Below are 113,307 nucleotides of genomic sequence, written 5' to 3' on the forward strand. Positions count from 1 at the left end.
TCGCTGGACTGCTGCAAACGCAGCCAGTAGTCGTCGAGATCCGCAGCCTGCACGAGCGTGCAGCGTTGGCGCAGGGCGCGCTCGACCATCGCTGTGCCGACCGACTCCACGTCCAGCCCGATACGTTCCTGCAGGAAACGGAAGAAACGTTGCTCGCTCATGCTGGCTCCTGCCCGGGCTCGACGGGGTACAGCAGCTCACGCACCGTATCCGACAACAGGTCGTTCACCTGGATGCGCTGCAACAAACCGCGGGCGTCCTGGCGCACCGGCCCGAGGTAGCGCGCGTCGGCATTGTCCAGGCCGTATGGCTGGAATTCCTCGGGGGCACAGCGCAGCGTATCGGTGGCCTGCTCCAGGACAAGCCCCAGTTGCAGGTCAGGACGGCGCGAGTCGGCGCGGTAGTGCACCAGTACCATCCGCGTACTGCTGCGCGACTGTGCCGGCACACCGAAGCTCAGCGCCGACAGGTCGATCACCGGTACCAGCACACCACGGTGGGCGAGCACGCCGGCCACCCAGCCCGGCGCCTGGGCGATGGGCTTGAGGGTACGGCACGGCAGCACTTCGATCACTTCGCGCACGTCCAGGGCAAAGCGCTGGTCGGCGATGCGAAATTGCAGGTACAGCACGCCCTTGCCGGCTGATTCGCGATCCTCGCGAGGGGACGGTTCGTTCATCGTCGTCAGACTTTGAACCGCGAAACACCGCCACGCAGCCCGGCGGCTACCTGGCTCAGTTCGTCGATGGCGAAGCTGGCCTGGCGCAGCGATTCAACGGTCTGGGTACTGGCATCGCTGAGCTGGGCCAGTGCCTGGTTGATCTGCTCGGCGCCGGTTGCCTGGGCCTGCATGCCCTCGTTGACCATCAGCACCCGCGGCGCCAGCGCCTGCACCTGATGGATGATCTGGCTGAGCTGCTCGCCCACTTGCTGCACCTCGAACATGCCGCGGCGCACCTCCTCGGAGAACTTGTCCATGCCCATCACCCCGGCCGACACCGCCGACTGGATCTCGCGCACCATCTGTTCGATGTCATAGGTGGCCACGGCGGTCTGGTCGGCCAGGCGGCGTACTTCGGTGGCGACCACGGCGAAACCGCGACCGTACTCACCGGCCTTCTCCGCCTCGATGGCGGCGTTGAGCGACAGCAGGTTGGTCTGGTCGGCGACCTTGACGATGGTCACCACCATCTGCGTGATGTTGCTGGCCTTCTCGTTGAGGATCGCCAGCTTGGCGTTGACCAGGTCGGCGGCGCCCATCACCTGGTGCATGGTCTCCTCCATGCGCGCCAGGCCCTGCTGGCCGGCACCGGCAAGGCTCGAGGCCTGGTCGGCCGACGAGGTGACTTCGGTCATGGTGCGCACCAGGTCACGCGAGGTCGCGGCGATTTCCCGCGAGGTGGCGCCGATCTCGGTGGTGGTGGCGGCCGTCTCGGTGGCGGTGGCCTGCTGCTGCTTGGAGGTGGCGGCGATCTCGGTGACCGAGGTGGTCACCTGCACCGACGAACGCTGGGCCTGCGACACCAGGTTGGCCAGGGACTCGGCCATTTCGTTGAAGCCGCCCTCGATCGCGCCGAACTCATCCTTGCGGTCCAGGCTCAGGCGCATGCTCAGGTCGCCCGAACGCAGGCCGTCGAGGGCGTGCACGATGCGCTGCATGGGAGCGGTGATCGCGCGCATCAGCAGCAGGCCGCAAACGCCGGCGGCGACGATTGCCAGCAGCAGCGAGACGATCATGCTGCCTTTGGCGGTGGCCACGGCGCTGACGATTTCATTGGTGGCGTTGTCGGCCGACTCCCGGTTGCGCTCGATCACTTCGTTCAGGTGCAGGCGCCCTTCTCTCCAGGCCGGCGTCAGCACCTCGGCGATCAAGCGCTGGGCTTCGGCGTAGTTCTTCTGGCGATAGGTTTCCAGGACCTGATCGACGATCTTGACGTAAGCCTCTTCCTGGCGCGTGAAATCGTCGAACGCGGCCTGGTCGGCCGGGTCGCGGATAGTGCCCTGGTAGCTGGCCATATGCTGCTTCAGACGGTCGTCGAAACTCTTGAACAACTCGGCATCGGTCGTGGTGAACTCGCGGTGGTTCGACAGGCCGACCAGTTGCTGGCTGGTCACGTAGCTGTCGACCCAGGCGCTGCGAATCATCGAGCTGTAGTAGAGCCCGGGAATGCTGTCGGACCCTACCGCCTCCTCGCTGGACTCGATCGCCACCAGCCGCGAGTAGGCGGCCACGATCATCAGCAGCATGATGGCGATGATCACGGCGAAACTTGCCAGGATCCGTTGGCGCAAGGTCCAGTTCTTCACATTCAGCCCTCAGGAATTCGATACGAGCGGGAAAAATCGCCGAAGTATAGCCCAGGCTTCCTACGTATTTGCGGCTGAATGCTGCTGTATTCAGGCCTCCGTGCCCATTGATATGGCCAATTGCAGGCTCATTGATCCGCGGCAAGCCTGACCTGGTTCTCCAACTCCAGGCGCAAGGCAGGGTCCAGGCGCAGCTGGCGCGCCAGTTCGTCGAGGTAGGCGCGCTCCATGAAGTTCTCCTGGTCGACCATCATCACGCTGGCCAGGTACATCTCCGCAGCCATTTCCGGCGTCTGCGCGGCGCGGGCCACTTCGGCCGGATCCAGCGGCTTGTTCAACTCTGCGTGCAACCAGTGCTGCAACTCGCGATCGCTATCCAGGCGAGTGAACTCGCCTTCGATCAGGGCCCGCTCACGGTCATCGATATGGCCGTCGGACTTGGCTGCCGCCACCAGCGCCCGCAACACGGCCTGGCTGTGCTGCTCGACCTGGGCCGGGGGCAGGCGATCCAGCGTCTGCGGCTGCTGATCGCCGGCGCCCTGGCGGGCCTGCCAGTTGCCATAGGCCTTGTAGGCCAGCACCCCGAGCGCGGCCAGGCCGCCGTAGGTGAGTGCCTTGCCGCCGTACTTGCGGGCCTTCTTGTTACCCAGCAGCAAGCCCATGGCGCCGGCCGCCAGCGCACCGCCACCGGCGCCCGAGAGCAGGCTGCCGAGGCCGCCACTGCCTCCGGGCTTGGGCCCCGCGCCTTTGCCAGCCTGGTTGCCGAGCAGTTCCTGGCCGGACTTGAGCAGTTGATCGAGCAGACCACGGGTGTTCATCTGACGTGCCTCCATGGGTACGAAAAAGAGGCCACCAGAGTAGGACGGCGCACGGGTTTCGCCACCCATGCAAGTGCTTCCAGATGTTGCATCAACGATCGATAAAAGCGATCTAGACTCGATTCAGTCGCTGGAACTTCCAGGCAGTCCGCCGCATGGCTGTCCTGCACCGCGCATATGCGCTCCACTGCTTTGCTTGACGTCTGCCCCCGACCACAACGTCCAAAAAAGAGGGAACACCATGTCAGTGCACAAGACCCTTCTGCTCGGTGCCCTGCTGGCCACTGCCGGCGCCCAGGCCGCCGGGCTGCCCCAGCAGCTCGGTGCCGGTGAAGGCCAGCTGGATATCGTCGCCTGGCCCGGCTATATCGAACGCGGTGAAAGCGACAAGGCCTATGACTGGGTCACCGGCTTCGAGAAGGAAACCGGCTGCAAGGTCAGCGTCAAGACCGCCGCCACCTCCGACGAAATGGTCAGCCTGATGACCAAGGGTGGCTACGACCTGGTGACCGCCTCGGGGGATGCCTCGCTGCGGCTGATCGCCGGCAAGCGTGTGCAGCCGATCAACACCGCGTTGATCCCCAACTGGAAAAACCTCGACCCGCGCCTGCGCAACGGCGCCTGGTACGTGGTCAAGGATCAGGTCTACGGCACGCCCTACCAGTGGGGGCCGAACGTGCTGCTGTACAACACCGACGTGTTCAAGCAGCCGCCGAGCAGCTGGAGCGTGGTGTTCGAGCCGCAGGACCTGCCGGACGGCAAGCCCAACAAGGGCCGCGTGCAGGCGTACGATGGGCCGATCTACATCGCCGACGCGGCGCTCTACCTCAAGGCTGCCAAGCCCGAACTAGGGATCCAGAACCCTTACGAACTGAGCGAGACGCAGTACAAGGCGGTGCTCGACCTCCTGCGCCAGCAACAGCCGTTGATCCACCGCTACTGGCATGACGCGACCGTGCAGATGAGCGACGTGAAGAACGAAGGCGTGGTGGCCACCAGCTCCTGGGGCTACATGGTCAACGGCCTGAAGGCCGACAAGCAGCCGGTGGCCTCGGTGGTACCGAAGGAAGGCGCCACCGGCTGGGCCGACACCACCATGCTGCACAGCGAGGCCAAGCACCCCAATTGCGCCTACAAGTGGATGGACTGGTCGCTGCAACCCAAGGTGCAAGGCGATGTGGCGGCCTGGTTCGGCTCGTTGCCGGCGGTGCCCGCGGCCTGCACCGGCAACGCGCTGCTGGGTGACGAGGGCTGCAAGACCAACGGCTTCGACAACTTCGACAAGATCGCCTTCTGGAAGACCCCGCAGGCCGAGGGCGGCAAGTTCGTGCCGTACAGCCGCTGGACCCAGGACTACATCGCGATCATGGGCGGGCGGTAAGCGCCATCGCGGCGCACCGCCGCTCTCACGTTGATACATGCATCTGCGTGGGAGCGGCGGTGTGACTTGCACCGCGATCAGCAGTAACCCAAGTGGAGCCCCGGTATGCCCCCAGCAGTCCAGTTCACCCAGGTTTCCCGTACCTTCGGCGAGGTCAAGGCCGTCGACCAGATCAGCATCGACATCGAGGATGGCGAGTTTTTCTCGATGCTCGGTCCCTCGGGTTCGGGCAAGACCACCTGCCTGCGCCTGATCGCCGGCTTCGAGCAACCCAGCAGCGGCTCGATCCGTATTCACGGCAGCGAGGCGGCCGGCCTGCCGCCGTACCAGCGCGACGTCAACACGGTGTTCCAGGACTACGCGCTGTTCCCGCACATGAACGTGCGCGACAACGTCGCCTATGGCCTGAAAGTCAAAGGCGTGGCCAAGGCCGAACGCCATGCCCGCGCCGCCGAGGCCCTGGCCATGGTCGCGCTTGACGGTTATGGCGAACGCAAGCCGGCGCAATTGTCCGGCGGTCAGCGCCAGCGCGTGGCCCTGGCCCGCGCCCTGGTCAACCGGCCGCGGGTACTGCTGCTCGACGAGCCCCTCGGGGCCCTTGACCTCAAGCTGCGCGAGCAGATGCAGGGCGAGCTGAAAAAGCTGCAACGCCAACTGGGCATCACCTTCATCTTCGTCACCCACGACCAGACCGAGGCGCTATCGATGTCCGACCGGGTGGCGGTGTTCAATCGCGGGCGCATCGAGCAGGTCGACTCACCCCGCAACCTGTACATGCAGCCGGCAACCACCTTCGTCGCCGAGTTCGTCGGCACCTCCAACGTGCTGCGTGGCGAACTGGCGCAACAGCTCAGCGGCAGCGCAGCCCCGTTCTCCATTCGCCCCGAGCACATCCGCCTGGACGGCCAGCCCGCCAGCGGCGAGGTGCAGGTCGGCGGCGTGCTGCACGACATCCAGTATCAAGGCAGCGCCACGCGCCTGGAGGTGAGGCTGGACAGCGGCCAACTGCTCGCGGTGAGCCAGGCCAACGACCGCTGGCAGGCACAGGCACAGCCCTGGCAGACCGGCCAGCGCGTACAAGCCAGTTGGCCACGTGAGGCGATGACGGTGCTGCGGGAAACCCAGCCATGAGCCTTGCCGTGAAACGCGCGGCCGGCAGCTCGGCGCTGCGGCGCATCAGCGACCTGCTGTACCGGCGCCCCAACCTGTACCTGCTGATGCTGCTGATCCCGCCGCTGCTGTGGTTCGGCGCAATCTACCTGGGGTCTTTGCTCAACCTGTTATGGCAGGGCTTCTACACCTTCGACGACTTCACCATGGCGGTGACGCCCGAGCTGACCCTGGGCAATTTCGCGGCGCTGTTCAACCCGGCCAACTTCGACATCATCCTGCGCACCTTGTGCATGGCTCTCGCGGTGTCGCTGGCCAGTGCCGTGCTGGCCTTTCCCATCGCCTACTACATGGCGCGCTACACCAGCGGGCGCACCAAGGCATTTTTCTATATCGCCGTGATGATGCCGATGTGGGCCAGCTACATCGTCAAGACCTACGCCTGGACCCTGCTGCTGGCCAAAGGCGGCGTCGCCCAATGGTTCATCCAGCAGTTGCACCTGGAGGCCCTGCTGCAGGTGGTACTGCAAATCCCGGGGGTCGGCGGTAGCACCCTGTCGACTTCGCACCTGGGCCGCTTCCTGGTGTTCGTGTACATCTGGCTGCCTTTCATGATCCTGCCGATCCAGGCCGCGCTGGAACGCCTGCCGCCATCGCTGCTGCAGGCCTCGGCGGACCTGGGAGCCACGCCGGGGCAGACCTTGCTCCAGGTCATACTGCCACTGTCGATCCCCGGCATCGCCGCCGGCTCGATCTTCACCTTCTCGCTCACCCTGGGCGACTTCATCGTGCCGCAACTGGTCGGCCCGCCCGGCTACTTCATCGGCAGCATGGTCTACGCCCAGCAAGGCGCCATCGGCAACATGCCCATGGCCGCGGCCTTCACCCTGGTGCCGATCATGCTGATCGCCGTTTACCTGTCCATCGTCAAACGCCTGGGGGCCTTCGATGCACTCTGAAAAAGCCTCGACCGGGCTGCGCCTGGCGGCATGGGGCGGGTTGCTGTTCCTGCACTTCCCGATCCTGATCATCCTGCTCTACGCCTTCAATACCGAGGACGCGGCGTTCAGCTTCCCGCCCAGGGGCTTCACCCTGAAATGGTTCGGCGTGACCCTCGCCCGCCCCGACGTGCTCGAGGCGATCAAGCTGTCACTGCAGGTGGCCTGCCTGGCCACCCTGATCGCCCTGGTGCTTGGCACCCTGGCCGCGGCGGCGCTGTACCGGCGCAGCTTCTTCGGCAAGGACGCCATCTCGCTGATGCTGATCCTGCCCATCGCCCTGCCCGGCATCATCACCGGCATCGCCTTGCTCTCGGCGTTCAAGCGCCTGGGGGTGGAGCCGGGGTTGTTCAGCATCGTCGTCGGGCATGCGACCTTCTGCGTGGTGATCGTCTACAACAACGTCATCGCCCGTCTGCGACGCACCTCGGCGAGCCTGATCGAGGCGTCCATGGACCTGGGCGCCGATGGCTGGCAGACGTTCCGCTACATCATCCTGCCCAACCTGGGCTCGGCGCTGCTGGCCGGCGGCATGCTGGCGTTCGCCCTGTCCTTCGACGAAATCATCGTCACCACATTCACCGCCGGCAACCAGCGCACCCTGCCGATCTGGCTGCTGAACCAGCTCAGCCGCCCGCGTGACGTGCCGGTGACCAACGTGGTCGCCATGCTGGTGATGCTGGTGACCATGCTGCCGATACTCGGTGCCTATTACCTTACCCGCGGTGGAGAAAGCGTCGCCGGCGCAGGCAAATGACCCTGGAGGAGTACCCCATGCAAACCCGAATGCTGATCAACGGTCACCTGGTGAACGGCGAAGGCCCGGCCTGGACCGTGCTCGACCCGGCCAAGGGCAGTGCCCTGGCGCAGATCAACGAAGCCACCGAAGCCCAGGTCGACACCGCCGTGCGCGCCGCCGACCAAGCCTTCCAGCACTGGTCGCAGACCACCCCGAAGGAACGCGCCAGCGCATTGCTGGCGATTGCCGAGGTCATCGAACGCCACGCCGAGGAACTGGCCCGGCTGGAGTCGGACAACTGCGGCAAACCCTATGCCGCGGCGCTCGGCGACGAGATCCCGGCCATTGCCGACGTGTTCCGCTACTTCGCCGGCGCGGCACGCTGCCTGGGTGGCCTGGCGGCGGGCGAGTACCTGCCCGGGCACACCTCGATGATCCGCCGCGACCCGCTGGGCGTGGTCGCCTCCATCGCGCCGTGGAACTACCCGCTGATGATGCTGGCCTGGAAAATCGCCCCCGCGTTGGCCGCCGGCAACACCGTGGTCATCAAGCCATCGGAGTTGACCCCGCTGACGGCCCTGCGCCTTGGCGAACTGGTCCGTGAGCTGCTGCCAGCCGGCGTGCTCAATATCCTTTTCGGCCGTGGCCAGACCGTCGGCACCCCATTGGTCACCCATGCCAAGGTGCGCATGGTGTCGCTGACCGGCTCCATCCCCACCGGCGCGCACATCATTGGCGCCACCGCCGACAGCGTGAAGCGCATGCACATGGAATTGGGCGGCAAGGCGCCGGTGCTGGTATTCGACGATGCCGACCTCGACGCGGCCATCGACGGCATCCGCACCTTCGGCTTCTACAACGCCGGGCAGGACTGCACCGCCGCCTGCCGGCTGTACGTGCAGGACGGCATCTACGAACGCTTCGTCGAACGCCTGGGCGCGGCGGTGGCGAGCATCAAGCCAGGCCCGCAGCAGGCGGCCGACACCGAACTCGGCCCGTTGATCAGCGCCCAGCATCGCGACAAGGTCGCCGGCCTGGTGAACCGTGCCATCGCCCAGCCGCACATTCGCCTGATCACCGGTGGCAAGGCACTGCCCGGTGATGGCTTCTTCTTCGCCCCGACCGTGCTGGCCGATGCGCTGCAGGACGACGAAATCGTCCGCCACGAGGTGTTCGGCCCGGTGGTGTCGGTCACCCGCTTCAGCGACGAAGCGCAGGCGCTGGAATGGGCCAACGACTCGGAGTATGGCCTGGCCTCGTCGGTATGGACCCGTGACAGCGGACGCGCCCACCGCCTCGCCGCACGGCTGCAATATGGCTGCACCTGGGTCAACACGCATTTCATGCTGGTCAGCGAGATGCCGCACGGCGGGCAGAAGCATTCCGGCTATGGCAAGGACATGTCGATGTACGGGCTGGAGGACTACACCTGTGTGCGCCATGTGATGTTCAAGCACTGATGCACGACTGGCCGGTGGGGGCAAAACACCCACCGGCTTTTGTTGCAACGCACCGCTATATTCGCCAAACCGCCTGCAGCTGAGTCAGTCGCGCAAGTCCGATTCGTGGATCGGGTTGGCCCGGCTTGTCGCGCGTTGGTATTGCGCCGGCCAGGTCGCCTTGTTGCCGCCAAGGTCGTCGTCGGCGTGCAATGGCCAGTAAGGGTCGCGCAACAGTTCGCGGGCCAGGAAGATCACATCGGCCTGGCCGGTACGCAGAATATGCTCGGCCTGGGCCGGCTCGGTGATCATGCCGACGGTGCCGGTGGCGATCTCCGACTCCTTGCGCACCCGCTCGGCGAAACGGGTCTGGTAGCCGGGGCCGGTGGGGATCTCTGCATTGACCGAGGTCCCTCCCGACGACACGTCGATCAGGTCGACGCCCAGGGCGCGCAGCCGGCGGGCCAGCTCCACGGTCTCGTCCGGGTTCCAGCCATCCTCGACCCAGTCGGTGGCCGACACCCGCACCAACAGCGGCAGTTCCTGTGGCCAGGCCTGGCGCACCGCCTCGACGACCTGCAGGGTCAGGCGGATACGGTTTTCGAAGCAGCTGCCGTACTCGTCGCGGCGCTGGTTGCTCAGCGGCGAGAGGAACTGGTGCAGCAGGTAGCCATGGGCGGCGTGGATCTCGACCACCTTGAAGCCGGCCTTCAAGGCCCGCTCGGTGGCGGCGACGAACGCGCCGACGACCTGCTGGATCTCGTCCTTGCTCAGTTCATGGGGGACGGTGTGCTCGGGGTCGAAGGCAATCCTGGAGGGTCCTACCGGCTGCCAGCCGCCGTCTTCGAGCTTGACGCTGCCGTGCTTGCCCAGCCACGGCCTGTGGGTGCTGGCCTTGCGCCCGGCGTGGGCCAGCTGGATGCCGGGGACGGCGCCCTGGGCAGTGATGAAGCGGGTGATGCGCTGCAGCGCGGGGATCTGCTCGTCGTTCCATAGGCCGAGGTCTTCTGCTGTGATACGCCCATCGGCGGTGACCGCGACCGCTTCACTGATCACCAGGCCGGCGCCACCGACAGCGCGGCTGCCCAGGTGCACCAGGTGCCAGTCATTGGCCAGGCCGTCGACGGCGGAGTACTGGCACATGGGGGAAACGGCGATACGGTTGGGCAGGGTCAGCTGACGCAGGGTGTAGGGTTCGAGCAGCAGGCTCATGGCGCACCTCCCAAGGACTCCAATGGTTGCCGGGCCGGCATTTGTAGTGGGGCGTGGGCCGGTACCGGTAGGTTTCAGCCTAGACCATGGCTCCGAGGTGCGTTCGCCCATCGCCCTGCGCCACGCGTTCCTCCTCGCGCAAGGTCAGCACCTCGACGCCGCTCTGCGTCACTGCCACGGTGTGCTCCCATTGCGCCGACAGGCTCCGGTCACGGGTAATCACCGTCCAGCCATCGCGCAAACCGCGGGTCCCGCGCCCTCCCTGGTTGATCATCGGCTCGATGGTGAACACCATCCCCGGTTGCAGCTGCATGCCCGTGCCACGCTGGCCGTAGTGCAGCACCTCCGGCGCCTCGTGCATCTGCGTGCCGATGCCGTGCCCGCAATATTCGCGCACCACGCTGTAGCCGGCGGCCTCGGCGTGGGCCTGGATGGCGTGGCCGATGTCACCGAGGGTCGCGCCGGGGCGCACCTGCTCGATGCCCTTCCACAGCGCGGCATAGGTGGTGTCCACCAGCCGCCGGGCCTCTTCGCCGATCTGGCCGATGCTGTACATCTTCGACGAATCGGCGATATAGCCGCCCTGCTCCAGGGTGATGTCGACGTTGACGATCGAACCCTCCTTCAGCACCTCGTCGGCCTTGGGCATGCCATGGCAGACCACATGGTCCACCGAGGTGTTCAGGGCAAAGGGAAAACCATACTGGCCCTTGCTCGCCGGCCGCGCCTTGAGGGTCTGGACGATGAAGGCCTCGGCGCGGTCGTTGATCTGCATGGTCGTCACGCCGGGGCGAATGAAACCGTCGAGGTCGGCGAATACCCGGGCCAGCAACTGACCGGCACGGCGCATCAATTCGAGCTGGGCGGGGTCCTTGAGGATGACCTTGCTCATTGCAGCAGCTCCTTGAGATTGGCCTGCTCCTGGCGCAGCAACTGGCGCAGCAGTTCCTGGTAGGTGGCCTGCGGGTGCAACTCGGCCAGCATGCCGATGCGGATCCAGTGCTCGGCCTGGGCGTTGATCGAGCGCGACAGCGCGGCGCTGGCCACGCGCAGGTCTTCGTGGAGGTCGTCGGCGATCTTGACGATGCCCATATGCGGTTACCTATATATGAAACGTATGCGAATCATATATCCATAAGTCGGCCGGCGCCATCCGCTGGTGCACCGCTCCCCATATCGGTGCGCGCCCCTCGCCGGGCGAGCCCACTGACACCGCAGCGGCGCGCCCCGCCGTGATATGGCCCGGGATTTGCTGCCGGCAAGGCATCGAGGCCATCAACGCCGATGGTCCTCCCTCCACGACGAAGGCGCCGTGCTGCCCCGCTTGCCACTTGCAGGCCGGGCAGCCGGCGCCTTTGTCGTTTCGTCAGCAGGAGATCGTGATGAGCGGCAATGAAGTGCGCAGTGTTTGCCCGTATTGCGGGGTCGGATGCGGCATCGTCATGCACGTGAGCGAAGGCAAGATCGTCAAGGTCAGCGGCGACAAGCAGCACCCCAGCAACTTCGGGCGCCTGTGCACCAAAGGGCTGACCGCCCATGTGCCGCTGGAGGCCGGGCGCATGGCTCATGCGTTCGTCCGTGACCAGCGCAGCCAGCAACCAGCCCGTCGCCCGCTGGAGACCGCCATCGCCGAGACGGCCAGGCGCCTGCGCACGATCATCGATACCCATGGCGCCGACGCCGTGGCCCTCTATGTCTCCGGGCAGATGTCGCTGGAGGCCCAGTACCTGGCCAACAAGCTGGCCAAGGGTTTCATCCGCACCCGCCATATCGAGTCCAACTCACGCCTGTGCATGGCCAGTGCCGGCAGTGGCTACAAGCAATCGCTGGGCGCCGACGGCCCGCCCGGCAGCTACCAGGATTTCGAGCGCGCCGAGGTGTTCCTGGTGATCGGCGCGAACATGGCCGACTGCCACCCGATCCTGTTCCTGCGCCTGCTCGACCGGCTCAAGGCCGGCGCCAGGCTGATCGTCGTCGACCCTCGGCGTAGCGCCACTGCCGACAAGGCCGACCTGTTCCTGCAACTGCGCCCGGGTACCGACCTGGCCCTGCTCAATGGCCTGCTGCACCTGCTGCACGCCAATGGCCATACCGACGCGGATTTCATCGCCCGCCACACCGAAGGCTGGGAGGCACTGCCGGCGTTTCTCGAGGACTACACCCCCGCACGCGTCGCGGCCATCACCGGGCTGGCCGAGGCCGATATCCGCGAAGCCGCCCGCCTGATCGGCGCGGCGGGCGAATGGATGAGCTGCTGGACCATGGGTCTGAACCAGAGCATCCACGGTACCTGGCACAGCAATGCCCTGTGCAACCTGCACCTGGCCACCGGCGCCATCTGCCGCCCCGGCAGCGGGCCGTTCTCGCTGACCGGCCAACCCAATGCCATGGGCGGCCGCGAGATGGGTTACATGGGGCCGGGCCTGCCGGGCCAGCGTTCGGCGCAGGTAGCGGCCGACCGCGCCTTCGTCGAAGCGCAATGGCAACTGCCCCCCGGCACCCTGCGCAGTGAAGGGGGCGAAGGCACCGTGGCACTGTTCGAGCAACTCAAGCATGGCGAGGTGAAAGCCTGCTGGATCATCTGCAGCAACCCGGTGGCCAGCGTCGCCAACCGCCAGCAGGTGATCGACGGCCTGCGCCAGGCACAGCTGGTAATCAGCCAGGACGCCTTCCTCGACACCGAGACCAACCGCTACGCCGACATCCTGCTGCCGGCGTCACTATGGGCCGAGGGCGAAGGGGTGATGATCAACAGCGAGCGCAACCTGACCTTGATGCCCCGCGCCGTCGAGGCGCCGGGCGAAAGCCTCGAGGACTGGCGCCTGATCGCGCGCATCGCCTGTGCCCTGGGTTATGCGCACGCCTTCGACTACCCCGACGCCGAAGCGGTGTTCGATGAGATCCGCCGCTTCCACAACCCCGACACCGGTTACGACCTGCGCGGCATCGCCTATACCGACCTGCGCCAGGGCCCGCGGCAGTGGCCAAGCGCGCCGGGGCGCAAGGACACTCGCAGCCCGCTGCGCTATGTCGCGCCAGACGCCCCACAGACGCCGGTGTTTCCGACGCCCACCGGCAAGGCCCGATTCTTCGCCCGCCCCTGGCTGCCGCCGGCGGAGCTGCCCGACGATGCCTTCCCCTTCGTGCTCAACACTGGCCGCGTCCAGCACCAGTGGCACACGCTGACCAAGACCGGCCAGGTACCCAGCCTGAACAAGCTGGAGCCCGGCCCCTTCGTCGAGGTCCATCCCGACGATGCCCGGCGCCTGGGTATCGCGCCCAAGGACCAGGTGGCGATCCGCTCGCGCCGTGGCCAGGCCGTGCTGCCGGCACGGCTCAGCGAGCGGGTGCTGCCAGGCAACTGTTTCGCCCCGTTTCACTGGAACGATCTGTACGGCGAGCAACTGGCAATCAACGCGGTGACCTGCGACGCGGTGGACCCGACCTCACTGCAACCGGCCTTCAAGCATTGTGCCGTGGCCCTGGAGCGGGTCGCCGGCGAGCGCATCGAAGCCCTCGAACTGACGCTTCCCCCGGAGGCCATCGCCATGCCCACCGCCACCCTGTCCCGCCTGCTCGGCCTGGAGGCTTTGCCGGCTCCGGTCCTGGCCGAGGATGAGCGCCATTACCTGCAAGGTTTCCTGCTCGGCCTGAGCCAGGCCAGCACCGAGAACGTGCCTTGCCTGCCGCCCGGTGCGCCCCTGGCGCCGGAGCGACGCCTGTTCGTCGACGGCCTGCTGGCCGGCCTGTTCGCCCGGCCCGCGCCGGCGCCGCAAGCAGCGCTGGAAAGCCCTCGTCACCACGTGCTGTGGGCCTCGCAGACCGGCAATGGCGAGCACCTAGCCGAACGCTGCGCCCAACGCCTGCGCGACGCGGGGCTGGTGGTCGCGCTCAGTTGCATGGAGGCGGTGCGCCCATCCCAACTGCGAGGTGCCGCCAGCCTGCTGCTGATCGCCAGCACCTTCGGCGACGGTGATGCGCCGGACAGCGGCACCGCGTTCTGGCGGGCGCTGCAGGACGACGAAGGCGCCAGTTGCGCCACCCTCCCTTACGCCGTGCTGGCCCTGGGCGATTCAAGCTACGACCAGTTCTGCGGCTTCGGCCGCAAGCTCGACCAACGCCTGGCCGACTTGGGCGCCCGGCGCCTGCTGGACCGGGTCGACTGCGAGCCGGATTGCGAGGCGGCCTTCGGCGCTTGGCTCGATGCCCTGTTGTCCGAACTTGGCGGTGCCCCGGCGGCCACCGCCGCCGCGCCAGTCACCGTCCGCGGCAAACAGCAGCCCTGGCCTGCCACCTTGCGGGAAAACCGCCTGCTCAACGGCCCGGGTTCAACCAAGGAGACTCGCCAACTGGTCTTCGACCTGTCCGGTAGCGACCTGCGCTATCAACCTGGCGATGCCCTGGGCGTATGGCCGCGCAATTGCCCGGAGCTGGTCGACGAGCTGCTCATGCTGATGCAGCTGGAAGGCCAAACCGAGATCGAACTCGAGGGCCATGCCCCAATGCCCCTGCGAACCGCGCTGGAGCGGCACCTGGACATCACCCAGGTCAGCCGCCAGCAGCTCGAAACCTTCAGCCAGCACGCTCCCGACCTGCAACGCCTGCTGCTGCCAGAATGCAAGGACGAACTCAAGGAATGGCTGTGGGGCCGTCAGCTGGCCGACGTGCTGCGCGAACACCCCCAGGCCTTGCCACTGGGCAACTGGTTGTCGCTGCTCAAACCCTTGCAGCCGCGCCTGTACTCGATCAGCTCCAGCCCCCGGGCTCATCCCGGCCAAGTGCACCTGACCGTGTCCATCGTGCGCCATGGCGAGCGCAAGGGCGTCTGTTCGAGCTTCCTCGCGGACCGGGCAGCAGTGCTGGAGGTGGGGATATTTGCCCAGCCATCGAAACACTTCCGCCTGCCCGAGGACGACGGGGTGCCCATCGTCATGATCGGCCCTGGTACCGGTATCGCCCCCTTCCGCGCCTTCCTTGAAGAGCGCGAGGTACGCGGGGCCAAGGGGCGCAACTGGCTGTTCTTCGGTGAGCAGCATGCCGCTTGCGACTTCTATTACCGCGAACAATTGCAGGCCTGGGAGGCCAGCGGGCATGTGCGTCTGAGCACTGCGTTTTCCCGTGACCAGGTGGAAAAGGTCTATGTGCAGCACCGCCTGCTGGAGCATGGCGCCGAGCTGTGGCAATGGCTGCAAGCGGGTGCCCATGTGTATGTCTGTGGTGATGCCCGGCACATGGCCCGGGATGTGGACGCGGCTTTGCACCAGGTGGTGGCTGAGCACGGCGGCCTGGATGAGAGCGCGGCAGCGGCGTTCGTCGAGGGGCTGGCGCGGGACAAGCGCTACCGACGGGATGTGTATTGATGCACCAGGCTGGTGAGGCTTGCACCTTCGTTGTGCCCGTAACGGCCTCATCGCCGGCAAGCCGGCTCCCACAAGGGTACGCCGCAAATGGGTCCGCAGCCCTGTGGGAGCCGGTTTGCCGGCGATGAGGCCCGTGAGGACTGCCGTTGAGTGGCCGCTTGGCACACTCCCTGCTTTTCAACGAAGTACAACAGCCCCAACGACCAACGGCGGTCGACAGGGGCCTCACACTGATGAGTACAGGCAAAGGCGCCTGGAGCTTCGGCTCCAGGCGCCTTTTTCGTTTTTCCGTGATCGAGGATCGGCTATGCAGGCAACAGCGAACGAAGCACAACGAGCGCGACTGGTCATCGTCGGCAATGGCATGGTCGGCCATCACTGCGTCGAGCAACTGATCGAGCGCGGCGCCTTGGCGCGCTTCGAACTGCACGTGTTCGCCGAGGAGCGTCAGCGCGCCTATGACCGAGTGCACCTCTCGGAATACTTCACCGGCAGTTGCGCCGAAACCCTGGCCCTGTGCGACCGCGACTACTATGCGAGCAACGGCGTGCACCTGCACCTGGGCGAGGCGGTACTGGACATCGATCGCGAACGCCAGGAAGTCATCACCGCCGAAGGCCGCCTCGGCTATGACCAGTTGATCCTGGCCACCGGTTCCTACCCGTTCGTGCCGCCTATCGAAGGATCCAGCGGCAATGCGCGCCTGGTCTATCGCACCCTCGAAGACCTCGATGCGATCCGCGCCGCCGCCGGCAGCGCTCGCCGTGGCGTGGTGGTCGGCGGCGGCCTGCTCGGCCTCGAAGCCGCCAACGCCCTCAAGTCGCTAGGCCTGCAAGCGCATGTGGTGGAGTTCGCGCCGCGGCTGATGCCGGTCCAGCTGGATGGCGAGGGCGGCGCGGCGCTCAAGGCGCGCATCGAGGCGCTGGGCGTGGGCGTGCACCTGGCCCGCGCCACCCAGTCGATCAGCGCTGGCGAACACTACCGCTACCGCATGAACTTCGATGGCGGCGAACACCTGGAAACCGACCTGATCGTGTTCTCCGCCGGCATTCGCCCGCAGGATGCCCTGGGCCGTGCCTGCGGCCTGGAGATCGCCCCTCGCGGCGGCATAGTGATCGACAGTCAGTGCCGCTCCAGCGACCCACGCATCTTCGCCATTGGCGAATGCGCATCGTGGAACGGCAGTGTGTTCGGCCTGGTCGCCCCGGGGTACGCCATGGCCCGTAACCTGGCTGCCCTGGTGATGGGCGAGTCGGCGGGCGAATTCAGCGGCGCCGACATGTCGACCAAGCTCAAGCTGCTGGGTGTGGACGTCGGTTCCATCGGCGATGCCCAAGGCGTCACGCCGGGCGCGCGCAGCTACCGCTTCATCGACGAAGCCACCGCTTCATACCGGCGCCTGGTGGTCGATGCCAGCGGCAAGCGTGTGCTTGGCGCGGTATTGGTGGGCGACAACAGCTACTACGACACCCTGCTGCAATACGCCCAGAACGGCATCAAGCTACCGGCCGACCCGGCCGCGCTGATTCTGCCCCAAGGCAGCGGCGCGCCGGCGCTGGGCGCCGATGCCTTGCCCGACAGCGCGACCATCTGCTCATGCCACAACGTCAGCAAGGGCGCGGTGTGCGCCGCCATCGACAGTGGCTGCAGCGACCTCGCCGCCGTCAAGTCCTGCACCAGGGCGGCCAGCGGTTGCGGCGGTTGCGCGGCGCTGCTCAAGCAAGTGTTCGAGCACGAACTGACTGCCCGCGGCGTGACCGTCGACAAGAGCCTGTGCGAACACTTCGCCTACACCCGCCAGGAGCTTTACGGGCTGGTGCGGGTGGAGGGCATCCGCACCTTCAGCGAGCTGCTCGAACGCCATGGCAAAGGCCACGTGGGGTGCGCCATCTGCAAGCCGGCGGTGGGCAACATCCTCGCCTCTTGCTGGAACCAGCCGATCATGGACCCGGCGCTGGTGCCGCTGCAGGACACCAATGACACCTTCATGGCCAACATGCAGAAGAACGGCACCTACTCGGTGGTGCCGCGCATTCCCGGCGGCGAGATCACCCCGGAAAAACTCATCGTGATCGGCCAGGTGGCAAAGAAGTACGACCTCTATACCAAGATCACCGGTGGCCAGCGCATCGACCTGTTCGGTGCCCAGTTGCACGAGCTGCCGCTGATCTGGGGCGAGCTGATCGCCGCCGGCTTCGAGACCGGGCACGCCTACGGCAAGTCGACGCGCACGGTGAAATCCTGCGTCGGCAGCACCTGGTGCCGCTATGGCGTGCAGGACAGCGTGGCCATGGCCTTGCGCCTGGAGGACCGCTACAAGGGCCTGCGCGCACCGCACAAGCTCAAGTTCGCGGTGTCTGGCTGCACCCGCGAATGCGCCGAGGCGCAAAGCAAGGACATCGGCGTGATCGCCACCGACAAGGGCTGGAACCTTTACGTGTGCGGCAATGGCGGCATGCGCCCGCGCCACGCCGAACTGTTCGCCACCGACCTGGACGACGAGACCCTGGTGCGCCTGATCGACCGCGTGCTGATGTTCTACATCCGCACCGCCGACAAACTGCAGCGCACCTCGGTGTGGCGCGAAGGCCTCGAAGGCGGGCTCGACTACCTCAAGCAGGTGGTGATCGACGACAGCCTGGGCCTGGCCCGCGAACTCGAGACGCAGATGCAGCAAGTGGTCGACCGCTACGAATGCGAATGGGCCAACGCCTTGGGCGATCCGGAAAAGCTCAAGCGCTTCCGCACCTTCGTCAATGACCAACGCGCCGATCCGGATGTGCACTTCGTGCGCGAGCGCGGCCAACGCCGGCCGGCGGCGCCCCTGCAGCTGATTCCCACCCATGAGGAGACAATGTGATGAACCTGTCCAACACGGCTGTAGCAAGTGAAACCCGCTGGCAGGCGGTGTGCCAGGCCAGTGACCTGGTCGCCGACTCCGGGGTGGTGGTGTGGCATGAAGGCGAGCAGGTCGCGTTGTTCTACCTGCCGGGGCGGGATCGACAGGTCTACGCGCTGGAAAACCGCGATCCGCGCTCCGGCGCCAATATCATCGGGCGCGGGCTGCTGGCCAGCCTGCAGGGCGAACTGGTAGTCGCGGCGCCGCTGTACAAGCAGCATTTTTGCCTGCACGACGGGCGCTGCCTGGAGGACCCGACACAAGCCTTGCGGGTGTGGACGGCGCGCCTGCGCGGCGCCGAAGTCGAACTGGCCTGTAGCTGATGCTCGAACGGAGCAACCAGACGTTGCAGGTCTGGCCCGCGCGGATACACTGCCGGGCATGAACCTCGATACCCGCATCAAGTTCCGTCACCTGCTGTGCTTCCTGGAGATTGCCCGGCAGGGCAGCCTGGCCAGGGCCGCCGACGTGCTGGCGATCAGCCAGCCAGCGATCTCCAAGACTCTCAAGGAGTTGGAGGATCTGCTGGAAGCTCGCCTGTTCGAGCGCAGCCACCAGGGCGTCGCCCTGACCCCGGCCGGTACCCGTTTCATGCGCTATGCCGGCCCCAGCGTGCAGGCGCTGCGTGACGGAGTCGGCAGTGTGCGCGGTGAGGCTCGGGCGCCGTCGCAGGTGCGTATCGGCGTGCTGTCGACAGTCGAAGGGCTGCTGATGCCCGAGGTGCTGTGCCGCCTGCACCAGCAGCACGAGGCATTGGTAATCAGCGTGGTGACCGGGGCCAGCGCCCAGCTGCTTGGGCAGTTGCACCTTGGCGAGCTGGAACTGGTGATCGGTCGCATGACCGACAGCCCGCAGATCCGGGGGCTGTCGTTCGAGCACCTGTACAGCGAGTCGATGACCCTGGTGGTGCGGCCCGGGCATCCACTGCTGGCGGCCCAGCCTATTGACCACAGGCATGTCGGTGCCTATCCACTGGTGCTGCCACCACCCGGCACGACCATTCGCCAGCACGCCGACAGCTTGTTCGTGCAATGCGCCATCCCGCTGCCGGCACAACGCCTGGAAACCCTGTCGCTAGCCTTGAGCAGGCGCTACGTGCTGGGCAGCGAGGCGGTCTGGGTGGCCCCGCGCGACGCCGTGCTGATCGACCTCGGGCGGGGCGAACTGGCCGAACTCGACCTGGGCGTGCGCGAACCGGGCGGCTCGGTGGGGATCTGCCGCAATGCCGCCCTGGCACAGAGCCTGCCGGCGCAGTGGGTGTGCGAGGTGCTCCGGGAGGTAGCCGAAGCTTACCGGCTCGGCGCATACCCCTGACAACCCAGCCTGCGGATTCCTATACAATCCACGCCAGTTCCCAGCGCCCCCAGGACCCCCTTCATGGACGAAACCGCGCAGCACTGGCTGCATGCCCTCTCCGCCCCCATGGCCGCCCTCAACGGCGCCAGCTATACCGCCCCCGACTACTTCGAAGGGGAAGACCAGACCGATCTGGAGCGCTGGTGGGGGATCAGCGATCGCGCCCAGTTGCTGGACATGCTGAACATGGCCGACAACGGCCACGCCACCGAAATGAGCGAAGCCTACTGGCAGTACCAGCGCTGCCTGCCCAGCCAGTGGCAGGCCCTGCTCGACACCCTGCCCCCACGCGAACGCATCCGCCACGAGTACGCCGCCCGCACCTTCCCCGACTGCGGCCCGGGCGGCACGCGGGCCTGGGACCTGGGGCGCATGAGCTTCCTGCTGCGCGCCGGGGTCAAGAAAGGCCTGATCGATCGCGACGAAAGCCTCTACCTGCACTACCGCCTGGCGCTGCGCGCCCGACACTACTACAACCGCTGGGATTGCTACCTGGCCGGCTACCTGTTCGGCAAGGCGCTGTGGAATGTCAGCGACAGCAGCGACGAGACCCTGGCCGCCGATCTCGAGCGCCAGGGCAGCGAACACTGGAACCGCTGCATCCTGCTTAACCTGCGCCTCGGCGCCCATGAGCTGCTGGCCGGGCTGCCCTGGGACATGGACCTGCCGGAACCTGCGCGCCCCGCCACCCTGGAAGAGGACTGCTGGTCATGAGTTGCTGGATTCGCCTGGGGATCGAACCGACCCAGGACCTGGACGCCATCCGCCTGGCCTACCGCGGCCGCCTGCCCGCGCACCATCCGGAAACCGACCCGGAAGGTTTCCAGGCCCTGCGTGCGGCATACGAGGAAGCGCTGCGCCTGGCCCGCGAGCAGGAAACCCAGGAGGCCGAGCCAAGGGTCGCCGAGGACACTCCCCATCCGGCGCTGCAGCACTTCCATCGCCTGCTCGAGGAGCCGTCCCTGCGCTTCGACCCACAAGCCTGGCAGGGCTACATCGCCGAGCTGGACGAACTGCCACTGGACGAACTGGACGACCTCGGCTGGCAGCTGCTGCACACCCTGCGCGACTGCGGGCCGCTGTCCCATCACTGCGCGGGTCTGCTGGCCCGGCGCCTGGGCTGGGCCGAGCAGTTGCTGCGCCTGGACAATCCCCACGAAGTGGAAGCCTTCCTCGACCGTCTCGCGCAGCCGGATCCCTTCGATACCGCCTGCATGCGCGACTGGCCAGCCCCGGCGCAGATGGAGAGCCTGTGGTATTTCCGCAGCCTCGAATACTGCTACCAGCACCGCCCATTGTTCGAGTACGAGCAGTTCGCCAGCGTGCATACCTGCCTGGCGATCCCGGACGACCCGGCACTGGTTCAGCGCCTGCTGGTGCAGTTCAGCCAGGCCGGCATCGCCAGCCGGACCTTCCACGGACTGCTCCAGGCACAGCAGGCGCAAACCCCGGACGATGCCGACCTGCTCTACCTGCTGGCCCGCCAGGCCGATGCCCTGGGGGCCGAGCAACAAGCCCTGGACTGCTGGTTGCGGCTGTACCGCCAACACCAGCATCCACAGGCCGAGCGTTGGCTGATCGACCTCTGTACCCGCCATCAGCCCCAGCGCCTGCCCCTGCTGATCCAGGCCTTCGACCGCCTGCACACGCCAGCCGGCTGGCCCCAAGACCTTGGCGACCCGGCCCAGGCATGGGGCAGCCCGGGGCAGTCAGCGCAGACCTTGGCGCGCTGGTCCGAAGCCTCGCGCCTGGGGCTGGACGGCATCGCCAGCACCTTCGTCGACTGGCATCTGGACGGTGACGACGAACTGCCCCTGCTGGCCTGGCTGCTGCAGGAGCAGCCGGAGCAGAATCTGCACCGCTTGTATTGGCATGCCTGGGCCCTGCAGCGCGGCGAGGCCGGTTTGCTGCGCCTGGTCCTCGCCCAGCCACCGGCCGAGGACGCCCTCGACGCGCTGATCCTCGAGGGCTTCCAGCGCCAGGCGAACCAGCAGTTGCATTGGCTCGGTCAGGCTCCTGTGGTCCAGGCGCTGACGCAGCTCAGCGCCAGCGATGATCCGGCGGCTATCTTGCCCGAGGCCCTGACCGAAGATGCCATTCGCCCGGTCTGCCGTGAATGGCTGCGGCGCATGCGGGTCTATCCGGCCCATGCCCTGCACACGCTCAACCGTCAGTTCGACATGCGCCGCCTGTTCACCACGCCATTCGCCCTGCAACTGCAGGACCGCCTGGCCGAAGCCGGGGTCCTGTTGCCCCCGATGCCCGAGGGCGAGGCACTGTGGCAGTGGCACCGCCAGCAGCTGTTCATGCTGGCGCTGCTGGAGCAACCTTCACGTTGGCTGGCACTGATCGACCCGGCCTTGCCCGCGCAGTTGCACTACCCGACCGAACACCCGTTCGCTCCGACACACGCCCTGCTCGGTCAACTGCTGACCAGCCCCGAAGGCGCCAGTGGGCTGCTCGGCAGCCTGGATATCCGCGACCCGGTACAAGCCCTGATCTCGGCACGCCTGCTGACCTTGCAGCAGGCGCTCAACAGCACGCGCCTGCCAAACGCCGCGCAACTGCTGGCTTGCCTGGACAACGACGACGGCGGGTTGCGTACCGATTATCCGCTGGGCTACCTGCTGTTTTGCGCAGTGCTGCACCACGATCCGTCGCTGGATGAACCACAACGCTGCGCGTTGCGCGACCGCATGCAGGCGTTGGACCTGCAAGACGACTGGTTCGAAGCGCTGCGCCGGGGGCTGCTGGACGGCCAGGCCAAGCACCCGCCGGCTGCCGCGATACGCGCGCAAGGTCTCGACAGCCGCACGGTCGACGAGGTACTGGATGCGCTGCACAGCCTGCTGAACACTTGCACCCCACCCAAGACCCGGGTTCTGCGCGCCCTGCAAAAGATCAAGGACGACGCGGAACAGGACCCCGGCCTGCGCTGCGCGATCATGGCCGTGCTGTCATGGAGCGAACGCCTGCTGCTGGACATGGTCAAGGAGCCGCCGGCGCCGATGTGGGCGTTCTGGAAGCTCAAGAGTCGACTGAACCGCACGGGCCTGGCGGTGCACGTGGCAATCATCGCCTTGGGCGCCAGCCTGATGCTGCATATCCCGGCGATGTTGGTGGCGATCAGCATCCTGTCGATCAGCGGCTTCCTGCGCCGCCTGCGCGACCTCGGCCACGGCGTGCCGGCACTGCTGCTGGTGATGGTGCTGACCCGCGTGCTGCCGTTCTCGTCACTGGTGCTGCTGGGCCTGCCCGGCGACAAGCTGCCAAACCGTTACGGCCCGGTACCGGGCAAAGGGCAGCCGCTGGAGGGCGGCCTGCAGGCCACCCTGCGCCGGCTCAACGCTCAGTAACGCAGCTCGTCGAGCGCCTGGCTCAATGCCTGGCGCTCACGGCTGATCTCGCCGGCCTGCTGCCCGGCCAGCACGGCATTGAAGGCGTCCAGCCAGCTGCCGATCAGCTCGCGCTCGTCGCCCAGGCTCTGCATCCAGGCTCGCTCCAGGCGGGCCAGCAAGGTGCGGTTGGGCAGCGTGTCACGTGGGTGGATCTTCAATTTTGCCAGGCGCTCCTCACTGGCCTGGCGTGCCTGCGCATCCAGCCCGGTGGGGCTGCGGTCGATACTGTGGCTGTGCTTCTGGCCGCTCTCGAGGAAGGTCACGTCCACTTCCAGCAGGCCGTTGATGTCGTAGCTGAAGCGCACGTCCAGCGACTGGATCTCGCCGGTCGGCTGCAACGGAATCTCGAAACTGTCCACCAGGATGTTGTCCCGCACCCAGGGCCGCTCGCCCTGGTACACGGCGATGCGCACGAACTTCTGTTCCGGGTGGCTGCTGTAGAAACGCTGCACCTTGGAGGTGGGGATGATCGTATTGCGCTCGATGATCGGCGAGAAGGCGCCGGTGACATCTTCGCCCCGAGACGAGGCCACGCCGAGGGTGTAGGGGCAGACATCGGTCAGGATCAGTTCGTCGATGGCCGCGTCGCGGGCCTTGCACGCCGCCTGGCTGGCGGCGCCTAGGGCGACGATGGTATCCGGGTCCAGGTGCCGGTATGGCAGGCGACCAAACAGCTTGGCCACCAGTTGCTGCACCTGCGGCATGCGCGTGGCGCCGCCGACCAGCACCAGGCTGTCCAGCTCGCGCGGGCTCAAGCGGGCATCGCGCAGGGCCTGTTCGATGGGGGTGCGTACCCGTGCCAGCAAGGGTGCCCAGATCGCCTGCAGCTTATGGTCGTCCAACTGCCACTCGCGGGGCTGGCCATCCATGCTCCAGGCAAAGGTGCGACTGCCCTCGCCCACTTCGCACTTGAGCTGCTCGATGGCGTCGTGCAGGCTGGCCAGGGCCTGGGGCTCCAGGTCTTCGGCCTTGAGGTTCCAGTCACGCAGGCAGGCCTGCAGCAGCGCCTCAGTGAAATCCTCGCCGCCCAGGTAGTTGTCGCCGGTAGAGGCATGCACTTCGATCAACGGCAGGGCGTACTCCAGCACCGTCACGTCGAAGGTGCCGCCGCCCAGGTCGAACACCAGGGTGCGCTCGAACTTCTGCTCATGCAGGCCGTAGGCCATGGCGGCGGCGGTGGGTTCGTTGATCAGCCGCTGGACCTTGAGCCCGGCCAGTTCGGCCGCGAACACCGTGCGTTTGCGCTGCTCGTCGCTGAAATAGGCCGGCACCGAGATCACCGCCTCGCTCACCGGGCAGCCCAGATAGGCCTCGGCGTCCTGCTTGAGCGAACCCAGCACCAGCGCCGACAGTTCTTCAGGGGTGAAGCGGTGTTCGCCCAGGGCGTAACGCTTGTCGCTGCCCATGAAGCGCTTGAACGCCGCGGCGCTGCGTTGCGGGTGGGTGGTCAGGCGCGCCCGGGCGGCCTGGCCGACGAGGATGCTGCCATTGTCATCGACGCTGACCACTGACGGCGTCAGCACCTCGCCCAGGGCATTGGCGATCAGCCGCGCTTCGCCATCCTGCCAGACGGCGATCAGGCTGTTGGTGGTACCCAGGTCGATTCCCAGCAAGGGAGTGGCGTGTGGCGTAGCGGGAGAGAGGCTGGCATCCTGCATGGTCGGTCTCTTGCTTGCGGTAGGAACCGGCGCAAGGCCTGCTGGCCACTTGCGGCGGACAGGGGGATTCTGACGCAACGCCAGAAACAAAAAAAGCGACCCTAAGGTCGCTTTCTCTGTTGCCTCCGGGTGTTCAGTGGGCCCTGGAAGCTTAATATGGCGCGGCGGACGGGACTCGAACCCGCGACCCCCGGCGTGACAGGCCGGTATTCTAACCGACTGAACTACCGCCGCGCTATACATCGAGTGGTGGGTGATGACGGGATCGAACCGCCGACCCTCTGCTTGTAAGGCAGATGCTCTCCCGGCTGAGCTAATCACCCTTCGTCTCGGTGTGGCGCGCATTCTACGGAGGACCTCCTACCCTGGCAAGCACTTTTTTCAAAAAAATTGAAAAAAATTTCCAGGCCTTTCAAAGACCTAGCCGCGCCGCGATTTTCTTCCTCTATATAGGACTGCTGGCCCTCTGACAGGGTTGGCCTGGAACCATCGCTCGGAGAATAATGCCCGCCTTATGTATTAAGGAGAGATTCCCCCTCATGTGGTTCAAGAACCTGCTGTCCTATCGCCTGACCCAGGAAGTACCGTTCGAGGCCGAGGCCCTGGAGGCCGCCCTGGCCAGCAAGCCGGCCCGCCCCTGCGCCAGCCAGGAACTGACCACCTACGGTTTTGTCGCACCGTTCGGCAAGGGCGAGGATGCCCCCCTGGTTCACGTCAGTGGCGAATTCATGCTGATCGCCGCACGTAAAGAAGAGCGCATCCTGCCCAGCAGCGTGGTCAACGACGCGGTCAAGGAGAAAGTCGAGGAGATCGAGGCCGAGCAGATGCGCAAGGTCTACAAGAAGGAACGCGACCAGATCAAGGACGAGATCATCCAGGCCTTCCTGCCGCGCGCTTTCATTCGTCGTTCGATGATCTTCGCCGCCATCGCCCCGCGCCTGGGCATGATCCTGGTCAACTCGGCCAGCGCCAAGCGCGCCGAGGACCTGCTGTCGACCCTGCGTGAAGTGATCGGTTCGCTGCCGGTGCGCCCGGCCACCGTGAAGATCGCGCCAAGCGCGACCATGACCGACTGGGTCAAGTCGCAACAGGCCGCCGAAGGCTTCTACGTCCTCGACGAGTGCGAACTGCGTGACACCGCCGAAGACGGCGGCATCGTGCGCTGCAAGCGTCAGGACCTGACCGGCGAGGAAATCCAGCTGCACCTGAGCACCGGCAAGGTGGTCACCCAGCTGGCCCTGGCCTGGCAGGACAAACTGTCGTTCGTGCTCGACGACAAGATGGTGATCAAACGCCTGAAGTTCGAGGAGCTGCTGCAAGAGCAGGCCGAGCAGGATGGTGGTGACGAGGCCCAGCAACAGTTCGACGCCAGCTTCCTGCTGATGATGATGACCTTCACCGAGTTCCTGCCGGTGCTGTTCGAAGCACTCGGCGGCGAAGAGATCCCGCAGGGGGTCTGACCCTTCAGGCCGGCGCGGCCCAGCGGCGCCGGCTGAACTTCAGCCGCACCCGCAGCCTTCTATGCTGCTCCTGCGCCAGGGCGTCCTTGGGGATGCACTGGCTCTGGCTGAACCATTGCCCCTTGCGCACGAAGCGCAGCACTATCACCGCGGGCAAGGCAACGCTGTCACGGCACAGGCGCGCCGGCTGCCACCCCCGGGCACGGCTGTATACATGCCAGCCACGCGGCTCACGACGCAGGCCGGTGACGGCGCCAGGGTGGGACAGCAGGATACGGCGGGGAATGGCCCAGCAGGCGTGGGCAAGGCAGGCAATGACCAGCAGGCCCTTTAACCAACCGGGCAACGCGACCACAACGCCGGCGATGAGCGCCAGCGCCAGGCAGGCGAGGTAGGCCGCCAGCAACAGGCGTGAGCCCTGCCAACGGCACTCGAAACAATCACTTGGGCTGGACACGATCCAGGATGATGCGGACCATGCGCTGCAGCTCCGGATCTTCGGACTCGGTACGCTCCATGAACCAGCCGAACATGTCCTGGTCCTCGCAGGTCAGCAGGCGACGGTACAGCTCGCGGTCCGCTTCGCTCAGGCTCGGGTAGACTTCCTGGGTGAACGGTACCAGCAGCACGTCCAGTTCCAGCATGCCGCGACGGCTGTGCCAGAAAAGCCGATTGAGTTCAGTTTGTTCGACCATGGGGCCCTCCTCGAATGGTCGCGCAGTATACCGCGCAGCGAATGAAGCGGCACAAGGCGTTGGTCTACTCACCTACCTATTTTGTTACCGGCGTTCTATGATGGCCGCCAGTCTTTTAGCTACCGCGATGACCCATGGCCGATTCCGCTTTCTTCTGTTCCCTCTCCCATGAGGGCATCCTCGCCGTCCGCGGCTCCGACGCCGGCAAGTTCCTGCAGGGTCAACTGACCTGCAACATCAGCTACCTCAGCGAAGCCCATGCGAGCCTTGGTGCCCGCTGCATGGTCAAGGGCCGCATGCAGTCGAGCTTCCGTATCCTGCCCGAGGGCAACGGCTACCTGCTGGCCATGGCCAGCGAGCTGCTCGAGGCGCAGTTGGCCGACCTGAAGAAGTACGCGGTGTTCTCCAAGGCCACGCTGAGCGATGACAGCGCCGCCTGGGCGCGCTTCGGCTTGCAGGACGGCGACGCGGCCCTGCAGGCGCTGAGCCTTAGCGTGGCGGACGAGGCTGGCGCGACCGCGCGTCATGATGGCCTGATCGCCATCCGCGCCTCGGCTGGCCGGGTCGAACTGTGGGCGCCTGCCGAGCGGGCCAGCGCCGTGCGCGAGACGCTCGCCGCCGCGCTGCCGGAGGGCACGCTCAACGACTGGCTGCTCGGCCAGGTGCGCGCCGGCATCGGCCAGGTCATGGGCCCGACCCGCGAGCTGTTCATCCCGCAGATGATCAACCTCCAGGCCGTCGATGGCGTGAGCTTCAAGAAGGGCTGCTACACCGGCCAGGAGATCGTCGCCCGCATGCAGTACCTGGGCAAGCTCAAACGCCGCCAATATCGCCTGGCGCTGGCCGAGACAGCGGTACCCGAGCCGGGCGCCGAGATCTTCTCGCCAACCCACGGCTCGTCGGTCGGCGAGGTGGTGATCGCTGCCAACAGCGGCAGCGCCGTCGAACTGCTGGCCGTGCTCAGCGCCGATGCGGTGGCGGACGACAACCTGCACCTGGGCAGCCTCGAAGGCCCGCGCCTGACGTTGCTCGACCTGCCTTACGAACTGGACCGCGACCGGGAAATCCAGCGCTGACCAGCCCGCCCCGGCTTCACGCCGGGGCTGCACCACCTTTGCCGTAGAGAAGTCCATGAACAAGCTGGCCGAGAAGGTCCAAGCGCAATTGCTCGCCGCCATCGACCGGGACGACCTGGTCCTGCCGACGCTTCCGGAAGTTGCCCTGAGCATTCGCGAAGCCGCCGAAGACAGCGAGATCAGCGTGTCCGCCTTGAGCAAGGTGATCGGCCGCGACGCCGCCCTGTCGGCACGCCTGATCAAGGTGGTCAACAGCCCGTTGCTGCGCGCCGCCGTCGAAGTCACCGACCTGCACACCGCGATCACCCGCCTGGGCATCAACTACAGCTGCAACCTGGCCATCGGCCTGGTGATCGAACAGATCTTCCATGCCCGGGCCCCGGCGGTCGAACACAAATTGCGCGATATCTGGGCCAACAGCCTGGATGTGGCGGGCATCAGCTATGAACTGTGCCGACGCTACACCCAACTCAAACCCGACCAGGCCACCCTCGGCGGCCTGGTGCACCAGATCGGCGCGTTGCCGGTGCTGATCTATGCCGAAGAGCACAACGAACTGCTGTCCGACCCGATCTGCCTGCATTTCGTGATCGAGCAGATCCAGCCAGTGCTGGGCGACAAGATCCTCAGTGCCTGGGAGTTCCCCGAGCAGCTGGTCAACCTGCCCAGCCAGGTGCAGGACCTGGACCGGCGCACCGACCAGATCGACTACATCGACATCGTCCAGATCGCCCGCTGCATCAGCCAGCGCGAGCGCAGCCGGCCACTGGCCGCGCTGCCCGCCTACCGGCACCTGGGGCTGCCCTATGGCACCGAACTGGATATCGCCGAACTGCTGGATGCGCGGAGCATGTTGCGCTGAATCGACAGGGCTGATCGCGGGGCAAGCCCCGCGATTGCCGACATCAATCCGCGATAAAGCTCACCCGCACCTTCAACCCGCCGCGCTCGCCGTCATGCAGGCTGATCTGCGCCAGGTGCGCCCGGCAGATCTCGCCGACGATAGCCAGCCCCAGCCCGCTGCCCTGGGCGCTGCGCCGGTAGAAGCGCTCGAACACCCGCTCACGCTCGTCCTGCGGGATCCCCGGCCCGTCGTCCTCGACTTCGAGCACGGCCGGCGCCAGTACCCGCAGCACCACATCACCGCCTGGCGGGGTGTGGGCCAGGGCATTGTCCACCAGGTTGCTGAGCAGCTCGTTGAGCAAGGTTGGTTCGCCCTTGAGCCAAACTGGCGCCTCGGCCTCCAGCGCCAGGGCAACGCCGCGGGCATGGGCCAGCGGCGCCATGGCCATGCCCAGCTCGCGGGCCAGCTGGCTCAGGTCCAGGCGCTGGGCGCCGCCCTCGGCGATAGCCCGGGCGCCGTTCTCCACCCGCGCCAACGACAACAGCTGGTTGGCCAGGTGGGTGAGCCGGTCCGTGCCCAGGGCCGCCGCCTCCAGGGTCTTGCGCCACTCCTCCGGCTCCCGTGAGCGCAAGCCCAGCTCGACCCGCGCCTTGAGCGCCGCCAGCGGGGTGCGTAGCTCATGGGCGGCATCGGCGATGAACTGCGCCTGGCGCTCGAACTGGCCACGCAGGCGCTCGGTGAAATGATTGAGGGCACGCACCAGGGGCCCCAGTTCGCGCTGCACCTGCACCACCGGCAAGGCGCGCAGGTCGTCCGGCTGGCGCTCTTCCACCGCCGTGCGCAAGCGTTCCAGGGGACGCAGCGCGGCGCTCACCGCGAACCACACCATCACCAGCGCGCCGAAGGCCAGCATTCCCAGGCGCAGCAGGGTGTCGGCCATCAGCCCGCGGGCCATGCGCACCCGCGCCTCCTCGGTCTCGGCCACACGGATCTCGGCCATGCCGTTCATGTTCGGTTCGCTCACCGCCTTGAGCAGGCTGACCACGCGCACATCCTGGCCCAGGTAGGTGGCATTGTAGAAACGCGCCAGCGCCGGGTAGTCGTCGGTGCGCGGCGTGCCCGGCGGTGGCGGCGGCAGGTGCTCGTAGCCGGAGATGAGCTTCTGCTGGATGTCCAGCACCTGGTAGTAGATACGCCCGGCGCTGTCATAGGCGAAGGTGTCCAGGGCCACGTAGGGCACATCGGCGCTGAGGGTGCCGTCGCGCTGCGACAGGCCGGCAGCGATGGTCCGCGCCGACGCCAGCAGGGTCCGGTCATAGGCGGTGTCGGCGGCTTCGCGGCCATTCCAGTAGGCGCTCAGGCCGCTGGCCAGCATCAGCACCACCAGCAGCAGCGCCAGGTTGCCCAGCAGGCGCCCGCGCAGGCTGACGTTGTCACGCATCGCGGTGCTCGAGCAGGTAGCCCAGGCCACGGAAAGTGACAATCGCCACCGGGTGGCCGTCGAGCTTCTTGCGCAGGCGGTGGATGTAGATCTCGATGGCGTCGGGGCTGGCCTCCTCGTCGAGGCCGAACACCTGGGCCGCCAGTTGCTCCTTGCTCATCACCCGGCCGGGGCGGGCGATCAGTGCCTCGAGCACGCTCTGTTCGCGCTGGGTCAAGGTCAGCGGCTCGCCGTCCAGGCCGAAGCGCCGGGTATCCAGGTCATAGACCAGCGGGCCGCAACGCTGCTGGCGCTCGCCGCCGAGCACGCTGCGCCGTAGCAAGGCCTTGACCCTTGCTTCCAGCTCGGTCAGCTCGAAGGGTTTGGCCAGGTAGTCGTCGGCGCCGAGGTTCAGTCCGTGCACCCGGTCCTTCACATCGCTGCGGGCGGTGAGCATCAGCACCGGCAAGGTCTTGCCGCGCCCGCGCAGGCGCGCCAGCACTTCAAAGCCGTCCATGCGCGGCAGGCCGACATCCAGCACCGCCACGGCATAGTCCTCGCTGGCCAGGGCCAGGTCGGCGGCCACGCCGTCATGCAGCACGTCCACGGTCAGGCCCTGGCTCTTGAGGGCCTGGGCCACGCTTTCGGCCAGTTGCAGATGGTCTTCGACCAGCAGCACACGCATCGGATTCTCCCTGTTCGGCTGGGCTTTTTGCGCGGAGTGTACCGCCGTGGCGAGTGCTGTGAAGCCCTCGCAACAAACCTTTCACGCTGAAAGGTTAGCGAAAGGTTGGTTACCTAGCATCGCACCACGGCTGCCCCGCGCGCCGCAAAAAGCACCAGCAAGGTGCAAACACATAAGAACAATAAATGGAGTCACCGACGATGCTGTCCAAGCAGCCGCAGGCGTACGCGCCTATCCGTTCCCTCGCCGCCCGACCTTCCGCCCTCGCCAGCGCCTTCGCCCTTGCCGGTGTCGCGCCCATGAGCCAGGCCGCCTTCTTCGAAGACAGCACGGCCACCTTCGAAACCCGCAACATGTACTTCAACCGCGACTTCCGCGACGGCACCAGCGCGCAGCAATCCAAGCGCGACGAATGGGCCCAGGGTTTCATGCTCAACTTCGAGTCCGGCTATACCGAAGGCACCGTGGGCTTCGGCCTGGACGCGCTGGGCATGCTCGGGGTCAAGCTCGACTCCAGCAAGGACCGCACCGACACCGGCCTGCTGCCGACCCACGACAACGGCAAGGCTGCCGACGAATACTCCAAGCTCGGCCTGACCGGCAAGGTCAAGGTCTCGCAGACCGAACTGAAGGTCGGCACGCTGATCCCCGAGCTGCCCACGCTGCAGCCCAACGACGGGCGCATCCTGCCGCAGACCTTCGAAGGCGGCCTGGTCACCTCGAAGGAGATCAAAGGCCTGACCTTCACCGGCGCCCGCCTGGAAAAAGCCAAGGACCGCAACGACACCAACTGGGAAGACCTGGCCCTCAACAACAAGAACAGTCGCTTCGGCGGCACTTTCAGCGCCGACCATTTCGACACCGGCGGCCTGGACTACCAGTTCACCGACCGCATCACCGGCAGCTACCACTTCGCCCAGCTCGACGACATCTACCGCCAGCACTTCATCGGCATGCTCGCCACCCAGCCGTGGGGCCCGGGCACCCTGGGCGCCGACCTGCGCCTGGCGATCAGCGACGATGCCGGCGCGGCCAAGGCCGGCAAGATCGACAACACCACCGTCAACGGCATGCTCAGCTACACCCTGGGCGGGCACAAGGTCAGCGGCGCCTGGCAGCAGCTCTCCGGCGACAGCGCCTTCCCCTACGTCGACGGCGCCGATCCCTACCTGGTCAACTTCGTCCAGATCAATGACTTCGCAGGCGCCGACGAGCGCTCCTGGCAGGCACGCTACGACTACAACTTCGCCGCCCTCGGCATCCCCGGCCTGACCTTCATGACCCGCTACATCAGCGGCGACAACGTCAGCCGCGCCGCCGGCGGCGAGGGCAAGGAGTGGGAACGCAACACCGAACTGAAGTACGTGGTACAAAGCGGCCCGTTGAAAAACGTCGCCGTGCGCCTGCGCAACGCCACCTTCCGCTCCAACTTCGCCCGCGACGCGGACGAGGTGCGGCTGCTGGTGAGCTACAGCGTGGCTCTGTGGTAACCCATAACAACAACGCTCACGGAGATAGACGATGACATTTTCACTGCGCCGCCTCGTCCTGGCGACCGGCTGCCTGCTGCTGGCCGGCAACGCCCTGGCCGCCGAACCCAAACGCCCCGAATGCATCGCCCCGGCCTCGCCCGGCGGCGGTTTCGACCTGACCTGCAAGCTGGTGCAGAGCGCCCTGGTCAACGAGAAGATCCTCAGCAAGCCCATGCGCGTGACCTACATGCCCGGCGGCGTCGGCGCGGTAGCCTACAACGCCGTGGTTGCCCAGCGGCCAGGCGATGCCGGCACGCTGGTGGCCTGGTCCAGCGGCTCGCTGCTGAACCTGGCCCAGGGCAAGTTCGGCCGCTTCGACGAGAACGCAGTGAAATGGCTGGCGGCGGTCGGCACCAGCTATGGCGCCATCGCGGTGAAGAGCGACTCGCCCTACAAGACCCTCGATGACCTGGTCGCGGCCCTGAAGAAGGACCCGAGCAAGGTGGTGATCGGCTCCGGTGGCACCGTCGGCAGCCAGGACTGGATGCAGACCGCGCTGATCGCCAAGGCCGCCGGCATCAACCCGCGCGACCTGCGCTACGTGGCCCTGGAAGGCGGCGGCGAGATCGCCACCGCGCTGCTCGGCGGGCACATCCAGGTGGGCTCCACCGATATTTCCGACTCCATGCCGCACATCCAAAGCGGCAACATGCGCATCCTCGCGGTGTTCTCCGAGAACCGCCTGGACGAGCCGGAGATGAAAGACATCCCCACCGCCAAGGAGCAGGGCTACGACATCGTCTGGCCGGTGGTGCGCGGCTTCTACCTGGGGCCGAAGGTCAGCGACGAGGACTACGCCTGGTGGAAGGCCTCGTTCGACAAGCTGCTGGCCTCGGAGGAATTCGCCAAGTTGCGTGACCAGCGCGAACTGTTCCCGTTCGCCATGACCGGCGAAGAGCTGGACGGCTATGTGAAGAAGCAGGTGGCGGACTACAAGGCGCTGGCCCGGGAATTCGGCCTGATCCAGTAAGCCATGCAGCCTGTACTGGCCCCATCGCCGGCAAGCCGGCTCCCACAGGGCCTGCGCTAGGTTCTGAAGCGACGGATGTCCTGTGGGAGCTGGCTTGCCAGCGATACGGCCAGCACAGATCCCGAGTTGTGCTTCGGCAATCCTTTTCGAGGATTTCTACATGATCCTGCAACGCCTCTTCGCCCTCGTCCTGCTGGCGCTGTGCGCCGTGCTGGCCGTGATGGCCTGGCCCTACCAGGCCGCCTTCTCCTACGAACCGGTGGGCCCACGCGCCTACCCGTTGCTGATGCTCGGCCTGATGAGCCTGGGCCTGCTGTACCTGGCCATTCGCCCCACGCCGATCGTGCGCAAGGACGACGAACCGGAGCTGGACCGCGAGACCCTGATCAAGATCGCCGCCTGCGTCGGCCTGCTGATTGTCTTCGCCGCCACCTTCGAGGCGCTGGGCTTCATCCTCAGCGCCATCCTGGTCGGCCTGCCCATGGCCCGCCTGTACGGTGGCCGCTGGCTGCACAGCGCCATCGTGGTGGTGGGCATGAGCATCTTCCTCTACTGGCTGTTCGACCGGGTGATGGACGTCCCCCTGCCCCTCGGCCTGCTCGACGTACTGGAGAACTGACACATGGATACCTTGAGCTACCTGGGCCAGGGCTTCGGCGTCGCCCTGAGCCCGTACAACCTGGTCACCGCCCTGACCGGCACCCTGATCGGCACCGTGGTCGGCCTGCTGCCGGGCCTGGGCCCGATCAATGGCGTGGCCCTGCTGATCCCTATCGCCTTCGCCCTCGGCCTGCCGCCGGAGTCGGCGCTGATCCTGCTGGCCGCCGTGTACCTGGGCTGCGAGTACGGCGGGCGGATCAGTTCGATCCTGCTGAACATCCCGGGCGAAGCTTCCACCGTGATGACCACCCTCGACGGCTACCCCATGGCCCGCCAGGGCCTGGCCGGCGTGGCCCTGTCGCTGTCGGCCTGGAGCTCGTTCATCGGTGCCTTCATCGCCACCTGCGGCATGGTGCTGTTCGCCCCGCTGCTGGCGAAATGGGCAATCGCCTTCGGCCCGGCGGAGTACTTCGTGCTGATGGTGTTCGCCATCGTCGCCCTCGGCGGCATGGCCGGCGACAAACCACTGAAGACGTTCATTGCCGCGCTGATCGGCCTGTTCCTCTCGGCGGTGGGCATCGACGCCAACAGCGGCGTGTACCGCTTCACCGGTGACAGCGTGCACCTGGCCGACGGCATCCAGTTCGTGGTGCTGGTGCTGGGGCTGTTCTCGATCAGCGAGATCCTCCTGCTGCTGGAGAAGACCCACCATGGCCATGTGGCGGTCAAGGCCACCGGGCGCATGCTGTTCAACCTCAAGGAAGCGGCGTCGGTGTTCGCCGTCAACATCCGCTGCGGCCTGCTTGGTTTCTTCATGGGTGTGCTGCCGGGCGCTGGCGCAACCCTGGCCAGTGCCGTGGCCTACATGACCGAGAAGCGCATCGCCGGCGAAAAAGGCAAGTTCGGCAAGGGCGACGCCCGCGGCCTGGCTGCCCCGGAAACCGCCATCGGCGCCTCCTGCTGCGGCGCCCTGGTGCCGATGCTGACCCTGGGCGTGCCAGGCTCGGGCACCACCGCGGTGATGATCGGCGCCCTGACGCTGTACAACATCACCCCCGGCCCGCTGTTGTTCGAACAGCAACCGGACATCGTCTGGGGCCTGATCGCCTCGCTGTTCATCGCCAACATCATGCTGGTGATCCTGAACATCCCGATGATCCGTATCTTCACCCGCATCCTTGCCGTGCCGAACTGGGCACTGGTGCCGGTGATCGCGATCATCACCGCGATCGGCGTGTACGCAGTGCATGCCACCACCTTCGACCTGTTCCTGATGGTCGGCATCGGCATCATGGGCTACATCCTGCGCAAGCTGGACTTCCCGCTGTCGCCGATCCTGCTGGGCTTCATCCTCGGCGGGCTGATGGAGCAGAACCTGCGCCGCGCGCTGTCGATCTCCAATGGCGAGCTGGGCATCCTCTGGTCGAGCCCGATCAGCATGGGCGTGTGGGTGCTGGTGGTCTGCATGTTGAGCCTGCCGCTGCTGCGCATCTGGCGCAAACGTGCCCTGCAGCGCCGGGCCATGGCCGATGCCTGACCGGTCGTTGCCACTGTTCTGGGCCACCGGGCTGGTCGGCCTTGCGGGCGGTTTTGCCGCCAGCAAGGTCGGCTGGCCCTTGCCGTGGATGGTCGGCTCGTTGCTGGCGATCATCCTGGTGCGCTGCCTGACCCCCTGGCAGCTCAGTGAAATCCCCAATGGCCGCAAGTGCGGACAGTGGATCATCGGCATCGGCATCGGCCTGCACTTCACCCCGGCGGTGATCGAACAGGTGGCCAGCCACTTCGCGCTGATCTTCTTCGGCGCGTTGTTCACCACCCTCTCCAGTGTGATCAGCGTGTGGCTGCTGCGGCGCACCGGTGAAGACCGGGCAACGGCGTTCTTCGCCAGCATGCCGGGCGGTTCGGGCGAGATGGTCAACCTCGGCGCGCGCAATGGCGCGGTGCTCAGCCAGGTGGCCGCGGCGCAGAGCCTGCGGGTGCTGGCGGTGGTGCTGTGCGTGCCAGCACTGTTCAAGCTGCTGCTGGGCGATGGCGTGCCGCTGAACCATGCCGGCAGCGTGAGCTGGGGCTGGCTGGCGTTGATCGCGCCGCTTGGGGTGCTCATGGCACTGCTGTGGCAACGCCTGCGCCAACCCAACCCCTGGCTGTTCGGGCCGTTGCTGGTAGCTGCCGGCGTAAGCCTGGCGGGTAACCTGCAGATCGGCCTGCCCAACGGCGCCAGCCAGATCGGCCAGTGGTTGATCGGCAGTGGCCTGGCCTGCCACTTCAACCGGGCGTTCTTTCGCCGCGCACCATCTTTCCTGGGGCGCACCCTGCTGGCCACGGCGTTGTGCATGCTGATCGCCGCCGGCGCGGCCTGGGCGCTGAGCCTGCTAACGCACCTGGACCTGCGCTCGCTGACCCTGGGCATGATGCCCGGGGGCATCGCCGAGATGAGCCTGACGGCCGAGACCTTGCAACTGTCGGTGCCGCTGGTGACGGCGCTGCAGGTGATGCGCTTGCTGTTCGTGCTGTTCCTGGCCGAGCCGTTGTTCCGGCAGTGGGCCAGGCACTGAGCAAGATGGGCCGCTTCGCGGCCCTCTTTTCAGGTCACAACGGTGGCAACGCCCAATTGATCGGCGCCATGCCGCGCTGCTCGAGGAAGCTGTTGGTGCGGCTGAAATGGCCGCAACCAAAGAACCCACGGTAGGCCGACAACGGCGACGGGTGCACCGACTTGAGCACCAGGTGCTTGCTGGCATCGATCAGCTTCTGCTTGCTCTGCGCATGCGCGCCCCACAGCAGGAACACCACGTTCGGGCACTGCTCGCTGACCACCTGGATGATCCGGTCGGTGAAGAATTCCCACCCCTTCTTCGCATGCGAAGCCGCATTGGCCCGCTCCACGGTCATGGTGGTGTTGAGCAGCAACACGCCCTGCTCCGCCCAGCTCTGCAGGTAGCCGTGGCTGGGGATCGGCAGGTTGAGGTCGCGCTGCAGCTCCTTGTAGATATTGACCAGCGACGGCGGCGTGGCGATGCCCGGCTGCACCGAGAAACACAGGCCATGGGCCTGGCCCGGGCCGTGGTACGGGTCCTGGCCGAGGATGACCACCTTGACCTGCTCCAGCGGCGTGGAGTTCAGGGCGTTGAAGATCAGCGGCCCGGGCGGGTAGATCTCCTTGCCGGCGGCGTATTCGCCGCGCAGGAACTCGCGTAGCTGATGCATGTAGGGCTGGTCGAACTCGGCACGCAGCGCGGCTTTCCAGCTGGGCTCGAGTTTGATGCGATCGTCGTCGGTCATGGGGGCATCCAAAAGCAAAGTGCCGCGACACTAGGAAAGCCTGGCCGGCTTGTCAATCGATCCGACCGACGACCGGCAGCTTCGGCGCGGCAGGCCATACTGAGGGGATGATTTGCGCGAGGTAGCCCATGTCCATTCAATGCGAGGTATTGACCGGCGCCGACGGCGCCCGTATCGGCATCGCCACCCTTGACGCGCCCAAGGCGCTCAATGCCCTGACGTTGCCCATGATCGAAGTGCTCGACGAACGGCTGCGCGCCTGGGCCAGCGACCCCGGGATCGTCTGCGTGCTGCTGCGCGGCAACGGGCCGAAGGCCTTCTGTGCCGGCGGCGACGTGCGGGCGCTGGTCCAGGCGTGCCGCGAACACCCCGGCAGCGTACCGCCGCTTGCGGCCACCTTCTTCGCCAGTGAGTACCGTCTCGACCATCATCTGCACACCTACCCCAAGCCCCTGCTGTGCTGGGGCCATGGCCACGTGCTGGGCGGCGGCATGGGCCTGCTGCAAGGCGCCGCGGTGCGCATCGTCACCCCCAGCAGTCGCCTGGCCATGCCCGAGATCAGCATCGGCCTGTATCCCGACGTCGGCGCCAGCTGGTTCCTGGCTCGCCTGCCCGGCAAGCTTGGCCTGTTCCTGGGGCTGACCGGCGCGCCCCTCAATGCCCGCGACGCGCTGGACCTGGGCCTCGCCGACCGCTTCCTGGGCGAGCACCAGCAGGAGGCGCTGATCGAAGAGCTGCTGCAATTGAACTGGCAGGAGCAGACCGCCCTGCAGCTCAACAGCCTGCTCAAGGCCGAACAGCACCGTGCCTGCGTGGAACTGCCCGAAGGGCAATGGCTGGCACGTCGGGCCGTGATCGACGAAGTGCTCGACGTGGCCGATCCCGTCGCGGCATGGCGGGCATTGGCCGGCCTGGCCCGGCATGCCGATCCGTTGCTGGCGGCGGCGGGTCAGCGCCTGCATGAGGGCTGCCCGCTGACGGCGCACCTGGTATGGGAACAGATCCGCCGGGCACGGCACCTTTCGCTGGCCCAGGTGTTCCAGATGGAGTACACGATGAGCCTGAACTGCTGCCGTCACCCGGAGTTCAGCGAAGGGGTGCGCGCCCGCCTGCTGGACAAGGACAACACCCCGCACTGGCACTGGCCGGATGTGGCGCAGGTGCCAGCGGCGGTGGTGGAGGCACATTTCAGCAAGGTCTGGGAGGGACGGCACCCGCTGGCGGAACTGGGATAACGCATCGCGGGGCCTGTCTGCACGCGGTCAACGCGACCAGCCTCGCTCGCCACCTCGCCCGCCGTCTGGTCGACGGTCGCGATTGCCCTGCCCGTTCGAATGCCAGCGATCACCTCGGCGATCATCATTGCGATAGTCGTGGCGGTCGCGATCGCGCCCATAGTCGTAGCGCTGGCGGTTGCCATAGTCGTAACGTGGGTTGCCTTGCCAGCGCGGCTGCACGCCGGGCGCCGGATAAGGGCGGTAATGAGGCACCGGTGCGGGCCGGTAGTAACGCGGCGCGGGCTGGTAGTAATAGCGTGGCTGCGGCGCCACATAGTAGCGATCCTGGCGGTAGTAGCCAGGGTAAACGTAGCGATCGCTGGTGTAGTAGTCACGGCGGTAGTAGCCGTTGTCCGCGTAGTAAGGGGCGCAGGCGGATGTCAGCAGTCCGAGCAGGACGATGAGCAGGATTCGTGGGTACATGGCGGCCTCCTGGACCGCAGGGGTGCCCGGCACAGCGGCGCTGGCGGGCGTCGACGGCAATGCGTTCATCGACACTGGATAAGACAGTCGCGCCAGGGTTCGGTGCCATTTCTGCAACAAATTGAAACAGGTCGTATAACCCTGAAAAACATGCAGTCATTTTTCGGTCATCTCACTAGAATGTGGCCACCGGCACACTTCACGGGAAGATCATGCCTTCGCCCTCCGCCCTGTTCTCGCAACGCTCGCTGATCCTTGCCCTGCTGCTGTTGCTGGCCTGCGGCTTCCTGGCCACCTCGCTGTTGAGCTACTACGCCTCGCGCGGAGCGATCCGCGACGGGATCGTCAACACCGAGCTGCCGCTAACGTCCGACACGGTCTATTCGGAAATCCAGAAAGACCTGATTCGCCCGGTGCTGATCTCATCGATGATGGCCCAGGACACCTTCCTGCGGGACTGGGTGCTGGGCGGCGAGCAGGACACCACGCGCGTCACCCGCTACCTCGGCGAAGTAATGGGCAGCCAGGTCACCTGCACCAGTTTCTTCGTTTCCGACCGCAGCCTCACCTACTACCAGGCCAAGGGCGTGCTCAAGCAGGTACGCCCCGATGCCTGGCGCGACGCCTGGTACTTCCGCCTGCGCCAGTCGAACAAGCCCTACGAGATCAATGTCGACCTGGACATGGCCAATCAGGACAAGCTCACCGTGTTCATCAACCACCGCGTGCTCGACTACCAGCAACGCTTTATCGGCGCCGCCGGGGTGGGCCTGAGCGTGGAGTCGGTGGTGCGCCTGATCGATGACTATCAACGCAGGTACCAGCGTTCGGTGCTGTTCACCGATGCCCAGGGCAAGGTCCTGCTGACCGGCTCCGACGGTGGCCCCCACGGCTTGCGCGCCGGCCAGCAACTGGGCGACAGCAACCAGTGGCAGGCGTTGCTGGCACGCATGCCGACACCCGCCACCGGCAGCCATGAGTACACCGACAACGACGGCCACAGCCACTTCCTCAACGTGCGCCTGCTGCCGGAGCTGGGCTGGTACCTGCTGGTGGACAAGCGCGAAACCGGCGCCCTGGAGCGCATCCGCCAGTCGCTGTACCTGAACCTGGCGATCTGCGCGATGATCACCCTGGTCGTGCTGTCGCTGCTCAACGCCATGGTCAAGCGCCACCAGGACAACGCCGAGGCGCTGGCCACCCTCGACAGCCTCACCGGCCTGCCCAACCGCCGCAGCTTCGACCTGCTGGCCGGCCAGGCGCTGGTCGAGGCCCAGCGCGACAACGCGCCGCTGGTCGCCCTGCTGATCGACCTCGATCACTTCAAGGCCCTCAACGACACCCACGGCCACCTGGCCGGCGACGAAGTGCTGCGCCAGTTCGCCAATGTGCTGCAGGGCAGCCTGCGCCAGTCCGATATACTCTGCCGCTGGGGCGGCGAGGAGTTCATCGTGCTGCTGCGTGAAGCCGAAGGCCGCCAGGCCATCGAAGTGGCGGAGAAGATCCGTCGGCGCACCGAGCAGCTGACCTTCAGCTATGCCGACCAGCCACTGCGCCTGACCGCGAGCATCGGCCTGTCCGCCCTGCAGCGCGGCGACAGCCTGCACAATCTGCTGACCCGCGCCGACCACGCCCTCTATCGTGCCAAACAAGGTGGACGCAATCGCGTCTGCAGCGAGATGCCCGGAACCGACCATGCCTGACCCCCAACGCTGCCCCGCCTGCGGCGCCCTCAACCAATGCGGCCTGGCCGATCCGCGCAACGCCACGCAAGGCTGCTGGTGCTTCGAGGTGGTCATCGACTCGGCAGTCATCGAAGCCCTGCCCGCCGAACTGCGCAACAAGGCCTGCCTGTGCCCGCGCTGCGCACAGGTGGACGCGCAGCTCAAGGCAGCGCAGGCGCGCACTATCCGTTAGACTGCGCGCCGATTTCCCGCAAACGACCCTCCATGCGCCTCGACCGATTCCTCGGCAACCTGCCCTGCTACAACCGCCAGCAAGTGCGCCTGCTGCTGGCGCAAGGGCGTGTGCGCGTGGACGGCATGGCGACCGCCGACCCGCTGCTGGAAGTGCGTGAATTCAGCCGCGTCGAAGTGGACGAGCAGGTCCACCAGGCCGGGCGCCCGGCACGCTACCTGATGCTGCACAAGCCCAGCGGTTGCGTCAGCGCCACCCAGGACCCGCGGCACCGCACCGTGCTCGACCTGCTGCCGGCGGCGCTGCGCGATGAGCTGCACATCGCCGGGCGCCTGGACTACAACACCACCGGGCTGATGATCCTGACCAACGATGGCCAGTGGTCGCGGCGCCTGACCCAGCCACTGACCAAGCAGCCCAAGACCTATCTGGTGCACACCGAGGACGAGATTGGTGCGCACTACGTCGACAAGTTCCGTGAAGGGTTCTACTTCGCCTTCGAAGACCTCACCACCCTGCCGGCGCAGCTGGATATCCTCGGCCCGCGCAGCGCGCGCCTGACCATCGTCGAGGGCCGCTATCACCAGGTGAAGCGGATGTTCGGACACTTCCAGAACAAGGTGGTGGCACTGCATCGGGAAAGCATGGGGTCGATCACACTGGACCCGATATTGCATCCTGGAGAGTTCAGGGCGCTGACCGACGCGGAAATCGCCTCGGTCTGAGTCGATCACCATTCGGCGGTTTCCCACGAAAGATTGTCCCGACGGCACTTGCGCGATCCTGCCCGCGCTGCTTGACTGCTAACTCGTCGGTCTGCATGTGACCCACCAGTCACAACCGTAGTCCAAGACGCCCTTTACCGGCCACCCGGGGTCTCGATGCCCTGGGGCACGGTAATCGCCCGCCACAACAATACCGTCGACACCAGCGTCAAGGATCGACACAAGGGCCCACCGGTTTTCAGTTCCAGGCGAATGCCTACCTGTCATAAAGCACGTGCACCCTGATGGCCATTCCGGTCGGTTCGGCGCCAGCCCGCCAAGCGACCACGCAGGCCACGAGGTGACGCGAATACCCTTTTTGCGCCAGGAGTCGATGACATGAGGCCAGAAATCGCTGTACTTGATATCCAAGGGCAGTACCGGGTTTACACGGAGTTCCATCGCGCGCAGGGCGCCGAGAAGACGATCATCCTGATCAATGGCTCGTTGGCCACGACGGCGTCCTTTGCACAGACAGTGCGCAACCTGCACCCGCAGTTCAACGTGGTGCTGTACGACCAGCCGTACGCCGGCAAGTCGAAACCCCACAACCGCCATGAACGGTTGCTGACCAAGGAGACCGAGGCGCACATCCTGCTCGAACTGATCGAGCACTTCCGTGCCGATCACGTGATGTCGTTCTCCTGGGGCGGCGCCTGCACCCTGCTGGCCCTGGCGCACCAGCCACGGTTGGTGAAGAAGGCCATCGTCAGCTCGTTCTCGCCGGTGATCAACGAACCGATGCGCGACTATCTGGATCGCGGCTGCCAGTACCTGGCCGCCTGCGACCGCTACCAGGTGGGCAACCTGGTCAACGACACCATCGGCAAGTATCTGCCATCGTTGTTCAAGCGCTTCAACTACCGGCACGTCAGCAGCCTGGACAGCCATGAGTACGCGCAGATGCACTTCCACATCAACCAGGTGCTCGACCACGACCTGGAGCGGGCACTGAAGGCCGCGCGCAACATCGACATCCCGGTGCTGTTCATCAACGGCGACCGCGACGAGTACACCACCGTCGAGGATGCGCGCCAGTTCAGCCGCCATGTGGGGCGCAGCCAGTTCAGCGTGATCCGCGGGGCCGGCCACTTCCTGGACATGGAACACAAAAGCGCCTGCGAGGATACCCGCGATGCCATGCTCGGTTTCCTCAAGCCGGCCTTGCGTGAATCCCGCCAACGCTACACACAGGAACCGGGGCAGCATGCACTGGCGATCTGAACGCATCGGCGTCCTGTAGCCCTCGCCACCCGCAGGCTACGGGCCGCCGACAGGCTTTTTTACAAGCTTGGGGCTTCTCATTCGAGGAGGGTTCTGGTAAAAAGTCTGGCTTCGAAGCGGGTATAGTTTATTGGTAAAACTATAGCTTCCCAAGCTATTGAGGAGGGTTCGATTCCCTCTACCCGCTCCATCTCGCATTCCCCGCACGACGTTCCATTAACGTCGTCGCTGTCAAAAGGAGCCTCGGCTCCTTTTTTCGTTTCTGCGCTTGAAATTCAAAGCACCGCTGAGAATACCAAGGTCAATCCTCATTGCCCTTCTCGGTCTTCAAACGCCGACCGAACGGCCTCCACGATTCGCGCTGCGAGGCGCTCGTCGTCGAGCTGCGGATATTGCTTCTTGAGCTTGCCTGAAACATTCCAGCCATTCTCCTTCACCGCGCGAATGATGCGGCTTGCATCCTGGTCTGGCATCTCCACAACATCTTTTAAACGCTCTTGGGCGAGCTGGAAGATGACAAGGATCCTGGCTTCTTCCGCCATCTGCGTTCGAATCGTGTGTTCGACGACGCGCGCGGTATAGAGAACATGTGCGGTCAGATCCGGATAGCGCCAGGCGAAGCGCGCATCTTCGTAATCGTCGAACTCGAAGTTGCTCGGCGTACCGTCTTCGTAGGCCACAAGCGTGCCAAAGCGACAGGATGCCGCATAGCGCCGCATGAAGGGTCGGGAGAACTGCTCCAGTGTCGCATCATAGCCGGCACGGAACTCGGTCGAGCTGGTAATGGTTGCTGAAACAGGCAATATCACGCCATTCGGAACCGCCTGGTCCCGAACCAGAGTGTCGTTGATCAGGAAACGGTGGATTCGCCCATTTCCGTCTCTCATCGGATGGATGTAGACGAAGCCGAACGCCAATGCCGCGGCGCGCGCAAGCGACTCAGCGCCCCGGGTGGCCATCTCGAATTCGTTGAGGCCAGCAAGCATCGGGGCAAGGTCGTCAAAATGAGGGGCGACGTAGTGCACGATGTTCTCGCGCATCGTGGATTGCCCTACAAAAACGGGGGAGCGCCGCAACCCCAGGCCAAATGCATCGTGCCCCAGGATACCTACCTGCAAGAGATGCAGGCTTCGGTCACTCAATGGTTCTTCGATATGGCCGCAGTGTTGCGCGATGACATGTGCAAAGCGCTGGATGCGGCTGGCTTGGCCTTCCTCTTTTTCAATCAGAAAGCTGGCGCGCGACTCTTTCAACGTCAACCAACTCGCCGTCCGCATCAGGATGTCGGGGCCGAAGGTCTGATCGAGCTCTCCCAAAGCGGCTCTCAGGTCAAACTGCAAGGCTTGCTGTACGGTGTCGGTTCGCCGGATAAGCGGGCAAAACTCAGGCATGCCTGGCAGATTGTCGTTGACCCGCCAGCGGCGAGATCGAAGCGGCGTCGTGCGGGTCAGGTAGTGGGTAGGCGACACGGCATCGATATAGGCGCCATTGGTCACATCAGGCACATCCAGATGTTGCCCCGTCAGCCACTCGTATAGAAAACCGGTGCGCCGAGCGTACTGGCCAAAAGGGGAACGCCGGCACCAAGCCTCGACTGGCTCGGGTCCTACGACGGCAAACAGGCGGGCGAAGAACTCAAGGTGAATCTCCTCGTATTTGAGCCCGAACTCGAAGTGGCCTGCAAAATCGTCGTCGGGCCGGTAGTTGGGCGGAAACCTGTTTTCTACTTGACTACCGGTGTCGCGGCTTGCTCGCACTGTGCCGATGGCCGAATCGACGCGCAGAGGTTGTACCGGATTAACTCCGTACCGAGTGGCTAACGCCTTGAAACCGACCTGCATGGAAAAACCTCTACCGGAAGCCCAAAAACGCTAATATTTTTTGACTATCACCGCAAAACGATACCGTCAGCCGTCAGACGCAAAAATACTACGGAACACACAAATTCGCTACCGATCCAGATGGTTTACTCAAAAACGATAATGAAAGCGCTCCTCGCGAATTCCTTAGCCGCTCAATCTCCCCTGCCCGAAGTTTTGTCCTAAAACCGTTCGATTCGCTCTCCCGCTCCAACTCGTATTCCGTCCACGTCGTCTCTGTCAAAAGGAGCGTCAACGGCTTTTTTCGTTTCCAGCGTACCTTTGTTGATCTGGCCCATAGCCATCGCCACGCCAATTGGCTTGAATGCCCAGTCGTTCGTGGCGCCTGACCGCTACGCTTTGTGAAACACCTCCAAAGGACTGCGCATGTTTCTCTCCCGCTGGCTACCGGGCCTGGCCAACCTGCTGCACTACCGCCGCGAGTGGTTCCATGCTGACCTGCAGGCCGGCCTGTCGGTGGCCGCGATCCAGATCCCCATCGCCATCGCCTATGCGCAGATCGTCGGCCTGCCGCCACAGTACGGCTTGTATGCCTGCGTGCTGCCGATGATGGTCTATGCTCTGGTCGGCAGTTCACGGCAATTGATGGTCGGCCCGGACGCCGCCACCTGCGCCATGATCGGCGGCGCCGTGGCACCGCTGGCCATGGGCGACCCGCAACGCATCGCCGAGCTGTCGGTGATCGTCACCGTGCTGGTGGGCGTGATGCTGATCGCTGCCGGGGTGGCGCGGGCCGGCTTTATCGCCAGCTTCTTCTCGCGGCCGATCCTCATCGGCTACCTCAACGGCATCGGCCTGAGCCTGCTCGCCGGGCAGTTGTCGAAGGTGGTGGGTTTCAAGATCGAAGGCGACGGTTTCATCCTCAGCCTGATCAACTTCTTCCAGCGTCTGGGCGAGATCCACTGGCTGACGCTGGCCATTGGCCTGGCCGGCCTGGGCCTGCTGATCTGGTTGCCACGGCGCTATCCGCGGCTGCCGGCGGCGCTGGTGACCGTGGTGGTATTCACCGCCCTGGCCGGACTGTTCGGCCTGGATCGTTTCGGTGTGGCGATCCTCGGCCCGGTGCCGGCGGGCATTCCCGAGCTGGCCTGGCCACAGAGCTCCCTTGCGGAAACCAAGAGCCTGCTGCGCGACGCCCTGGGTATCGCCACCATCAGTTTCTGCAGCGCCATGCTCACCGCCCGCAGCTTCGCCGCCCGCCACGGCTACGCGATCAACGCCAACCATGAGTTCCTCGCGCTGGGCGTGAGCAACCTGGCCGCCGGTATTTCCCAGGGCTTCGCCATCAGCGGCGCCGACTCGCGCACCGCAGTCAACGACATGGTCGGCGGCAAGAGCCAGCTGGTGGGCATCATCGCCGCACTGGTGATCGCCTTGATCCTGCTGTTCTTCACCGCGCCCATGGCCTGGATTCCCCAGGCTGCGCTGGGCGCGGTGCTGCTCATGGCCGGCTGGGGTTTGATCGACGTGAAGTCGCTCAAGACCATCCGCAAGCTCAGCCGCTTCGAGTTCTGGCTGTGCCTGCTGACCACGGTCGGCGTACTCGGCCTGGGCGTGTTGCCGGGCATCGTGTTCGCCGTGACCCTGGCCATCCTGCGCCTGCTCTACAGCATCTACCAGCCCACCGACGCGGTGCTTGGCTGGGTGCCGGGCATCGAGGGCCAGGTGGACGTGCGCCAGCACAAGGATGCCCGTACCGTGCCGGGCCTGCTGGTGTATCGCTTCGACGACGCGATCCTGTTCTTCAACGCCGACTACTTCAAGATGCGCCTGCTCGAAGCCGTGCAGAACGTGGAGAAAACCCAGGTGGTGCTGTTCGATGCGGAAGCTGTGACCAGCATCGACGTCAGCGGCATCGCCGCCCTGCGCGAGGTGCGCGACACCCTCGCCGCCCAGGGCATCCACTTCGCCATCGCCCGCGCCCGCGGCACCTTCCTGCGCATGCTGGTGCGTTCCGGGATGGCGCGGGAGATGGAGGAAAAACTGCTGTTCGGCTCGGTACGAGCGGGGATTCGGGCGTATCGGGTATGGCGCAACAGGGCTCGGCGGGAGGGTACGAGCGAGTAACAGAAAGGGACTACGCCATCACCAGAAGGGAATGATGCAGCTACGCAGTCACCAATCGGTAGCCTTGCCATTCATCTTCAACTCGTAGCAATGATCCCGGGATCGGCTACGCCAATGGCGTACCTTCTGCTATGCTCTTCACCGAAACAACCATCTTTACCAAACGCGTCAGAGAGCTGCTCGACGATGAAGCCTATCGAATGCTTCAAGTCCGCCTCATGATGTGCCCCGACGCTGGGGAACTCGTAGAGGAAACCGGCGGCCTGCGCAAGATCCGCGTCCCGGCAAATGGGCATGGTAAACGTGGTGGCGCCAGAGTTATCTACTACCACTTCGTCGCCAGGTCACAGATAGCCATGCTGTATATCTATCCCAAGAATGAACAGTCAGACCTTAGCGCCACGCAGCGCAAGACACTGAAAGCTGTTATCGAACACTGGAGCCAGCCATGAGCCGTTTCTTCGACGAACTGATGGAAAGCGTTGAACAAATGGATGAGATCATCCAAGGTCAACGCCCTCCCTCCCGTCAGTTCGAAATCGACGCCCTCCAGGTAAAAAGCATTCGCAAGTCGACCGGGCTATCACAGCTACGCTTTGCCGAGATGATCGACGTGCAGGTGGCCACCTTGCGTAACTGGGAACAGGGACGTCGAGAACCTACAGGGCCCGCCAAAGCCCTGTTGAGGGCCATCCACAACGATCCTGACCATGTTCTGAAAGCACTTTCCCACTGATCCGACAGAACGCCCCTTGAACGGGACGTGGGCTCGGTATTACGGCACACAGGCTCGCGCAACAGCCTGTGTCCCCTGCCCAAGCAAGCTGATCAACCCACAGGGCAGGCTCCCCCGCCACTGCAGATAGTCATGCCCAGCCGGAAACTCCACCTGTTCCACCCGGTACCCTTTGGCCAGCAACACATCGCGCAAGTGGCGGTTGGTATCGAGAATTTTCGGCCCTTCGAACAGACCCGACTGCAAGTAGAACCGCAACGGCTGGCGAGGTGCCTTGACGTACTCGCGGGTTAGCCAGCCAGATTCGTCAGCGGCCATCGGCCACCAGTAGGAACCGGACATGCTCAGCACATTGCCGAACAACTCCGGGTGCCTGAGGCCCAGGTAGGCCGACGCCAGGCCGCCGTAACTGGACCCTGCCACCACGGTGCGCGAGGCCGGTGCCGCGAGCCCCTGGTGGCTGGCCCAAGGCATCAATTCCTCGGCCATGAACCGTCCAAACAGTGGATTGGGCGGCAACTCCCGCTCGCGGCTTTCGCTGCTGGGGTTGGCGATGATCAGCGCTGCGGTGGGCGGGATCAGGCCGTCGGCAATCAGGTTGTCGAGTATCGTCGGCGTCGGCACCTGACGGGTGTAGGCATGGGCATCGAACAGCACCAGCAAGGCCTGGTCGGCCTTGCCCGGGCGCCAACCTGGCGGGCGGTAGAGGTAGATGTCGCGCTCGTTGCCCAGCACCTCGCTGGCCAGGCGCCTGCGTTCCAGGCTGCCACGGGCCACCCCGGCACGCTCGGCCACCCACGGCTGGGGTGGGGCATCCGCAAGTTCCAGCCGTGAGCGCGACAACCAGGCGTCGCCGCTGGTGTCGGCAAAGGTATTCGGGTTCAACGGGTCGCGCCGGGTACTGGCCAGGATCACCCGGCGGTCGTCGGACACCGGCACATCCGGCGCCATCTGATAACTCAGGCGGGTCGTCGCAGGCACCTCGAAACTGTGGAACCAGACATCGCTCGTGCCCAGCCGGGACAGCGGTTCGTGATTGCCTGTAGGGGCGCCGAACATCCTCACGTTGTCCCGTGCCCCGCGCCAGAGGAAGGTGACCAGGCGCTTGCCGGGTTGCCCAGCAATGGCCTCGACCAATGGCGTTCCCTCAACGGCACGGGCCTGCCAGAAGCCTTCGCTGGTGCCACCCGTTGCCAGGTGCTGCTGCAGGGCGCGCAGGGTCGGACTGAGCAGCGCCGCCGGTGTACGGCTTTGCTCGCCGACAGGCAGGACCTGCTCCAGGCTCAGACTGAAACGCGCCGCCGGACGTATCGCCAGGGGTTCGGCGCGCACCGCGTAGCGACCGTCCTGTGGCGCGACGAAGAGGAACTCGCGGGGCTGGTCCAGGCCGTCGATCAGCAGGCGCAACGGACGCCCTTCGGCGTCCAGCAGGCGCAGGCTGACGTCACCGTCGAGCCGACCACGCACCAGGTCCCCGGCCTTGAGCGTCATTTGCCAGGCTGGCGGATGCGCTGCGCCGACCTGGCCGGCAACCGGCTTTCCAACCTCGAGATCGGCGTACGTGCTCGCCAAGGCCAGATTCGAATAGAGCGTGGCCAGCAGGCATGCTCCGACCAAGCGCTTCAATCGCTGCATGCTCACCTCAGAAGTCGACACTGGCGGAGAGTTTGAGCGTGCGCGGTTCGCTGACAGTCGCATAACCATCGTTGAACACACCGGCCCAGTATGCGCGGTTCTCGACGTTCTCCAGGCTGGCGCGCAGGGTCACGTCCTTGCTCAGCACCTTGGTCGCATAGCGCGCGCCCAGGTCATAGCGGGTCCACTGCGGGATCTTCAGCTGGTTGGCGGAATCGAGGTACTGGGAGCTGCTGTGGATACCCAGGGCGGTCAGGGTCAGGCCCTCGACCCCAGGCAGGTCCCACTCGGCTCCGAGGTTGGCCGACCAGGCCGGCACGCCGCGGGCGGTGTTGCCGTCCATGGCGCCATTGGCGGTCTTGCTCAGCACCGCACGGGTGTAGGTCACGCCACCGAGCAGGCGCACGCTGGGGACGACTTCGCCGAACATCGTCCACTCCACGCCACGGTTGCGCTGCTCGCCGTCGTCGTTGTAGCGATTGCTGGGCTTGTCGTAGATCATGCTGGGCTTGTCGATCTGGAACACCGCCAGCGTGTGGGTGAAGTCGCCCAGGTCCCACTTCACCCCGGCCTCCATCTGCTTGGCGACATAGGGCGCGAACTGCTCGCCGTAGTTGGCGGCCTTCTGGTCGGTGACCATGCCACCCTGGGTCAGGCCCTCGATGTAGTTGGCATACAGCGATACCGGCGCCTCCCAGGGCTTGAGCACGATACCCACGGCGGGGGTCAGCTTGCGTTCGTCGTACGAAGGGTTGCTCATCTTCTGCCGCACGCGCTGGGAACGCACGCCGAGGGTGAGCAGTACACGCTCGTCCATGAAGCCCAGGGTATCGGCCACGGCAAAACTCGACAGGGTGTTGTCGCCGGTCTTGTCGCTGCTGCCGTGGTCACCCGCGATGATCGCCTTGCCCGGGTGGTAGATGTTGGTGGGGTACTTGGCGCCGGTGACCGTCGGCGCACGGCCGATGTCCTGGTGCAGCAAAGTGGTGCTGAGCACCAGTTGGTGGCTGACCGGGCCGGTCATGAAGTTGCCGCGCAGGCCGGCCTCGGTGGAAAGACTGTGGGTGTAGCCGGCCTGGTTGTAGGTTTCGCCCGTGGCCGTACCGTCGGCCTTGTTCACCACCACCCGGGTGCCGTTGAGGAAGCCGTCGTAGCGGGTGCGGGCCCCACCGACGCTGGCATAGGCGGTCCAGCTGTCATCGAGCTGGTACTCGCCACGCACCACCACGGCCTTGCTGATCTGCCGGGCGTGGATGCCTTCGAGGATGTTGGTGTCTGGCTTGGGGGCGCGGGTTACGTGATTGAGGCTGCTGAAGCCGGCCATCATCGGGCTGCCGTTCTCCAGTTTCTCGTGGCTTTCGTAGGCATCCAGCTCGAGCTTGAAGTCGTCCCCTCGGTAATCCAGTGCCAACGCCGCCAAGGTGCGGTCCTTGGACTGCTCGTCGACGCCGGTGTCGCCGCTGCCATAGACCCCATTGAAGCGAATGCCGAAGCGCCCCTCGGCAAAGCGCCGCCCGACATCGACATGCTCGGCGACATAGCCATCGGACACGTAGCTGCTGGTCAGCCGGGTCAGCGGCGTATCGCCGGCGCGCTTGGGCATCAGGTTGACCACCCCGCCCACCCCACCGTTGGGCGCCATGCCATTGAGCAAAGCGCCCGGCCCTTTGAGCACTTCGACGCGCTCGAGGAATTCGGTCGGCACATGGCCATCGGGCGCCAGGCCGTAAAGGCCACCCAGCGCCAGCTCGGTGGAGTCCAGCGCATAACCGCGGATCATGAAGTTCTCGTAGGCATGCCCTTCGCCGGTGCTGAAGCGGATCGACGGGTCGTTGCGCAGTACTGCGCCGACCGTGCCGCTTTGCTGGTTCTCGATGGTCTTGGCGGTGTAGGCGGTGACGCTGAAGGGGGTGTCCATCAGGTCGCGATTGCCCAGCATGCCGATGCGCGCGCCGCGGGCCACCTGGCCGCCACTGTAGCTTTCCGGCAGGTCGCTGTTGAAGCCAGAGGCGTTGACCGTGGTCGCCCCCAAGGTCAGGGCACCTTGGTCGGTCGGGCCGCGCAGGATGATCACGCCGTTTTCCTCCACCGCCACCAGGTCGCTGCCGGCCAGCAGCTGGCGCAGCGCCTGCAGCACGGTGTAGCGGCCCTGCAAGGCAGGCGTGCTGCGCCCGGCCAATACACGACTGTCGGCGGCGATCGCCACTCCCGAGGCATGGGCCAGGGCATGCACCGTGGCCTCCAGCGACTGGCCCGGCAAGTCGAGGTTCAGCGGCTGGCTATCGGCCAGGGCCAGGCCGCTGCCACCCAGGGCGCAGGCCAGTGCCAGGCGCCGCAGGGTGCCGGGGAAGCGGGAGGTGAAAAGCGACATGATCAGTCCTTGCAGGAGGTGGGTTCACAGCTGATGACGCGGCAGCGACGGTTTACCCCTCAAACGTTTTTCAGAGGATCAGCGCGGCACGATCAGACGTTGCCCACCCAACGCCTGCACGCTGACCGGCAGGATGCCCGGCAAGGCATCGAGCAATACCTCTGGCCGGTCACTGGGGAAACTCCCGGTCAATCGCAGGTTGACCAGCCCGGGATCGACCTTGACGGCCTGCGCGGCATAGGCGTTCAGCTCACCGATCACCTCGACCAGCGGCTGGTCGGTGAACGACCACCAACCGCGCTGCCAATGCGCCTGGTCTGGCCCGTACTGGCCACCGGCGCGCAAGCTGCCCAACCGCCCTTCGCCCTCCAGGCAAATACGCTCGCCAGCCTGCAGCACCTGTTCGCCACCCTGCAGGTCGCGCACCTGCACCCGCCCCCTGGCTACGGCCACCTGGACCTGACCACCCCGGTCGCTGACCGTGAACGCGGTGCCCAGCACCTGTACCACGCCCAGGCGCGTGCTGATCAGGAATGGCCGCCACAGCTCATGAGCCACATCGAAGAAGACATTGCCGTGCAGCAACAGGACCTGGCGCTGGCCGTGATCGAAGCGCACCCGCAGGTTGCTTTCAGCGGCCACCAGCAGCTGGCTGCCATCGGGCAATGCCAAGGCCTGCGGCGCTTGCGCATGGGCCGTCTGCAGGTCCAGGCCGAACGCTGCGGTGCGCTTGTACATCCAGCCCAGCCAGCCACCTGCGGCCAGCAGCAAGGCCAGCGCGCCACCCTGGCGCAGCACCCGCCGACGCCCCACATCACAAGCCTGCGGTTGCAAGGCGCCACGCAGTTGCGGGGCGAGGCGGTGAACCAGTTGCCAGCGCTGTTCGGCCTCCAGCCAGGCGCGTTCATGCTCGGCGCTGCGACCGCGCCAGCGCTGCGCCAGGCCATGGGTCTTGCGCACGCGTTCGGGATCATCCCCTTGCAGCGCCGCCAGGTAGACCAGCGCTTGCTGCACCTTGCGTGGCGCGGCCGGCTCAGTCATGACGGCTCGCCAGGCGCAGCTCGGACAGGTCAAAGACCGCCCGGGCGATATGCAGCTCGACCGACTTGGCCGACAGCCCCAAGGCCTCACACACTTCACGGTGACTGTGGCCGTGCAGACGCACGCGCACGAACACTTCGCGGCGCAGTTTGGGCATGCGTTCAATGCGTGCGATCAGGTGCTGCAACTGTTCGCGCGCGATCATGATTTCTTCAACGCTGGGGCTGAGCCAGTCAGCCCGTGCCAGCCAGTCTTCCAGCGCCGCCAGTTCGGTGCTGCGCCGCCGGTACTGATCGATGCACAGGTTGCGCGCCGCCTGGAACAGCAAGGCCCGGGCATTGATCACCGGTGCGTTGAGCGCATGGGCGTAGGCCTGGGCGAAGCTGGATTGGGCAATATCAGCGGCGTCGTCAGGGTTGCGCAGCCGCCCGCAGAGGTAGCGGCGCAGATCACTGTAATGGGCAAGCAGGTCGTCGACGGCTGCCTGGAGGGCTGGCCGGGCCTGCCAACTGGAAAGGGAGGTCATTGCGGATGTGGCGAGGGCCGTTAATAGGAATTCCTATCATTCTCACACATGTCATTCGGCCATCGCCAGCATCATGTTGCCGATCAGTAACCCAGCTTGCGCAGCAACTGGCCTTCGTTCTGTGGCATCGGTCGTTTATAGAAACGCATCAGCTCGCCGGCACGGTTGGTGAAGATGCCGTCGACGCCGGCTTTCATCGCCTTGTCGAAGTCCACCGCCTCGTCGAGGGTGTACACGTGCACCAGCAGCCCCTTGTCGTGGCTGGCCTGGTTCATCCACGGCTGGATCAGGTCGGAGTAGCTCTGCTCGCCGAGGTGGCTGCGGATTGCCGAAGGGCCGGTACCAATGGCGCCGCCGGCCTTGGCATAGTCGAGCCAGCGCTGGAACTCGGCACGGTCCTTGGGTTGCTGACGGGCATAGAAGGCCGACTTGTCCTGCTCACCGGACTCGGCGAAGTCCTGCCCCGATGCCGGCTCGATGCTGCCCTTGGCCACCCACAGCAAGAGGATCTTCGGCACCTGCGGCATGGCCTCGTGCAGCAGCTTGAGGCTGTTGCGATCGAAGGTCTGCAAGATCACCTTGCCCGGTTTGTCTAGCCAGCCACGAGCCTCGAGGCGCTTTTTCAGGTCCTGCTCGATACCGGGAAACTGCGCCGGCTCCTTGGTCTCGATGTACAGGCCCGGGTGACGCTCGAGGTTGCCTTCGGCGATATCGATCACTTCGTCCAGGGTCAGGATACGCTGGCCCTTGAACGCTTCGCGGGCACGCTGTGGATAGGCCTTGTTGAACCAGCTGCCGGCGTCCAGCGCCTTGAGTTCGGCCAGGGTGAAGGCGCTGACCGGGCTCGCCTTGCGCTCGGGGTAACGTTCGGCGACGTCGCTGGTGCGGGCCAGCACATCGTCGTGGACCACCACCAGCACGCCATCGCGGGTGCGCTGCAAGTCCATTTCCAGGTAGTCGGCGCCCAGTTCGCGGGCCAGTAGATAGGCGGGGGTGGTGGACTCGGGCGCGTCGAACGAGGCGCCACGGTGAGCGATCACGGCCGGATGCGGGATGTCCTGGGCCTTGGCGAGGGCCTTGCCGTCGGTGGCATGGGCCGCGGTGCTCGCCAGCAAGGTGGCCAGGAGAAGGGTCTTGTACATGGGTAGTCCTTTGCAGATCGGGGCCGGCCTCTGGAAGACGCCGGCAAGGTCAACGGTGCAGTCCTTGAGGGCGCAAGCCTCGCACACTCTGCATGACATGCTAAAGTCCCCGGCGTTTTCCGCCTCACCCAATGGACCGCCCATGCCCGCACTCGACGCCCACTTGCCCACCTGGGCCGACCTCAACCAGCGCCACCCCAGCACCGCCCTGCTGCTGGGCAATGGTGCCAGCCGCGCGCTGTGGAAACCGTTCGGCTACTTCTCGCTGTTCGAGGAAGCCCAGCGGGTGCGGCACAAGGCATTGGGGGTGAGCGACCAGGCATTGTTCAAGGCCTTGGGCAGTGAGCTGTTCGAGCCGCTGCTCAGCACCCTGAACACCACGGTGCGGGCCAACGCCGCGCTGGCGATCAACTCCACCGCGCCGCTGAACCGCTACTACTCGATCAAGGAAGCGCTGATCCACGCGGTGCGCGCCGTGCACCTGCCCTGGCCGCGCTTCCCCGGCGCGACGCGCACGACCATCAACCAGGCACTGCGCCAGTACCGCAGCATCTACACCAGCAACTACGACCTGATCCTGCCCTGGGCCGTGGCCGAGGATACGCAAGGTTTCGCCAACCTGTTCGACGAGCAGGGTTTCTTCGACGTACGCCGCAGCCAGGCCGACGGTATCCGCATCCTCCACCTGCACGGCGGCATGCACCTGCTCAAGTTGCCCGACGGCAGTACTCGCCGACGCAGCGCGGAACAGGCCGAACTGCTCGAAGGCTTCGCCGTGAACATTCCCGGCGAAGTACCGCTGTTCGTCAACGAAAGCCGCAGCGAAGACAAGCTGCGCGCCATCCGCAACTCCGATTACCTGTCCTGGAGCCTGGGACAGCTGGCCCGCGAACACGACGGATTATGCTTGTTCGGCCAGCACCTGGACGCCAGCGACCAGCACCTGCTCGACGCCATTCGCCAGGCGCGGCCCAAGCACCTGGCCATCGCGATCCGGCCGCTGAGCGAGGCATCGGTCATCAACCAGAAGCAGCATTTCATTGATCGCTTTGGCGATCTTTCGCAGGTTCCGCTGCACTTTTTCGATGCTTCCAGCCACCCCCTGGGCTTGGCTGAACTGGCCATCCCCGTTCCGGCCGCACAGGATCGACGGCGCTGAGCCGCACACTTTGCAAATGTAAATAATTCTCGATAAGATCCGCACCCTTTCCTCCCCGCCAGCCCCGGAAAGCGTGCATGCAGCGCCCCAAACCCGACCCCGTCGCCCACGGTTTCTATGCCGACATCCTGCATTTCCTGCGCAAGCGCATGGACAATGCCAGTGACGCCGCGGACATGACCCAGGATGTCTTCGCCCAATGGCTGGGTTACCGGGATCGGGCCAAGGTGGAGCAGCCGCGCGCGTTCCTGTTCCAGGTGGCGCGCAACCTGCTGAGCGACCATTGGCGCAGGCAGAAAGTGCGCCATGCGGCGCTGGCCGACGACACCCTGCCCGAGCAGCAGGACGCGCCGGCCAACGATCCGCTGGACCACGCCCAACAGCAACAACGGCTGAATCAATTGCGTCAGGTGCTCGCAGAACTCTCGCCGCGACGCCGCGAAGCCCTTATGCTGCACCGTTTCGAAGGCCTGACCCAGGCCCAGATCGCCGAACGCATGAACATTTCCGTCAGCATGGTCGAAAAGCACATCGCCGCCGCCCTGCTGCAATGCAAGCAACGCCTGGACAGTGACAACGGCACGGAGCAGTTCCCATGACCCCCACCGACGAGCTCGACCCGCGCCCGATCGACGCCCAGGCGGCGAGCTGGTTCAGCCGCAACCGCAACCAGCCTTCACGGCAAGACCGCAAGGCGTTCGCCCGGTGGATGCAGACGCCCGAGCACACCCGCGCCTATCGCCAGTTCGAACAGTTGTGGGATGACCTGGCCGCACTCAAGCAAGCCAATCGCCCCGTGCCCTTGCCGGTACGCCGCGCGCCACGCTGGCGCCCGGCCCTGGCAACGGCGGCGGCCCTGCTCTGCGCCATACTGGCCGGCAACCTGGGCGCGGGCAGCGAAGCCTTCAGCCAACGCATCAGCGCCAGCCAGGCCCTGCAGGTACTGCAACTGCCCGATGGCAGCCAGCTGCATGTCAACGCCCAGACCCGCCTGCGCCTGGATTTCAGCGCCGAACAGCGGCTGATCCAGCTCGAACACGGCCAGCTGTATATCGAGGTGGCGCCCGACAAGGAGCGGCCGCTGTTCGTCGATGCGGGCAGCGGCCGCGTGCGCGTGGTCGGCACTGGTTTCGATGTGCGCCGGGGCGACCGCGAACTGGTGGTAGCGGTCGCCCACGGCCAGGTAGCGTTCGACACTCCCGGCGAACGACAACCGCCGTTGTTGCTCGGTGCCCGCCAGGGCGCCACCTACGACCTGGCACGCGGCACCCTGACCCGCCGTGAACTGGGCGAACAACAGGTGGCCGACTGGCGCGAGGGCCACGTGAGCTTTCGCAACCGTGAACTGGCCAGCCTGATCGACGAGCTCGGCCTGTATCGCCAGCAGCCGGTGGTGCTGGCCGACCCGACGCTTGGCCGCTACAAGGTGTCCGGCAACCTCGACGTCCACGACCCGGACGCCTTGCTCAATGCCCTGCCCGCCCTGCTCCCGGTCAAGACTACCTTGCTGGCCGACGGCCGCCTGCGCATCGAGCGACGCTAAAAATAATTTGAGAATTTTTATCATTCGCAGGTGAGGTTTTGTCGCAACATCGCGTCTTCCTCCCCGCCTGCCGCGTGATGGTGGGCTTTTTCCGGCCTTTTGCCGTTTGGGGGAAACCATGTTGTCCGCGTTGCGTCCATTGCACTGCCTGCCTGTCCGACCCACATTGCTGGCCCTGTGCCTGGCCATGAGCCTGGCCGCCGAAGCCGCACCGGTACCGTTCGACCTGCCGGCGCAACCGCTGGCGCGCTCGCTGAGCCAACTGGCCCAGCAGGCTAAGGTCCAGCTGCTGTTCGACGAGGCCCTGCTCGGCAGTGCCCAGGCGCCGGCGCTCAAGGGCGACTTCGAAGCCGAAGCGGCCATCAGCCGCCTGCTGGTGGGCAGCCGCTTCAGCATGGTGCGCATGGGCAACACCTATGTGGTGCGCCTGCGCGAGGACGACCCGACTGCCGACAACAGCCTGCAACTTGGTGCCGTGAGCATTGTTGGTGATGGCCAGCAGGTCGACGCTGGCAACGTCGGGCGCTCGACGCTCGACCAGGAGCAGATCGACCGCTACCAGCCCAGCAACATTCCCAGCGTGCTGGCGACCCTGCCGGGGGTGAACATGGGCGGCTCGTCCAAGCCCGGCGGCCAGACCATCAACATCTGGGGCTTCGGCGACGCCGAGGACGTGCCGATGACCCTCGACGGTGCGCCCAAGAGCGGCTTCGAGCGCTATCAGCAAGGCACCATCTTCATCGAGCCCGAGCTGATCAAGCACATCGAGGTCGAAAAAGGGCCGCACTCGGTCAAGACCGGCAACGGCGGTTTCGGCGGCAGCGTCAACATGGAGACCAAAGATGCCGGCGACTTGCTGCAAGAGGGCCGCAACAGCGGTGCGATGCTCAAGTACGGCTATGGCAGCAACGACCACCAACAGATCTACAGCTCGGCATTGTTCGGCCGTACCGACGACGGTCGCATCGACGGCCTGGTCTATTACACCAAGCGCGACGGCGGCAACCTGAAGATGGCCGACAGCCTGCCTGACCCCACCGGCAAATGGCCGATCAACCCCCAGCGCATCCCCTACAGCGCCCTGGACCTGGACGGCGCCCTGCTAAAGACCAACATCCATTTCACCGACGAGCACAGCCTGGGGCTGTCCTGGGCACAATCGGAAAGCCAGCGCTGGACCACCTTCTCATCGACCGCCTTCAGCACGCCCCCCACTGCGGCGGATATCAAGAAGTACGGCTACGAAGCCGCTCTCAAGCGTTTCCTCGCCAACCGACGCACCATCGACACCACCTGGTCGGCCACCTACAAGTACCAACCGATCGAGAACCCGTGGGTGGACCTGCAGGTGAAGTACTCCGAATCGGACACCAAGCAGACCGATGAGCGCGACGCCACGGCGTTCTTCCAGCCCGCCACCGGTGGACGCAAGATGGACACCGAGTACAAGGACCGCATGCTGGATGTGAAGAACACCAGCACCTTCCTCACAGGTCCCCTGGAACATGCGCTCACCGCAGGCGTGCAGCTGCGCCGCCATGACCGCGACACGCAGATGTGGATGCCCGGCAAGACCTACGAAGTACCCAAGTACAACTATGGTCACTACCAGCCGTACTTCATGCCCAGCGGCCAGGTCGACAGCCAGGGCTACTACCTGCAGGACGCCATCACCCTGGGCGACCTGACCATCACCCCATCGTTGCGCTACGACCACGTGACCAACGAAGGCAAGCCCAACCAGGCGCCGTACTACAACAACCCGGTGGCCGGCCACGACTACAGCGACAAGACCTACAGCGGCTGGTCGCCACGTCTGTCGCTGTTCTGGAAGATGAACGAACAGACCGCGCTGTTCGCCGACTACAGCAAGACCTGGCGCGCCCCGGTGCTGGATGAACAGTATGAAGTGCAGGGTGTCGGCAGCCGCACCGCCACCAGTCGCAACCTCGACCCCGAGCGCATCACCGGTGTACGGGTCGGCAGCATCAGTACCTTCACCAATGTGTTCAGCCAAGGCGACAGCGCGCAGATTCGCACCATGGCATTCCGCAACAAGGTCACTGACGAGATCTTCAAGGCCACCGGCATCGGCTGCCAGGAGCAACTGGTCAGCGGCGGTACCATTGCCAACACCTGCGGCGACGGGCTGATGGGCAATTACCGCAATATCGGCGACGTGACCTACAAGGGGTTCGAAATCGAGACCTTCTACGACGCCACCTACTGGTTCGGCGCAGTGTCGTACTCGTGGATGGAAGGTCGCCACGAGGGCGCGTACACCAACCCCTGGGGGCCGGATGTCTGGGCCAAGGATGTACCGGCACCGAAATGGATCACCACCCTTGGCGTGAAGATCCCGGCCTGGGACGCCCGGGTCGGCTGGACCGCGCAGTTCGTCGGCGCCACCCACCACCTGCCCAGCGACAAGTACTTCGATGGCCCCGCGAGTGCGCTCGGTGACCGTTACTACGACAACTTCGGCAACGAGAAGTACCAGATCCACGGCCTGTTCGCCAACTGGAAACCGCAGCAACCCTACCTCAAGGGTACCGAGGTCAACCTGACCGTGGACAACCTGTTCAACAAGGCCATCCGGCCGGAGCTGTCAGGTGAAAACGCCTATACCCAGGGGCGTAATGCCAAGATCAGCGTGACCCGGTTCTTCTGAGCCCGCTGGCAGGCAATGATGCAACGGAGTGCATCACCTTCCGTTCGCCACCCGCTCCTGAGCCCTGGCGACATTCACCTGCATCGCCACGATGGCCAGCTCATGGACTGCCTGGGCAACGGCATGTGTGCCGCGCGCCTGCATCCACGACAGGATATCGGCGAGGTGCCAGAGTGAGAGCGTGCCGTCATGTACCGGGGCCGGGAAGCTGCGGTGATGGGTGAGCATGAGCTTGCGCATGTTCTGCCGGGAAACCCCCACCAGCTCCGCCACATCGGTCAGGCCGACCAGGTCGGGGCTGGCCTCGATCAGCCGGGCATCCGGCAACACTTGCCGCACATCCGCCAGGGCGCTGTGCAGTGCCTCCCGCGCCGTGCCGCCCTCGCGGGCGAAGGCAAGGGCCAGACGGCCCGGTTGGCCGCTACCGACCACTGCATCATCGCATCCGGCCTTCCCCAGGCGCTCGATCAGCGCATCGACGTCCATGTCCTCGGTCAATTGGTATTTGAGGGTGAACTCGTACTCCATCACTTTCGCTCCACTGACTGATTGGCTATCGCGCTTGTCGACGTACAGTTGTCCACGATCCGGCGTAACTGGCGGGCGAAGGTGCCCGGGTTTCTGGGCGTGCTCCACACGCTGGTGATGCAGAACTCGCCGCAGCGGCATTCGCGGTCGTTGTTAGGGCAATAGATCCGACCCCAGCAATGGCCACCTCGCACCGTGACTTTCCAGCCCCGCGCCTCGGCGTGCGTCAGGGACTGTTCGACTTCCTTGTTTGGATGGAGGGGACGGACCATCGGTTGAGCTCCAGTATGGACATGAGAACAAGGTTGTCAAGTGACAACCACGCAGCGCCGACAGGCGTGATCACAAGCCAGACTAGGTGCCAAGAGGGATGCAACGGGCTCAAAAGGTCGCTTAGGAAACGACCTAGCCGAATTTGTGAAAGTGCTGTAGGTCGATCACCCAGCGATCAGGCCATCCGCCTGCAGCAGGGTCTCCAGGCAATGCTCGCGCACCCCATAGAACGCCTTGAGCTCGGCGATTTTCTCCAGCAGACCCGCATTGTCCTGGGGCTGGCGGCGCTTGACCGCAAGGATCATCTTGTTCTTGTTGGTGTGCTCGAGCGAGATGAACTCGAACACCTTGGTCTCGTAGCCGCAAGCTTCCAGGTAAAGGGCGCGCAGGCTGTCGGTGAGCATCTCGGCCTGCTGGCCCAGGTGCAGCCCGTACTGCAGCATCGGTTGCAACAACCCCGGGCTGTGCAACTGTGGGCGGATCTGCTTGTGGCAGCACGGCGAGCACATGATGATCGCGGCGTTGCAGCGAATACCGGTGTGGATGGCATAGTCGGTGGCGATGTCACAGGCATGCAAGGCGATCATCACATCGATGGCCTCAGGCACCACGCTGCGCACATCGCCGCATTCGAACACCAGGCCCGGGTGCTCCAAGCGCGCGGCGGCGGCGTTGCACAACTCGACCATGTCCGGGCGCAGCTCGACACCAGTGACCTGCGCCTCACGGGCGAGGGTGTTGCGCAGGTAGTCGTGCATGGCAAAGGTCAGGTAGCCCTTGCCCGAACCGAAGTCGGCAACCTTCAGGCTCTGCTGGGCGTCCACGGGCGCGTCGTTCAAGGCATGGTCAAAGACCTCGATGAACTTGTTGATCTGCTTCCATTTGCGCGACATGGACGGGATCAGCGCGCCCTGCGCATCGGTCACCCCCAGGTCACGCAGGAACGGCCGCGAAAGCTCCAGGTAACGCTTCTTCTGCCGATCATGGCCAGCCGCGCCCGCCTCGCGGGGCGCCTGCTGGGCCAAGTGCCGGCGCAGCATCGGCTTGCCCTTCTTGCTGAACTCCAGTTGCACCTCGCCGGCAGCGGTAAACAGGTGCGCGTTGCGAAAACCCTCGGGCAGCAGTTCGGCCACCAGCGTCTGCGCCTCGTCCAACCCCAGGTTTCGGGTGATATCGCGAGTCTGATGGCGGTAGACCAACGACAGGCAGACCTGGCCCTTGATCTGCACCGGCTTGGCGATGATCCGCTGCAGGGTCTGGTCGGCGCCGACATGGCGGGCCAGCACCAGCTTGCTCAGGCTGCCGTCGCCCAGGGCATCGGCGAGCAGGCTCAGGAACTGGGCGCGCGCGTCCGGCGCGCCAGGGGCGGAGGAAGGGGAAGACATGGGAACGGGTGCCTCGAAATGCGGGGAGCGCGATGCGCAATGCCGGGCATTCTACGTCGATGGTGCCCCTGGCGAAACATACCCTTGCTCACCAACGGTCAGTCGAGAATCACCAGGCGGTTGGGCAGTTCGTTGCGCGCATGGGTCGGGGGGACATGTTCGCTGAGCAGCTCGCCGCAGGCCTCGATGCATTCGACGAAGCCCTGCAAGGTATGGCCCTGGCGCACCTGCTCGGTGAAACGGGCGACGATCGCCTCGCGCGCCTGCTCGGGCAGGTGTCGGGCGATGCCCTCGTCGACCAGGATCTCGACATGGCGCTCGGCTTCGCTGACGAATATCAGCACGCCCGTGGCCCCGGCGGTACGCTGCAGGTTGAGCTCGAGAAACTGCTGGCGGGCCAGGCCCGAAGCGCGCCGGCGGCGCAGGATCGACGGTACCACCCAGGCAGCCAGGCGCGGGTGGCGCAACACCAGGCACAAGCTGATGAAGGTCAGCATCTGCGCCAGCAACAGGCCATTGACGCCGATACCACCCAGCCACAGGTGCAACACGCCGGGTACCAGCAACGCCAGCAAGGCGGCCCAGAGCAACGGCAGATAGGGGAAGTCATCGGCGCGGCGGGCCAGCACGGTCACAAGCTCCGCATCGGTGCGCCGCTCGGCGCGGGCGATCGCCTCGGCGATCTGGCGCTGTTCGTATTCGGTCATGCCTTCGTCTCTCGAGCGTTCTTATCGTTGTTATCCCGGCAATCGGGTGGGCGAGAGTGTATCTCAACAAGTGCTTCATATAAGGCATAATCCGCGACTGCGTCGGATCATGGATGAATGATCCACAAAACGGCCAGCGGACACGACAACAACAGGCGTACGAAACGTCTTGGCCCACCGCTATCACTCGACAACGGAATTGATGATGAAACTGTCTTTGCTGGGCCTGGCCATGGGCCTTGCCAGTCAGGCGGCCCTTGCCGCCCCTATCGCCCCGCCCCTGCAGGACAAGCAGGCGTTCGTCGACCATCTGATCAGCCAGATGACCGAGGCCGAGAAGATCGGCCAGTTACGCCTGATCAGCATCGGCCCCGAAATGCCGCACGCGAAGATCCGCGAGGAAATCGCCGCCGGACGCATCGGCGGCACCTTCAACTCGCGCACCGCCCCCGAGAACCGTCCGATGCAGGACGCGGCCATGCGCAGCCGTCTGAAGATCCCGATGTTCTTCGCCTACGACACCATCCACGGCGAGCGCACCATCTTCCCGATCGGCCTGGGCCTGGCCTCGTCCTGGGACATGGACGCCATCGCCAAGGTCGGCCGCACCTCGGCCATCGAGGCAGCCGCCGACTCGCTGGACATGACCTTCGCACCAATGGTCGACATTGCCCGTGACCCACGTTGGGGGCGCACCAGCGAAGGCTTTGGCGAGGACACCTACCTGACTTCGAAGATCGGCCAGGTGATGGTCAAGTCGTTCCAGGGTTCGAGCCCGGCCAATGCCGACAGCATCATGGCCATCGTCAAGCACTTCGCCCTCTACGGCGCGGTCGAGGGCGGGCGCGACTACAACACGGTCGATATGAGCCTGCCGAAGATGTACAACGACTACCTGCCGCCCTACCGCGCCGCGCTCGACGCCGGTGCCGGCGGGGTGATGGTGGCGCTGAACTCGATCAACGGCGTGCCGGCCACCTCCAACACCTGGCTGATGAACGACCTGCTGCGCAAGGAATGGGGCTTCAAGGGCGTGACCATCAGCGACCACGGCGCCATCCAGGAACTGATCCGCCATGGTGTGGCCCGTGACGGCCGCGAAGCCGCCAAGCTGGCAATCAAGGCCGGCATCGACATGAGCATGAACGACACCCTCTACGGCGAAGAACTGCCCGGGTTGTTGAAGTCCGGCGAAGTCAGCCAGGCCGAACTGGACCAGGCGGTGCGTGAAGTGCTGGGTGCCAAGTACGACATGGGGCTGTTCAAAGACCCCTACGTGCGCATTCCCGAGCCTGAAACCGACCTGAAGGACTACTACGCCGAGGACCGCCTGCACCGCGAAGCCGCGCGTGATGTGGCACGTCGCGGCCTGGTGCTGCTGGAAAACCGCGAGCAGACCCTGCCCCTGAAAAAGACCGGCACCATCGCCCTGGTCGGCCCACTGGCCGATGCGCCGATCGATATGATGGGCAGCTGGGCCGCCGACGGCAAACCGCAACACTCGGTCACCGTGCGCGAAGGCCTGCGCCGCGCCGTGGAAGGCAAGGCCAAGCTGGTGTACGCCAAAGGCTCGAACGTCACCGGCGACAAGGCGATGTTCGACTACCTGAACTTCCTCAACTTCGACGCCCCGGAAATCGTCGACGACCCGCGCCCGGCCGCGGTGCTGATCGACGAAGCGGTCAAGGCCGCCAAGCAATCGGATGTGATCGTGGCCGTGGTCGGCGAGTCCCGTGGCATGTCCCACGAATCCTCGAGCCGCACCACACTGGAAATCCCGGCGGTGCAACGCGACCTGATCAAGGCGCTGAAAGCCACCGGCAAGCCCCTGGTGCTGGTGCTGATGAACGGCCGTCCGCTGTCGATCGCCTGGGAACGCGAGCAGGCCGATGCCATCCTCGAAACCTGGTTCAGCGGCACCGAGGGCGGCAACGCCATCGCCGACGTGCTGTTCGGCGACTACAACCCGTCCGGGCGCCTGGCCATCACCTTCCCGCGCTCGGTCGGGCAGATCCCGATGTACTACAACCATATGCGCATCGGCCGGCCGTTCACCCCAGGCAAGCCGGGCAACTACACCTCGCAGTACTTCGAGGAGCCCAACGGCCCGCTGTATCCGTTCGGCTACGGCCTGAGCTACACCAGCTTCGAGCTGTCGGACCTGACCTTGTCGCAGACCGAGCTGAAGCGTGGCGCGACCCTGAAGGCCAAGGTCGTCGTAAAGAATACCGGCAAGCGTGACGGCGAGACCGTGGTGCAGCTGTATATCCAGGACCAGAGCGCGTCGATGAGCCGCCCGGTGAAGGAGCTGAAGAACTTCCAGAAGCTGATGCTCAAGGCCGGCGAGTCGCGAACCTTGACCTTCGACATCAGTGAGCAGGACCTGAAGTTCTACAATGACCAACTGCAGCACGTTGCCGAAGCTGGCCAGTTCAACGTTCAGGTCGGCCTCGATTCCGAGGCGGTGCAGCAGCAGAGCTTCGAGCTGCTGTAAGCCAGACCCGGCCCCATCGCGGGGCAAGTCCGCACCCACGCATCACGCTGTGGAAGCGCGCTTGCCCCGCGATGAGGTCGGCACAGACAACCGCAACCCCGGATCCGCCCCATGCCCTCATCCTTCCGCGCCCTGCGCCTGGGTTTGATCATCCTGCTGATCCTGGTCGGCACCACGCTCAGCGCTGGCTGGGCCATGCACCAGGCCAAGCGCGAGGCGATGGCAACCGACGCCCGCCGGGCCAGCCAGCAACTGGGCCTGTACGCCAACGCCCTGCATACCCTGATCGAGCGCTACCGTGCATTGCCTGCGGTACTGGCGCTGGACCCGGAGCTGATCGCCGCCCTGCGCGGCCCGGTTACCGAACAGGTGCAGGACGCCCTGAACCGCAAGCTCGAACGCATCAACGGCGCCGCCAACTCCTCCACTTTGGAACTTCTGGACCGCACTGGCCTGGCCATCGCTGCCAGCAACTGGCGCCTGCCGACCACCTATGTGGGTTCCAACTACGGTTTTCGCCCCTATTTCAAACAGACCCGCAGCCAGGGCAGTGGCCGCTTCTACGCCGTCGGCGTGACCAGCGGCGTGCCAGGCTACTTCCTGGCGAGCGCGGTGAACGATGAACACGGCCGCTTCCTCGGCGCCATGGTGGTCAAGCTGGAGTTCCCGGAGCTCGAGCGCGAGTGGCGCCAGGGCAGTGACATCCTGCTGGTCAGCGATGCCCGCGGCATCACCTTCATCGCCAACCAGGACGGCTGGCGCTACCGCGAGTTGCAACCACTGTCCGGTGCCGACCGCGCCGAGCTGGCCGAGACCCGCCAGTACGACAAACAGCCGCTGGTGCCCCTGCAGCACCAGGCCCTGACCCGCTTCACCGACACCAGCCACCTGACCCGCGTGCAAGGCCCGGATGGCACCGCCGAGTACCTGTGGGAACGCCTGCCGCTGGAGGCCGAAGGCTGGACCCTGCACCTGCTGCGCAAGCCGCAGGTCGCCGAGGATGGGCGCAACGCCGCCCTCGCCGCCGCGGCGATCTGGCTGAGCCTGGTGTTCGCCGCGCTGTTCGTCAGCCAGCGCCTGCGCCTGGCCCGGCTACGCCAACGCAGCCGCGAGGAGCTCAAGCGCCAGGTCGAGGAACGTACCCGCGAGCTGCGCACGGCCCAGGAAGGCCTGGTGCAATCGGCCAAGCTGGCGGCGCTGGGGCAGATGTCGGCCGCGCTGGCCCACGAGATCAACCAGCCGCTGACCACCCAGCGCATGCAACTGGAAACCTTGCGCCTGCTGCTTGATCATGGCCGTCATGACGAAGCCCGCCAGGCCCTGGAACCGCTCGAGCAGATGCTCAGCCGCATGGCCGCGCTCACCGGCCACCTGAAGACCTTCGCCCGCAACAGCCCCGGAGGCCTGCGCGAACGCCTGGACCTGGCCACCGTGGTCGACCAGGCGTTGCACCTGCTGGACCCCCGCATCCGCGCCGAAAGCGTCGAGGTGGCGCTGTACCTCGCCCGCCCGGCGTGGGTCCGTGGCGATGCGATACGCCTGGAGCAGGTGCTGATCAACCTGCTGCGCAACGCCCTCGACGCCATGGCCGACAAGCGTTACAAACGCCTGGAGATCCGTATCGAGGCGGACGATGCGCAGTGGCGTTTGAGCGTGCTCGACTCCGGTGGCGGCATCCTCGACACCGACCTTTGCCGGGTCTTCGACCCGTTCTTCACCACCAAGCCGGTCGGCGAGGGGCTGGGCCTGGGCCTGGCGATCTCCTACGGCATCGTCATCGATGCCGGCGGCCACCTGCAGGTCGAGAACCTGCCGGGGGGCGCGCGCTTCAGCCTCACCCTGCCCCGCGACCGGGAGACGGTATGTTGAATTCAGTGATCGTCGTCGATGACGAAGCCAGCATCCGCGCGGCGGTGGAACAATGGCTGAGTCTGTCGGGCTTCAACGTGCAACTGTTCGAGCGTGCCGAGGAGTGCCTGGCGCAACTTCCGGCGCACTTTCCCGGCGTGATCCTCAGTGACGTGCGCATGCCTGGCATGTCCGGCCTGCAGTTGCTCGACCGGTTACAGCAGGCCGACCCTGATCTACCGGTGATCCTGCTCACCGGCCATGGCGATGTACCCATGGCGGTGGAGGCGATGCGCAACGGTGCCTACGATTTCCTGGAAAAGCCCTTCACCCCGCAGCACCTGATGGGCAGCCTGCGCCGGGCCCTGGAAAAACGCCAGCTGGTCCTGGAAAACCGCCGCCTGCATGAGCAGGCCGACCTCAAGGCACAGCTGGAGAACACCTTGCTGGGCATGTCCCAGGGGCTGCAGCAGTTGCGTCGCCAGGTACTCGAGCTGGCCAGCCTGCCGGTCAACGTGCTGATCCGGGGTGAAACCGGCAGTGGCAAGGAGCGCGTGGCCCGCTGCCTGCACGACTTCGGCCCGCGCGCCGACAAACCCTTCGTCGCGCTCAACTGCGCGGCCATTCCAGAAACACTGTTCGAGGCCGAACTGTTCGGCCATGAGAGCGGTGCCTTCACTGGTGCTCAGGGCAAGCGCATCGGCAAGTTGGAGTACGCCAATGGCGGGACGGTATTCCTCGACGAGATCGAGAGCATGCCTCTGGCCCAGCAAGCCAAGCTGCTGCGGGTGATCCAGGAGCAGAAGCTCGAGCGCCTGGGGGCCAACCAGAGCATCGCCGTCGACCTGCGCATCATCGCCGCGACCAAACCGGACCTGCTTGAAGAGGCCCGTGCAGGGCGCTTTCGCGAGGACCTGGCGTACCGCCTCAACGTTGCCGAGCTGCGCCTGGCACCGCTGCGCGAGCGCCGTGAAGACATCCCGCTGCTGTTCGAACACTTCGCTCGCACTGCCGCCGAACGCCTGGGCCGCCATGCCCCAGCGGTCACTGGAGGACGATTGGCGCAGCTACTGGCCCACGAATGGCCGGGCAATGTGCGTGAGCTGGCCAATGCTGCCGAACGTCATGCCTTGGGGCTGGACTCGCCGAACCTTGAGAGCCTGCCAGGCGGACAGTCGCTGGGCGAGCAGATGGAAGCGTTCGAAGCCCAATGTCTGCGTGCGGCGCTGCGCCAGCACAAGGGCGAGATCAAGGGTGTGATGGAGGCGCTGCAACTGCCACGGCGTACGCTGAACGAAAAGATGCAGCGGCATGGCCTGGTGCGTGAGGACTTTCTCGACAACGAGTAGGCGGATTTCCGCTTATCGATTCAGGCAAATGAGCGGAAGTTCGCTCACTGTATGCTGAATCGCCGGGGCTGCCTGGCAGCCCATCGCTGGCAAGCCAGCTCCCACAAAGCACCATACAAGCCAGATCCGGTGGGAGCTGGCTTGCCAGCGACAGGGCACAAGACGCCCCCAAATGGACCACCAAGCACCCATTTGGCACAGCTCCTGCAAAACCCTTCTCAAGCTGCGCCCCGAGCGCGCTCCACAAAAACAACGAGAAGGTATCCCTGATGGATAACGCCAGCACTCTGCCCACCGGGGCGGCCGTTGCGCCCGCCGCGGAAAAGTCCACCGCCAGCCGCCTCAAATCGATCTTCAGTGGTTCCATCGGCAATATGGTCGAATGGTACGACTGGTACGTCTACGCCGCATTCTCGCTGTACTTCGCCAAGGCTTTCTTCCCCGCCGGCGACACCACCGCCCAACTGCTCAACACCGCCGCAATCTTTGCCGTGGGCTTCCTCATGCGCCCGATCGGTGGCTGGCTGATGGGCCTGTACGCCGACCGCAAGGGCCGCAAGGCGGCGCTGATGGCCTCGGTGCTGCTGATGTGCGCAGGCTCGCTGGTCATCGCGCTGACGCCGGGTTACGAGACCATCGGCGTCGCAGCACCGGTCCTGCTGGTCATCGCCCGCCTGATGCAGGGCCTCTCGGTAGGTGGTGAATACGGCACTTCGGCCACCTACCTGAGCGAGATGGCCAGCAAGGAACGCCGCGGCTTCTTCTCCAGCTTCCAGTACGTCACCCTGATCTCCGGCCAGCTCATCGCCCTGGCGGTACTGATCGTCCTGCAGAACACGCTGACCACCGAGGAGCTGTACGCCTGGGGCTGGCGTGTGCCGTTCGTGATCGGCGCGCTGTGCGCGGTGGTCGCCCTGTACCTGCGCCGCGGCATGGAAGAGACCGCCTCTTTCACCAAGAAGGAAAAGTCCAAAGAGAACCTGATGCGCACCCTGATGCGTCATCCCAAGGAACTGATGACCGTGGTCGGCCTGACCATGGGCGGTACCCTGGCCTTCTACACCTACACCACCTACATGCAGAAGTACCTGGTCAACACCGTGGGCATGAGCATCAGCGACTCGACCACCATCTCGGCGGCCACGCTGTTCCTGTTCATGTGCCTGCAGCCGGTGATCGGCGGCCTGTCCGACAAGATCGGCCGACGCCCGATCCTGATCGCCTTCGGTGTGCTCGGCACCCTGTTCACCGTGCCGATCCTCAGCACCCTGCACACCATCCAGACCTGGTGGGGCGCGTTCTTCCTGATCATGGCCGCATTGATCATCGTCAGTGGCTACACCTCGATCAACGCCGTGGTCAAGGCCGAGCTGTTCCCCACCGAGATCCGTGCCCTGGGCGTCGGCTTGCCGTACGCGCTGACCGTGTCGATCTTCGGCGGCACCGCCGAATACGTGGCCCTGTGGTTCAAGAGCAACGGCATGGAAACCGGCTTCTACTGGTACGTCACCGGCTGCATCGCCTGCTCGCTGCTGGTGTACGCGACCATGAAGGACACCAAGCAACATTCGCGGATCACCACTGACTGATCAGCTGCACTGCAATGAACAAGGGGCGCTCCGGCTGGTGGAGCGCCCCTTTTTGTTGGGTGTGATTTGAGCCTGAGCCGAATAGCGGGTTTATTCGGCTCACTGAATGAGCCGAATAGGTGTCATTCAGGGCATCTCCATCGCTCGTTGCGGCTCACGACGCTGGTAGTACGTGGCCGCCAGCACCAGCACCAGCAGCACCCCGCCCAGTACCATCGACGAACCCACGGTACCGAAGTCCAGCCCGCCTTTCTCGTGGGTCTTGGTCAGCACATCGCCCAGGGTCGCACCGAATGGGCGAGTGAGCACGAAGGCGATCCAGAACAGCACCACGCCGGAGATTTTCGTCCAGTAGCGGGCCGCTGCCACCAGTGTGATCGCCGAACCGATCAGCAGCGCGCCACCGGCGAAGCCCAGGCCGGAATCGTCGGCCAGGTAATCGCCCAGGGCAGTGCCCAGGGTGTTGGAAAACAGGATCGCCACCCAATAGAACATCTCGCCAGAACGATTGCGAATGCGGCTGACGTCCAGCGGGTTGCCGCTCAGACGCCACAGGGCGAAGGTCAGCAGGAGAATGCCGATCAGCAGTGTCGAGCCCATGGCATAACCCAGGCCCAAAGTCCGGTCCATGAAATCGGACATGGTAGTACCGGCGGTGCTGGTGGAGAGGATCACCAGCCAGTACAGCATCGGGTGATAACGGCGCGAACAGAGCTGGGTGACCAGGGTCAGCAGGAACACGCTGATGAGCAACAGCGAACTCATGGCGTAGCCGATGTCCAGGGTCATCGACAGCAGGTCGCCGGCCGTCTCGCCGAGCGTGGTGGCGCAGATCTTCATGACCCAGAAGGCCAAGGTGATTTGCGGGAGTTTGTTCATGAGTGTGCGGCTCCAGGGATTCAAGTGCGGCGATGTTGGCGAGCGAAGCCTGAAAAATCGGTTTGAGCCGCATGAAAAATCCGTTGTTGGCTTAACCCCTAGGCTCGCGCGCCCTTAATTCCCCATTAATTTCCAGCTTTCATCTTTGCCGAACTGGAATTACTCATCGGCGGTCGTGCTGCTCGCCACACGCGATGCTCACTGCCACTGAGGCGTAGCCACACCCAATTCAATCGAATTTATAAATGCATTAGCGCTATTTTTTGCACTTTTTTATCTATTTGGTAGGCGTAACATTGAGCCCATGGAAACAACAACCCCTAGCAACTCACCGGAGCAACAACCATGAAAAACAAACTGATCCTCACCCTCGCACTCTCTGTTCTGACCACTGCTGCCTTTGCCGAAGACGGCTTCGACCGTACCGGCGCCCACACCTTCGCTACCGTGCAGAGTCAGTCGGCCACCTACGCAGAAGATGGCTTTGATCGTACCGGCGGCCAGCGCTTCGCTGAAGACGGCTTCGACCGCACCGGCGGCCAGCGCTTCGCTGAAGACGGCTTCGACCGCACCGGCGGCCAGCGCTTCGCTGAAGACGGCTTCGACCGTACTGGCGGCCAGCGCTTCGCAGAGGATGGTTTCGACCGCACCAACGGCCACCGCATCAGCTGACCCCGATGCGCGCTACCAGCCCGGCTTTGGCCGGGCTTGATCATTTGCAGTTGAGCCAAGCCTTGGCACACTAGGCGCCTCGTCCCCCACCAGGAAGGGCCTCACGGCCTTGCGCAGATGTACTACTACGAACCCGCCAAAGGCCACGGCCTGCCCCACGACCCGTTCAACGCCATCGTCGGCCCACGGCCCATCGGCTGGATCTCCAGCCACGATCGCGAAGGCCGCCTGAACCTGGCGCCCTACAGCTTCTTCAACGCCTTCAATTACATTCCACCGATCATCGGTTTCTGCAGCGTCGGGCGCAAAGACAGCCTGAACAACATCGAGCAGACCGGCGAGTTCGTCTGGAACCTGGCTACCCGGCCGCTGGCCGAGCAGATGAACCAGAGCTGTGCCGCGGTGGCGGCAGATATCGACGAGTTCGCGCTCAGTGGCCTGACCCCGGCCATGTCCAACGTGGTCAAGGTGCCGCGCGTGGGCGAGAGCCCGGTGAGCTTCGAATGCAAGGTCAGCCAGATCGTCCAGCTCAAGCGCGCCGACCAGGAACTTGTGCCCAGCTGGCTGATCCTCGGAGAGGTAGTGGCGGTGCACATTGCCGAGCACCTGCTCAAGGACGGCATCTACGACACCGCCGCCGCCGAGCCGATCCTGCGTGGCGGCGGCCCGGCCGACTACTTTGCGCTGGGCGAGCTGTTCAAGATGGCCCGTCCACAGGTCTGATCAGAAGACCAGTTCGCCTTCCTCGTCCACGCCCTGCAGGCGTTCGAGTTCAGCACAAGCGGCCGCGTCGGCCGCGATCGCCGACTGGAACACCTGCCCGTCGAGCACTTTGTGAAAGCGCGGCGCACCGCCCATGCCCAGGGCCTTCACGGCGATCGCCGCGTGGTAGCCGCCGCCTTGCACCGGGACCATCGCCGAGACCGCTTCGAAGTGGGGGAATTCTCTACGTGCCATGCTGCACTCCGCCTGAATGATGTAGGGGCGGCATTCTACACATCAGGCGAAGGTATGCAGGTCCAGGCTACTGACCACCTGCGCCTGGACCAGATCGCCAAACACCTCCAGGGTGGGCGAGGCGAAATAGCCGCTCATCGCCTGCTGGTCGCTCCAGCTGCCGCTGAGCAGCCACAGATCGGCATCGACCTGCGAACGCTGCACACTGAAACTCAGGCAGCCGGGCGCCCGCAGTGACGGCTCCAGCAGGTCGCGCAGGCGCATGCCGAGTTCCGCCGAACGACCGTTGCTGGCGCGGATGAAAGCCAGGTGAGTGACCGGTTGAGGCTGGGTCATGAACGATCTCCTTGAAGCGCTACGGACGGGAAAACAGGCTGCCAAGATTAGGCCCCCGTCCTCGCGCGACGTTAGGCCATTACTGCCGAGCGATTGCCTGATCCTGCCGCGCGACAGGATCAGGCAATCGAACGACAGCATTCGACTAGCGCCCGACATTGCCCATACCTATGCTGGCCCGGTCAGTAGAGGAACCACGTCATGACCACGCTCCCGCCACCCGACTCGACCCTTGAGCTGCAGCGCCAGGAACTGGCCGCGCTGATCCAGCGCCACGCCGGCCAGCCCCATGGCCCCGCGTCGGCCATCGAAGACCTTTACCTCACATGCTACCAAGAGGAAATCCGCGGCATGCCCGCGCTGGCCCAGCCGGCGTTGTGCATTCTTGCCCAAGGCAGCAAGACCCTGATCCTCGGCGACGAACATTACGCCTATGATCCGCTGCACTACATGGTGGTGTCGGTCACCTTGCCGATCAGCGGCGCCCTGCTCAAGGCCAGCCCCGAGCATCCCGCATTGGGCTTGCGCCTGGACATCGACCCGGCGCAACTGAGCCAGCTGATCGCCGAAAGCAGCCCGATGGTGGTGCCCAACCGGCCATCAGGTCTGGGCCTGTACGTGGAGAAAAGCGATCCGCAGCTTCTGGATGCGTTGATCCGCCTGATCAAACTGCTGGACTCGCCACGCGACATTGCCATCCTCGCGCCGATGATCCGCCGGGAAATCTTCTACCGCCTGTTGCGCGGCCCCCAGGGTTACCGGCTGTACGAAATCGCCCTGGCCAACAGCCAGACCCATCGGGTCTGCCAGGCGATTACCTGGCTCAACAACCATTACCACCAGCCATTGCGTATCGAAGACCTCGCCCGGGAAGTGAACCTCAGCGTCTCCACCTTGCATCACCGCTTCAAGTCGGTGACGTCGATGAGCCCCTTGCAGTACCAGAAGCAACTGCGCCTGCAGGAGGCCAGACGCCTGATGTTCAACGAGGGTTTGGAGGCTGCCGTGGCCGGCTACCGGGTGGGCTACGAGAGCCCATCCCAGTTCAGCCGCGAATACAGCCGGCTGTACGGCGCGCCGCCGATCCGTGACGTGGCAAGGTTGCGCGCCAGCGCCAGTTGAACGACCCGCCGCACCCGGGGAATCGAGGGCATAGCCCTCGTGGCGCAGTCAGCCTTGCACAGCCAACTGCCATTGCCCCTGATCCACCTGGATCAACGTCGGCCCCTGGCGCTCCACTGCCCGGCCCAGCGCAGCCTGCAACTGCGCCACGTCAACCACCGACTCGGCATCGGCCCCCAGCGCCCGTGCCACGCCGATGAAGTCCGGGGTGTGGATGTCCACACCGACCGGCTCGATCGCCCGGTTGACCATGTACTTCTTGATTTCCTCGTACCCCTGGTTGTTCCACAGCAGCACGATCAGCGGCACCTGCGCCTCGACGGCACTGGCCAGCTCGGGCAGGGTGAACTGCAACCCGCCATCACCGATCAGGCATACCGTGGGCGCACGTGCCGCGCGCGCTTCGGCACTGCCGAGCCAGGCGCCCATGGCCGCCGGCAACGCATAGCCCAGCGTGCCGTAGCCGGTCGAGGCATTGAACCAGCGGCGTGGTCGGGTCATGTCCAGGGTCAGGTTGCCGGTGTAGACCGGCTGGGTCGAATCGCCCACCAGCACAGCGTCCGGCAGGGTTTCCAGGATGCTGTTCAGCAAACGGGTCTGGCTCAAGGTCGGCTGGTCCCAGGTGGCGGCATTGTCCTGGCGCAGCCGGGCGGCCCGAGCAGCTCCCCAGTGATCATCACGTGGTGGTTGCGCCTGCATGTGCAGGGCCACCAGCAAGGCCTCGGTCGCCTGTGCGGCATCGGCCACCAGGGCCAGCTCGGGCGGGTAGTTGCGCACCGTCTGGTCCGGGTCGATATCGATCCGCAGCAGGCTGCCAGGGATTTCGAAACAGCCCTTGAACGTCACGTCATAGTCGGTCTCGGCCAGCTCGGTACCGATGGCCAGCACCACATCGGCCTCGGCGACCAACGCACGGGTGGCCGGCAAAGTCTGGGTCGAGCCGATCTGCAGCGGATGGTTGGCCGGCAGCAGCCCCTTGGCATTGATGGTCAGCGCCACCGGCGCCTGCAGGTGCTCGGCCAGCCTGGCCAGCCCGGCGCCGGCTTCCAGGGCACCACCGCCGGCCAGGATCAACGGTCGGCGCGCCTTGGCCAGGCGCATGGCCATCTGCTGCACGGTCTGCGGCGCCGCACCCGCGCGCGCGGTGCGCACCGGGCGGCCCGGCAGCAGGTGATCGGCGGGCTCCACCAGCACATCCAGCGGGATCTCGATATGCACCGGGCGCGGGCGGCCACCGTCGAACACGGCAAAGGCACGGGCCAATACCTCTGGCAAGTCATCGGCACTCATCAAGGTATGCGAAAACGCCGCCACCCCCGCCACCAGCCCGGCCTGGTTGGGCAGTTCGTGCAATTTGCCGCGCCCGCCACCCAGCTGACTGCGCGACTGCACGCTGGAAATCACCAGCATCGGGATCGAGTCGGCGTAGGCCTGGCCCATGGCGGTGGTGATGTTGGTCATGCCCGGGCCGGTGATGATGAAGCACACCCCAGGCTTGCCCCGGGTACGCGAGTAGCCATCGGCCATGAACCCGGCGCCCTGCTCGTGGCGCGGGGTGATGTGGCGGATCGAGGAGGCAGCCAGGCCGCGGTAGAGTTCCACGGTATGCACGCCGGGAATGCCGAAGACATGATCGACACCATAGCCTTCGAGGAGTTTGACCAGCACTTCACCACAGGTTGCCATCATCGAGTACCCGATTCTTGTTGAGACTGGTGCTCATGGAAACAAGCGCCGACTACCGCCACAATGCAAAAAAACACATACTAGTCATGACCTCATATCATGGCTTGTCACAATGAAACGCCTGCCGCCCCTCCCCGCCCTGCACACCTTCCTGGTGACCGCGCAGCACTGCAACTTCACCCGTGCCGCGCAACAGCTGCATATCACCCAGGGCGCGGTCAGCCGACAGATCGCCGGGCTCGAGGAACATCTGGGCTATGCGCTGTTCCAGCGCCAGGCCCGTGGCCTGGCCCTGACCCGCGAAGGACAGGACTGGCTGCCTCGGGTGCAGCAGGTCTTCGCAGTGATCGAGCAAGGCGTGCGCGAAGTCGGCGGACGCAGCACGACGCTGCAGCTAAAGGCGCCGACCTGCGTGATGCGCTGGTTGCTGCCGCGGTTGTTGGAATGGCAGGCGCTGCGCCCGGACGTGCCGGTGGAATTGACCACCACGGTGCAGCATGGCGTGGATTTTCGCCGCGAGGGCTTCGATGCGGCCGTTGTGTATGGCGCGGTGCCAAACCATGGGCTGCAGGTACGCAAGCTGTTCGATGAACAACTGACACCGGTCTGCGCACCATCGCTATCTAGCGTCCCCTTGCAGTTGCAGGACCTGGCGCGGCAGATGCTGCTACACCCCTCTCGGGACGAGCACGACTGGCGGTTGTGGTTGCAGGCAGCCAATGCCGGCGTCGAACCCCAGGGGCCGAAGCAGCACTTCGAGACACTGGACATGGCGATGGCCATGGCCTCCCAGGGGACCGGGATCGCCATCGGCGACTTTTCGCTCATTGGCGACGACCTGCGCGCCGGGCGTTTGTGCATGCCATTCGAGCTGAAGGTGACGACCGGGAAGGGGTATTACCTGGTCAGCCCGTCGAAGAGCATGCCCACGGGGTTGGTCGAGCTGATGGAGTGGCTGCAGGCGCGTGCCCGCACATGACATCAATCGCGACCCGACTTGCCCCGTGGTGCAGACGACTCAATAGCCGACCGTGAACCGTGCCCGTGAATGCGCCGGTTTTTCCAGTTCATCGAGCATGGCGATGGCATAGTCGGCAAAGGTGATCCAGCTCTTGCCATCGGCACCTATCAGCAGGTGATCCTTGCCCAGGGTGTAGTGCCCGCTGCGCTGACCTTCGACGAACTCCGCCGACGGCGACAGGAAGGTCCAGTCCAGGGTCGGCTCCTGGCGCAGCGTATCGAGGAAGCGCACACCGGCATTGGCCTCGGCCTTATAGGCTTCCGGGAAATCCGGGCTGTCGATCACCCGGTGCCCGGACGGCAGCAGCAGGCTGCCGGCCCCGCCCACCACCAGCAGGCGCTTGACCCCGGCACGCTTGACCGGCTCGATGATCGCTTCAGGCTCGATGGTCGAGAAATGCGCCGCGCTCAGCACCGCGTCACAGCCTGTCACGACCGCCTGCAAGGCGGCACTGTCCTTGGCATCCAGCGCCTTGACCGTCACGCCGTCACGGCCTTGCAGCGCACTCGGATTGCGGGCGATGGCCACCACACTGTGACCCCGACGCAGGGCCTCTTCCAGCAACTGGCTGCCGGCGCGCCCGGTGGCGCCGATGATTGCGATCTTGCTCATGGGAAACACTCCAACAGGTTGAAAGGGGTTACCACTTCATCTCGCCCTTGGCGACCTTGGCACCCAATTCAAGGGAGCTCTCGTCACCCAGGTTCGGGTAGCGCTGCTTCATCGCCGCGATCAGCGGGGCGGCATTGGCAGCCTTGGCGGCCTCGGTATCGAAGTCACGAATGTAGCCGGCGGTGAAGCGCACTGCGTCCAGCGAACGGCTGCTGTCCCCCAGGTAGTGCCCCGGGATCACCGTGCGCGGTGCGAGCTGTTCGATCTTCGCCAGGGTCTTCAGCCAGTCGGCGTGGGATTGCGCGGTCTGGGTGTCGGCCATCCACACATGGATGCCCTCGGAAACCACCACGCCACCGACCACTGCCTTGATCGAGGGAATCCACACGAAGCTGCGGTCCGGCTGCGGACCGTCCAAGCCGACGACCTGCAATGCCTGGCCTTCCAGTTCCAGGCGATCACCCTGCAGTACCTGGGGCACCACCAGGCGTGCCGGCTTGTCCGCGCCCATCTGCGGGCCCCAGTAGGCCAGCTTGGCGTCCATGGTCTTGCGGATGTGCTCGACCGTAGCGGCCGAGGCGACCACGCGGGCCTTGGGGAACGCCTGGGTGATGGTGTCCAGGCCGAAGTAGTAGTCCGGGTCGCCATGGCTGACGTAGATGGTGGTCAGCTGCTTGCCGCTGGCACGCAGGCGCTCGACCACCTGCTCGGCCTGGGCCTTGCCGAACTGGGCGTCGACCAGGATGGCGTCGTGGGCACCACTGACGATCACCGAGCTGACCGGGAAGATCGCCGCGTGACCGGGGTTGTAGGCTTCCAGTTTGAGCGGCTCGGCAGCCATGGCCTGGCCGCCGATGGTAAGGCAGGCCAGCAGCAGGCCGCGAAGGGGCGTGAAGAGAGACATTGCAAGATCCTGTGAGTGGGACGATGGATGCAAGCTTAGTTGCCCGATCCAATACAAAAAATGCGATGCTTCGACATAGTTTGTTTCTGAAATCGGACAGATCATGGATCGGCTCAACGCCATGCGCGTATTCGTCACCGTCGTCGACCTGGGCAGCCAGTCGGCCGCCGCGGACCACCTGGAACTCTCCAGGCCCGTGGTTTCCCGCTACCTGGCGGAACTGGAGGACTGGGTCGGGGCACGCCTGATGCAACGCACCACCCGCAAGCTCAGCCTGACCGCGGCAGGCCTCGAGACCCTGCCACGCTGTCGGCAGATGCTGGAGCTGGCCGGCGACCTGCAAAGCGCCGTGCGCCAGCCGGACGACGCGCCCCGTGGCGAACTGCGCATCAGCGTCAGCACCTCGTTCGGCCAGGCCCAACTGGTGGATGCGCTGGCGGCCTACGTCAAACGCTACCCGGGGGTGAAGGTTGAGCTGCAGATGCTCGACCGCACCGTCAACCTGGTGGACGAGCGCATCGACCTGGCGATCCGCACCAGCAACGACGTCGACCCAAACCTCATCGCCCGGCGCCTGAGCGTGTGCCGCTCGGTGGTCTGCGCCAGCCCCGCCTACCTGCGCGAGCACGGTACGCCGGACCGGGTCGAGGCATTGAGCCAGCATAACTGCCTGACCCACGCCTACTTCGGTCACAGCCTGTGGCACTTCGAGGTGGACGGGCAGAACGTCGCCGTGCCGGTGCAGGGCAACATCAGCGCCAACGAGGCCATGACCCTGCAGAAAGCCGCCCTGGCCAATGCCGGCATCGCCATGCTGCCCACCTACCAGGCGGCCGCCGCGCTGCGCAATGGCGAGCTGGTGCGATTGCTGCCGCAAGCCAAGCCACGGGAACTGACCCTGAATGCGGTGTACACCTCGCGCAAGCACATGCCGGCGACGTTGCGCAGCATGCTGGACTTTCTCGCGCAGCGGTTTGGCGACGAACCGGAGTGGGACAAGGGATTGAGTTGAGTCAAGACGGTGCAGTTACGCGCATTGGGCCTATGCTTGTAGGTATCACCTGTTGCATCAACAGGAGGTCCGCACCATGAGTATCAAATCCAGGCGTTGCGCCCTCGTCTTCGCCCTGGTCGCAGTGGCCGGGCTGTACGGCTCGGCCTGCTGGCGGGTGGAGCTGCTGCGCAGCCAGCCCAACACGGCCAACAGTTGCGTCCATGAGCATTGCGTTCCCCACAGCGCCACGCTGAGCGCCGTCAGGTAGGACGGATCACTCCTCGACGCTCATGTACTCTTTCGCCCAGCGGATGTAGTCCTCGGGCTGAGTGTAGGTGTGCGAAAGCTCGGTGGCACCGAGGCTGTCCGACTTGTGCTGCAGGCCACGCTGCTGGCGCAGGCAATCGTAGGTGGCCTTGATCGCGGCGAAGTAGGCGGCATGGCCGTCGACCACGATACGCACGCCCAGGCGCGCCAGGCGCTCGTCGTCGCGCAGGTTGGGGTTGGCGTACGTCACCAGCATCAACGGCACGCTCAGGTGCTCGGCGATCTGCTCGAGCTGCTCGAAGTCCTTGACCCCCACCATGCAGATGCCATCGGCGCCGGCCTTCTGGTAGCTCTGGGTGCGCACGATGATTTCCTCGGTGGTCAGCACGCCGGCATTGGTGCGGGCAATGATCGCCAGGGCCGAATCGACCCGCGCCTCCAGCGCCGCGCGGATCTTGCCCACGCCCTCCTCCACCGAGATCAGGTCGGTGGACTTGCGACCGAACTGGGCCGGCAGCAGGGTATCTTCGATGGTCAGCGCGGCAACGCCGGCGCGTTCCAGTTCGATCACCGTGCGCATCACGTTGAGCGCATTGCCGTAGCCGTGGTCGGCGTCGGCAAGCACCGGCAACTGGGCGACACGGCCAATACGGGTAGCCTGCTCGACGAACTCGCTCAGGGTGATCAGGGCGAAATCCGGCGCGGCCAGGACCTGCAGCGAGGCGACCGAACCGCCGAGAATGCCGACTTCAAAACCAAGGTCGGCGGCAATACGGGCTGACATCGGGTCGAAGACCGACGCGGTGTGATAGCACGAACCTGAAGCAAGCAGTTCGCGGAAGGCAAAACGCAGATCGTGGTGGGAAGCCTTGGGCATGATCACTCCGCTTGTAATGAGAAATTGTGAACGGCTGACAACCGACCCCTGTATCGGGTCTACCTGACTGTTCCAACCGTCGCCATCAGGGCGGTCATGCTCGACATGCAGGCAGAGGAATAGAAGGTGTGGACATACAGCAACGCGAAATCCTCTGGAAAATACTTGCACCAAGCTGGTGCAGGCCCCGGATTTCAGCCTCTGCGGCCAAGCCACGATATCACGCGGCCATGCAGCACTGGATGAATGCGCCAATGCCGATCTTGCATAGGGGATGCACGGAGTACATAGGTAGCTATGTAACTCAGCGTACAATGCCCTACCATGAATGAGCCCATCGCGGGGCAAGCCCGCTTGTATGGTTAGACTTGAAGGGGTGGTGGGACTAAATGCCCGATTCTGACTGTTCGCATCAGTACAGACCGTGGGAGACATCGCCCCACCCCTTCCACCAAAGCGCCGATAAAGAATGCATCGTTTGCAAGCGACGATAGAAGCAAGCCAGCGCCTCTTGGTGAAACCCCTTCAAGCCAAAAAACCATAACGTGAGGAAGCGCCCATGGCAATGCAGGTTGGCAAGCTGATCGTGGGTGCGGATGTCGCGAAAGCTGAACTGGTGATTCATCACGATGATCGCGATGAGGTCATCAGGCTGAAAAACGCCAAACTCGAAATCAAAAGATGGCTGAAACAGCAGCCTCTCAACACGGCTATTGCTGTTGAGGCGACTAATGTTTATCACCTCGATCTGGTTGAACTGGCTCACAGCCTAGGCTTCGAGGTGTATGTCATTGATGGGTTCCAGCTGAGCAACTACCGGAAAAGCGTGGGTGGACGAGTGAAAACGGATCCTTCTGATGCTCGGCTGCTGTCCCGGTTTTTGAAAAACGAGGGGGAAGACCTTCGCCCTTGGACTCCTCCTCCCGCCGTCTACGGCAAGCTACAGAGCCTTCTTCGACGCAGATCGGCCTTGGTGACTGCTCGCACTGCAATGATGCAGAGCTGGGCTAATGAAGCCTTGTTGAAAGTCGCCTTCAAAACCTTTGTAAAATCCATAGACAGGCTGGATCTACTGATCCAAAAAAAGATTAAGGAAGTGCTGCGAGAAGCTGGCCTGCACGAACAAGTTGCCCGCTGCCAAGCGATAGAGGGCATTGGTTTTCTCACCGCTACGGCATTGGTGATGGCCTTTATGCGGGGCGAGTTCAAAAGCAGTGACTCGTACATTGCATTCCTGGGAATGGATCTACGAGTCAGTGATTCAGGACAGAAAAATGGACGCCGCCGCCTGACGAAAAGAGGCTGCTCGGAGATCAGGCGTCTATTGCATAACGCCGCCATGGCGGCGAGCCGATCGGCTGCTTGGAAAGACGTCTACGAACAATATCGGAAAGCGGGTAAAGCAACGACACAGGCGCTGGTAATCCTGGCTAGAAAGCTTGCACGAGTGGCATTCGCCCTGATGAAAAACCAGGACGAATATGTCACTAAAGGCGGAAAACTGGCTTGCTGCAAACCATAGAATCTCCCACGATGCCTCGCGATCGCGCCAGCTCTGACCACAAGGTACCCACCGTGACCGCCGCCCTGCCCCCTACTGTTCTGCGCAGCGTCCTCACCGCCCTGATGCTGGCGATATTCCTTGGTGCCCTCGACCAGACCATCGTCGCCGTGTCCATGCCGGCGATTTCCGCGCAGTTCAACGATGTCGGCCTGCTCGCCTGGGTCATCTCCGGCTACATGGTCGCCATGACCATCGCCGTGCCGATCTACGGCAAGCTCGGTGACCTGTACGGGCGGCGGCGCATGATCCTCACCGGCACCGCCCTGTTCACCTTGGCCTCGGTGGCCTGCGGCCTGGCCCAGGACATGCCGCAGCTGGTGCTGGCCCGAGTGCTTCAGGGTATCGGCGCAGGTGGCATGGTGTCGGTCAGCCAGGCAATCATCGGCGACTTCGTGCCACCTCGTGAACGCGGTCGCTACCAGGGCTACTTCAGCAGCATGTACGCACTGGCCAGCGTCGCCGGGCCGGTGCTGGGCGGCTGGCTGACCGAGTACCTGTCCTGGCGCTGGGTGTTCTGGATCAACCTGCCACTGGGGCTGACCGCGCTGTGGGTGATCCACCGGGCGCTGGACGGGTTGCCGGTCAAGCATCGCCAGGCCCAGGTCGACTACCTCGGCGCGGTGCTGATGATCCTCGGCCTGGGCAGCCTGCTGCTGGGCATCACCCTGGTCGGCCAGGGACATGCCTGGCAGTCGTCCGAAGTCCTGGCGTTGCTGGCCTGCGCGCTGCTGGGGCTGGCGGCGTTCGTAGCCCACGAGCGGCGCTGCCGCGAGCCACTGCTGCCTCTGGGCCTGTTCGGCAACCGGGTCGCGGTGCTGTGCTGGTGCGTGATCTTCTTCGCCAGTTTCCAGTCCATTTCGCTGACCATGCTGATGCCCTTGCGCTATCAGGGCATCACCGGCGCCGGCGCCGACAGCGCGGCGCTGCACCTGCTGCCACTGGCCATGGGGTTGCCCATCGGCGCCTTCACCGGTGGGCGCATGACCAGCCGCACCGGGCGGTTCAAGCCACAGATCCTCACAGGCGCGCTGTTGATGCCAATGGCCATCGCAGCCATGGCGCTGACGCCGCCGCAAGCCTGGTTACAGAGCGCGCTGTTCATGCTGCTGACAGGCATTGCCTGCGGCCTGCAATTTCCCACCTCGCTGGTGGGCACGCAAAGCGCGGTGGACAGCCAGGACATCGGCGTGGCGACCAGCACCACCAACCTGTTCCGCTCGCTGGGTGGGGCAATGGGGGTGGCGTGCATGTCCAGCCTGTTGCTGGCGTGGTTGCACCAGGGTGGCTTCGAAGTGCTGGGCAACCCGCTGCTGGGCAGCCTCAAGGCGGGCGAGGCGGATCCGCACACCCAGGCGCGTTTGCTGGAAACCTTCCGCGGCCTGTTGCTGGTCAGTGCCGGGGCTTCGCTGATCGGCCTGTTAGCGGCGCTGGCCTTGCCGGACAGACAGTTGCGCGGCCGCTGAAAGCCGCGGGAGCGGGCTTGCCCCGGGATAGCGTCCGCCCAGGCGACATCACGGCCTGAAGGTTGTCATCGCCGGGCAAGCCCGCTCCCGCGCTATTAATCCTGCGTTAACCGAAAAGGGATAACACTTCCTCACAATCGTTAACAAAGTGTCATTTGCGCAAGCCAGGGCTCAAGCGCAGCATATCCAGCCCGGTGTCGACCCATTTCTCGACATCGCCCAACAGGTCGAAGCTCTCCGGGAGCAGCAGCCAGCGGCCAATCAGGCCATCCACATAAGCAAACATGGCCACCGCAGCCCGGTCGATCTCGAGCTCGGCAGGCAACTGGCCACGACGTACTGCATTGCCCAAGGCCAGGGCAATGCTTTGATGGCAGTCCAGCACCGCGCCCTGACGCTGCTGGCGAATCTCACACATGTCGTCGGTGAACTCGCACTTGTGATGCAGGATTTCATTGATACGCCGGGTTCGGGCATCGAGCACCAACTCGTTGAACACTTGCAGCAACAGCTTGCGCATGCAGCCGAGCGGGTCGAGTTCATCCTCGCTTTCACTGGCGCGGGCCAGGTGGTCATGGGTCTCGTGCAGGCTGTCGAGCAGCGCCTGCACCAACTCGGCCTTGTTGCTGAAGTGCCAGTAGATCGCCCCGCGAGTGACGCCGGCGAGCTCAGCGATGTCGGCCAGGGTGGTACGCGCTACCCCGCGCTTGTAGAAGGCCTTCTCCGCCGCCTCGATGATCTGGGCGCGAGTTTCCTGGGCTTCTTCTTTGGTTCGACGGACCATGGCAGTACAACCTCATCAGGCCCCGCGCGCTCGATCTGGCGAGCGGGAATCAGGCCGGGGCAGGCTCTTTCAGGGCCGCTCCCGGGTGGATTTGGGCGATCGGCGGTGGTCACTCACGACGCACCGGCGCTATTTACAAACAACCATGAATGTAAGTATATTCCTTAGCAAGCTATTTATCCACCGGATAGCGTTTTTCTGACAAAGCACTTCCACTATATTCTTGAGCTCCCCTGCTCCTGCGACCCGAGGATCCTCATGCAATTCAAGCCAGCCGTAACCGCCCTGGTTTCCGCCGTGGCCCTGGCAACCCTGCTCAGTGGCTGTAAGAAAGAGGAAGCAGCGCCTGCGCCGCAGGCTCCTCAGGTCGGCGTCGTGACCGTACAACCGCAAGCCTTCACCCTCACCTCGGAACTGCCGGGGCGCACCAGCGCCTACCGTGTGGCCGAGGTCCGCCCACAGGTGAACGGCATCATTCTCAAGCGCCTGTTCAAGGAAGGCAGCGACGTCAAGGAAGGGCAACAGCTCTACCAGATCGACCCAGCCGTCTACGAGGCGAACCTGGCCAACGCCCAGGCCAACCTGCAGGCTACCCGCTCGCTGGCCGAGCGTTACAAGCAACTGATCGACGAGCAGGCCGTCTCCAAGCAGGAATACGATGACGCCAATGCCAAACGATTGCAGGCCGAGGCGTCGCTCAAGAGCGCCCAGATCGACCTGCGCTACACCAAGGTGCTGGCCCCGATCAGTGGCCGCGTCGGCCGCTCCTCGGTCACCGAAGGCGCCCTGGTGAACAACGGCCAGACCAACGCCATGGCCACCATCCAGCAGCTCGACCCGATCTACGTCGACGTCACCCAGTCCACCGCCGAGCTGCTCAAGCTGCGCCGTGACCTGGAAAGCGGCCAACTGCAGAAGGCCGGCGACAATGCCGCCCAGGTTCAGCTGGTGCTGGAAGACGGCAGCCTGTTCAAGCAACAGGGCCGCCTGGAGTTCTCCGAAGTCGCGGTCGACGAAACCACTGGTTCCGTCACCCTGCGCGCGATCTTCCCCAACCCCGACCACACCCTGCTGCCCGGCATGTTCGTGCATGCGCGGCTCAAGGCCGGGGTCAACGCCAACGCCATCCTGGCCCCGCAACAAGGCGTGACCCGTGACCTCAAGGGTGCACCGACCGCGCTGGTGGTCAACCAGGAAAACAAGGTCGAACTGCGCCAGCTCAAGGCCAGCCGTACCCTGGGCAGCGACTGGCTGATCGAGGAAGGCCTGAACCCGGGCGACCGCCTGATCACCGAAGGGCTGCAGTTCGTGCGACCCGGCGTCGAGGTCAAGGTCAGCGAAGCCACCAACGTCAAGAAGCCGGCCGGCCCTGCTCAGGCCAACACGGCCAAAGCTGACGCCAAAGCGGAGTAAACCATGTCGAAGTTCTTTATCGATCGCCCGATCTTCGCCTGGGTGATCGCCCTGGTGATCATGCTGGTCGGCGCCCTGTCGATCCTGAAGCTGCCGATCAACCAGTACCCGAGCATCGCCCCACCGGCCATCGCCATCTCCGTGACCTACCCGGGCGCCTCGGCGCAGACGGTGCAGGACACCGTGGTGCAGGTGATCGAGCAGCAGCTCAACGGTATCGACAACCTGCGTTATGTGTCGTCGGAAAGTAACTCCGACGGCAGCATGACCATCACTGCCACCTTCGAGCAGGGCACCAACTCGGACACCGCGCAGGTCCAGGTACAGAACAAGCTGAACCTGGCCACCCCGCTGTTGCCGCAGGAAGTGCAGCAGCAAGGTATCCGCGTCACCAAGGCAGTGAAAAACTTCCTGCTGGTGATCGGCCTGGTGTCCGAAGACGGCAGCATGACCAAGGACGACCTGGCCAACTACATCGTCTCCAACATGCAGGACCCGATCTCGCGGACCGCAGGCGTGGGCGACTTCCAGGTGTTCGGTGCGCAGTACGCCATGCGTATCTGGCTGGATCCGGCCAAGCTGAACAAGTTCCAGCTGACCCCAGTCGACGTGCGCACCGCGGTCGCCGCGCAGAACGTGCAGGTATCCTCCGGCCAGCTCGGCGGCCTGCCGGCGCTGCCAGGCACCCAGCTCAACGCCACCATCATCGGCAAGACCCGCCTGCAGACCGCCGAGCAGTTCGAGAAGATCCTGCTCAAGGTCAATGCCGACGGCTCCCAGGTACGCCTGGGCGACGTGGCCCAGGTTGGCCTGGGCGGCGAAAACTACGCCATCAGCGCCCAGTACAACGGCAAGCCGGCCTCGGGCCTGGCGGTCAAGCTGGCCACCGGCGCCAACGCCCTGGATACCGCCAAGGCGCTGCGCACGACCATCAGCGACCTGGAGCCGTTCTTCCCGCCGGGGGTGAAGGCCGTTTTCCCGTATGACACCACCCCGGTGGTCACCGAATCGATCAGCGGGGTGATCCACACCCTGATCGAAGCCGTGGTCCTGGTGTTCCTGGTAATGTACCTGTTCCTGCAGAACTTCCGCGCCACCATCATCACCACCATGACCGTACCGGTGGTATTGCTGGGTACCTTCGGCATCCTCGCCGCCGCCGGCTTCAGCATCAACACCCTGACCATGTTCGCCATGGTCCTGGCCATCGGCCTGCTGGTGGACGATGCCATCGTCGTGGTGGAGAACGTCGAGCGGGTGATGTCCGAGGAAGGGTTGCCGCCCAAGGAAGCGACCAAGCGCTCCATGGAGCAGATCCAGGGCGCCCTGGTGGGTATCGCCCTGGTATTGTCGGCGGTACTGCTGCCGATGGCCTTCTTCGGCGGTTCCACCGGTGTGATCTATCGCCAGTTCTCCATCACCATCGTCTCGGCCATGGGCCTGTCGGTGCTGGTCGCGCTGATCTTCACCCCGGCCTTGTGCGCCACCATGCTCAAGCCGCTGAAGAAGGGCGAGCACCATGTAGCCAAGCGCGGCTTCTTCGGCTGGTTCAACCGCAACTTCGACCGCAGCGTCGTCGGCTATGAGCGTAGCGTTGGCACCATCCTGCGCAACAAGATCCCGTTCCTGCTGGCCTACGCGCTGATCGTGGTCGGCATGATCTGGCTGTTCGCGCGCATCCCGACCGCATTCCTGCCGGAAGAAGACCAGGGCGTGCTGTTCGCCCAGGTACAGACCCCGGCCGGCTCCAGTGCCGAGCGCACCCAGGTGGTGGTCGACCAGATGCGTGAGTACCTGCTCGACAAGGAAGCCGACACAGTGGCGTCCGTGTTCACCGTCAACGGCTTCAACTTCGCCGGCCGCGGCCAGAGCTCGGGCATGGCATTCATCATGCTCAAGCCTTGGGGCGAGCGCTCGAAGGAGAACAGTGTGTTCGCCCTCGCCCAGCGCGCGCAGATGCACTTCTTCAGCTTCCGCGACGCGATGGTGTTCGCCTTCGCCCCGCCGGCGGTACTCGAACTGGGTAACGCCACCGGTTTCGACGTGTTCCTCCAGGACCGCGCCGGGGTCGGCCACGAGAAGCTGATGGAAGCGCGCAACCAGTTCCTGGCCAAGGCCGCGCAGAGCAAGATCCTCAGCGCCGTGCGTCCGAACGGCCTGAACGACGAGCCGCAGTACCAGCTGACCATCGACGACGAACGCGCCAGTGCCTTGGGCGTGACCATCGCCGATATCAACAACACCCTGTCGATCGCCCTCGGCGGTAGCTACGTCAACGACTTCATCGACCGTGGCCGGGTCAAGAAGGTCTACATCCAGGGTGCGCCAAACGCCCGGATGAGCCCGGAAGACCTGCAGAAGTGGTACGTGCGCAACGGCAAGGGCGAGATGGTGCCGTTCTCCTCCTTCGCCAAGGGCGAGTGGAGCTATGGCTCGCCGAAACTGTCGCGCTACAACGGCGTGGAAGCGGTCGAGATCCTCGGTACCCCGGCCCCGGGCTACAGTACCGGTGAGGCCATGGCCGAAGTCGAGCGCATCGCCGGCGAACTGCCAACCGGCATCGGCTACTCCTGGACCGGCATGTCCTACGAGGAAAAACTCTCCGGCTCACAGATGCCGGCGCTGTTCGCCCTCTCGGTGCTGTTCGTGTTCCTCTGCCTGGCGGCGCTGTACGAAAGCTGGTCGATCCCGATCGCGGTCGTGCTGGTAGTGCCACTGGGTATCATCGGTGCCCTGCTCGCCACCAGCCTGCGCGGCCTGTCCAACGACGTGTACTTCCTGGTCGGCCTGCTGACCACCATCGGCCTGGCGGCGAAGAACGCCATCCTGATCGTCGAGTTCGCCAAGGAGCTGCACGAACAGGGCAAAAGCCTGTACGACGCAGCCATCGAGGCCTGCCGCATGCGTCTGCGCCCGATCATCATGACCTCGCTGGCGTTCATCCTCGGCGTGGTACCGTTGACCATCGCCAGCGGCGCTGGCGCCGGCAGCCAGCACGCCATCGGCACCGGTGTGATCGGCGGCATGATCAGCGCCACCGTGCTGGCCATCTTCTGGGTACCGCTATTCTTCGTCGCAGTGTCGTCGCTGTTCGGCAGCAAAGAGCCGAAAGAACACGCCACCCCTGAAACTCCACGTTATGAGGCTGGGCAATGACCAAGTCTTTGTTGTCCCTGGCGGTAACCGCCTTCATCCTCGGCGGTTGCTCGCTGATCCCCGACTACCAGACGCCAGAGGCGCCGGTGGCCGCGCAGTGGCCGCAAGGCCCTGCGTACTCGCCGACCCAATCGGCCGACGTCGCCGCGGCCGAACAGGGCTGGCGCCAGTTCTTCCACGACCCGGCGCTGCAGCAACTGATCCAGACGTCGCTGGAAAACAACCGCGACCTGCGGGTCGCGGCGTTGAACATCGACGCCTACCGCGCGCAGTACCGCATACAGCGCGCCGACCTGCTGCCGGCGGTTTCCGCCAATGGCAGCGGCAGCCGCCAGCGGATGCCGGCGAACATGTCGCAGACCGGCGAATCCACCATCAGCAGCCAGTACTCGGCCACCCTGGGTGTCAGCGCCTATGAGCTGGACCTGTTCGGCCGGGTGCGCAGCCTGACCCAGCAGGCCCTGGAAACCTACCTGTCCAGCGAACAGGCGCGCCGCTCCACGCAGATCAGCCTGGTGGCCAGCGTGGCCAACGCCTACTACACCTGGCAGGCCGACCAGGCGCTGCTGAAGCTGACCGAAGAAACGCTCAAGACGTACGAAGAGAGCTACAACCTGACCCGCCGCAGCAATGAGGTGGGCGTGGCCTCGGCCCTGGACCTGAGCCAGGCCCGCACTGCCGTCGAAGGCGCACGCGTCAAGCTGTCGCAGTACCAGCGCCTGGTCGCCCAGGACCTGAACAGCCTCACCGTGCTGGTAGGTACCGGCGTGCCGGCCAACCTGCCCAAGCCGCTGGAGCTCAATGCCGACCAATTGGCCGAAGTGCCGGCCGGCCTGCCGTCCGACATCCTGCAGCGCCGCCCCGACATCCAGGAGGCCGAGCACCTGCTCAAGGCCGCCAACGCCAACATCGGCGCGGCGCGGGCAGCGTTCTTCCCGAGCATCAGCCTGACCGCCAACGCCGGCACCCTGAGCCCGGACATGGGCGGGCTGTTCAAGGGCGGTTCGGGCACCTGGCTGTTCCAGCCGCAGATCAACCTGCCGATCTTCAACGCCGGCAGCCTGCGGGCCAGCCTGGACTACTCGAAGATCCAGAAGGACATCAACGTCGCCAAGTACGAAAAGACCATCCAGACCGCCTTCCAGGAAGTCGCCGATGGCCTGGCCGCACGCAAGACGTTCGAAGAGCAACTGCAGGCGCAACGCGACCTGGTCGCGGCCAACCAGGACTACTACCGCCTGGCCGAGCGCCGCTACCGCATCGGTATCGACAGCAACCTGACCTTCCTCGATGCCCAGCGCAACCTGTTCAGCGCCCAGCAGTCGCTGATCGGTGATCGCCTGTCGCAGTTGGTCAGCGAGGTCAACCTGTACAAGGCCCTCGGCGGCGGCTGGTACGAGCAGACCCAGCAGCAGGCTTCGATCCAGACACCGAAAGGCTGACTGGCTCGCTGACAGCATCAAGCCCACCCTTGCGGTGGGCTTTTTGTTGCGCGGTCACATTGCGTTCGATAACCGCCCCGTTCCGCTTGCAACGAATTGCCTAGCCCCCACCCTCCCCCGCACCATCGCCCCCGCAACGTTGCACAAGTTCTCTCTAAAGATGCCCATCCCTGCGGCCGCACCCGCAGCGACCCGGCTCGCCCAATAAAAACAAGAGATCCACGACAGATGAGCACTTTGCAACCCGCACGCCAGCTGCTGCCCGGCCTGTTGGCCCTGTCCTGCGCCTTGCCAGGCATGGCCGCCGAAGGTGGCTTCCTGGAAGACGCCAAGGCCAGCCTCAACCTGCGCAACTTCTACATCAACCGCAACTTCGTCGACCCGGCCAACCCCCAGGGCAAGGCCGAGGAATGGACCCAGAGCTTCATTCTCGATGCCCGCTCCGGCTTTACCCTGGGCACCGTCGGTTTTGGCATCGATGTGCTGGGGCTGTACTCGGTCAAGCTCGATGGCGGCAAGGGTACAGCCGGCACCCACCTGCTGCCGGTGCATGACGACGGTCGCCCGGCGGACGATTTCGGCCGCCTGGGGGTGGCGTTCAAGACGCGCCTGTCGCAGACCGAACTCAAAGTCGGCGAGTGGATGCCGGTGCTGCCGATCCTGCGTTCGGACGATGGCCGCTCGCTCCCGCAGACGTTCCGCGGCGGTCAGCTCACCTCGAAGGAGATCGACGGCCTGACCCTGTACGCCGGCCAGTTCCGCGGCAACAGCCCGCGCAACGATGCGAGCATGGAAGACATGTTCATGCAGGGACGCGCCGGTATCACCTCCGACCGCTTCAACTTCGCCGGCGGCGAATACAGCTTCAACGACAAACGCACGATGCTCGGCCTGTGGGATGCCCGGCTGAAAGACATTTATCGCCAGCAGTATCTGAACCTGGTGCACAGCCAGCCGTTGGGCGACTGGACCTTGGGCGCCAACCTGGGCTACTTCCTCGGCAAGGAGGATGGCAGCGCCCGCGCCGGCGACCTGGACAACCGCACCGCCTCTGCCATGCTCTCGGCGCGCTACCAGGGCCACACCTTCTATATCGGCCTGCAGAAGGTCAGTGGCGACGACGCCTGGATGCGGGTCAACGGCACCAGTGGCGGCACGCTGGCCAACGACAGTTACAACGCCAGCTTCGACAATGCCAAGGAGCGCTCCTGGCAACTGCGTCACGACTTCAATTTCGTCACCGTCGGCATCCCCGGCCTGACCTTGATGAACCGCTACATCAAAGGCGACAACGTGCATATCGGCACTGTGGACGATGGCAAGGAATGGGCCCGGGAGACCGAGCTGGCCTATGTGGTGCAGGCCGGGACCTTCAAGGACCTGTCGGTGAAGTGGCGTAATTCGACCATGCGCAGGGATTTCAGCAGCAACGCGTTCGATGAGAACCGGTTGATTGTCAGCTACCCGTTCAATCTCCTTTGAGGCCATCGCGGGGCAAGTCGGGTCGCCGCATCGCCGCTCCCACGCCACCCGCACAACGCAGGAGCGGCGTGGGAGCGGCGATGCGGCGACCCGACTTGCCCCGATTGCACCTCTCGCCAGGGAAATAACTAAAAAATATATATAAATCAAATAACATTCCTTGACGCTATATGTAACAAGCCGCTAAAACCAAGCTCCGATCCCCGCACCAGAGCCCGAGCATGGACCTCCGCCAACTGCGCTATTTCATCGCCCTCACCGAATACCGCAGTTTCGTCCGCGCCGCCGACGCCATGGGCATCACCCAACCCGCCTTCAGCCGCGCAATCCAGAACCTCGAACATACCTTTGGCTGTGCCCTGGTCGATCGCGCCAGCAAGGCATTGCCCCCCACCCCCGAGGGCCAGGTGGTGTTGCAACATGCCCGTCGCCTGGTCCAGGGCGCCGCGCAACTGAACAACGACGTCCTGCAGATGACCAAGCTCGATGCCGGAGAGCTGCACTTCGGCAGCGGCCCGGCCCTGGCCGTGCGACTGGTGCCCCAGGCCCTGCAACATTTCATCAGCACTCATCCCGGTATCCGCACCGACCTGCTGGTGGACAATGCCGAGCGCCTGGGCCAGGCCCTGCGTCGCGAGCAGATCGAGTTTTTCGTCGATGACGTGCGACCCTTCGAGGCCGATCCCAACTTCCACACCGAGGCACTGTCCCCGCGGCCAGGCCTGTTCTTCTGCCGCCCCGGGCACCCATTGCTGGCCAAGGACAGCCTGTCGACCAACGACCTGTTCGCCTACCCGCTGGCCAGCGCCCTGCTGGCCCCCGGCGTGCGCAAACGCCTGGCCAATCTCAGCGGACGCACCGACTTCACCCCGCACCTGCAGACCGAGCACCTGGCGGTGCTGCGCAGCGTGGTGCTGGCCAGCGACGCCATCGGCACGGCCAGCGAAGAGGCGGTGGTCGAGGACCTGGCCGCCGGCCATCTGGTACGTCTGCACTGGCGCAACCTGCCGCCTGGTCTGGAGGTACTCAGCGTGCGCTGTGGGGTGATCAGTCGCAGTGGCCAGCGCCTGTCACCGGCGGCGCGGGCCATGATCGACACCCTGGTCAGCCTGGATGCTGCCCCATCGCCCGCAGACGTGGCGCATCGACAATCTCCACCTCGCCATAGCCCAGGCGCACCACGCCGGCCTGTTCGAGGCTCCTGAGGATCTGGTTGATGGTCTGGCGCGACAGCGACAGCATCAAGGCCAGCTGTTCCTGGGACACCTGCAACCGCCATTGGGCGACATCGCGCTCACCATAGCCCTCGGCCATCTGCAACAGCCGTTGCGCCACCCGCGGCGCGGCGGCCAGCAGGCTCTGCTGCTCGAGGGCGACGAACACCCAGCGCAACTTGTGGCTCATCAGCAGGGCCAGGTCGCGCCAGTGCTCTGGCTGGCAGGCCAACCATTCCAGCAACGGCGCCTGGGGAATCCACAGCAGGCGTGTCGGCCCCTCGGCATAGGCGTCATGGGTGCGCGGCTGGCCATCGAACAGGCTGATCTCGCCGAACCAATGGGGTGACTCGACCAGCGTCAGCAACGCCTCCTTGCCTGCGCTGCTGACCGCCCCGACCCGCATCGCCCCTTCGAGTACCGCATACAGGCCACACGGCGCATCGCCGCGCTGGAACAGACGCTGCCCTGCTGCCAGCTCACGCGGACGGCCCAGGGCCAGCAGACTATCCTGAACGGTAACGGGCAACTGCCGGAACCATTGGCCATGCAGCAGCTGAGTACGCGGATCGTGCATGGCACCTCGCAAAGCGAACTCTGTCGGCCAGGCGACAGACGACGATGAATGAACAGGGGCAAGCTGTGCTCACCCCTGATGGAGGAACAACAATGAAAAACCTCGTCGAGCACCTGAGTCAATATGCGGCCTACCACCGCGATCCACGCAACATCGCCACCCACTTCATCGGCATTCCGCTGATCGTGCTGGCCGTGGCCGTGCTGCTGTCACGCCCGGGCTGGGACGTGGCGGGCCTCTGGCTGTCGCCGGCACTGCTGCTGGCGATCTGGTCGGTGTGGTTCTACCTGCGCCTGGACCTGCGCTTCGGCCTGGTGATGGGCCTGCTGCTGGGCTTGTGCCTGTGGGCCGGCCAGGCGCTGGCCGTACAGAGTACCGGGCTGTGGTTGAGTGCCGGGCTGGGTGCGTTCGTGGTGGGCTGGATCATCCAGTTCGTCGGACATGCCTACGAAGGGCGCAAGCCGGCATTCGTCGATGACCTCAGCGGGCTGATCGTCGGGCCGCTGTTCGTGGTGGCGGAGCTGGCGTTCATGGCTGGGCTGTGCGGCGAGCTGAAAAAGGCCGTGGAGGCCAATGCCGGGCCTGTCGCCGTTCGCCAGAAGAAAGCAGTCATCTGAAGTAATCGCGGGGCAAGCCGCATCGGCGCACCGCCGCTCCCACGCGCCGATTCCCGAGGCGTGGGAGCGATGAGTTACTGCCTGGACTCCACCCCGAGTTCATCCCACACCGACTCGGCCAGGTGGAACGTGGCATTGGCCGCCGGTATCCCGCAGTAGATCGCGCTCTGCATGATCACTTCCTTGATTTCCTCCCGCGTCACGCCATTGTTGGCGGCCGCGCGCAGGTGCAGCTTGAGTTCGTCGTTGCGGTTCATGCCGATCAGCATGGCGATGGTGATCAGGCTGCGGGTGTGCCGGGGCAGGCCGGGGCGGGTCCAGATATCGCCCCAGGCGTGCCGGGTGATCATCTCCTGGAACTCGCCGTTGAAATCATTGAGCTTTTCCAGGCTGCGGTCCACGTGGGCATCGCCGAGCACCGCGCGACGCACCTGCATGCCGGCTTCGTAACGTTGTTTCTCATCCATGGCAGGTTCCTCAGCGGGCCAGCAGGAAATCGAGCACACGGGCGGTGAAGGCCGCGCCGATCTCGACGTTGGACAGGTGCGCCGCCGGGAACTCGGCATAGGTCGCGTTGACGATGCGGCTGTGCATGAAGCGGCCATGCTCAGGCGTGGTGACCACGTCCGCGGTGCCCGCCACCACCAGCGTCGGCACCTGGATGCGCCCCAGCTGTTCACGGTAATCGGCATCACGTACCGCCGCGCAGTTGGCCGCATAACCTTCTGGGCTGGTGTGCGCGAGCATCTGGCAGATGCGCTGGGCCTCGGCCGGCTGCGCCTGGGCGAAGGCCGGGGTGAACCAACGGGCGATGGAGCCGTCGCGCAGGTCCGCCATGGCCTGCTGCCCCCCCTTGAGCACCGTGTCGATGCGGGAGTTCCAGACCTCGTCGTTGGCGATCTTCGCCGCAGTGTTGCACAGGGTCAGGCTGTGCAGGCGGTGGCCGGCGTTGATGCCCAGCCACTGGCCGATCAGGCCGCCCATGGACAGGCCGACGAAGTGCGCATGCTCGATGTCCAGCGCATCGAGCAGGGCCAGCACGTCGCCCCCCAGCTGTTCGATGCTGTAGGGGCCTTGAGTGACCAGCGAGCCGCCATGGCCACGGGTGTCGTAGCGCAGCACGCGAAAGTGTTCGCTCCAGGCGGGAATCTGCTCGTCCCACATGCCCAGGTCGGTGCCCAGGGAGTTGGACAGCACCAGCACCTGCGCATCGGCTGGACCATCGAGTTGGTAGTTCAGTACGCCATCGGCCAGTTGCAAATGCGCCACAGCGGTCTCCTATCAGGCAGTGAAACGTTGATGTTCGGCCACGGCGCGCGCCACCCAGACGCGGGCCTGGCCCAGGTAATGGGTGGGGTCGAGCAGGCGGTCGAGCTCGTCGCCGGACAACTCGGCGTTGACCTGCGGCTCATCACCGAGCACTGCACGCAGATGGCGCCCTTCGGCCACGGCGCGCTGGCAGCACTGCTCCAGCAGGTGATGGGCACGGTCGCGGCCCAGGCGTTGGGCAAGGACGATACTGACCGCCTCGGCCAGCACCAGGCCCTGGGTGAGGTCGAGGTTGCGGCGCATGCGTTCGACGTCCACCTCCATGCCTTCGGCGATTAGCTGGGCCTGGCGCAGGGCTCCGGAGACCAGGCAGCAGATCTCCGGCAGGGTTTCCCACTCGGCGTGCCACAGGCCGAGGCTGCGCTCGTGCTCCTGGGGCATCGCGCTGAACAAGGTCGAAAGCAGCCCGGGCACGCGGGTAGCGGCGCCGATCAGCACCGCCGCCCCGACCGGATTGCGTTTATGCGGCATGGTCGAGGACCCGCCCTTGCCCGGCGCGGCGGGTTCGAACAACTCGCCCGCCTCGGTCTGCATCAGCAGGCTGACGTCACGACCGAACTTGCCCAGGCTACCAGCGACCAGGCCCAGCACCGAGGCGAACTCCACCAGGCGGTCACGCTGGGTGTGCCATGGCTGTTCAGGCAAGGCCAGCTTCAGTTGCGCGGCCAGGGCCTCGGCCACCGGCAGCGCTTTGCTGCCCAGCGCCGCCAGGCTGCCGGAAGCGCCACCGAACTGCAGCACCAGCAGGCGCGGGCGCAGTTCCTTGAGGCGTTGCCGATGGCGAGTGAGGGCGCCGAGCAAACCGGCCAGCTTCATGCCCAGCGTCACCGGCGTTGCATGCTGCAGCCAGGTCCGCCCCACCAGCGGCGTGTCGGCATGCTGCAATGCCTGATGCGCCAGGGTGTCGGCCAGCTTGCCGAGATCGTTTTCGAGCAACCCCAGGGCCTCGCGCAGTTGCAGCACCAGGCCGCTGTCCATCGCATCCTGGCTGGTGGCGCCCAGGTGCACGTAGCGCTCGGCCTCGGGTACGCCACTGGCGACCACCTTGCCCATGGCCTTGACCAGCGGGATCGCCGAATTGCCGGCCACCGCGATGGCGTCGGCCAGCGCCCGGGCATCGTAGCGCTCGGCCTTGCAGGCCGCCTCGATGGCAGTCACCGCCGTGTGCGGCACCAGCCCGGCGGCCGCTTCGGCGCGGGCCAGGGCCGCCTCGAAGTCGAGCATGCCCTGCAGCCGGCCCCGGTCGGAGAAAACCTCGCGCATGGCCGGGGCGGTGAAGTAGGCGTCGAACAGTTGGTTGCTCATGCAACGTCCTTAGTGATCGTGGTGCAGGTACGCCGCCTGCTTCGGCAGGCGCAGGCTGAACAGGAAAGCCACCGCCATCATGGCAGTCACGTACCAATAGAAGGTGTTCTCCATCCCCAAGGTTTTCAAGCCCAGTGCCACGTATTCGGCCGAGCCGCCGAACACCGCGTTGGCCACGGCGTAGGCAAGCCCCACGCCCAATGCGCGAACCTGTGGCGGGAACATCTCGGCCTTCACCAGGCCGCTGATGGAGGTGTAGAAGCTGACGATGCACAAGGCCAGGGTCACCAGCACGAAGGCCATGAACGGGCTGGTCACGGTCTTCAGCGCCATCAGCAAGGGGACGGTGAATAGCGTCCCCAGTGCGCCGAACAGCAGCATCGAATTACGCCGACCGATGCGGTCGGAGAGCATGCCGAACAGCGGCTGCAGGATCATGAACAGGAACAGCGCGCCGGTCATGACGAAACTGGCGCTCTTGGCATTCATGCCGGCGGTGTTGACCAGGTACTTCTGCATGTAGGTGGTGAAGGTATAGAAGATCAGCGAACCACCGGCGGTATAGCCCAGCACCGTGATGAACGCGGCAGCGTGATTGCGGAACAGCCCGCTGATGCTGCCGGCATCCTTGTCCTGGCGGGTCTCGGCGCTGCTGGTCTCCTTCAGCGAACGGCGCAGCATCAGCGAGATCAACGCGGCAATGGCACCGACCACGAACGGGATGCGCCAGCCATAGGCGCGCAGTTCGTCCTCGGTGAGCAGTTGCTGCAGGATCACCACCACCAGCACCGCCAGCAACTGGCCGCCAATCAGGGTGACGTACTGGAACGAGGCAAAGAAACCGCGTTGCCCACGCAGCGCCACTTCGCTCATGTAGGTGGCGGTAGTGCCGTACTCGCCGCCCACCGACAGCCCCTGGATCAACCGCGCCAGCAACAGCAGCGCTGGCGCCCAGGTGCCGATGCTGGCGTAGGTGGGCAGGCAGGCGATGATCAGCGAGCCGCCGCACATCATCAGCACCGAAATCATCAGCGAGTTCTTGCGCCCGTGACGGTCGGCCAGGCGGCCGAAGATCCAGCCGCCGATAGGGCGCATCAGGAAGCCCGCGGCGAACACGCCGGCGGTGTTGAGCAACTGCACCGTGGGGTCATCGGAGGGGAAGAAGGCCGGGGCGAAGTAGATGGCGCAGAAGGCGTAGACATAGAAGTCGAACCATTCCACCAGGTTGCCCGACGAGGCGCCGACGATGGCGAAGATACGCTTGCTGCGTTCTTCGCCGGTGTAATAGGTTGAGGTCATGGTGCGTTTGCTCCTGGAGGGTCACAGGTAATTCTAGACAGACCTGGTTACACACTCGTTCCGCCTTGCCCGTGCGTCATGGCTACCGGCCTCATCGCGGGAGCGATGGGTTCCAAAGGATCAGATCCTTTCAATAGCCAACGCCAACCCCTGCCCAACGCCCACACACATGGTCGCCAACCCCTTGCGCCCGCCGCTCTTCTCCAGCTGATGCAACGCCGTCAGCACCAGACGTGTCCCGCTCATGCCCAGCGGATGCCCCAGGGCGATGGCGCCACCGTTGGGGTTCACCTGCGGTGCGTCGTCTGCCACACCCAGCTCGCGCAACACCGCCAGGCCCTGGCTGGCAAAGGCTTCATTGAGCTCGATAACATCGAAGTCGGCCACGGCAATGCCAAGACGCTCGGTCAACTTGCGCACCGCGGGCACCGGGCCGATGCCCATCACCCGTGGCGCCACACCAGCGCTGGCCATGCCCAGCACCCGGGCACGTGGGGTAAGACCGTGCGTCTTCACCGCCTCGGCCGACGCCAGAATCAGCGCGGCGGCACCGTCGTTGACACCCGAGGCGTTGCCAGCGGTGACGGTCTTGTCCGGGCCGTTGACTGGTTTGAGCTTGGCCAGTGCCTCCAGCGTGGTCTGCGGGCGCAGATGTTCGTCGTGCTCGACCACCGTCTCACCCTTGCGGTGCTTGATACGCACCGGCACGATTTCCTCGGCGAAAAAGCCGGCGGCCTGCGCGGCGACTGCCTTCTGCTGGCTGCGCAGGGCGAAGGCATCCTGGTCGGCACGCGACACCTGGTAATCATCGGCGACGTTGTCGGCGGTCTCCGGCATCGAGTCCACACCGAACTGGGCATTCATCAACGGATTGACGAAGCGCCAGCCGATGGTGGTGTCCTCGAGCTTCATGTTGCGCGAGTAGCCGCTCTCGGCCTTGCCCATCACGAACGGTGCGCGGGACATCGACTCGACGCCACCGGCAATCGCCAGCTCCATCTCGCCGCTGGCGATGGCACGGAAGGCGCTGCCGACGGCGTCCATGCCCGAGGCGCACAGGCGGTTGAGGGTCACGCCTGGGACGCTGTGTGGCAAGCCGGCCAGCAACAGCGCCATGCGCGCCACATTACGGTTGTCCTCGCCAGCCTGGTTGGCACAGCCGAAGAACACTTCGTCGAGCCGATCCCATTGCACACCCGGGTTACGCTCGATCAATGCCTTGAGCGGCACTGCCGCCAGGTCGTCGGCGCGCACGCCGGCCAGGGCCCCGCCGAAACGGCCGATAGGGGTACGAACAGCGTCGCAGATGAAGACGTCACGCATCAGGCTTCTCCTGCCGTCTGGCCATGGGCGGCGGCGGTACGCGCTTCAAGATCGCGCAAAGCGGACAGCTCTACCTCGCTGGGTGCCGCGGTTTGCTGCACGTCCTCGGCAAAGCGGATCGCCCAGCCAGTGGCTTTGATGATCTGCTCGCGGGTCACGCCTGGGTGGATCGAGGTGACCACGAACTCGTGGGTACCCGCCTCCGGCTCCATGATGCACAGGTCGGTAATGATGCCGACCGGCCCCTCACCCGGCAGGCCCAGGCGCTGGCGCGAATCGCCGCCTTCGCCATGGCCGACCGAGGTGATGAAGTCGAGCTTGTCGACGAAGGCCCGCGGCGACTGCTTGAGGATGATCAGCACCTGCTTGGCGGAACCGGCGATCTCCGGCGCGCCGCCTGCACCCGGCAGACGGGTTTTCGGTGCGTGGTAGTCACCGACCACGGTGGTGTTGATGTTGCCGAAGCGGTCAACCTGGGCGGCGCCGAGAAAGCCGACGTCGATGCGCCCGCCTTGCAGCCAGTAGCGGAATATCTCGCCGGTCGGCACCACGGTGTCGGCGGTCTCGGCCAGCTCGCCGTCCCCGATGGACAGCGGCAGCACGCTGGGTTTGGCACCGATCGGGCCGGACTCGTAGATCAGCACCACGTCAGGCGACGAGGTCAGGCGCGCAAGGTTGGCGGCCTTGGACGGCAGGCCGATACCAACGAAGCAGACAGCGCCGTTGCGCAGGCGACGGGCGGCGGCGACGGTCATCATTTCGGAAGTGGAGTAGCTCATTGCGCGGCCTCCGCGGTGCTGGCCAGCCTGGCCTGGAATTCGGTGAAATCGGCGGTGCCACGGATATAGGTGTCGATCCAGGCAGTGAACGACTCACGGTTACGGGCAATCGGGTCCCAGGCCTGGTAGAAGCGGTTGTCGCGCTCGTAGTAGCCGTGGGCGTAGGACGGGTGGGCGCCGCCGGGCACCAGGCACACCGCGCTGAGGGCCCAGGTCGGCAGCACACAGGCATTCATCGGTGCCTGCAGGTCATCGACGATCTCCTCGACGGTGACAATGCAGCGCTTGGCTGCCAGCGCCGCTTCCTTCTGCACGCCGAGGATCCCCCACAGCAGCACGTTGCCCTTGCGGTCGGCCTTCTGCGCATGGGTCACGGTGACGTCCGGACGCACCGACGGCACGGCGGCGAGCACTTCGCCGGTGAACGGGCAAGTGACGGACTTGATCAGCGGATTGACCTTCGGCAGGTCGGAGCCGGCGTAGGCGCGCAGCACCGCGAACGGCAGGCCGGAGGCGCCGGCGACATAGGCGTTGGCCAGGTCGGCGTGGCTGTGCTCCTCGATCTCGATGGCGTGGGGCCACTGTTTCTCCACCGCGTCGCGCAGGCGGTGCAGCGAACCGACGCCGGGGTTGCCGCCCCAGGAGAAGATCAATTTGCGCGCGCAGCCGGCGCCGATCAGTTGGTCGTAGATCAGGTCCGGGGTCATGCGCACCAGGGTCAGGTCGCGCTTGCCCTGGCGGATGATCTCGTGGCCGGCGGCGGTCGGGATCAGGTGGGTGAAACCTTCGAGGGCGACGCTGTCGCCATCCTGGATGAACTGCTTCACGGCCTCGTGAAGCGAGAGGATTGCTGCCATTGGAGACTCCTGGTCAGGTCGAGTCGGGTCAGTGAGCAGCGGGCCGATGCATCGCTGCGATGGGCCCAGATTAAGGAGACTGAGGGGGGTATCTCAATCCGATAATCGCACTTTTGTGCGATTATCGAACCATTTGTTACCCTGCTATTTATACGCTCCTGCAAGAGCGAGCCACCCAGACCTCAGGTCGCATCCGCGTGGCTGACCAACCCCTTCACCACGACAGCCACCGCGGCCAATGCCGCTGGCACCAGCAGTGCCGTCAGCACCTGCTCGAAATTCCACCCCAAACCCAGCAGCGTAGCCCCGCTCCAGGCGCCGAGAATCGCGCCGAAGCGACCGATCCCGAGCATCCAGGAAACGCCTGTGGCACGGCCTTGGGTCGGATAGAAGCGCGCCGCCAGCGAGGGCATGGCCGATTGCGCGCCGTTCACGCACATGCCGGCAACCAGCACCAGGGTCGCCAGCAAGGTGATGTTGCCCAGGCTCTGTCCAACGGCGTAGGCGAACACACCTGCCAGCAAGTAGAAGATGCCGATCACCTTGTGCGGGTTGAAGCGGTCCATGGCCCAACCCACTGCCACCGCGCTCAGCACCCCGCCAAACTGGAACAATGCGCCGATGAAGGCGGCCTGCTCCATGCTTGCGCCGCTGTCGCGCATCAGTGTCGGCAGCCAGCTGGTCAGCAGGTAGACGATCACCAGGCCCATGAAATAGGTCAGCCACAGCAAGACGGTGCCCAGGCCATAGGTACCCGAGAAAATCACCGCAAACACGTTGCGCGCCGCCACCGCCTTCTGTTCCGGCACGCTGAAGCTCGATGCCTGGGCCACCTGTTCAGGATTGATCGGCGCCAGGGTCTTGCGCACCTTGTCGGCGCCGCGATTGCGCACCACCAGAAAGCGCGCCGACTCCGGCAACCAGGCCAACAGCACCACTGCCAGCAGCAGCGGCAGCACGCCACCGATCACCAGCAGGCTGTGCCAGCCGTAGGCCGGGATCAGCTTGGCCGAGATGAAGCCACCGCCGGCCATGCCCAGGTTGAAACCACAGAACATGCTGGTCACCAGCAACGACTTGAGGCGCTCCGGGGTGTATTCCGATAACAAGGTGGTGGCGTTGGGCATGCCAGCCCCCAGGCCCAGACCGGTCAGAAAGCGCAACACCAGCAATTGGTCGACGTTGCTCGCGTAGGCCGAGGCCAGGCTGAAGCCACCGAACACCAGTACCGCGCCCACCAGCACGCCCTTGCGTCCGAAGCGGTCGGCCAGCGGGCCGGAACCGAGGGCGCCGAACACCATGCCGATCAGCGCGGCGCTCATCACTGGGCCGAGACTGGCCCGGTCGATGCCCCACTCCTGGGACAGCGCCGGGGCGATGAAGCCCATGGCGGCGGTGTCCAGGCCATCGAGAAAGACGATCAGGAAGCACAGGATCACCACCCGCCACTGATAACGGGACAGCGGCTGGGCATTGATGAAGGACTGGACGTCGAGGCAGTTGCCGACAGCGGATTGCGGGTTGTTCATTATTGTTATCCGGGAGTTGGGCGCAGGCAGGCTACCGCGCAGGGCGGATGCACTGAAACAGGAAACAGCGGATATGACGGCCGAGGCTCAGCCGGAGTGCAGCAGCACCGTGCGCGGATGCGACCGCGACAGCAAAGGGACAGTGGTCATGGGGATGCCCTCAGGCCTGTTGTTATTATCCGGTCGGCGCAGCCGATACGTGCGACAGACATTAATCAGCAGGCGTGGGCGGCGCAATTCGTCGAGAGCGACACTGTGCGTTTATCGAACAGGAAACGGCGAGGCATGTTCAACGCTCCTACGAATGAGCGACTGTCGTTGGCCTCATCGCTGGCAAGCCAGCATCCACAGGGATGACGCTTGGCTTGAGATCAGTGCCGGCGATGGGGCGCAACGCGCCCCCGCCGGGCCTCAGCCAAACAGCTGATGGCACAGGTCCCTGCTGGCCGCCAGCAGGATCGGCAGGAACCGTTGCTCCAGTTCCCCACGGCTGACGCGGCCGACATGGGTGCTGACATTCAGTGCCGCCAGCACCTGGCCGGAGGCGTCATAGATTGGTACCGCAATCGATCGCAAGCCTTGCTCCAGCTCCTGGTCGACCACGCACCAGCCCTGCTCACGCACCTGCTGGATACAGGCGAACAACGAGGCCGGGTCGTGCAGGGTACGGCTGGTACGGGCCTTGAGGTCGGCGCGCTCCAGGTATTCGTGCAGGCTGGCATCGTCCAGCGCTGCCAGGAGGATGCGGCCCATCGAGGTGCAATAGGCCGGCAACCGCCCGCCGACCGAAAGGTCCACCGAGATCAGCCGTTCGACCGTGGCGGAGCGCGCTATATAAAGGATGTCATCGCCTTCCAATGTGGCCATGTTGGCCGCTTCATGGAGCTGGTCGCTGATGCGATCCAGGTAAGGCTGGGCCGACACCGCCAATGGCGTGGATGACAGGTAGGCATGACCAAGGGTCAACACTTTGGGCAACAGCGAATAGGTACGCCCGTCAGTGGTCGCGTAACCCAGCTTCATCAGGGTATGCAGGCAGCGCCGCACCGCGGCCCGCGGGATCTCAGTTCGATGGCTGATCTGGGCGATGGTCAGGTGGCGTTTGCGCTCCTGGAAGGCCTGGATCACTGCCAGGCCACGGGCCAGGGAGGTCATGAAGTCGGGGTCGCCGGTGAACGCCTGGATACGCTTGGCCGCCGATGCCACGATCGGCGGGGCCAGGGTGGGGCTGCTACTGCGTGCGGGCTCGTTGGCTGACTGGCCGCTGGTTTCTTCGCTCATGGACATGCCTCAAAAAAATCGCTACCTCGTGCGATTATCGAACGAACGGCCGATAATCGCAATTGACCGCTGACACTTTTGCTTATACCTTTCCCCTGCCACATGTGGCTTCTTTGGAGAGACTGGTCAGGTACCCACCGTAGAAGTCCCAGGCAACGGCCTCGCTCCTCAGCGAGGCCGTTTTCATTTATGACAGTGGCCGGCGAACTTTGCTGGCACATCGGCTTGAACCTTTTGAATGCCTGCACGACAAAGGGTTTATAGGCTGCACAACAAACTTCAGGTCTATTGTCAGTTGCAGGTAAAGAACGATAGCCTTCAACCGGGCGATTGCTATAATTGCCGGTGTTGATTGCAAGCACCGTTTAACGGATCCAATCGACGCACTTTCGTTGCCTTGCGACTGCCAGCCCCTGTCTTTGCTGTGGCTTGCCGTGCGCTGCACCGCAGCTTGCCAACTCACACATTGCCATTTCGCTGCAATGAATTGTTCGGCTTGCCGACATATCCGCATTCTGCGTGTGTACTTAAAGGCTGACGCCCAACTTCAACCTATTCAGGTATTACTGTGACGAAAGAAGAACTGCGCGCGGAACTCGAGCGCCAGGCTGAACGTTACAAGGATGTTTACGGTGGTGAAGTCACCACCTATGCCGCGCAACCCGATCCGGAACGCAAGCCCTGGCGTAAACGTGCCAGCGTTCTCGACCAGGCGTTCGCCCAGGAAATCGAGAAGATCGAAAAGGAACTGCGCAGCGACGACAACTGAAGCCGATCGATGCCAATGCGCCATCACCCAGGAAGGGTCTGAGGCCAGGCGGATGAGCAAAAATCTGTGATATGAAATGGAATCACACAAATTTCATACAGTCGTTTTAATTGCGCAAGTCCAGTAAAAATCACCTCAAATAGCTGATTTTTCTGAATTTTATCGATTTTTAACGGCATTTCTTTGCGATTACCCGGCACCTGACTGCTTGTGCCACGTCGGCATTTGCCTGCCATCGGTCAGCCGCAGGTGCATCGATTGCCATCGTTTTCTGGCATAATCCGCCCCCCCTAAGACCGCCAGACAACCTTCATGATCGATTTATTCAGCGGACTGGATGCCTGGGTTATCGTGAGCCTGACGCTCGCTCTGACCTTCGTGCTCGCCTTCGAGTTCATCAATGGCTTTCATGACACCGCCAACGCGGTAGCCACCGTCATCTATACCAAGGCCATGCCACCGCACCTCGCCGTGTTCTTCTCTGGCGTGTTCAACTTCCTCGGCGTTCTGCTCGGTGGTGTCGGGGTGGCCTATGCCATCGTCCACCTGCTGCCGGTCGAACTGCTGATCAATGTGAACACCGGCCACGGCCTGGCCATGGTCTTCTCGTTGCTGGCCGCCGCCATCACCTGGAACCTGGGCACCTGGTACTTCGGCATTCCGGCATCCAGCTCGCACACCCTGATCGGCTCGATCCTCGGCGTCGGCCTGGCCAACGCCCTGCTCAGCGACATTCCACTGGGTGACGGCGTCAACTGGCAGAAGGCCATTGATATCGCCATGTCCCTGGTGCTCTCGCCAATGGCCGGCTTCGCTGTCGCCGCCCTGGTGCTGATCGGCCTGAAATGGTGGCGTCCGCTGTCGAAGATGCACAAGACCCCTGACCAGCGCCGCAAGCTTGACGACAAGAAGCACCCGCCGTTCTGGAACCGCCTGGTGCTGGTGATCTCGGCCATGGGCGTGAGCTTCGTGCACGGCTCCAACGATGGCCAGAAAGGCATCGGCCTGATCATGCTGGTACTGATCGGTATCGTCCCGGCCAAGTTCGTCCTCGACCTGAACAGCACCACCTACCAGATCGAGCGCACCCGTGACGCCACCTTGCACCTGAGCCAGTTCTACCAGCGCAACGCCGCCACCCTTGGCGAGTTCCTCGCGCTGGGCAAGGCGCAGGCAAGCGACCTGCCGGAGCAGTTCAGCTGCAATCCACAGCAGACCGAGCCGACCATCGCCGCGCTGCAATCGTCGCTCGCCGGTGTGACCGACTATCGCGCCCTGAGCGCCGAGAAGCGCGTCGAAGTGCGCCGCTACCTGCTGTGCCTGGACGACACGGCGAAGAAGGTCGGCAAGCTGCCAGGCCTGGAGCCTCGTGAAAAGGCTGACCTGGATAAACTGCGCAAGGACCTGACCGCCACCACCGAATACGCCCCGTTCTGGGTGATCGTCGCCGTCGCCCTGGCCCTGGGCCTGGGCACCATGGTCGGCTGGAAGCGCGTGGTACTTACCGTCGGCGAGAAGATCGGCAAGCAGGGCATGACCTATGCCCAGGGCATGTCGGCCCAGATCACCGCGGCCTGCGCCATCGGCATGGCCAACGTGTTCAGCCTGCCGGTGTCCACCACCCACGTACTGTCGTCCGGCGTGGCCGGTACCATGGTTGCCAACAAGAGCGGCCTGCAAGGCGGCACCGTGAAAACCATCCTGCTGGCCTGGGTGCTCACCCTGCCGGCGTCGATGGGCCTGGCGGCCGGCTTGTTCTGGCTGGCCACCAAGGCCATTAGCTGAGTGCTGATGCCGTACTGAAAAAGGCGCCCCTTGCAGGGCGCCTTTTTCGTGGGAGCGGCGGTGCGTCGATGCGACTTGCCCCGCGTTTGGCCCAATAAGGTTTAACGTTTCTTCCCACCCAGCAGTGATCCCATCAACCCACGCACCAACTGGCGCCCCAACTGATTGGCCGCCTGGCGCACCGCCGACTTGATCGCCTGCCCCGCCGCGCTCTGCAGGAACTCGCCGGCCTTGTCGGCAAAGCTGTCTTCCCCGGCCTTGGCCTGGGGAACCGGCTCCACCGGCGCGCCCTTGCGCTGCGTGAGCATTTCATAGGCCGACTCACGGTCGATCGGCTTGTCATAACGCCCTGCCAACGGCGACGCCGCGATCAGCGCACTGCGCTCAGCCGCGCTCAAGGGTCCGATCCGCGACTGTGGCGGCGCGATCAACACCCGCTGAACCATGGCTGGCGTGCCCTTCTCTTCCAGGGTGCCGACCAGGGCTTCGCCGATACCGAGTTCAGTAAGCACCGCCAAGCTGTCGAACGCCGGGTTCGGCCGAAAACCATCAGCCACTGCACGCAATGATTTCTGCTCCTTGGCGGTGAAGGCGCGCAGGCCATGCTGGATGCGCAAGCCCAACTGGGCCAATACCGCATCCGGCAGATCCCCCGGCGACTGAGTGACGAAATACACCCCCACGCCCTTGGAGCGGATCAGCCGCACCACTTGCTCCAGGCGGTCCTGCAACGCTTTGGGCGTGCCGTTGAACAGCAGGTGCGCCTCATCGAAGAACAACGCCAGCACAGGTTTGTCGGCATCGCCGCGCTCCGGTAGCTGCTCGAACAGTTCTGCCAGCAGCCACAGCAGGAACGTCGCATAGACCTTGGGGGCATCGTGTACCAGGCGGCTGGCATCGAGCAGGTGGATGCGGCCGCGCCCGTCGCCCTCGGGGCGCAGCAGGTCTTCGAGCTGCAGCGCCGGTTCGCCGAACAGCGCCTCGGCCCCTTGTTGCTCCAGGGTCGCCAGCCGGCGCAAGAGCGCCTGCGTGGATGCACTGGTCATCAACGCGCTGTCCTCACCCAGCAATTGCGGGTTGTCCTTGAGGTGCGCGAGCAGGGCCTTGAGGTCCTTCAGATCGAGCAGCAGCAGGCCCTCACGGTCAGCCACCTTGAACGCCGCATACAAGGCAGCCTGCTGGCTGTCGGTAAGCTCCAGCAGGTTGCCCAGCAACAGCGGCCCCATTTCACTCATCGTGGTGCGCAGGGGATGCCCCGATTGCCCCGCGACATCCCACAGGCTTACCGGGTAGCCCCGGGGCGTGTGGTTCAGCCACGGCATGCCGGCGATCCGCTCGGCCACCTTGCCCTGCGGCGCGCCCGCGGCACCGAGGCCACACAGGTCGCCCTTCACATCCGCCGCGAATACCGCCACCCCGGCGTCACTGAACAGCTCGGCGAGGTGCTGCAGGGTAACCGTCTTGCCGGTGCCCGTGGCCCCGGCCACCAGGCCATGCCGGTTGGCCAGGCGCATGGCCTGGGATACCGGTTGACCATCCGGCCCCGCTCCTACAACCATTCGTAAGGAATCTGACATCTTCTTTCATCCCCTGCTCAAGTTCTGCCGCGTGACAGCCGATATTTCAAAATGATTCTAACCAGAAAGACAGTAACAACCCGAGAAGGACCCACGGGAATTGTTGCACTGTTTTCCAGCCGTGCTTTGTGCGAACGACCCGATAAAAAACCTTAGCGGACACGATCACGTTATGAATAAAAGCCTTCGTTTCAGCCACAAGATTCTTCTGGCGGCATCACTGATCGTGATCCTCGCCTTCAGTCTGTTCACCCTGTACAACGACTACCTCCAGCGTAACGCCATTCGCGATGACCTGGAGAACTACCTGGCCGAGATGGGCGAGTCCACCTCCACCAACATCCGCAACCTGTTCGAAGGGCGCATCAAGCTGGTCGACAACGTTGCCCAGAACCTCGCTCAGTTTCCACAGAACACCGGCACCCTGCTGGGCCAGAACGCCCTCACCTCGAGCTTCCTGACCATCTACCTGGGCCAGCCCGACGGTACCTTCACCGTGCGCCCGGACACCAAGATGCCTGACGGTTACGACCCGCGCGTGCGCCCCTGGTACAAGGACGGCCTGAACGCCAGCGGCCCGATCCTCACCGAGCCCTACATCGACATGGCCACCAACAAGATGGTCATCTCGATCATCAGCACCGCCTCGCGCTCGGTCGGCGTGGTCGGCGGCGACCTGGCCCTGGACGGCCTGGTGGAGATCATCAACTCGCTGAACTTCGGCGGCATGGGCTACGCGTTCCTGGTCAATGACCAAGGCAAGATCCTGATCCACCCGGACAAGAACCTGGTGATGAAGTCGCTGTCGGACCTGTTCCCGCAGAACACCCCCCGCCTGTCCAGCGACCTGACCGAAGTCACCCTCAACGGCGAAACCCGCCTGCTGACCTTCGCCCCGGTCAAAGGCCTGCCGTCGGCCAACTGGTACATCGGCCTGTCGGTGGACAAGGACAAGGCCTTCTCGATGCTCAGCACCTTCCGCACCTCGGCGGTGATCGCCACAGTGGTGGCGGTAGTGATCATCATCGCCCTGCTCGGCCTGCTGATCCGCGTGCTGATGCAGCCGCTGCACACCATGACCCGTGCCATGGCGAACATCGCCGAAGGCGAAGGCGACCTGACCCGCCGCCTGGAAATCCACAACCACGACGAATTCGGCACCCTCGGCACCGCCTTCAACCGCTTCGTCGAGCGCATCCACGGCTCGATCCGCGAGGTGTCCTCGGCCACCGAGCAGGTCAACGAAGTGGCGCTGCGGGTGATCAGCGCCTCGAACTCGTCGATGGCCAACTCCGACGAGCAGTCCAACCGCACCAACAGCGTCGCCGCCGCCATCAACCAGCTCGGCGCCGCCGCCCAGGAGATCGCCGGCAATGCCGCCCAGGCCTCGCAACATGCCAGCTCCGCGCGGCTGCTGGCCGAGGAAGGCCAGCAGGTGGTGCAGCGCAACATCGATGCGATGAACCGCCTCTCGGACCTGATCGTCACCTCCAGCGAACATATCGAGACGCTGAACAACAAGACCGTGAACATCGGCCAGATCCTCGAGGTGATCACCAGCATTTCCCAGCAGACCAACCTGCTTGCCCTCAACGCCGCCATCGAGGCGGCTCGCGCTGGCGAGGCCGGCCGTGGCTTCGCCGTGGTCGCCGACGAGGTGCGCAACCTGGCGCACCGCACCCAGGAGTCGGCGCAACAGGTGCAGACCATGATCGAGGAGCTGCAGGTCGGCGCCCGCGAGTCGGTCGACACCATGGGTCAGAGCCAGCGCCACAGCCAGGACAGCATGGACATCGCCAACCAGGCCGGTGAGCGCCTGGGCAGCGTCACCCAACGCATCGGCGAGATCGACGGCATGAACCAGTCGGTGGCCACCGCCACCGAAGAACAGACTGCCGTGGTCGACTCGATCAACATGGACATCAACGAGATCAACATGCTCAACCAGGAAGGCGTCGAGAACCTGCAGGCCACCCTGCGCGCCTGTTCGGACCTGGAGCAGCAGGCCGGTCGCCTCAAGCATCTGGTCGGCAGCTTCCGCATCTGACCCCCACCCGCTCCCACCTCTGCGTGGGAGCGGGCCCCGCCAAACCCTGATCGAACAAACTATCCTTCAACAAGGTCAACCCTAAGGCGCGTCATCGCCGGTCCACCACCGCCTGATGACACACCCGAGGACGATCCCGGAGGGATGCTGATCGTGCACATCGCCGACATCACCATGTTCTATGCCCCGGCCAGCGGCGGCGTACGAACCTATCTTGATGCCAAACACCGCCGCCTCGACGCCATGCCCGGCGTTCGCCACAGCCTGCTGATCCCCGGCGCCAGCGCCAGCCAGGTCAACGGCGTCTATCATGTTCCCGCGCCGCCACTGCCCTTCGGCAACGGCTACCGTTTCCCGGTACGCCTGGCCCCCTGGTGCAAGGAACTGCGCCGCCTGCAACCCGACCTGATCGAGGTCGGCGACCCCTATCTCACCGCCTGGGCGGCTCTGGAAGCGCGGCGCAAGCTCGATGTGCCGGTGATCGGCTTCTATCACTCCGATCTGCCGCTGCTGGTGAGCAACCGCATGGGCAATTGGTTCACCCCCAATGTCGAGGCCTATGTCAGCAAGCTCTACGGGCACTTCGACCGGGTACTGGCGCCCAGCCAGGTGATGGCCGACAAGCTGCGCAGGCTGGGGGTCGAGAATGTGCACGTGCAACGCCTGGGCGTGGACCTGGTGCAATTTCACCCCGATAAGCGCGACCCCGGCCTGCGTCGCGAACTGGGCATCGCCGATACCAGCCGACTGCTGGTGTTCGCCGGCCGCGGCTCGCGGGAGAAGAACCTGCCGGTACTGCTCGATTGCATGCAAGCACTCGGACAGCCCTATCACCTGCTTCTGGTCGGATCGAACATGCCGATCGGCGTGCCGGACAATGTCAGCGTGATCGACCACTTCTGCCCACCCGAGGAGGTCGCCCGGCTACTGGCCAGCGCCGACCTGCTGGTGCATGCCGGCGACCAGGAAACCTTCGGTCTGGTCATTCTCGAGGCGATGGCCAGTGCCACGCCCGTGGTGGCCGTGCACGCTGGCGCCTTCGGCGAAATCGTCAACGAGCAATGCGGTCGCCTGTGCCCACCTAACGATGGCCGCGCCATGGCCGCCGCCGTGCGCGAAGTCTTCGACCACGGCGTACGCCAGCTTGGCAGCCAGGCGCGTCGCCACGTGGAACGCCATTACAGCTGGGACAACGTGGTCAGTGGCCTGCTCCAGCATTACCAGGCGGTGCTGGGTCACGCGTTGCCGGTGCGCGCCCATGGCTGAGCCCGCCGCCACCCGACGCAGCCTGATGCTGGTGCTGCACGATGTCGCGCCGGAGACCTGGCCGGACTACCAACCCTTCGTCCAGGCGATCGACGACATGGGTGGCGTGCCCATGACCTGGCTGGTGGTGCCGGACTTTCACCACCGCAATCCACTCACGCGTTCGCCCACCTTCTGCCGGCTGCTCGAACGGCGCCTGGCCCGTGGCGACGAACTGGCCCTGCACGGCTACTACCACGCCGATGACGGTCCCCCGCCACGCGGGCCTGGCGAATATTTCATGCGCAGGATCTACACCCACGAAGGCGAGTTCCACGGCCTGGACCAGGCCAGCGCGCTGCAGCGCCTGCACGCCGGGCTGGCGTTGTTCGGGCAACAGGGCTGGCCAGTGGCGGGTTTCGTCGCCCCCGCCTGGCTGATGAGCGAAGGCACGCGCCAGGCGCTGCGCCAGCTGCCGCTACGCTACACCAGCACACCACGGCACCTGTACCGGCTGCCGGACTTCACTGCCTTCGATGCCCCTGGGCTGGTGTGGAGCGCCCGCAGCGCATGGCGCCGCGGGCTGTCGAGAGTGGTCAGCGACTGGCAGTGCCGGCGCTGGCGTGAGGCCGACACCCTGCGCCTGGGCCTGCATCCGGTGGACATGCGCCACGCCAGCGCGCGCAACTACTGGCTCGAGACCCTGCAGCAACTGCTGGCGCAAGGCCGCGAGCCACTGACCAAGTCGGCCTGGCTGGAGCGCCAGGCCGCGCCATGAATCGCCTGGGCTGGCTGGGCCTGGCATTGCTGCTGGCAGTGTCGGTGCCCGCTCTGCTTGGCGGCCGCGATTTGCTCCCACGCCTGCAATCCTTCGCCCCCGGCCTGATGGCGCTGCTGCTGAGCATGATCCTGCTGTGCTGGACGCTCAATGCCCTGCGCCTGCGCTTGCTGCTCGGCGACCAGGGCACCCGAGTGGGCCGTATCCGCAGCCTGGGAGTGGTCATGGCCACAGAGTTCGCCATCTGTACCACCCCAGGCGGCACAGGTGGCCCGCTGACGCTGATGACCCTGCTGGCACGCGAGCGTATCGCGCCTTCGCGCAGCGGCGCAGTGTTCGCCATGGATCAGTTGAACGACCTGCTGTTCTTCTTCTGCGCCATGCTGGCGATCGCCGGGTACGCCTTGTTCCACAGGCTCGGCCATAGCCAGGCGCAGATGTTGCTGGGCAGCGCCTTGCTGTTGTGCAGCGCGCTGGCGGGAATCTTCCTGCTGCTACGTTATCGACGCGGGGTAATGCGCGGCAATGGCCGGCTGCTGCGGCATCTGGGCATGTCACCGGCCCGGCGGCGACGCTGGGCACGCAAGGTACTGCGCTTCGTCCATGCCCTGGCCGATACCTGGCGCATGCCACGGCGTACATTGGCGCTGGTGTTCATCCTGACCTGCGCGCACTGGTGCCTGCGCTACAGCGTGCTGTACCTGGTGCTGCGCGGGTTGGGCGTCGACCTGGCGTGGATTCCGAGCTTCCTGGTGCAGATGCTGTCGCTCAGCGCAGGGCAGTTCAGCCTGCTGCCAGGCGGCGCGGGGGCGGCGGAGCTGACCTCGGCGGCCCTGCTGTCACCGCTGGTGGGGAGTTCGACGGCAGCCGCGGCGATCCTCATATGGCGCGCGGTTACCTACTACTTCTACCTGCTGGCGGGGGGGCCGGTGTTCCTTTGTCTGCTGGCGCGTCCATTGCTGGAACGTCGCCGTCGACAGACGGGTTGAGCCGCTTCCAGAGTTCGGCGGCACCCGCAAACTCGGTGCCGTCCTCATCGCTCAACGCATCGGGGTCGAAACGGGCCAGGCAGCCCTCGCCCAAGGTCGGTGGCGCCGAAGCGCCGGCCTTGTCACGTGGATCCGCCATATGCCGGCCCTCGACTCAGTTGAACACCACGGTCTTGTTGCCATGCACCAGCACGCGGTCTTCCAGGTGATAGCGCAGGCCACGGGCCAGGACCATCTTCTCCACGTCACGACCGAAGCGGACCATGTCCTCGATGCTGTCGGCATGACTGACACGCACCACGTCCTGCTCGATGATGGGGCCGGCGTCCAGCTCCTCGGTCACGTAGTGGCAGGTCGCGCCGATCAGTTTCACGCCACGCAGCGCCGCCTGGTGGTAAGGCTTGGCGCCCACGAACGACGGCAGGAAGCTGTGGTGGATGTTGATGACCTTTTCCGCGTATGCCTGGCACAGTTGCGGCGGCAGGATCTGCATGTAGCGCGCCAGCACCACGGCATCGGCGCCGCACTCCTCGACCAGACGCGAGACTTCGGCAAACGCCGGCTGCTTGTCCTTCGGATCGACCGGCA

Annotated in this window: 100 protein-coding genes and 3 tRNA genes (2 of these 103 running past the window's edge); 56 read left to right on the plus strand and 47 right to left on the minus strand. The window is 64.9% G+C overall.

Translation table 11 applies throughout. The features are described 5' to 3' along the window. The 4 genes from AAHK21_RS07825 to AAHK21_RS07840 form a co-directional block, all read right to left on the minus strand. Positions 1–161, minus strand: the beginning of a protein-coding gene (locus AAHK21_RS07825; protein ID WP_367856918.1) for a CheR family methyltransferase. Its footprint begins 1,087 nt before the window's first position; the window shows 161 of its 1,248 coding nt (coding positions 1–161); the start codon lies at positions 159–161; its stop codon lies beyond the left edge, outside the window. Further along, positions 158–679, minus strand: coding sequence for a chemotaxis protein CheW (locus tag AAHK21_RS07830; RefSeq protein ID WP_367856919.1), 522 nt, complete (start codon positions 677–679; stop codon positions 158–160). The genes AAHK21_RS07825 and AAHK21_RS07830 overlap by 4 nt, the downstream gene beginning before the upstream one ends. Before the next feature lie 5 nt (positions 680–684). Beyond that, positions 685–2,307, minus strand: coding sequence for a methyl-accepting chemotaxis protein (locus AAHK21_RS07835; RefSeq protein WP_038705554.1), 1,623 nt, complete (start codon positions 2,305–2,307; stop codon positions 685–687). Positions 2,308–2,435: 128 nt separating this feature from the next. Continuing rightward, entirely contained in the window at positions 2,436–3,125 is a 690-nt protein-coding gene (locus tag AAHK21_RS07840; protein ID WP_046857895.1) for a tellurite resistance TerB family protein, read from the minus strand. Positions 3,126–3,366: 241 nt separating this feature from the next. Here AAHK21_RS07840 and ydcS point away from each other — a divergent pair, with 241 nt between their 5' ends. From ydcS to AAHK21_RS07865, 5 genes are all read left to right on the plus strand, one after another. Next, positions 3,367–4,506 (plus strand): putative ABC transporter substrate-binding protein YdcS, encoded by a 1,140-nt coding sequence (gene ydcS / locus AAHK21_RS07845; protein ID WP_367856920.1) that lies wholly within the window; start codon positions 3,367–3,369, stop codon positions 4,504–4,506. A 105-nt stretch (positions 4,507–4,611) separates the two neighbouring features. Next, complete coding sequence (locus AAHK21_RS07850) at positions 4,612–5,637, plus strand: ABC transporter ATP-binding protein (protein ID WP_367856921.1); 1,026 nt, start codon at positions 4,612–4,614, stop codon at positions 5,635–5,637. Beyond that, positions 5,634–6,575 (plus strand): ABC transporter permease, encoded by a 942-nt coding sequence (locus tag AAHK21_RS07855; RefSeq protein WP_367856922.1) that lies wholly within the window; start codon positions 5,634–5,636, stop codon positions 6,573–6,575. Before AAHK21_RS07850 ends, AAHK21_RS07855 begins: the two co-directional genes overlap by 4 nt. Continuing rightward, positions 6,565–7,371 carry an ABC transporter permease gene (locus AAHK21_RS07860; protein WP_046856858.1) on the plus strand — a complete coding sequence of 269 codons (807 nt, stop codon included), beginning with the start codon at positions 6,565–6,567 and terminating at the stop codon, positions 7,369–7,371. The genes AAHK21_RS07855 and AAHK21_RS07860 overlap by 11 nt, the downstream gene beginning before the upstream one ends. Before the next feature lie 17 nt (positions 7,372–7,388). Next, complete coding sequence (locus AAHK21_RS07865; protein WP_367856923.1) at positions 7,389–8,813, plus strand: gamma-aminobutyraldehyde dehydrogenase; 1,425 nt, start codon at positions 7,389–7,391, stop codon at positions 8,811–8,813. Between the two features lie 84 nt (positions 8,814–8,897). Here AAHK21_RS07865 and AAHK21_RS07870 read toward each other — a convergent pair whose 3' ends face one another. From AAHK21_RS07870 to AAHK21_RS07880, 3 genes are all read right to left on the minus strand, one after another. Continuing rightward, positions 8,898–10,004 carry an NADH:flavin oxidoreductase/NADH oxidase gene (locus tag AAHK21_RS07870; protein WP_367856924.1) on the minus strand — a complete coding sequence of 369 codons (1,107 nt, stop codon included), beginning with the start codon at positions 10,002–10,004 and terminating at the stop codon, positions 8,898–8,900. A gap of 79 nt (positions 10,005–10,083) precedes the next feature. After that, complete coding sequence (gene map, locus AAHK21_RS07875) at positions 10,084–10,896, minus strand: type I methionyl aminopeptidase (protein WP_367856925.1); 813 nt, start codon at positions 10,894–10,896, stop codon at positions 10,084–10,086. Next, entirely contained in the window at positions 10,893–11,096 is a 204-nt protein-coding gene (locus AAHK21_RS07880) for a ParD-like family protein (RefSeq protein ID WP_046856862.1), read from the minus strand. The genes map and AAHK21_RS07880 overlap by 4 nt, the downstream gene beginning before the upstream one ends. Before the next feature lie 290 nt (positions 11,097–11,386). Here AAHK21_RS07880 and AAHK21_RS07885 point away from each other — a divergent pair, with 290 nt between their 5' ends. From AAHK21_RS07885 to AAHK21_RS07910, 6 genes are all read left to right on the plus strand, one after another. Further along, the gene (locus AAHK21_RS07885; RefSeq protein ID WP_367856926.1) at positions 11,387–15,364 is read left to right on the plus strand and encodes a molybdopterin-dependent oxidoreductase; all 3,978 of its coding nucleotides are present in this window, start codon (positions 11,387–11,389) and stop codon (positions 15,362–15,364) included. Between the two features lie 307 nt (positions 15,365–15,671). Then, positions 15,672–18,224: a nitrite reductase large subunit NirB gene (nirB, locus tag AAHK21_RS07890; RefSeq protein ID WP_367856927.1), complete on the plus strand. Its 2,553-nt coding sequence runs from the start codon at positions 15,672–15,674 to the stop codon at positions 18,222–18,224. After that, on the plus strand, positions 18,224–18,586 hold the full coding sequence (nirD, locus tag AAHK21_RS07895; protein WP_367856928.1) for a nitrite reductase small subunit NirD: 363 nt from the start codon (positions 18,224–18,226) through the stop codon (positions 18,584–18,586). Before nirB ends, nirD begins: the two co-directional genes overlap by 1 nt. 58 nt (positions 18,587–18,644) lie before the next feature. Beyond that, positions 18,645–19,577 carry a pca operon transcription factor PcaQ gene (pcaQ, locus tag AAHK21_RS07900; RefSeq protein ID WP_367856929.1) on the plus strand — a complete coding sequence of 311 codons (933 nt, stop codon included), beginning with the start codon at positions 18,645–18,647 and terminating at the stop codon, positions 19,575–19,577. A 63-nt stretch (positions 19,578–19,640) separates the two neighbouring features. Beyond that, positions 19,641–20,333, plus strand: coding sequence for a DUF1266 domain-containing protein (locus AAHK21_RS07905; RefSeq protein ID WP_038705546.1), 693 nt, complete (start codon positions 19,641–19,643; stop codon positions 20,331–20,333). Beyond that, the gene (locus AAHK21_RS07910; protein ID WP_367856930.1) at positions 20,330–22,975 is read left to right on the plus strand and encodes a molecular chaperone DnaJ; all 2,646 of its coding nucleotides are present in this window, start codon (positions 20,330–20,332) and stop codon (positions 22,973–22,975) included. Before AAHK21_RS07905 ends, AAHK21_RS07910 begins: the two co-directional genes overlap by 4 nt. Here the strand turns inward: AAHK21_RS07910 and AAHK21_RS07915 are convergent. From AAHK21_RS07915 to AAHK21_RS07925, 3 genes are all read right to left on the minus strand, one after another. Further along, complete coding sequence (locus AAHK21_RS07915; RefSeq protein WP_367856931.1) at positions 22,969–24,675, minus strand: Hsp70 family protein; 1,707 nt, start codon at positions 24,673–24,675, stop codon at positions 22,969–22,971. The two genes, AAHK21_RS07910 and AAHK21_RS07915, sit on opposite strands and share 7 nt — an antisense overlap. A gap of 157 nt (positions 24,676–24,832) precedes the next feature. After that, positions 24,833–24,909 (minus strand) — tRNA-Asp (locus tag AAHK21_RS07920). A 13-nt stretch (positions 24,910–24,922) separates the two neighbouring features. Then, positions 24,923–24,998, minus strand: a tRNA-Val gene (locus tag AAHK21_RS07925). A gap of 216 nt (positions 24,999–25,214) precedes the next feature. On the opposite strand from AAHK21_RS07925, the gene rdgC reads away from it, so the two are divergent. Next, entirely contained in the window at positions 25,215–26,135 is a 921-nt protein-coding gene (gene rdgC / locus AAHK21_RS07930; protein WP_023631647.1) for a recombination-associated protein RdgC, read from the plus strand. Between the two features lie 4 nt (positions 26,136–26,139). On the opposite strand, the gene AAHK21_RS07935 is transcribed toward rdgC, so the two are convergent. Both AAHK21_RS07935 and AAHK21_RS07940 read right to left on the minus strand, forming a co-directional pair. Beyond that, positions 26,140–26,592: a protein YgfX gene (locus tag AAHK21_RS07935; protein WP_367856932.1), complete on the minus strand. Its 453-nt coding sequence runs from the start codon at positions 26,590–26,592 to the stop codon at positions 26,140–26,142. Then, positions 26,576–26,830, minus strand: coding sequence for a succinate dehydrogenase assembly factor 2 (locus tag AAHK21_RS07940; protein WP_023631750.1), 255 nt, complete (start codon positions 26,828–26,830; stop codon positions 26,576–26,578). Before AAHK21_RS07940 ends, AAHK21_RS07935 begins: the two co-directional genes overlap by 17 nt. Positions 26,831–26,964: 134 nt before the next feature. On the opposite strand from AAHK21_RS07940, the gene AAHK21_RS07945 reads away from it, so the two are divergent. Both AAHK21_RS07945 and AAHK21_RS07950 read left to right on the plus strand, forming a co-directional pair. Next, positions 26,965–27,906: a folate-binding protein YgfZ gene (locus AAHK21_RS07945; protein WP_367856933.1), complete on the plus strand. Its 942-nt coding sequence runs from the start codon at positions 26,965–26,967 to the stop codon at positions 27,904–27,906. 55 nt (positions 27,907–27,961) lie between these two features. Continuing rightward, the gene (locus AAHK21_RS07950) at positions 27,962–28,768 is read left to right on the plus strand and encodes an HDOD domain-containing protein (protein ID WP_023632685.1); all 807 of its coding nucleotides are present in this window, start codon (positions 27,962–27,964) and stop codon (positions 28,766–28,768) included. Positions 28,769–28,811: 43 nt separating this feature from the next. On the opposite strand, the gene AAHK21_RS07955 is transcribed toward AAHK21_RS07950, so the two are convergent. Then, positions 28,812–30,191 carry a sensor histidine kinase gene (locus AAHK21_RS07955; RefSeq protein WP_046856872.1) on the minus strand — a complete coding sequence of 460 codons (1,380 nt, stop codon included), beginning with the start codon at positions 30,189–30,191 and terminating at the stop codon, positions 28,812–28,814. Further along, positions 30,184–30,855 carry a response regulator gene (locus AAHK21_RS07960; protein WP_038705540.1) on the minus strand — a complete coding sequence of 224 codons (672 nt, stop codon included), beginning with the start codon at positions 30,853–30,855 and terminating at the stop codon, positions 30,184–30,186. The genes AAHK21_RS07955 and AAHK21_RS07960 overlap by 8 nt, the downstream gene beginning before the upstream one ends. A 200-nt stretch (positions 30,856–31,055) precedes the next feature. Here AAHK21_RS07960 and AAHK21_RS07965 point away from each other — a divergent pair, with 200 nt between their 5' ends. From AAHK21_RS07965 to AAHK21_RS07985, 5 genes are all read left to right on the plus strand, one after another. Next, complete coding sequence (locus AAHK21_RS07965) at positions 31,056–32,345, plus strand: OprD family porin (RefSeq protein ID WP_367856934.1); 1,290 nt, start codon at positions 31,056–31,058, stop codon at positions 32,343–32,345. A 31-nt stretch (positions 32,346–32,376) separates the two neighbouring features. Continuing rightward, on the plus strand, positions 32,377–33,357 hold the full coding sequence (locus tag AAHK21_RS07970; protein ID WP_046856875.1) for a tripartite tricarboxylate transporter substrate binding protein: 981 nt from the start codon (positions 32,377–32,379) through the stop codon (positions 33,355–33,357). Positions 33,358–33,517: 160 nt separating this feature from the next. Next, positions 33,518–33,976, plus strand: coding sequence for a tripartite tricarboxylate transporter TctB family protein (locus tag AAHK21_RS07975; protein ID WP_046856876.1), 459 nt, complete (start codon positions 33,518–33,520; stop codon positions 33,974–33,976). Between the two features lie 3 nt (positions 33,977–33,979). Continuing rightward, positions 33,980–35,494 carry a tripartite tricarboxylate transporter permease gene (locus tag AAHK21_RS07980; RefSeq protein WP_046856877.1) on the plus strand — a complete coding sequence of 505 codons (1,515 nt, stop codon included), beginning with the start codon at positions 33,980–33,982 and terminating at the stop codon, positions 35,492–35,494. Beyond that, complete coding sequence (locus AAHK21_RS07985; protein ID WP_038705536.1) at positions 35,487–36,512, plus strand: AbrB family transcriptional regulator; 1,026 nt, start codon at positions 35,487–35,489, stop codon at positions 36,510–36,512. Before AAHK21_RS07980 ends, AAHK21_RS07985 begins: the two co-directional genes overlap by 8 nt. A 34-nt stretch (positions 36,513–36,546) precedes the next feature. On the opposite strand, the gene ung is transcribed toward AAHK21_RS07985, so the two are convergent. Then, the gene (gene ung, locus AAHK21_RS07990) at positions 36,547–37,239 is read right to left on the minus strand and encodes a uracil-DNA glycosylase (protein WP_046856879.1); all 693 of its coding nucleotides are present in this window, start codon (positions 37,237–37,239) and stop codon (positions 36,547–36,549) included. Between the two features lie 128 nt (positions 37,240–37,367). Here ung and AAHK21_RS07995 point away from each other — a divergent pair, with 128 nt between their 5' ends. Beyond that, positions 37,368–38,474 (plus strand): enoyl-CoA hydratase/isomerase family protein, encoded by a 1,107-nt coding sequence (locus tag AAHK21_RS07995; RefSeq protein ID WP_094010150.1) that lies wholly within the window; start codon positions 37,368–37,370, stop codon positions 38,472–38,474. A 27-nt stretch (positions 38,475–38,501) separates the two neighbouring features. On the opposite strand, the gene AAHK21_RS08000 is transcribed toward AAHK21_RS07995, so the two are convergent. Continuing rightward, entirely contained in the window at positions 38,502–38,939 is a 438-nt protein-coding gene (locus tag AAHK21_RS08000) for a hypothetical protein (protein WP_367856935.1), read from the minus strand. Positions 38,940–39,151: 212 nt separating this feature from the next. Between AAHK21_RS08000 and AAHK21_RS08005 the strand changes: the two genes are divergently transcribed. The 5 genes from AAHK21_RS08005 to AAHK21_RS08025 all read left to right on the plus strand — a co-directional run bounded on the left by AAHK21_RS08005 (position 39,152) and on the right by AAHK21_RS08025 (position 43,034). After that, positions 39,152–40,642, plus strand: a complete 1,491-nt coding sequence (locus tag AAHK21_RS08005; protein WP_367856936.1) for a diguanylate cyclase — start codon at positions 39,152–39,154, stop codon at positions 40,640–40,642. Then, positions 40,635–40,856, plus strand: a complete 222-nt coding sequence (locus AAHK21_RS08010; RefSeq protein WP_367856937.1) for a cysteine-rich CWC family protein — start codon at positions 40,635–40,637, stop codon at positions 40,854–40,856. The genes AAHK21_RS08005 and AAHK21_RS08010 overlap by 8 nt, the downstream gene beginning before the upstream one ends. A 32-nt stretch (positions 40,857–40,888) precedes the next feature. Further along, positions 40,889–41,581 carry a pseudouridine synthase gene (locus AAHK21_RS08015; protein ID WP_367856938.1) on the plus strand — a complete coding sequence of 231 codons (693 nt, stop codon included), beginning with the start codon at positions 40,889–40,891 and terminating at the stop codon, positions 41,579–41,581. Between the two features lie 378 nt (positions 41,582–41,959). Continuing rightward, complete coding sequence (locus AAHK21_RS08020) at positions 41,960–42,844, plus strand: alpha/beta fold hydrolase (RefSeq protein ID WP_367856939.1); 885 nt, start codon at positions 41,960–41,962, stop codon at positions 42,842–42,844. Between the two features lie 116 nt (positions 42,845–42,960). Continuing rightward, positions 42,961–43,034, plus strand: a tRNA-Gly gene (locus AAHK21_RS08025). 118 nt (positions 43,035–43,152) lie between these two features. Here the strand turns inward: AAHK21_RS08025 and AAHK21_RS08030 are convergent. Then, positions 43,153–44,685 carry a Fic family protein gene (locus tag AAHK21_RS08030; RefSeq protein WP_367856940.1) on the minus strand — a complete coding sequence of 511 codons (1,533 nt, stop codon included), beginning with the start codon at positions 44,683–44,685 and terminating at the stop codon, positions 43,153–43,155. Positions 44,686–45,090: 405 nt separating this feature from the next. Between AAHK21_RS08030 and AAHK21_RS08035 the strand changes: the two genes are divergently transcribed. From AAHK21_RS08035 to nadS, 3 genes are all read left to right on the plus strand, one after another. Continuing rightward, entirely contained in the window at positions 45,091–46,791 is a 1,701-nt protein-coding gene (locus tag AAHK21_RS08035) for a SulP family inorganic anion transporter (protein ID WP_367856941.1), read from the plus strand. Positions 46,792–46,922: 131 nt separating this feature from the next. Next, positions 46,923–47,243, plus strand: coding sequence for a type II toxin-antitoxin system RelE/ParE family toxin (locus AAHK21_RS08040; protein ID WP_367856942.1), 321 nt, complete (start codon positions 46,923–46,925; stop codon positions 47,241–47,243). Next, positions 47,240–47,527, plus strand: a complete 288-nt coding sequence (gene nadS, locus AAHK21_RS08045; protein ID WP_367856943.1) for a NadS family protein — start codon at positions 47,240–47,242, stop codon at positions 47,525–47,527. The genes AAHK21_RS08040 and nadS overlap by 4 nt, the downstream gene beginning before the upstream one ends. A gap of 39 nt (positions 47,528–47,566) precedes the next feature. Here the strand turns inward: nadS and AAHK21_RS08050 are convergent, their stop codons facing one another. From AAHK21_RS08050 to AAHK21_RS08070, 5 genes are all read right to left on the minus strand, one after another. Then, complete coding sequence (locus AAHK21_RS08050) at positions 47,567–49,162, minus strand: alpha/beta hydrolase (protein ID WP_367856944.1); 1,596 nt, start codon at positions 49,160–49,162, stop codon at positions 47,567–47,569. A gap of 7 nt (positions 49,163–49,169) precedes the next feature. Continuing rightward, positions 49,170–51,533 carry a TonB-dependent siderophore receptor gene (locus tag AAHK21_RS08055; RefSeq protein ID WP_367856945.1) on the minus strand — a complete coding sequence of 788 codons (2,364 nt, stop codon included), beginning with the start codon at positions 51,531–51,533 and terminating at the stop codon, positions 49,170–49,172. Positions 51,534–51,611: 78 nt separating this feature from the next. Then, positions 51,612–52,574 carry a FecR family protein gene (locus tag AAHK21_RS08060; RefSeq protein ID WP_367856946.1) on the minus strand — a complete coding sequence of 321 codons (963 nt, stop codon included), beginning with the start codon at positions 52,572–52,574 and terminating at the stop codon, positions 51,612–51,614. Continuing rightward, positions 52,567–53,100: an RNA polymerase sigma factor gene (locus tag AAHK21_RS08065; RefSeq protein ID WP_046856892.1), complete on the minus strand. Its 534-nt coding sequence runs from the start codon at positions 53,098–53,100 to the stop codon at positions 52,567–52,569. The genes AAHK21_RS08060 and AAHK21_RS08065 overlap by 8 nt, the downstream gene beginning before the upstream one ends. Positions 53,101–53,183: 83 nt before the next feature. Then, complete coding sequence (locus tag AAHK21_RS08070; RefSeq protein WP_367856947.1) at positions 53,184–54,242, minus strand: glycerophosphodiester phosphodiesterase family protein; 1,059 nt, start codon at positions 54,240–54,242, stop codon at positions 53,184–53,186. Between the two features lie 142 nt (positions 54,243–54,384). Between AAHK21_RS08070 and AAHK21_RS08075 the strand changes: the two genes are divergently transcribed. From AAHK21_RS08075 to AAHK21_RS08090, 4 genes are all read left to right on the plus strand, one after another. Continuing rightward, the gene (locus AAHK21_RS08075; RefSeq protein WP_367856948.1) at positions 54,385–55,401 is read left to right on the plus strand and encodes a DUF4917 family protein; all 1,017 of its coding nucleotides are present in this window, start codon (positions 54,385–54,387) and stop codon (positions 55,399–55,401) included. Positions 55,402–55,478: 77 nt separating this feature from the next. Continuing rightward, entirely contained in the window at positions 55,479–56,000 is a 522-nt protein-coding gene (locus AAHK21_RS08080; RefSeq protein WP_023631645.1) for an RNA polymerase sigma factor, read from the plus strand. Further along, the gene (locus tag AAHK21_RS08085) at positions 55,997–56,944 is read left to right on the plus strand and encodes a FecR domain-containing protein (RefSeq protein ID WP_367856949.1); all 948 of its coding nucleotides are present in this window, start codon (positions 55,997–55,999) and stop codon (positions 56,942–56,944) included. The genes AAHK21_RS08080 and AAHK21_RS08085 overlap by 4 nt, the downstream gene beginning before the upstream one ends. A gap of 118 nt (positions 56,945–57,062) precedes the next feature. Beyond that, positions 57,063–59,615, plus strand: a complete 2,553-nt coding sequence (locus AAHK21_RS08090; protein ID WP_367856950.1) for a TonB-dependent hemoglobin/transferrin/lactoferrin family receptor — start codon at positions 57,063–57,065, stop codon at positions 59,613–59,615. 33 nt (positions 59,616–59,648) lie between these two features. On the opposite strand, the gene AAHK21_RS08095 is transcribed toward AAHK21_RS08090, so the two are convergent. From AAHK21_RS08095 to AAHK21_RS08110, 4 genes are all read right to left on the minus strand, one after another. Then, complete coding sequence (locus AAHK21_RS08095; RefSeq protein WP_046856898.1) at positions 59,649–60,143, minus strand: AlpA family transcriptional regulator; 495 nt, start codon at positions 60,141–60,143, stop codon at positions 59,649–59,651. After that, entirely contained in the window at positions 60,143–60,415 is a 273-nt protein-coding gene (locus tag AAHK21_RS08100; protein WP_367856951.1) for a hypothetical protein, read from the minus strand. Before AAHK21_RS08100 ends, AAHK21_RS08095 begins: the two co-directional genes overlap by 1 nt. A gap of 165 nt (positions 60,416–60,580) precedes the next feature. Then, positions 60,581–61,801 (minus strand): SAM-dependent methyltransferase, encoded by a 1,221-nt coding sequence (locus tag AAHK21_RS08105; protein WP_367856952.1) that lies wholly within the window; start codon positions 61,799–61,801, stop codon positions 60,581–60,583. 98 nt (positions 61,802–61,899) lie between these two features. Next, the gene (locus tag AAHK21_RS08110) at positions 61,900–62,508 is read right to left on the minus strand and encodes a TPM domain-containing protein (RefSeq protein WP_367856953.1); all 609 of its coding nucleotides are present in this window, start codon (positions 62,506–62,508) and stop codon (positions 61,900–61,902) included. Positions 62,509–62,710: 202 nt separating this feature from the next. Between AAHK21_RS08110 and bglX the strand changes: the two genes are divergently transcribed. From bglX to AAHK21_RS08130, 4 genes are all read left to right on the plus strand, one after another. After that, positions 62,711–65,002, plus strand: a complete 2,292-nt coding sequence (bglX, locus tag AAHK21_RS08115; protein WP_367856954.1) for a beta-glucosidase BglX — start codon at positions 62,711–62,713, stop codon at positions 65,000–65,002. A 111-nt stretch (positions 65,003–65,113) separates the two neighbouring features. After that, positions 65,114–66,871 (plus strand): ATP-binding protein, encoded by a 1,758-nt coding sequence (locus AAHK21_RS08120; protein WP_367856955.1) that lies wholly within the window; start codon positions 65,114–65,116, stop codon positions 66,869–66,871. Further along, positions 66,865–68,199 (plus strand): sigma-54-dependent transcriptional regulator, encoded by a 1,335-nt coding sequence (locus tag AAHK21_RS08125; RefSeq protein ID WP_367856956.1) that lies wholly within the window; start codon positions 66,865–66,867, stop codon positions 68,197–68,199. Before AAHK21_RS08120 ends, AAHK21_RS08125 begins: the two co-directional genes overlap by 7 nt. Positions 68,200–68,468: 269 nt before the next feature. Next, positions 68,469–69,788 (plus strand): MFS transporter, encoded by a 1,320-nt coding sequence (locus AAHK21_RS08130; protein WP_367856957.1) that lies wholly within the window; start codon positions 68,469–68,471, stop codon positions 69,786–69,788. 126 nt (positions 69,789–69,914) lie between these two features. Here the strand turns inward: AAHK21_RS08130 and AAHK21_RS08135 are convergent, their stop codons facing one another. After that, the gene (locus tag AAHK21_RS08135) at positions 69,915–70,667 is read right to left on the minus strand and encodes a hypothetical protein (protein WP_367856958.1); all 753 of its coding nucleotides are present in this window, start codon (positions 70,665–70,667) and stop codon (positions 69,915–69,917) included. A 345-nt stretch (positions 70,668–71,012) separates the two neighbouring features. Between AAHK21_RS08135 and AAHK21_RS08140 the strand changes: the two genes are divergently transcribed. Next, on the plus strand, positions 71,013–71,339 hold the full coding sequence (locus AAHK21_RS08140) for a hypothetical protein (protein WP_367856959.1): 327 nt from the start codon (positions 71,013–71,015) through the stop codon (positions 71,337–71,339). 117 nt (positions 71,340–71,456) lie between these two features. After that, complete coding sequence (locus AAHK21_RS08145) at positions 71,457–72,062, plus strand: flavin reductase family protein (protein ID WP_023630179.1); 606 nt, start codon at positions 71,457–71,459, stop codon at positions 72,060–72,062. On the opposite strand, the gene AAHK21_RS08150 is transcribed toward AAHK21_RS08145, so the two are convergent. Both AAHK21_RS08150 and AAHK21_RS08155 read right to left on the minus strand, forming a co-directional pair. Then, entirely contained in the window at positions 72,063–72,296 is a 234-nt protein-coding gene (locus AAHK21_RS08150; protein WP_046856908.1) for a hypothetical protein, read from the minus strand. It abuts the gene before it with no gap. Between the two features lie 42 nt (positions 72,297–72,338). Further along, complete coding sequence (locus AAHK21_RS08155; protein WP_367856960.1) at positions 72,339–72,632, minus strand: putative quinol monooxygenase; 294 nt, start codon at positions 72,630–72,632, stop codon at positions 72,339–72,341. Between the two features lie 201 nt (positions 72,633–72,833). Between AAHK21_RS08155 and AAHK21_RS08160 the strand changes: the two genes are divergently transcribed. Next, positions 72,834–73,754: an AraC family transcriptional regulator gene (locus AAHK21_RS08160; RefSeq protein WP_023630182.1), complete on the plus strand. Its 921-nt coding sequence runs from the start codon at positions 72,834–72,836 to the stop codon at positions 73,752–73,754. Positions 73,755–73,802: 48 nt separating this feature from the next. Here AAHK21_RS08160 and AAHK21_RS08165 read toward each other — a convergent pair whose 3' ends face one another. Further along, positions 73,803–75,440 (minus strand): 5-guanidino-2-oxopentanoate decarboxylase, encoded by a 1,638-nt coding sequence (locus AAHK21_RS08165; protein ID WP_367858968.1) that lies wholly within the window; start codon positions 75,438–75,440, stop codon positions 73,803–73,805. A 112-nt stretch (positions 75,441–75,552) separates the two neighbouring features. Between AAHK21_RS08165 and AAHK21_RS08170 the strand changes: the two genes are divergently transcribed. Continuing rightward, positions 75,553–76,419: a LysR substrate-binding domain-containing protein gene (locus AAHK21_RS08170; RefSeq protein ID WP_367856961.1), complete on the plus strand. Its 867-nt coding sequence runs from the start codon at positions 75,553–75,555 to the stop codon at positions 76,417–76,419. Positions 76,420–76,458: 39 nt separating this feature from the next. Here the strand turns inward: AAHK21_RS08170 and AAHK21_RS08175 are convergent, their stop codons facing one another. Next, positions 76,459–77,073 (minus strand): NAD(P)-dependent oxidoreductase, encoded by a 615-nt coding sequence (locus AAHK21_RS08175; protein WP_367856962.1) that lies wholly within the window; start codon positions 77,071–77,073, stop codon positions 76,459–76,461. Between the two features lie 28 nt (positions 77,074–77,101). After that, positions 77,102–77,977 carry an MBL fold metallo-hydrolase gene (locus AAHK21_RS08180; RefSeq protein WP_367856963.1) on the minus strand — a complete coding sequence of 292 codons (876 nt, stop codon included), beginning with the start codon at positions 77,975–77,977 and terminating at the stop codon, positions 77,102–77,104. Positions 77,978–78,080: 103 nt separating this feature from the next. Between AAHK21_RS08180 and AAHK21_RS08185 the strand changes: the two genes are divergently transcribed. After that, complete coding sequence (locus AAHK21_RS08185) at positions 78,081–78,989, plus strand: LysR family transcriptional regulator (RefSeq protein WP_367856964.1); 909 nt, start codon at positions 78,081–78,083, stop codon at positions 78,987–78,989. Between the two features lie 76 nt (positions 78,990–79,065). Continuing rightward, a complete protein-coding gene (locus AAHK21_RS08190; RefSeq protein WP_023630224.1) occupies positions 79,066–79,239 on the plus strand; it encodes a hypothetical protein in 174 nt (57 codons plus the stop codon). 6 nt (positions 79,240–79,245) lie between these two features. Here the strand turns inward: AAHK21_RS08190 and AAHK21_RS08195 are convergent, their stop codons facing one another. Next, a complete protein-coding gene (locus AAHK21_RS08195; RefSeq protein ID WP_023630223.1) occupies positions 79,246–80,115 on the minus strand; it encodes an oxaloacetate decarboxylase in 870 nt (289 codons plus the stop codon). Positions 80,116–80,674: 559 nt separating this feature from the next. Between AAHK21_RS08195 and AAHK21_RS08200 the strand changes: the two genes are divergently transcribed. Beyond that, the gene (locus AAHK21_RS08200) at positions 80,675–81,637 is read left to right on the plus strand and encodes an IS110 family transposase (protein ID WP_367856008.1); all 963 of its coding nucleotides are present in this window, start codon (positions 80,675–80,677) and stop codon (positions 81,635–81,637) included. A gap of 53 nt (positions 81,638–81,690) precedes the next feature. After that, complete coding sequence (locus AAHK21_RS08205; RefSeq protein ID WP_367858969.1) at positions 81,691–83,142, plus strand: MDR family MFS transporter; 1,452 nt, start codon at positions 81,691–81,693, stop codon at positions 83,140–83,142. Positions 83,143–83,293: 151 nt separating this feature from the next. On the opposite strand, the gene ttgR is transcribed toward AAHK21_RS08205, so the two are convergent. After that, positions 83,294–83,926, minus strand: coding sequence for an efflux transport transcriptional regulator TtgR (ttgR, locus tag AAHK21_RS08210; RefSeq protein ID WP_023630222.1), 633 nt, complete (start codon positions 83,924–83,926; stop codon positions 83,294–83,296). A gap of 258 nt (positions 83,927–84,184) precedes the next feature. On the opposite strand from ttgR, the gene ttgA reads away from it, so the two are divergent. The 5 genes from ttgA (at position 84,185) to AAHK21_RS08235 (ending at position 92,624) form a co-directional block, all read left to right on the plus strand. Beyond that, the gene (gene ttgA / locus AAHK21_RS08215; RefSeq protein ID WP_046856913.1) at positions 84,185–85,339 is read left to right on the plus strand and encodes a toluene efflux RND transporter periplasmic adaptor subunit TtgA; all 1,155 of its coding nucleotides are present in this window, start codon (positions 84,185–84,187) and stop codon (positions 85,337–85,339) included. Between the two features lie 3 nt (positions 85,340–85,342). After that, the gene (gene ttgB, locus AAHK21_RS08220; RefSeq protein ID WP_367856965.1) at positions 85,343–88,495 is read left to right on the plus strand and encodes a multidrug efflux RND transporter permease subunit TtgB; all 3,153 of its coding nucleotides are present in this window, start codon (positions 85,343–85,345) and stop codon (positions 88,493–88,495) included. Beyond that, on the plus strand, positions 88,492–89,937 hold the full coding sequence (locus AAHK21_RS08225) for an AdeC/AdeK/OprM family multidrug efflux complex outer membrane factor (protein WP_046856915.1): 1,446 nt from the start codon (positions 88,492–88,494) through the stop codon (positions 89,935–89,937). The genes ttgB and AAHK21_RS08225 overlap by 4 nt, the downstream gene beginning before the upstream one ends. 228 nt (positions 89,938–90,165) lie before the next feature. Then, positions 90,166–91,419: an OprD family porin gene (locus AAHK21_RS08230; protein ID WP_367856966.1), complete on the plus strand. Its 1,254-nt coding sequence runs from the start codon at positions 90,166–90,168 to the stop codon at positions 91,417–91,419. 221 nt (positions 91,420–91,640) lie between these two features. Then, positions 91,641–92,624, plus strand: a complete 984-nt coding sequence (locus tag AAHK21_RS08235) for a LysR family transcriptional regulator (RefSeq protein WP_367856967.1) — start codon at positions 91,641–91,643, stop codon at positions 92,622–92,624. Here the strand turns inward: AAHK21_RS08235 and AAHK21_RS08240 are convergent. Beyond that, positions 92,524–93,210: a Crp/Fnr family transcriptional regulator gene (locus AAHK21_RS08240; protein WP_134691483.1), complete on the minus strand. Its 687-nt coding sequence runs from the start codon at positions 93,208–93,210 to the stop codon at positions 92,524–92,526. The two genes, AAHK21_RS08235 and AAHK21_RS08240, sit on opposite strands and share 101 nt — an antisense overlap. Before the next feature lie 92 nt (positions 93,211–93,302). On the opposite strand from AAHK21_RS08240, the gene AAHK21_RS08245 reads away from it, so the two are divergent. Then, a complete protein-coding gene (locus AAHK21_RS08245; protein WP_367856968.1) occupies positions 93,303–93,827 on the plus strand; it encodes a DUF962 domain-containing protein in 525 nt (174 codons plus the stop codon). Between the two features lie 74 nt (positions 93,828–93,901). Here the strand turns inward: AAHK21_RS08245 and pcaC are convergent, their stop codons facing one another. From pcaC to pcaR, 9 genes are all read right to left on the minus strand, one after another. Then, positions 93,902–94,294, minus strand: a complete 393-nt coding sequence (gene pcaC / locus AAHK21_RS08250; RefSeq protein ID WP_046856920.1) for a 4-carboxymuconolactone decarboxylase — start codon at positions 94,292–94,294, stop codon at positions 93,902–93,904. A 10-nt stretch (positions 94,295–94,304) separates the two neighbouring features. Beyond that, positions 94,305–95,096, minus strand: a complete 792-nt coding sequence (gene pcaD, locus AAHK21_RS08255) for a 3-oxoadipate enol-lactonase (protein WP_313047651.1) — start codon at positions 95,094–95,096, stop codon at positions 94,305–94,307. A gap of 12 nt (positions 95,097–95,108) precedes the next feature. Further along, positions 95,109–96,461 (minus strand): 3-carboxy-cis,cis-muconate cycloisomerase, encoded by a 1,353-nt coding sequence (locus AAHK21_RS08260; RefSeq protein ID WP_367856970.1) that lies wholly within the window; start codon positions 96,459–96,461, stop codon positions 95,109–95,111. Positions 96,462–96,470: 9 nt separating this feature from the next. Further along, positions 96,471–97,760, minus strand: a complete 1,290-nt coding sequence (locus AAHK21_RS08265; protein ID WP_023632037.1) for an MFS family transporter — start codon at positions 97,758–97,760, stop codon at positions 96,471–96,473. Positions 97,761–97,880: 120 nt separating this feature from the next. Continuing rightward, the gene (gene pcaF, locus AAHK21_RS08270; RefSeq protein WP_367858970.1) at positions 97,881–99,086 is read right to left on the minus strand and encodes a 3-oxoadipyl-CoA thiolase; all 1,206 of its coding nucleotides are present in this window, start codon (positions 99,084–99,086) and stop codon (positions 97,881–97,883) included. Beyond that, positions 99,083–99,862, minus strand: coding sequence for a CoA-transferase subunit beta (locus AAHK21_RS08275; protein WP_367856971.1), 780 nt, complete (start codon positions 99,860–99,862; stop codon positions 99,083–99,085). The genes pcaF and AAHK21_RS08275 overlap by 4 nt, the downstream gene beginning before the upstream one ends. Beyond that, positions 99,859–100,719: a CoA transferase subunit A gene (locus AAHK21_RS08280; protein ID WP_367856972.1), complete on the minus strand. Its 861-nt coding sequence runs from the start codon at positions 100,717–100,719 to the stop codon at positions 99,859–99,861. The genes AAHK21_RS08275 and AAHK21_RS08280 overlap by 4 nt, the downstream gene beginning before the upstream one ends. A 182-nt stretch (positions 100,720–100,901) precedes the next feature. Continuing rightward, on the minus strand, positions 100,902–102,248 hold the full coding sequence (locus AAHK21_RS08285) for an MFS transporter (protein WP_367856973.1): 1,347 nt from the start codon (positions 102,246–102,248) through the stop codon (positions 100,902–100,904). Between the two features lie 411 nt (positions 102,249–102,659). Beyond that, positions 102,660–103,529: a pca regulon transcriptional regulator PcaR gene (pcaR, locus tag AAHK21_RS08290; protein WP_367856974.1), complete on the minus strand. Its 870-nt coding sequence runs from the start codon at positions 103,527–103,529 to the stop codon at positions 102,660–102,662. Between the two features lie 568 nt (positions 103,530–104,097). On the opposite strand from pcaR, the gene AAHK21_RS08295 reads away from it, so the two are divergent. Then, entirely contained in the window at positions 104,098–104,298 is a 201-nt protein-coding gene (locus AAHK21_RS08295) for a hypothetical protein (RefSeq protein WP_023629966.1), read from the plus strand. Positions 104,299–104,610: 312 nt separating this feature from the next. Next, positions 104,611–106,083, plus strand: a complete 1,473-nt coding sequence (locus tag AAHK21_RS08300) for an inorganic phosphate transporter (protein ID WP_023629967.1) — start codon at positions 104,611–104,613, stop codon at positions 106,081–106,083. 101 nt (positions 106,084–106,184) lie between these two features. Here AAHK21_RS08300 and AAHK21_RS08305 read toward each other — a convergent pair whose 3' ends face one another. Continuing rightward, on the minus strand, positions 106,185–107,660 hold the full coding sequence (locus tag AAHK21_RS08305; protein WP_367856975.1) for a helicase HerA-like domain-containing protein: 1,476 nt from the start codon (positions 107,658–107,660) through the stop codon (positions 106,185–106,187). Positions 107,661–107,832: 172 nt separating this feature from the next. Between AAHK21_RS08305 and AAHK21_RS08310 the strand changes: the two genes are divergently transcribed. The 4 genes from AAHK21_RS08310 (at position 107,833) to AAHK21_RS08325 (ending at position 112,719) form a co-directional block, all read left to right on the plus strand. Next, positions 107,833–109,707, plus strand: a complete 1,875-nt coding sequence (locus AAHK21_RS08310; RefSeq protein WP_367856976.1) for a methyl-accepting chemotaxis protein — start codon at positions 107,833–107,835, stop codon at positions 109,705–109,707. 144 nt (positions 109,708–109,851) lie between these two features. After that, positions 109,852–110,973 carry a glycosyltransferase family 4 protein gene (locus AAHK21_RS08315; RefSeq protein WP_367856977.1) on the plus strand — a complete coding sequence of 374 codons (1,122 nt, stop codon included), beginning with the start codon at positions 109,852–109,854 and terminating at the stop codon, positions 110,971–110,973. Beyond that, positions 110,966–111,730, plus strand: coding sequence for a DUF2334 domain-containing protein (locus tag AAHK21_RS08320; RefSeq protein WP_367856978.1), 765 nt, complete (start codon positions 110,966–110,968; stop codon positions 111,728–111,730). Before AAHK21_RS08315 ends, AAHK21_RS08320 begins: the two co-directional genes overlap by 8 nt. Further along, on the plus strand, positions 111,727–112,719 hold the full coding sequence (locus tag AAHK21_RS08325) for a lysylphosphatidylglycerol synthase transmembrane domain-containing protein (protein WP_367856979.1): 993 nt from the start codon (positions 111,727–111,729) through the stop codon (positions 112,717–112,719). The genes AAHK21_RS08320 and AAHK21_RS08325 overlap by 4 nt, the downstream gene beginning before the upstream one ends. Here the strand turns inward: AAHK21_RS08325 and AAHK21_RS08330 are convergent. Beyond that, on the minus strand, positions 112,625–112,858 hold the full coding sequence (locus AAHK21_RS08330; RefSeq protein ID WP_367856980.1) for a hypothetical protein: 234 nt from the start codon (positions 112,856–112,858) through the stop codon (positions 112,625–112,627). The two genes, AAHK21_RS08325 and AAHK21_RS08330, sit on opposite strands and share 95 nt — an antisense overlap. A 15-nt stretch (positions 112,859–112,873) precedes the next feature. Continuing rightward, on the minus strand, positions 112,874–113,307 hold the 3' portion of the coding sequence (gene purU, locus AAHK21_RS08335; protein ID WP_046856933.1) for a formyltetrahydrofolate deformylase. The gene runs 418 nt beyond the window's last position; the window shows 434 of its 852 coding nt (coding positions 419–852); the start codon falls outside the window, past its right edge; its stop codon occupies positions 112,874–112,876.

Origin of the sequence: Pseudomonas sp. TE50-2 (genome assembly GCF_040813665.1) — a bacterium.
Lineage (GTDB): Bacteria > Pseudomonadota > Gammaproteobacteria > Pseudomonadales > Pseudomonadaceae > Aquipseudomonas > Aquipseudomonas soli.

Coding starts and splice junctions, on each gene's coding strand:
- AAHK21_RS07830 (WP_367856919.1), bottom strand. CDS start 679: ATGAACGAACCGTCCCCTCGCGAGGATCGCGAATCAGCCGGCAAGGGC.
- AAHK21_RS07840 (WP_046857895.1), bottom strand. CDS start 3,125: ATGAACACCCGTGGTCTGCTCGATCAACTGCTCAAGTCCGGCCAGGAA.
- ydcS (WP_367856920.1), top strand. CDS start 3,367: ATGTCAGTGCACAAGACCCTTCTGCTCGGTGCCCTGCTGGCCACTGCC.
- AAHK21_RS07850 (WP_367856921.1), top strand. CDS start 4,612: ATGCCCCCAGCAGTCCAGTTCACCCAGGTTTCCCGTACCTTCGGCGAG.
- AAHK21_RS07855 (WP_367856922.1), top strand. CDS start 5,634: ATGAGCCTTGCCGTGAAACGCGCGGCCGGCAGCTCGGCGCTGCGGCGC.
- AAHK21_RS07860 (WP_046856858.1), top strand. CDS start 6,565: ATGCACTCTGAAAAAGCCTCGACCGGGCTGCGCCTGGCGGCATGGGGC.
- AAHK21_RS07865 (WP_367856923.1), top strand. CDS start 7,389: ATGCAAACCCGAATGCTGATCAACGGTCACCTGGTGAACGGCGAAGGC.
- AAHK21_RS07870 (WP_367856924.1), bottom strand. CDS start 10,004: ATGAGCCTGCTGCTCGAACCCTACACCCTGCGTCAGCTGACCCTGCCC.
- map (WP_367856925.1), bottom strand. CDS start 10,896: ATGAGCAAGGTCATCCTCAAGGACCCCGCCCAGCTCGAATTGATGCGC.
- AAHK21_RS07880 (WP_046856862.1), bottom strand. CDS start 11,096: ATGGGCATCGTCAAGATCGCCGACGACCTCCACGAAGACCTGCGCGTG.
- AAHK21_RS07885 (WP_367856926.1), top strand. CDS start 11,387: ATGAGCGGCAATGAAGTGCGCAGTGTTTGCCCGTATTGCGGGGTCGGA.
- nirB (WP_367856927.1), top strand. CDS start 15,672: ATGCAGGCAACAGCGAACGAAGCACAACGAGCGCGACTGGTCATCGTC.
- nirD (WP_367856928.1), top strand. CDS start 18,224: ATGAACCTGTCCAACACGGCTGTAGCAAGTGAAACCCGCTGGCAGGCG.
- pcaQ (WP_367856929.1), top strand. CDS start 18,645: ATGAACCTCGATACCCGCATCAAGTTCCGTCACCTGCTGTGCTTCCTG.
- AAHK21_RS07905 (WP_038705546.1), top strand. CDS start 19,641: ATGGACGAAACCGCGCAGCACTGGCTGCATGCCCTCTCCGCCCCCATG.
- AAHK21_RS07910 (WP_367856930.1), top strand. CDS start 20,330: ATGAGTTGCTGGATTCGCCTGGGGATCGAACCGACCCAGGACCTGGAC.
- AAHK21_RS07915 (WP_367856931.1), bottom strand. CDS start 24,675: ATGCAGGATGCCAGCCTCTCTCCCGCTACGCCACACGCCACTCCCTTG.
- rdgC (WP_023631647.1), top strand. CDS start 25,215: ATGTGGTTCAAGAACCTGCTGTCCTATCGCCTGACCCAGGAAGTACCG.
- AAHK21_RS07940 (WP_023631750.1), bottom strand. CDS start 26,830: ATGGTCGAACAAACTGAACTCAATCGGCTTTTCTGGCACAGCCGTCGC.
- AAHK21_RS07945 (WP_367856933.1), top strand. CDS start 26,965: ATGGCCGATTCCGCTTTCTTCTGTTCCCTCTCCCATGAGGGCATCCTC.
- AAHK21_RS07950 (WP_023632685.1), top strand. CDS start 27,962: ATGAACAAGCTGGCCGAGAAGGTCCAAGCGCAATTGCTCGCCGCCATC.
- AAHK21_RS07955 (WP_046856872.1), bottom strand. CDS start 30,191: ATGCGTGACAACGTCAGCCTGCGCGGGCGCCTGCTGGGCAACCTGGCG.
- AAHK21_RS07960 (WP_038705540.1), bottom strand. CDS start 30,855: ATGCGTGTGCTGCTGGTCGAAGACCATCTGCAACTGGCCGAAAGCGTG.
- AAHK21_RS07965 (WP_367856934.1), top strand. CDS start 31,056: ATGCTGTCCAAGCAGCCGCAGGCGTACGCGCCTATCCGTTCCCTCGCC.
- AAHK21_RS07970 (WP_046856875.1), top strand. CDS start 32,377: ATGACATTTTCACTGCGCCGCCTCGTCCTGGCGACCGGCTGCCTGCTG.
- AAHK21_RS07975 (WP_046856876.1), top strand. CDS start 33,518: ATGATCCTGCAACGCCTCTTCGCCCTCGTCCTGCTGGCGCTGTGCGCC.
- AAHK21_RS07980 (WP_046856877.1), top strand. CDS start 33,980: ATGGATACCTTGAGCTACCTGGGCCAGGGCTTCGGCGTCGCCCTGAGC.
- AAHK21_RS07985 (WP_038705536.1), top strand. CDS start 35,487: ATGCCTGACCGGTCGTTGCCACTGTTCTGGGCCACCGGGCTGGTCGGC.
- ung (WP_046856879.1), bottom strand. CDS start 37,239: ATGACCGACGACGATCGCATCAAACTCGAGCCCAGCTGGAAAGCCGCG.
- AAHK21_RS07995 (WP_094010150.1), top strand. CDS start 37,368: ATGTCCATTCAATGCGAGGTATTGACCGGCGCCGACGGCGCCCGTATC.
- AAHK21_RS08000 (WP_367856935.1), bottom strand. CDS start 38,939: ATGTACCCACGAATCCTGCTCATCGTCCTGCTCGGACTGCTGACATCC.
- AAHK21_RS08005 (WP_367856936.1), top strand. CDS start 39,152: ATGCCTTCGCCCTCCGCCCTGTTCTCGCAACGCTCGCTGATCCTTGCC.
- AAHK21_RS08010 (WP_367856937.1), top strand. CDS start 40,635: ATGCCTGACCCCCAACGCTGCCCCGCCTGCGGCGCCCTCAACCAATGC.
- AAHK21_RS08015 (WP_367856938.1), top strand. CDS start 40,889: ATGCGCCTCGACCGATTCCTCGGCAACCTGCCCTGCTACAACCGCCAG.
- AAHK21_RS08020 (WP_367856939.1), top strand. CDS start 41,960: ATGAGGCCAGAAATCGCTGTACTTGATATCCAAGGGCAGTACCGGGTT.
- AAHK21_RS08030 (WP_367856940.1), bottom strand. CDS start 44,685: ATGCAGGTCGGTTTCAAGGCGTTAGCCACTCGGTACGGAGTTAATCCG.
- AAHK21_RS08035 (WP_367856941.1), top strand. CDS start 45,091: ATGTTTCTCTCCCGCTGGCTACCGGGCCTGGCCAACCTGCTGCACTAC.
- AAHK21_RS08040 (WP_367856942.1), top strand. CDS start 46,923: ATGCTCTTCACCGAAACAACCATCTTTACCAAACGCGTCAGAGAGCTG.
- nadS (WP_367856943.1), top strand. CDS start 47,240: ATGAGCCGTTTCTTCGACGAACTGATGGAAAGCGTTGAACAAATGGAT.
- AAHK21_RS08050 (WP_367856944.1), bottom strand. CDS start 49,162: ATGCAGCGATTGAAGCGCTTGGTCGGAGCATGCCTGCTGGCCACGCTC.
- AAHK21_RS08055 (WP_367856945.1), bottom strand. CDS start 51,533: ATGTCGCTTTTCACCTCCCGCTTCCCCGGCACCCTGCGGCGCCTGGCA.
- AAHK21_RS08060 (WP_367856946.1), bottom strand. CDS start 52,574: ATGACTGAGCCGGCCGCGCCACGCAAGGTGCAGCAAGCGCTGGTCTAC.
- AAHK21_RS08065 (WP_046856892.1), bottom strand. CDS start 53,100: ATGACCTCCCTTTCCAGTTGGCAGGCCCGGCCAGCCCTCCAGGCAGCC.
- AAHK21_RS08070 (WP_367856947.1), bottom strand. CDS start 54,242: ATGTACAAGACCCTTCTCCTGGCCACCTTGCTGGCGAGCACCGCGGCC.
- AAHK21_RS08075 (WP_367856948.1), top strand. CDS start 54,385: ATGCCCGCACTCGACGCCCACTTGCCCACCTGGGCCGACCTCAACCAG.
- AAHK21_RS08080 (WP_023631645.1), top strand. CDS start 55,479: ATGCAGCGCCCCAAACCCGACCCCGTCGCCCACGGTTTCTATGCCGAC.
- AAHK21_RS08085 (WP_367856949.1), top strand. CDS start 55,997: ATGACCCCCACCGACGAGCTCGACCCGCGCCCGATCGACGCCCAGGCG.
- AAHK21_RS08090 (WP_367856950.1), top strand. CDS start 57,063: ATGTTGTCCGCGTTGCGTCCATTGCACTGCCTGCCTGTCCGACCCACA.
- AAHK21_RS08095 (WP_046856898.1), bottom strand. CDS start 60,143: ATGGAGTACGAGTTCACCCTCAAATACCAATTGACCGAGGACATGGAC.
- AAHK21_RS08100 (WP_367856951.1), bottom strand. CDS start 60,415: ATGGTCCGTCCCCTCCATCCAAACAAGGAAGTCGAACAGTCCCTGACG.
- AAHK21_RS08105 (WP_367856952.1), bottom strand. CDS start 61,801: ATGTCTTCCCCTTCCTCCGCCCCTGGCGCGCCGGACGCGCGCGCCCAG.
- AAHK21_RS08110 (WP_367856953.1), bottom strand. CDS start 62,508: ATGACCGAATACGAACAGCGCCAGATCGCCGAGGCGATCGCCCGCGCC.
- bglX (WP_367856954.1), top strand. CDS start 62,711: ATGATGAAACTGTCTTTGCTGGGCCTGGCCATGGGCCTTGCCAGTCAG.
- AAHK21_RS08120 (WP_367856955.1), top strand. CDS start 65,114: ATGCCCTCATCCTTCCGCGCCCTGCGCCTGGGTTTGATCATCCTGCTG.
- AAHK21_RS08125 (WP_367856956.1), top strand. CDS start 66,865: ATGTTGAATTCAGTGATCGTCGTCGATGACGAAGCCAGCATCCGCGCG.
- AAHK21_RS08130 (WP_367856957.1), top strand. CDS start 68,469: ATGGATAACGCCAGCACTCTGCCCACCGGGGCGGCCGTTGCGCCCGCC.
- AAHK21_RS08135 (WP_367856958.1), bottom strand. CDS start 70,667: ATGAACAAACTCCCGCAAATCACCTTGGCCTTCTGGGTCATGAAGATC.
- AAHK21_RS08140 (WP_367856959.1), top strand. CDS start 71,013: ATGAAAAACAAACTGATCCTCACCCTCGCACTCTCTGTTCTGACCACT.
- AAHK21_RS08145 (WP_023630179.1), top strand. CDS start 71,457: ATGTACTACTACGAACCCGCCAAAGGCCACGGCCTGCCCCACGACCCG.
- AAHK21_RS08150 (WP_046856908.1), bottom strand. CDS start 72,296: ATGGCACGTAGAGAATTCCCCCACTTCGAAGCGGTCTCGGCGATGGTC.
- AAHK21_RS08155 (WP_367856960.1), bottom strand. CDS start 72,632: ATGACCCAGCCTCAACCGGTCACTCACCTGGCTTTCATCCGCGCCAGC.
- AAHK21_RS08160 (WP_023630182.1), top strand. CDS start 72,834: ATGACCACGCTCCCGCCACCCGACTCGACCCTTGAGCTGCAGCGCCAG.
- AAHK21_RS08165 (WP_367858968.1), bottom strand. CDS start 75,440: ATGGCAACCTGTGGTGAAGTGCTGGTCAAACTCCTCGAAGGCTATGGT.
- AAHK21_RS08170 (WP_367856961.1), top strand. CDS start 75,553: ATGAAACGCCTGCCGCCCCTCCCCGCCCTGCACACCTTCCTGGTGACC.
- AAHK21_RS08175 (WP_367856962.1), bottom strand. CDS start 77,073: ATGAGCAAGATCGCAATCATCGGCGCCACCGGGCGCGCCGGCAGCCAG.
- AAHK21_RS08180 (WP_367856963.1), bottom strand. CDS start 77,977: ATGTCTCTCTTCACGCCCCTTCGCGGCCTGCTGCTGGCCTGCCTTACC.
- AAHK21_RS08185 (WP_367856964.1), top strand. CDS start 78,081: ATGGATCGGCTCAACGCCATGCGCGTATTCGTCACCGTCGTCGACCTG.
- AAHK21_RS08190 (WP_023630224.1), top strand. CDS start 79,066: ATGAGTATCAAATCCAGGCGTTGCGCCCTCGTCTTCGCCCTGGTCGCA.
- AAHK21_RS08195 (WP_023630223.1), bottom strand. CDS start 80,115: ATGCCCAAGGCTTCCCACCACGATCTGCGTTTTGCCTTCCGCGAACTG.
- AAHK21_RS08200 (WP_367856008.1), top strand. CDS start 80,675: ATGGCAATGCAGGTTGGCAAGCTGATCGTGGGTGCGGATGTCGCGAAA.
- ttgR (WP_023630222.1), bottom strand. CDS start 83,926: ATGGTCCGTCGAACCAAAGAAGAAGCCCAGGAAACTCGCGCCCAGATC.
- ttgA (WP_046856913.1), top strand. CDS start 84,185: ATGCAATTCAAGCCAGCCGTAACCGCCCTGGTTTCCGCCGTGGCCCTG.
- ttgB (WP_367856965.1), top strand. CDS start 85,343: ATGTCGAAGTTCTTTATCGATCGCCCGATCTTCGCCTGGGTGATCGCC.
- AAHK21_RS08225 (WP_046856915.1), top strand. CDS start 88,492: ATGACCAAGTCTTTGTTGTCCCTGGCGGTAACCGCCTTCATCCTCGGC.
- AAHK21_RS08230 (WP_367856966.1), top strand. CDS start 90,166: ATGAGCACTTTGCAACCCGCACGCCAGCTGCTGCCCGGCCTGTTGGCC.
- AAHK21_RS08235 (WP_367856967.1), top strand. CDS start 91,641: ATGGACCTCCGCCAACTGCGCTATTTCATCGCCCTCACCGAATACCGC.
- AAHK21_RS08240 (WP_134691483.1), bottom strand. CDS start 93,210: ATGCACGATCCGCGTACTCAGCTGCTGCATGGCCAATGGTTCCGGCAG.
- AAHK21_RS08245 (WP_367856968.1), top strand. CDS start 93,303: ATGAAAAACCTCGTCGAGCACCTGAGTCAATATGCGGCCTACCACCGC.
- pcaC (WP_046856920.1), bottom strand. CDS start 94,294: ATGGATGAGAAACAACGTTACGAAGCCGGCATGCAGGTGCGTCGCGCG.
- AAHK21_RS08260 (WP_367856970.1), bottom strand. CDS start 96,461: ATGAGCAACCAACTGTTCGACGCCTACTTCACCGCCCCGGCCATGCGC.
- AAHK21_RS08265 (WP_023632037.1), bottom strand. CDS start 97,760: ATGACCTCAACCTATTACACCGGCGAAGAACGCAGCAAGCGTATCTTC.
- AAHK21_RS08275 (WP_367856971.1), bottom strand. CDS start 99,862: ATGAGCTACTCCACTTCCGAAATGATGACCGTCGCCGCCGCCCGTCGC.
- AAHK21_RS08280 (WP_367856972.1), bottom strand. CDS start 100,719: ATGGCAGCAATCCTCTCGCTTCACGAGGCCGTGAAGCAGTTCATCCAG.
- AAHK21_RS08285 (WP_367856973.1), bottom strand. CDS start 102,248: ATGAACAACCCGCAATCCGCTGTCGGCAACTGCCTCGACGTCCAGTCC.
- pcaR (WP_367856974.1), bottom strand. CDS start 103,529: ATGAGCGAAGAAACCAGCGGCCAGTCAGCCAACGAGCCCGCACGCAGT.
- AAHK21_RS08300 (WP_023629967.1), top strand. CDS start 104,611: ATGATCGATTTATTCAGCGGACTGGATGCCTGGGTTATCGTGAGCCTG.
- AAHK21_RS08305 (WP_367856975.1), bottom strand. CDS start 107,660: ATGTCAGATTCCTTACGAATGGTTGTAGGAGCGGGGCCGGATGGTCAA.
- AAHK21_RS08310 (WP_367856976.1), top strand. CDS start 107,833: ATGAATAAAAGCCTTCGTTTCAGCCACAAGATTCTTCTGGCGGCATCA.
- AAHK21_RS08315 (WP_367856977.1), top strand. CDS start 109,852: ATGCTGATCGTGCACATCGCCGACATCACCATGTTCTATGCCCCGGCC.
- AAHK21_RS08320 (WP_367856978.1), top strand. CDS start 110,966: ATGGCTGAGCCCGCCGCCACCCGACGCAGCCTGATGCTGGTGCTGCAC.
- AAHK21_RS08325 (WP_367856979.1), top strand. CDS start 111,727: ATGAATCGCCTGGGCTGGCTGGGCCTGGCATTGCTGCTGGCAGTGTCG.
- AAHK21_RS08330 (WP_367856980.1), bottom strand. CDS start 112,858: ATGGCGGATCCACGTGACAAGGCCGGCGCTTCGGCGCCACCGACCTTG.